This is a genomic window from Pseudomonas frederiksbergensis (assembly GCF_900105495.1).
In the GTDB taxonomy this organism is placed as follows: Bacteria; Pseudomonadota; Gammaproteobacteria; order Pseudomonadales; family Pseudomonadaceae; genus Aquipseudomonas; species Aquipseudomonas frederiksbergensis.
This window is the reverse complement of the sequence record NZ_FNTF01000002.1, coordinates 5,560,503-5,673,310: the sequence shown is the minus strand read 5'-3', so window position 1 is coordinate 5,673,310 and position 112,808 is coordinate 5,560,503. Positions and strand designations below refer to the sequence as shown.

The following is a 112,808-nucleotide window of genomic DNA, read 5'->3' as shown; positions in this document are numbered from 1 at the left end:
AGAAAACTGTCGCGATCGTAGGTCTGGCTACTGAAAAGAATCGTACGCATGCGGTCCTCCTGGAAAATTTCACGCTTTTCACGCTTTTCACGCTTTTGTAGCAGCTGGCGAAGCCTGCGTTCGGCGACGTAGTCGTCGTAAAATCAGGCGCTACGGTCTTTCAGGTAAACCGCGTTTGCCGGATTTACGACGACTACGTCGCCGAACGCAGGCTTCGCCAGCTGCTACAGAGTCCGGTGAGCTTAGCGCTGATGGTGGTCGGCGCCATTGCGTTGCATCAGGCATTTATACGGGCATGGGCGGCCAGGCGATTGATGGCCCGGTCGAGGTCTTCCAGCGCGCTGGGGGCTTTGGGGTCCTGTTGCTTGAGCAGGGTTTCGCTGCGCTGGCAGGCGGCGCGCAGTTGCGGGACGCCGCAATAACGGGTCGCGCCGTGCAGGCGATGGACGCGCTCGATCAGGGCATTGTGATCGTTGTTTTCCCGGGCGAAGCGAATCGCCTCGCGGTCGGCTTCCAGCGACGCCAGCAACATCGCCAGCATGTCCGCCGCCAGATCAGCCTTGCCGGCGGCCAGGCGCAAACCTTCTTCGTGATCGAGCACCTGCAATTCATGACTGCCGCCGTGGCTGTCGCTGGAGCGCTCCGGCCCATGATTGCGCAGCGCCAGGCCGGTCCACTTCAGCACCACTTGGGCCAGTTGCCGTTCGCTGATCGGTTTGGTCAGGTAATCGTCCATGCCGCTTTGCAGCAGCGCGCGTTTTTCGTTGGCCATGGCGTGAGCGGTGAGGGCAACGATCGGCAGCGGCGTGCAATGCCGTTCACTTTCCCACTGGCGAATCGCTTCGGTGCTTTGCCGCCCGTCCATGCCGGGCATCTGAACATCCATCAGCACCAGGTCGAAGGTTTCGGTCTGCACCGCCTTGACCGCCGCATAGCCGCTTTCCACCGCGAGGACTTTGGCGCCCAAGTCTTCGAGCAGGGTTTGCACCAGCAGCAGGTTGGCCGGGTTGTCGTCGACACACAGCACTTTTGGCGCGCGGCTGGACACCGGTTCGCCAGGTTCGCTGCGGTGCTGACGCGGGTTGACTAGGTCAGACAAGGCCCGCCGCAGCTTGCGGGTACAGGCCGGTTTGGCCTGGAGCTGGCTGTGCGGGTTGGGCACCGAGAGGTGGAACAGCGTCTGTTCGGTGGTCGGGCACAACACCAGCACCTTGCAGCCCAGGTGTTCGAGGTCCCAGATGTGCTGGTTGAGGCGCTCTGGTGGCATGTCGTTGCTGGTGATGCCGAGCACCGCCAGGTCGATCGCCTGATCGGTCTGATGCGCGCCGGTCACGCCATTGGTCAGGCTTTCCAAGGTATTGAACGGAGTGACTTCGAGGCCACAGTCTTCCAGTTGATGCTGCAATGCCTGACGGGCCAGTTCGTGATTTTCCAGCACGGCCACCCGACGCCCGAGTAACGGCGGACCGGGCAGGTCTTCGGCGTCGTCGCGGGTTTTGGGCAGGCTCAGGCTGATCCAGAATTCCGAGCCTTCGCCCGGCGTACTGTCGACACCGATCTCGCCGCCCATCTGTTCGATCAGGCGTTTGGAAATCACCAGCCCCAGACCGGTGCCACCCGGTTGCCGGGACAGCGAGTTGTCCGCCTGGCTGAAGGCCTGGAACAAGGCGCGCACGTCCTGGTTCGACAGCCCGATGCCGGTGTCCTGGATGCTGATGCGCAGTTGCACGCTGTCTTCGTGCTCTTCCTCAAGCATGGCGCGGGCGACGATGGTGCCTTCGCGGGTGAACTTGATCGCATTGCTGACCAGGTTGGTGAGGATCTGCTTGAGCCGTAGCGGATCGCCTACCAATGACAGCGGCGTATCGCGATAAACCAGGCTCACCAGCTCCAATTGCTTGGCGTGGGCGGCCGGGGCGAGGATGGTCAGTGTGTCCTGGAGCAGGTCGCGCAAGTTGAACGGGATATTGTCGAGCACCAGTTTGCCGGCCTCGATTTTCGAGAAATCGAGAATCTCGTTGATGATCCCCAGCAGGCTGTCGGCGGATTTTTCGATGGTGCCCAGATAGTCGAGCTGGCGCGGGGTCAGCTCGCTTTTTTGCAGCAGATGCGTGAAGCCTAGAATGCCGTTGAGCGGCGTGCGGATTTCATGGCTCATGTTGGCCAGGAACTCGGATTTGATCCGGCTGGCTTCAAGGGCTTCCTTGCGCGCCAGGTCCAGTTCGATGTTCTGGATCTCGATGGTTTCCAGGTTCTGGCGCACGTCTTCGGTGGCCTGGTCGATGCTGTGTTGCAATTCTTCCTGCGCGTTCTGCAGGGTGCCGGCCATGCGGTTGATGCCCGACGCCAGTGTGTCCAGCTCCTGGCTGCCGAGGGGCGGCAGACGGGTTTCCAGATGACCGTCCTTGAGTTGCGCTACCGCTTGCTTGATCTGGCTCAGCGGTCGATTGATGCTGCGGCCCATGCGCAACGCCAGCAGCGCCGCACCGGCCAGGCCTGCGCCGATCAGCAACAGGCTGGCGAACAGGCTGCGGTAACCGCGCAGCAGCATGCCGTTGTGGGACAGTTCGAGCTCGACCCAGCCCAGCAGGCGATCGGCTTCGTCGGGAATCAGGTCGCCGGCCAGATTGCGATGCTTGCCGAACACCGGCAGCAAGTAACGCGTCGCGTCATTGCCGCTGCGGCGCAGCATCTGCGCACCGTTGCCGACCGGCGCCTGATTGAGCATGGTCGGCCCGGCATGGGCCAACAAAGAGCGGTCGGGGGCGAGGAACGATACGGCGCGAACGTCCGATTGTTCCAGCGATTGGGTGGCGATGCGTTCCAAAAGCTCGGTGTTCTTGTGGCCCATGGCCGGGGCCACCAGCGGCGCCAGTTGTTCGGCGATCATCTCGCCACGCTGCATGAGCTGGGTTTGCAGGTCGGATTGCTGCATCCAGGTGAAATAACCGCCCAGAACCAAGGCCATCAGGCTGGTCGGCAACAGGGTCAGCAATAACACGCGGCCTTTAATTCCAAGTTTTTTGAGCACGCATCTCTCCTGCATCCAGCGATTTAACGACCTGCACGTACGTCCAGCACGCGCCATTTGCGCAGTGTAGCGATTTGCAGGCGGGCAATCTTCGTAAAATTGATGTCGGCATTCGTCGGCTGGATCAACACTTTTACCTTACGGGCAAACCTTGTGTTGCCCGCAGCGAGGCAATCTTTAATAATCGTCAACTGAGAATTATTTGCAGATAGTCATGACTCCCATCACTGCTGGCCATCCTCGTATCCTGTCTATAGAAGACGACCTCGTACTCGGTGCTTATGTTCATGAGCATCTGGGACGTTGCGGTTTTCAGGTGACGTGGTGCCAGAACGGACTGGAAGGCTTGACCATCGCTCGCCAGCAAGCGTTCGACGTGGTGCTGATGGATATTCTGCTGCCGGGCCTGGATGGGCTGAACGTACTGACGCAGTTGCGTCAGAGCCATTCCACCCCGGTGGTACTGATGTCGGCGCTCGGTGCCGAGGCGGATCGCATCAGTGGTTTTCGCCTGGGCGCCGATGATTACCTGCCCAAACCTTTCAGCATGGTCGAGTTGCGGGTGCGCATCGAAGCGATCCTGCGACGGGTCGCGCTCGACCGCCGGCCAGCGCCGGCACCGATTGCGCCTTCGGCGGACAGCCTGCGTTTCGACGATGAAGGCTGTGATGTCTTTTATGGCGAATACGCTGCCGGCCTGACCCGCAGCGAATACCGGCTGCTGGAAACGCTGAACCGCAATGGCGATGAAGTCCTGAGCAAAGCCTTCCTCTACCAGCATGTGCTGCAGCGCGGTTACGCGCCCCATGACCGCAGCCTCGACATGCACATCAGTCAGATCCGCCGCAAGCTCAAGGCTGTCGGCTACCTCGAGCGCGAAGTGCGCACGGTGTGGGGCAAGGGTTACGTATTGAGTGCTGTCGATGAAGTGGACTGAGCTGCCGGGCAGGCATTCGCTGTTCTGGAAACTGGCGTGTTTGTTGGTGGCGTTCTGTCTGCTGATGATCTGGCTCAGTTGGTCCTGGGGCCGCTACATGGAAAAGAAAAACCTGTTCCTGTCCGACGAGGCACGGGGCACGCTGATGCGCTACGCCGCCGAGGCGGAGCAGGCGTGGAATAAGCGCCAGAGTGCAGGCGTCGATGAATGGTTGCACGATGTCGGCCATCGCGAGTCGACATGGGTCGGTGTGATTGGCGGCGATTTGCAGTCATTGAGCAGTTACCCGCTGACGGAAAAAGAAACCCGGCGCCTGACCTTTTTACGCGGCCTGGATTGGCCGACGAGTCGTCATACCAAAGGATTGCCATGGTTGAGAGTGCCATTTCCCAAGGATCCGTCCGCCGGCAGTCTGGTGATCGAACTGCCCCAGCGTTTCGTGCCCGGCCGTTACCGGGTGATCTGGCGGGTGATCACCAACGGGGTGATTCCCGGCTTGTTCACCTTGCTGCTGTGCGTCGGACTGTATCGGTTGCTGGTTGTGCCTTTGAACAGTCTGCGCGAACAGGCCAATGCCTGGCGTGCCGACCAGTTGAACGTGCGGTTGTCGAGCCGTATCACCAATCGCCCGGATGAGTTGGGTGAACTGGGTCGAGCCTTCGATCACATGTCCGAGCGTCTGCAAAGCACAGTGGCCCTGCAACAACAACTGCTGCGCGACTTGTCCCACGAACTGCGCACGCCACTGAGTCGCCTGCGGGTGGCCAGCGAAAGCGAGCAGGGGCTGACGCAATTGCGCGAACGCATTGGCCGAGAGGTCGATGGCATGCAGCGACTGGTCGAAGACACCCTGCAACTGGCCTGGCTCGACACCGAGCGCACTCGGTTGCCCGATGAATCGATCCAGGTTCAGGCGTTGTGGGAAATGCTCACGGAAAATGCCTGCTATGAAAGTGGCTGGCCGGCGAGCCAGTTGCAGTGCGCGGTGGATTCTTCCTGCTGGGTGCGCGGCCATCTCAATACGTTGGCTCAAGCGCTGGAAAACATCCTGCGCAATGCCATTCGTCATTCACCGCAGGGCGGCGTTGTGCGTTTGGGTGGGCGGCGCGATGGCGACTTCTGGCACGTGTGGCTGGAGGATGAGGGCGGCGGGGTGGCTGATGAAGATCTGGAACGGATCTTCTCGCCGTTCATCCGACTCGACGGATCGCGGCCGGGGGATGGTGGATTTGGCTTGGGGTTGAGCATTGCGAGGAATGCGGTGCAGCGCCAGGGGGGGCGGCTTTGGGCTGAGAATTCTGGGGCGGGGTTGCGGCTGAATATGCGGTTGGTGGCGGATGACGGTGGAGTCAGTGACGACGCTATCGCGAGCAGGCTCACTCCCACATTGGATGGGTGTCGGCCGCAAATGGTGTGATCAACCCCCTAACCCTGTAGGAGCGAGCCTGCTCGCGATGAGGCCCTCCCAGCTACAACCGTTCTAACTTTGCCGGAGCGTTCCCGTTATTTTGTACGACCTTTCCTAAAGGTCATTGCCGACACCTTGTGCCTGATTCGACGGAATAGACTCACGTTTTCCTTCGTCCTCCAGGAGTTCGGCATGACTGCACCCAGCGTCCCCGGCAGCACAACCGAAGACCGTTTCAATGAAGTGCTTGCGCTGATTCAAAGTGCCAAGCAGCAGGCCATGCAGGCGGTGAATACCCAGTTGATCGAGCTGTATTGGCAGGTGGGTGCTTACATCAGTCGCAAGCTGGAAAAAGCCGAATGGGGCGATTCTGTGGTCAGCCAGTTGGCCGAGCATCTGGCTCAGACTCAACCGGGGTTGCGTGGGTTTACCCGCCCCAATCTGTTTCGCATGCGTCAATTCTACGAAACTTATCGCGGCGACGAGAAAGTCTCACCGCTGGTGAGACAAATATCCTGGACTCATAATCTAGTCATCTTCAGCCTGGGCAAACTGCCGGAGGAGCGGGAGTTCTACCTGCGTATGGCAGTTAAGGAAAAATGGTCGAAGCGTGAACTGGAGCGTCAGTTCAAAGCTGCACTGTTCGAGCGAAGCGTGACCCAACCAGCAAAAGCCTCTGCAGTGCTGAGACAAACTCACCCTGAGGCACTGAACGTGTTCCGCGACGCCTATATGCTCGAGTTTCTCGACTTGCCCTCCGACCATGGCGAAACCGATCTGCATAAAGGGTTGCTGGCGCGCCTCAAGGAGTTTCTGATCGAACTGGGTCGCGACTTTTGTTTTGTCGGCTCTGAACACCCGATGCAAGTCGGCGGGCGTGATTTCGCCCTGGATCTGCTGTTCTTCCACCGTGGGCTCAACTGCCTGGTGGCCATTGAGCTTAAGGTCGGCCGTTTTGAGCCGGAGTATTTGGGCAAGCTGAACTTCTATCTGGAAGCGCTGGATCGCAAAGAGCGCAAACCCCACGAAAACCCGGCCATTGGTGTGTTGCTGTGTGCCAGCAAGGATGACGAGGTGGTCGAGTACGCCCTTAACCGCAGCTTGTCGCCAGCGCTGATCGCTGAATACCAGGTGCAGCTACCGGACAAACAGTTGTTGCAAGCCAAGTTGCATGAGTTCTATGCATTGAATGTCGCGCAAAGCGAAGAGTACTGATCCAGCCCCTTATTCCCATAAACCATAAGCACCGTACTTTGCGTGATATGGCCTTCGAAGGTTTGCCGGTATGATAGGCGCCCCCGCAGTCTGGATTGCGAATACGCCATGACCTTGCAGTACCCAACCATCGCCGATTGCGTCGGCAACACTCCGCTGGTCCGTTTGCAGCGCCTGCCTGGCGCCACCAGCAATACCCTTTTGCTCAAGCTCGAAGGGAATAACCCGGCGGGTTCGGTCAAGGACCGTCCGGCGCTGTCGATGATCACCCGCGCTGAATTGCGCGGGCAGATCCACGTCGGCGATACGCTGATCGAAGCGACCTCGGGTAACACCGGGATCGCCCTCGCGATGGCCGCCGCGATCAAGGGTTACAAGATGATCCTGATCATGCCGGACAACTCCAGCGCCGAGCGTAAAGCCGCGATGACGGCGTATGGCGCCGAGCTGATTTTGGTGACCCAGGAAGAGGGCATGGAAGGCGCCCGCGACCTCGCCCAGCGCATGGAAGCCGAAGGCCGCGGCAAGGTGCTGGATCAGTTCGCCAACGGGGACAACCCCGAAGCGCACTACACCACCACCGGCCCGGAAATCTGGCGTCAGACCGAAGGCACCATCACCCATTTCGTCAGCTCCATGGGCACCACCGGTACCATCATGGGCGTCTCGCGCTACTTGAAAGAGCAGAACGAGAGCGTGCAGATCATCGGTCTGCAACCGATGGAAGGCTCGGCGATCCCGGGCATTCGTCGCTGGCCGCAGGAATACCTGCCGAAGATCTACCAGGCCGAGCGCGTGGACCGGATCGTCGACATGGCGCAAAGCGAAGCCGAAGACGTGACCCGTCGTCTGGCCCGCGAAGAAGGCATCTTCTGCGGCGTGTCCTCGGGCGGTGCGGTGGCAGCGATGCTGCGCCTGTCCAAAGAAGTTGAAAACGCGGTGATCGTCGCGATCATCTGCGACCGTGGCGACCGTTACTTGTCGACCGGCATTTTCGACGCGCCCAACTGATGGCCAAGCAAGAGAGAGGCCTGCGCTTCCAGCCCACCGGCGGCAGCAAGGCCCCGCAAATTCCGACTGGCAAAAAGCAGCGCTTGAGTATCGAGCGCCTGGCTAATGACGGTCGCGGTATCGCGTTTTTTGAAGGTCGCACCTGGTTCGTCATCGGTGCATTGGCCGGTGAAGAAGTCGAAGCACGCGTGTTGGGTGCCCACGGCAAAGTGGTCGAGGCGCGCACTGAGCGGGTGTTCCAGGCCAGCGAACTGCGCCGCCCGGCACCATGTCCGCATGCCGGTCGCTGTGGCGGTTGCAGCGTGCAACATTTGCCGCACAACGAACAACTCGCCCTGAAACAGCGCATGCTCGCCGAGCAATTGTCCAAGGTCGCCGGTGTTGAACCCGAAGAGTGGGCCGCGCCGTTGAGCGGTGCGGAATTCGGTTACCGGCGTCGCGCCCGAGTGGCGGTGCGCTGGGACATGAAGGCGAAAAAACTCGAAGTCGGTTTCCGCGCCGCTGGCAGTCAGGACATCGTTGCGATCAACGAATGCACGGTGCTGGTACAGCCCTTGCAACCAATCATGACCCGCTTGCCGGAAATGCTCCGGCGCTTGAGCAAACCTCAGGCGCTGGGGCATGTGGAATTGTTCAGCGGTTCGTCGTTGGCGGTGTTGCTGCGGCACATGGCGCCGCTGTCCGACGCCGACATGACGATCCTCAAGGATTTCTGCGCGTTCCATGAAGCCCAGTTGTGGCTGCACGGTGACGGTGAACCGCAACCGGTCGAGGCTGACCAGTCGTTGGGTTATCGACTGGAACAGTGGGATTTGGACCTGGCGTACCGACCGGGAGATTTCATCCAGGTCAACGCCGGGGTCAACGAAGCGATGATCGCCCAGGCGTTGGAGTGGCTGAAGCCGACGGCGGATGAACGCGTTCTCGATCTATTCTGTGGCTTGGGTAACTTTGCCTTGCCGCTGGCCAAGGTCGTTCGCGAAGTGGTGGCGGTGGAAGGTGTGCAGGCGATGGTCGAGCGGGCAGCCGCGAACGCTGCTAGCAACAATCTTCATAATGCGAAGTTTTTTCAGGCCGATTTATCCCAGCCTTTGACCGATGCCGAATGGGCGCGCGAAGGCTTTTGTGCGGTACTCTTGGACCCACCGCGTGACGGTGCTTTCGAGGCAGTGCGCAAGCTTGCGTCCCTGGGCGCCAAACGGTTGGTGTATGTGTCGTGCAATCCGGCAACGCTGGCGCGCGATACGGTCGAATTGATCAAGCAGGGCTACCGGTTAAAACGTGCCGGGATTCTCGATATGTTTCCTCAGACGGCACATGTCGAGGCCATGGCGTTATTTGAAGCGAGCTAGGACGGCTCGTCTGGTCCGACTGGCCCGCCCGTGCAGCCGCGTATTAGCCCTTACGTGGGCACACGGGCAACGAAGGTCAGCGATTTGACGCATTGAATCTGCGTCGTAGGGAAGGTAAGCAAGATGGTACAGGTGAGAGCACACCAGCCGATCAACACCGACGGCAGTATCAATCTCGAGGCTTGGCTCGATCATGCGGTCAGTGTCGATCCGGCACTGGATCGCGAAGCCTTGAAGGAAGCGTGCGAGTTTGCTCGTGCGTCTGAACAACAAGCCAATGCGGCGAAAAACCTGTGGTCCGAAGGGACCTCGAGTTTCCGTACGGGCCTTGAGATCGCCGAGATTCTCGCCGACCTCAAACTCGATCAGGATTCGTTGGTGGCCGCGATCCTGTATCGCGGCGTGCGCGAAGGCCAGATCGAGTTGCCGGCGATCAGCCAGCGCTTCGGCCCGGTGGTCGCCAAACTCATCGACGGCGTGTTGCGCATGGCGGCGATCAGCGCCAGCCTCAGCCCCCGCCAATCCCTGGTGCTGGGCACGCAGGGCCAGGTCGAAAACCTGCGCAAGATGCTGGTCGCCATGGTCGACGACGTTCGCGTTGCGCTGATCAAACTGGCCGAACGCACCTGCGCCATCCGTGCGGTGAAAACCGCCGATGACGAAAAACGCAACCGCGTCGCCCGTGAAGTCTTCGACATCTACGCACCTTTGGCTCATCGTCTCGGTATCGGTCACATCAAGTGGGAACTGGAGGACTTGTCCTTCCGCTACCTTGAGCCCGATCAGTACAAGCAGATCGCCAAGTTGCTCCACGAGCGACGTCTGGATCGCGAGCGCTTCATCAGCGATGTGATGAGCCAGTTGAAGAACGAGCTGACCGCCACCGGCGTCGATGCCGACATCAGCGGCCGGGCCAAACACATCTATTCGATCTGGCGCAAAATGCAGCGCAAGGGTCTGGAATTCAGCCAGATCTACGATGTGCGCGCCGTTCGCGTGCTGGTGCCGGAAATGCGCGACTGCTACACCGCGCTCGGCATCGTCCACACCCTGTGGCGGCATATCCCGAAAGAATTCGACGACTACATCGCCAACCCGAAAGAGAACGGCTATCGCTCGCTGCACACCGCAGTGATCGGCCCCGAGGGCAAGGTGCTGGAAGTGCAGATCCGCACCCATGCCATGCACGAAGAAGCCGAACTGGGCGTGTGCGCGCACTGGAAGTACAAGGGCACCGACGTCAAGTCCGGCTCCAACCACTACGAAGAGAAAATCTCCTGGCTGCGTCAGGTCCTCGAGTGGCATGAAGAGTTGGGCGATATCGGCGGCCTGGCTGAACAGCTGCGGGTCGATATCGAGCCGGACCGGGTCTACATCTTTACCCCGGACGGTCACGCCATCGACTTGCCGAAGGGCGCGACGCCGCTGGACTTCGCCTACCGCGTGCACACCGAAATCGGTCACAACTGCCGTGGCGCGAAGATCAACGGGCGCATCGTGCCGCTCAACTACAGCCTGCAAACCGGTGAACAGGTCGAGATCATCACCAGCAAGCACGGCACCCCGAGCCGCGACTGGCTGAACCCGAACCTGGGTTACATCACCACCTCGCGGGCACGGGCGAAGATTGTTCACTGGTTCAAATTGCAGGCGCGCGACCAGAACGTCGCCGCCGGTAAAACCTTGCTGGAGCGTGAACTCAGTCGCCTCGGTCTGCCAGCGGTGGATTTCGACAAGCTGGCCGAAAAGGCCAACATGAAGGGTGCCGAAGACATGTTCGCCGCGTTGGGCGCAGGCGATTTGCGTCTGGCGCAACTGGTGAACCTGGCGCAGCAACTGGTCGAGCCGGAGCGCGGCAACGAACAGCTGGAACTGATTCCGCGCAAGGCCACCGGCTACAAACCGGGCAAGCGCGGCGACATCCAGATCCAGGGCGTCGGCAACCTCATGACCCAGATGGCCGGCTGCTGCCAGCCGCTGCCGGGGGATGCGATCGTCGGTTACATCACCGTGGGCCGCGGCGTGAGCATTCACCGTCAGGACTGCGCCTCGGTGCTGCAACTGGGCAGCCGCGAACCCGAGCGGATCATCCAGGTCAGCTGGGGGCCGGTGCCGGTACTCACCTATCCGGTGGACATCATCATCCGCGCCTACGACCGGTCCGGCCTGCTGCGTGACGTTTCGCAAGTGCTGCTCAACGAGCGGATCAACGTGCTGGCGGTCAACACCCGCTCGAACAAAGAGGACAACACCGCGTTGATGTCCCTGACCATCGAGATTCCGGGGCTGGATGCATTGGGGAGGTTGCTGGGTCGGATTTCCCAGTTGCCGAACATCATCGAAACCCGCCGTAACCGGACGCCTTGAAGATGACCAATGTGGGAGCGAGCCTGCTCGCGATGGCGGTATTTCAGTCGACATCTGTGTTGTCTGCCAGTCCGCTATCATCGCGAGCTGGCTCGCTCCCACAGGTTTTTGTGATGAGACATGATTGATGTACAGCCTTGAAGACTTGCTGCACCTGATGAGCCGTCTGCGCGACCCGCAATATGGCTGCCCGTGGGACATCAAGCAAACCTACGAAACCATCGTCCCGCACACCCTTGAAGAAGCCTACGAAGTCGCCGACGCCATCGAGCGCGGTGACTTCGATCACTTGCAGGGTGAGTTGGGGGATTTGCTGTTCCAGGTGGTTTATTACAGCCAGCTGGCGCGGGAAGAAGGGCGCTTCGAATTCGCCGGTGTCATCGACAGCATCACCCGCAAATTGATTCGTCGTCATCCGCACGTGTTTCCTACCGGTGATCTGTACGCGCCGCTGGATGTTCCGCGGCTGAATGAAGATCAGGTCAAGCAGCGCTGGGAAGAGATCAAGGCCGAAGAGCGCGCCGAGAAATCATCCACGCCAATGCAGCTGTCCTTGCTTGACGACGTACCCGCAGCACTGCCGGCATTGTCCCGTTCGGCGAAGCTGCAGAAGCGCGCGGGGCAGGTCGGGTTCGACTGGCCGGACGCCTTGCCGGTGCTCGACAAAGTGCGCGAAGAGCTCGATGAAGTGCTCGAAGCCATGGCCGACAATGACTCGGCAGCGATTGCCGATGAAGTCGGTGATTTGTTGTTTTCCGTGGTCAATCTGGCGCGTCATCTCAAGGTCGATCCCGAAACTGCACTGCGTGGCGCCAACAGCAAGTTCGAAAGACGCTTCCGTTTTATCGAACAGGCATTGCGCGACACCCACCGTCCCATAGAAGATTGCACCCTCGAAGAGTTGGACGCCTTGTGGGGCGAAGCCAAACGTCAGGAAAAGAATTTGCCCAGCTGCGGTTGAGCAGTTGCCTAAGTGAGTAATAAGCACCATGAGCATTTCCCTTCGCGACCAGTTGCTCAAAGCAGGGCTGGTCAACCAGAAGCAGGCCAAACAGGTCGGCAAAGAGAAGCAGAAACAGCAGCGTCTGGCCCACAAAGGTCAGATCGAACTTGATGACTCGCAGCAGCGGGCGGCTCAGGAAGCCATGGCCGAGAAGGTCAAGCGCGATCAGGAGCTGAACCGTCAGCAACAGGAGAAGGCCGAGGCCAAGGCTCGCGCAGCCCAGGTCAAACAGTTGATCGAAGTCTCGCGTCTGCCGAAGCTGACGACCGAGGACTACTACAACTTCGTCGACGACAAGAAGGTCAAGCGCATCTGCGTCAACACGCTGATGCGCAACAAGCTCAGCAGCGGTTCGCTGGCCATCGTGCACCATGCCGGCGGTTATGAAGTGATCCCGCGTGAGGCGGCCCTGAAGATCCAGGAGCGCGATCCACAGCGTATCGTGCAGATGAACGTGAAGACCGAAGAAGTCGCTGCCGAAGACGATCCGTACGCGGCCTATCAGATCCCGGACGATCTGATGTGGTAAGTCGATAAAGGCTGCAACAACGACAAACCCCGCTCATGGCGGGGTTTGTCGTTTTCAATGCTGTCATTGCTTATGCGGATTGGAGCGCTCGTTGCTGCTCCAGTTTTTCCAGTTCGGCCTTGTAGCTGCGGGCATCGGTTTCGGAGTGGAACATCCCCACCAGCATGTCTTGTTGATGCACGTCCCAGATCCGGAGACCGGCGGCTATGCCTTCGTGGGACTTATGTGAATCGTCGCGTTCAGTTACTTTTACAGTCATCTGCTAGCTCCAATCTCTGTTATCTGCAGCAAGGCGTGTGCAGGACTCCGTTATAGGTTTTGTTAGCCTGCTAAGTAAATGGCTGAGTCTGGTAACGGATTTTTGCAAAATCAGAGAAAATCCTGCAGCCCTTGAAACACGTGGCATTTGGTCGCAGGCCGCTGGGTTTCATGACAAAAGCTTCATGTTCGCATTGACGAAAATGTCTGGCTTCACACAAAACCTGTGGGAGTGAGCCTGCTCGCAATAGCGGTCTCATTCATACAGAAATGTTGAATGTGGTGCCGTCATCGCGAGCAGGCTCGCTCCCACAGGATTGCGGTGTTCAATCTTTCAGGCACAAAAAAACGCCCCGAACCAGTCGGGGCGTTTTTGTGTGCAGCTTAGAAGGGCGGGGTATTACTTACCGGCCCAGCGCTTCAGTACCAGCGTGGCATTGGTGCCACCGAAGCCGAAGCTGTTGCTCATCACGGTGTTGATGGTGGCGTCTTCACGAGTCTTGGTCAGGATCGGCATGTCAGCCACTTCCGGGTCCAGTTCGTCGATGTTGGCGGAACCCGCCATGAAGTTGCCTTCCATCATCAGCATGCAGTAGATCGCTTCGTGAACGCCGGCGGCGCCCAGGGAGTGACCCGACAGGCTCTTGGTGGAGCTGATGGCCGGAGCCTTGTCACCGAACACTTCACGCACACCTTTCATTTCCATGACGTCGCCGACCGGAGTCGAGGTGCCGTGGGTGTTCAGGTAGTCGATCGGAGCGTCAACGGTGGACATGGCCATCTGCATGCAGCGGATGGCGCCTTCGCCGCTTGGAGCGACCATGTCGTAGCCGTCGGAGGTCGCGCCATAGCCAACGATTTCCGCGTAGATCTTCGCGCCACGGGCCAGAGCGTGTTCCAGCTCTTCGACCACGACCATGCCGCCACCGCCGGCGATGACGAAACCGTCACGCTTGGCGTCGTAGGCACGGGAAGCTTTTTCCGGGGTTTCGTTGTACTGGCTGGACAGTGCGCCCATGGCGTCGAACAGGAACGATTGGCTCCAATGCTCTTCTTCACCGCCACCGGCGAACACGATGTCCTGCTTGCCCATCTGGATCTGTTCCATGGCGTTACCGATGCAGTGAGCACTGGTGGCGCAGGCAGATGCGATGGAGTAGTTCAGGCCCTTGATCTTGAACGGCGTGGCCAGGCAAGCGGAAACGGTGCTGCTCATGGTCCGCGTTACACGGTACGGGCCAACGCGTTTCACGCCTTTCTCGCGCAGGATGTCCAGCGCTTCCATCTGGTTCAGCGTGGAGGCACCACCGGAACCGGCGATCAGGCCGGTACGCGGATTGGAGACTTGCTCATCGGTCAGACCGGAGTCGGCGATGGCGTCTTTCATGGCCAGGTAGGCGTAAGCCGCCGCGTGGCCGACGAAGCGAAAGATCTTGCGATCGATCAGCTCTTCGAGGGGAAGGTCAATGGAGCCGGAAACCTGGCTACGCAGACCCATTTCGGCATATTCCGGGTTGAACCGGATGCCAGGGCGGCTTGCACGCAGGTTAGCGGAGACGGTCTCTTTGTCATTGCCCAGGCACGAAACGATGCCCAGACCAGTGATAACGACGCGGCGCATGCGGATAACCCTTAGAAGTTGTCAGTGGAGGTGAAAACGCCGACCCGAAGGCCTTCGGCGGTGTAGATCTCGCGGCCGTCGACGCTGACCGAACCATCGGCGATGGCCAGGTTCAGCTTGCCTTTCAGTACACGCTTGATCTGAATGTTATAGGTTACTTTCTTGGCGGTCGGCAGAACCTGACCAAAGAATTTCACTTCGCCCGAACCCAGGGCGCGACCGCGGCCCGGCAGACCTTGCCAGCCGAGGAAGAAACCGACCAGTTGCCACATGGCGTCGAGGCCCAGGCAGCCTGGCATCACCGGATCGCCTTCGAAATGGCAGGCGAAGAACCACAGGTCCGGAGTGATATCCAGCTCGGCGACCAATTCACCCTTGCCGTACTTGCCACCCTCGGCGCTGATATGGGTGATGCGATCCACCATCAACATGTTCGGGGCGGGCAGTTGTGCGTTACCTGGGCCGAACAGCTCACCGCGACTGCAGCGCAGCAGGTCTTCCCGAGTAAAGGCGTTTTGTTGGGTCATGCGAGCTCCTCAATAGTCCCATGCGGCAGGTGGGGCAAATCTTCCCGGCCGATCGAAGCGTTCATGCCTCGAGTCAGCAGCCTACTCATAGACTATTGCGTTGTGGTGAAAGTCACAGCACCAAGGACATGAATGTACACTTGTGCACTGAAATTATTATTCAAGCCCCTTTTCGGGCCTGTTCGGGTGCCTAAGACTGCCGCACTTTCGCCTTTCACGCCAGTCGCAGATAGCCGAAAGGCCTGCACTACTGCACCCAGCGCTGCAGAATTTGCTGCAAATCTGTGCGTTTGAAGGGCTTGGCCAGGTAATCGTTCATTCCCGCCGATAAACAGGCTTCGCGGTCGCCCTGCAAGGCGTTGGCGGTCAGCGCGATGATCGGCAAGTCTGTGCAGCCGGGTAATTGGCGAATCTGTCGGGTGGCCTCGTAGCCGTCGATGATCGGTAGCCGGCAATCCATCAGAATCGCTTCGAAAATCAGACTCTCCGCACTGCGCACGGCCTGCGCGCCATCGGTGACGACGCTGACAGTAAAGCCCAGACTGCGCAACATTGCTTCGATGACCGTCTGATTGACCGGATTGTCTTCCACCAGCAACACGTTGCGCCCTTCGCCATCACCGCTGCCGGTCGGTGTGCGTGGCGCCAGCACGGGTGGCGTCTGTTTATAGAGCGCCAGCGGGATTTCCAGGGTGAATACCGAGCCGCGACCTTCCTCGCTCTGGGCGCGCAACGTGCCACCCATGCGTTCAGCCAGCGTGCGAGCAATCGGCAGGCCCAGCCCGGTGCCACCGTATCGCCTCGAAATAGAACTGTCGGCCTGTTGGAAGGCGTTGAACATCAATTCCAGGCTTTCAGCCGAGATCCCAATTCCGCTGTCGCGCACAGTGCAGGTGAACCACAGCAGTTCGTGGTCCAGCGATTGCCATTGCGGTTCAATGCTGACGCGGCCCTGTTCGGTGAATTTCAGAGCGTTACCGATCAAGTTGACCAGGATCTGCCGGATCCGCGTCGGGTCGCCCTGCACCTGCAACGCGCGCATGTCGTCCGGGATCGACAACGCCAGGTCGAGGCCGCGTTGCGCGGCGCTGTGCGAGAACGACTGGGCACAACTGGCGATCAGGTCTGCGAGGTTGAATGGAATGTGCTCCAGCTCCAGTTCCGAACGCTCGATGCGCGAGAAATCGAGAATGTCGTTGATGACTTTGAGCAGGTGTTCGGTGGACTCCGAGGCGAGCGCCGCGTATTCGACCTGCTCCTCGGTCATCTCTGTGGTTTCCAGCAGTTGCAGCATGCCCAGCACGCCATTCATCGGCGTGCGTAGTTCGTGGCTCATCATCGCTAGGAAATCGGATTTGGCATTGTTGGCTTTTTCCGCTTCCTCGCGCGTCTGGATCAACTGCGCCATCGCTTGATGCTGTTCGCGGCTGGCTTGTTCGAGCCCGCTGGCGAGGTTGTTGATGTGTTGCGACAGCGCGCCCAGCTCAGTGTCGTCGACGATCGGCAGCGGCGTTTTGTAGTCGCCGTCCTGAATCGCCTTGACCGCGTTGCCGATGTCGCGGATCGGTTGCGACAGGCTGCCGGCCAGGCGCCGGGCCAGCAGAAAGGTGAACAGCAGGGCGAACAGCGCCAGGATCCCGGCCTTGAGCAGGATTTCCTGTTGACGCTGGCTGAAGGCGTCATTGGACAGGCCGACGATCACCCGACCCAGATAATCCTCGGTGGGCGCCGCGTTGGCGACGCGGCTGCCCTGCAGGAAATCATTGTGCAGCTGGATGCGTTGCAGCCGCACGGGGGCCTGGAACACTTCGACCTGGTGTGAGCGGTTGTGAGTTTGCGACGGTTGCTCGACGTACACCAGAATCCGGTTGGCGCTGTCCTGGACTTCCAGAAAGCGCACATTGGGCGTGGCCAGGGTCGCCTTGAGCAAACTGTCGAGCACCTCATTGTTGCCCGAGATCACCCCGTATTCGGTGGCCGGCGCCAGTTGGTTGGCGATCAGTTGCCCGGTGTGATTGAGCTCCTGACGCAGGTCCTGGATCCGCACGAAGGTAAAGAAGCTGATCAACAGCAACGTCAGCAACAGGGCAGGGCCGAGGCTGATGATTTGTGTGCGGGTGTTGATGTCCCAACGGCGACGGAAGGTCATGGGCGATTTTCTCCTTCGGCCAACTGTGTTGCGACAGACGCGTCGTCCATCTGTTCAATACCTAATGAACGAGCCACTTGCGCGTTACTCAAGACTTTGAAGCGTTGCGGGTAGTGCGCGCGAGGCCAGGTGGCCGGTGGCCGGTCGAGCAGTTCGTCGAGCATTGCCAGCCAATCGCTCTGATCGCTGTAGGTGCTGGCCAGGCTCCCGGCCCTGACGAACCCGGCGTTAGGTCCGATCAGCGCCATTTGCCGTGCATAGCTGCTGAGCAACAGGTTTTTCACGGTTTTCGGGTTGTACAGGTCGGGATCGTCGAGGCCCAGCAACACGTCGCTGTTCTTCAGCAAGTTCTGCAACGGCCGACTGTCGTTGGTGTTGTCCCAGCGCTCGGTGACCACCTCAAGGCCCAGGGAGTGGGCGGCCTGATGCAATTCCTGCAAAAGGAATTCGCTGTGGCTGTCAAAGAGCACGCCGACCCGTTTGACCTGCGGCAGCAGCAATCGGGTAAGGCGCAATTGGCGGTCCAGCGGCGGGTCGCTCCAGAGTAGGCTGAGGCGCGGGGGCAGGGTGGTCCCCAGACGCTGGCGGGCTTGCAGGCGGCTGATGCGCAGCACCAGCGTCGCCGGGCCTTGGGCGTCTTGCAGACGCCAGTCGAGGCTCGGCAGATCGAGCAGAATCAAACGGGTCCCGGCGGGCAGCTTGCCTGGCGCCGGCAGACTGGCCAGCGGCTGGAAGCGCACGTTATCGGCAGACCGCAAGGTGCTCAGGGCCTGGGTGAAGGATTGCATGGCCGGACCGTCCTCCGCGCCGGTCAGCAAAATGTCCGCGGCGCTGGCCGGCAGGCTGCTCAGCAGTCCGGTAAACACCAGGCACAACCCGGCCAGCAGGCGGCCAAGGATTGGCGTTTTGCGTGACGGGCTACACAGCACCTTAGAACGCCAACTCTGCGCTGAAGTAAAGCACTCGGCGCTCGTCGTAGTTGTTGTCGAGGAAGGTTGTGGGCTGGCTGTCGAGGCGTTGCTGGAGCACCCCGGCCAGTTCCAGGCTGGCCTTGCCCAGGCCGATGCGTTTGGCGATGCGCGTGTCGACCCGTTCAAAGCGGTAGCCGTTCAGGGCATCGTCACCATAGTAGAAGAGCGCGCTGTTCCAGCCGTGGCCCCAGTTGTGCAGCCAACCGGCGGAACCACTGTTTCGCGCGGTCTGTTGTGCATCCTGCGGGTTGCTCGCCTCGGCATCGACGTAGGCATACGTCAGGCGCAGGCGATCGGCGCTGCTGATTCTCCAGTCGAGCTGGGTTTCTGCCCCGGAGAAGCGTGCGCTGTTCGAGTTGCTGGCGATGTACTGATTGTTGCGCAACGGTTCGCTGATCATCCCGGTGATTTCGTCGTAGAACAGTTTTACATCGACCGCCAGCCCCGCTTCGGCAAAGTAGCCGTTGTAGCCCAGCTCCCGGGAGCGCATGTGTTCCTGTTCGAGGTTGCCGGGGCCACGGGTCTTGACGAAATAACGGGCACTGGACTGGCCATAGGCGCCGGGTCGCAGGTTCTTTACCTGATAGCTCCAGTTAACGTTGTTCTCGAACATGTCCGGCGAGCGGATGGCTTCCGAGTACACCGCGCGCAGGCCATGGCGCGGGTTGATCAGGTAGTTGACCGCCACCCGCGGGGTGAGCGAACTGCCGATCAATTGCGTGTCTTCGAACATCGCACCACCCTGCAGCAACCAATGCTCGGTGGCGCGCCACTCGAGTTGGCCGAACGCCCGCCAGGTGGTGTCGTCGAGGGTGCCATTGAAGTAGGTCTCGGAATTTGCCCGGTCGTAACGATAGTTCATGCCGCTGACCAGCCGCAGGCTGTCGGACAGGCTGAGGGTGTCCTGCAATTCAAGGTCGTAGCGCGATTCCCGGGTGCTCTGGTCAATATCGCCACAGAGGGTTTGCCGGGCGCCGTTGCGCCATTGGTCGAGCACTTGATTGGCCAGTGCGCGCTGGGTCGGGTCACCTGCGGGTGCGCCGGGACCGGTGTAGCGCTCCATGTTGCGCGCCAGGCGTTCGGTGTAATTCGGGTTGAGCTGCCAGAGTTCGGTCAACTGCGGGCTGAACGAAACCTCGGCATCGCAGGCACGCCAGGTCTGCTGGCGATCCCAGTGCTGTGCCGAACCCTGGACGTAAAGGCTGTGATCGGGATTGATGTCGAGGTTCCAGCGCAGCGAACCGGCATAGTCCTTGGCGACGACGTCGGAATTGTTCCCGACAGCGGTAATCCCAGAGAAGACCGGGCGGTAGGTATACGGACGCTGGTTGCTCCCCTCTTTGGCATTCAATTGCCAGTCGATACTCTGGTTTTCCGTGAGCGTCTGGCTGACGGCGAGGTTGAAGCGGTTCAAACGGCGGCTGTCGCGGTAATCGGTGCCGTTGCGGTCCGAGTCGAAGCCGTTGTCTTGCTGGCCGGACAGCGACAGGCGCAGGTCGCCGCCGTCCCAGCCCACGCCCTGGCTGGCGTAAAAGTCGTCGATGCCGCGCTGCCCACGGCTGACTTTCATCCGCGTGCCGTGGCTGTCGGCCGGGTTGCGCGTGAGGATATTGACCACCGCCATCAGCGCATTGGCGCCATAGCTGACGGTGTTCGGGCCACGAAAAACTTCGATGCGTTCGATGTCTTCCAGGGCCACCGGAATGTCACTCCAGTCCACCGTGGCCAGGCCTGCGCGGTATACCGAGCGGCCGTCGATCAACACTTGCAGGCGTCGCGCTTCGCTCGCATTGGTGCCGTGATAGTTCACCGCCGCCTGGTTGCCGTTGATGTTGCCGACCATCATTCCCGGTACCAGTCGCAACAACTCGCTGATGTCCCGGGCGCCACTGGCGTTGATCAGTTCGCTGTCGATCACCGTCATGCTTCCCGGTACCGCGGCCGGCGACTGCTTGAGCCGCGTGGCGGTCAATACTTGCGGCAGCGGCTCGCTGTCGAGGAACAAGTCGTCGGCCAGCAATGGCGAACTGAAGAGCAGTGCCAGTACCAACGGCGAGCGCGGTGATGGAGAGCCAAACGACACAACACATCCTTGATAGCGAACAATTGGCGCGCATGTTAACTGAGCGCAATGACTTTTCCAGTCACGTTGTGGGCATTTTCCTCGGTTTTCTTAGTCTTCTTCCTACAAGTGTCGGTAATTGATGTGGGGGCTGGCCGCCACTGGGGCGCTCCGTATAATGCCGACATCGCCACTGGTATGGATTAACGGATTGCATATGACTGAACAGCGCCCAATTGCGGTCCTGGGAGGCGGAAGTTTTGGTACCGCCGTGGCTAATCTGCTGGCCGAGAACGGGCATCAGGTCCGGCTGTGGATGCGTGACCCCGAACAGGCCGAGGCCATTCGGGTCAATCGCGAGAACCCGCGTTACCTCAAAGGCATCAAGATTCTGCCGGCCGTGGAAGCGGTCACCGACCTGCTGGCCACCCTGCAAGCCTGCGACCTGTGCTTCGTCGCACTGCCGTCCAGCGCGCTGCGCTCGGTATTGATGCCGCACGCCGAAGTTTTGAACGGCAAATTGTTGGTGAGCCTGACCAAAGGCATCGAAGCCCACACCTTCAAACTGATGAGCGAAATCCTCGAAGAGATCGCCCCGCAAGCGCGCATCGGCGTGCTGTCCGGGCCGAACCTGGCCCGTGAAATCGCCGAGCATGCGCTGACCGCCACGGTGGTCGCCAGCGAAGATGAAGAACTCTGCCAACGGGTCCAGGAAGCGCTGCACGGCAAGACCTTTCGCGTATACGCCAGCGCCGACCGCTATGGCGTGGAGCTGGGCGGGGCGTTGAAAAACGTCTACGCGATCATTGCCGGCATGGCCGTGGCGATGGGCATGGGCGAAAACACCAAGAGCATGCTGATCACCCGGGCGTTGGCGGAAATGACCCGCTTTGCGGTGAATCAGGGCGCCAACCCGATGACCTTCCTCGGTTTGGCGGGCGTGGGCGATCTGATCGTCACCTGCTCGTCGCCCAAAAGCCGTAACTACCAGGTCGGGTTCGCCCTCGGCCAGGGCCTGAGCCTTGAAGAAGCGGTGACGCGCCTGGGCGAAGTCGCTGAAGGGGTGAACACCCTCAAGGTACTCAAGACCAAGGCTCAGGAGGTGGGCGTGTACATGCCGCTGGTCGCCGGGCTGCATGCCATCCTGTTCGAAGGGCGCACGCTGGAGCAGGTGATCGGTCTACTGATGCGTGCCGAGCCGAAAACCGACGTCGACTTTATTTCCACCAGTGGTTTCAACTGAGCATCAGGGAGAGCGAGACATGAACGATCCGAAAACAGAGGACAAGTACGAATCCATCCTGCTGCGAGTGTTGTGGATGATCGTCTATGTGCTGGTCTGGCAAGTGGCGCAGTTCATCCTTGGCGCCGTGGTGCTGGTGCAGTTGATCTATCGTTTGATATATGGCGCCCCGAGCGCCAGCCTGATGAACTTCGGCGACAGCCTGAGCCAGTTCCTGGCGCAGATCGGTCGATTCGGCAGTTTCCACAGTGACCAGAAACCGTGGCCGTTCGCCGACTGGCCGACGCCGCGTACACCGGAAGGTGAAGCGCCGCACACTGTGGCGCCGGCACCACACCCGGCCCGAGATGAGGAGCCCAAGCTATGAAACTCTGGATACTGCGTCATGGTGAAGCCGAGCCACACGGCAAGCGTCCTGATTCGGAGCGGGCACTGACTGCCCATGGTCGTGAAGAAGTGCTGCGCACTGCCGCCGAGTTGGCCGGCCAGCCGCTCACCGCCATTTACGCCAGTCCTTTCCTGCGAGCGCAGGAGACTGCGGAAATTGTGCGCACGGCGCTGAATTTCGCACCGGAGATCCGCACGGTCGATTGGCTGACCCCGGATACCGACCCGGACAAGGTGGCAGAACAGCTGGTGTCGGTGAGTAACGTCCTGCTGGTCAGTCACAATCCGCTGGTGGGCAATTTGCTGAGCTATCTGCAGCACGGCGCCGGCTATCCACCGGAAAAAGTCAGTACCGCCGGCTTGGCCGAGCTTGAGCACAACGAACTACTGATCGGGTCGATGAAGCTTAACGGCATCAAACACCCTTGAAAGCCAAAAGACCGCAGCCTGTAGGAGCCGCCGAAGGCTGCGGTCTTTTGATCTGGCTCTACCTTCAAATAATTTAACCAAGCACTTGCTTGGTTGACTACGCTTGCTCCAAACCAAAAATAAAGGAGCGAGTCGCATGCCTGCTGCTTTTCGTTTGCCGCTGGACGTCTTCTACGAGCGCGAGGCCCGTCATCCCCGCCAGCGCTTTCTGGTCCAGCCCACGGGCGGCGGCCAAGTCGAAACCCTGAGCTGGGGCGACGTCGGTCATCAGGCGCGCTGCGCCGCACATTGGTTGCGCGCGCGCGAACTGCCCCAAGGCAGCCACATCGCCCTGATTTCGAAAAACTGCGCGCACTGGATCATCGCCGACCTGGCGATCTGGATGGCCGGGCACGTGTCGGTGCCGCTCTACCCGAACCTCACCGCCGAGACCGTGGCCCAGGTCCTTGAACACTCCGAAGCGGCGCTGGCGTTCATCGGCAAACTCGATGACTGGCCCGGCATGTCTCGCGGAGTCAGTGCCGACCTGCCGACCATCAGTCTGCCGTTGCATCCGCCTGGAACGTTTGACTACAGCTGGGCCGACCTGCAAAAGAGCTCACCGATCCAGGACGATCCCAAGCCGTCCGGCGACCAGTTGGCGACCATCATTTACACCTCCGGCACCACCGGCATGCCCAAAGGCGTGATGCACAGTTTCGCCAACCTGGGGTTTGCCACCACTCGCGGCACGCAGTTGTTTGGCTTGAATGAGTCGGATCGGTTGCTGTCCTACCTGCCGCTGTGCCATGTCGCCGAACGGATGTTCGTCGAGCTGGCGTCGATCTACACCGGACAAACGGTGTTTTTTGCCGAGAGCCTCGACACCTTCCTGACCGATTTACGCCGTGCACGACCGACCGCGCTGTTCGGCGTACCGAGGATCTGGACCAAATTCCAGATGGGCGTGTACAGCAAGATCCCGGCAAAGCGCCTCGACTTCCTGCTCGGTCTGCCGATCATCGGCAAGCGGGTTGGCCACAAAATCCTGGCCGGGCTCGGGCTGGATGCCTTGCGCATCGCCTTGTCCGGCGCCGCGCCCGTGCCGCAGACCTTGCTGCTGTGGTACCGCAAGCTGGGGCTGGATGTGCTGGAGGTGTACGGCATGACCGAAAGCTGTGGTTATTCGCACATTTGCCTGCCGGGCCAGAACAAACCCGGCTGGATCGGCAAGCCCTGCCCGGAGGTCGAGGTGCGGATCGCCGAGTCGGGCGAGGTCATGGTGCGCAGCGGCGCGACCATGCTCGGGTATTTCAAGGAACCCGAGAAAACCGCCGAAACCATCAATGAAGACGGCTTCCTGCGCACCGGCGATAAAGGTGAGGAGGACGCCGAAGGCAACCTACGCCTGACCGGGCGACTGAAGGAAATCTTCAAGACCAGCAAAGGCAAATACGTCGCCCCGGCACCGATCGAGAATCGTCTGGCGGAGCACTCGCGCATCGAGCAAGTGTGCGTGGTGGGCGATGGCCTGAGTGCGCCGCTGGGGTTGTGCGTGCTCTCGGCGGTCGGGCAGCAGGACGCCAGCGGAACGACGCGGGCGGGCCTGCATTCAAGCCTGGAAAAACTTCTGGAAGAGGTCAACGGCGTCCTCGACAAACACGAACGCTTGCATCGATTGGTGGTGGTCAAGGACAGCTGGGCGGTGGAAAACGGTTTTCTGACGCCGACCCTGAAGATCAAGCGCAATGTGATCGAAGCGGTTTACGGCGCCCGTTTCGAAGAATGGAGCGAGCGCAGTGAAGCGGTGCTGTGGCAGGATTGAGTCACGAATAAAACCAACAAAGGATGTCAGCAATGAGCTTGTGGCGTACCCATCCCAACATTGAACAGTTGAACGCACTCCAGAAAAACACCATCGGCGAAGTGCTGGATATTCGCTTCGAAGCCTTCGACGACGAGTCCCTGACCGCGAGCATGGTCATCGACCATCGTACTCACCAGCCTTACGGCTTGCTGCACGGCGGCGCCTCGGTGGTGCTGGCCGAAACGGTGGGCTCGATGGCCAGTTACCTGTGCATCGACGCCAGCAAGTTTTACTGTGTTGGCCTGGAAATCAACGCCAACCATTTGCGCGGCTTGCGAAGTGGGCGGGTCACGGCGGTGGCCAAGCCGATTCACATTGGCCGCACGACGCATGTCTGGGACATCCGTTTGACCAGCGATGAGGGCAAGGCCAGTTGTGTGTCGCGGTTGACCATGGCGGTGGTGCCATTGGGCGAGAATCCGCCCGCCCGCTGAAACGCTTTCCATGTAGCAGCCGAACGCCGCCTCCTTGACCGGACTGTCATCATTCATGGCGCTTACGGTCATTGCTGTAGGACGTCGTCTTACGGACAATCAACCCTCGTTTTCGTTGATGGATCACCGGTATGTCGCAACAGATATTTTTCGCCCACGCCAACGGGTTTCCCTCGGGCACCTACGGCAAGTTATTCGCGGCGCTGGCGCCCGAGTACCAGGTGACGCATCTGCAGCAGCACGCCCACGACCCGCGTTTTCCGGCGGATGACAACTGGTACAACCTGGTCGACGAGTTGATTCATCACCTCGAGCAACAACCGGAACCGGTGTGGGGCGTAGGCCATTCCTTCGGTGGCGTGTTGCATCTGCACGCGGCGTTGCGGTGCCCCGAGCTCTATCGCGGCGTGGTGATGCTTGATTCGCCGGTGCTGACCCGCGCTGATCAATGGGTGATCCGCGCTGCCAAACGCTTCGGTTTCATCGATCGACTGACCCCGGCCGGCCGTACGTTGGGACGGCGGGAAGAGTTCACCGATCTGGAAGCGGCTCGACACTATTTCGCGGGCAAAACCCTGTTTCGCGGCTTCGACCCGGAATGCTTCGACGCTTACCTGCAACATGGCTTGCACAAGGTGGGCGACCGGTTGCGCCTGCGCTTCGACCCGGCCACGGAAATCAGTATCTACCGCGGCGTGCCGCACACCAGTCCCGGCCGCACACGGCAACTGAAAGTGCCGCTGGCGGTGGTTCGCGGGCACAAGAGCCGGGTGGTGATGCGTCATCACGCAAGCCTCGTGGGGCGCTTGCCGCTGGGCGAGTCCCTGACCATGCCTGGCGGCCACATGTTTCCCCTCGAACGTCCCCAGGACACGGCCACGCTGCTGAAGAACCTGCTCAGCCGGTGGGACGGTCGCCACCAACAGGATTGCGCATGAGCAATGTCGTTGAAGAAGTTCGCCTGAGCCTGCCGCACATCGAGTTGGCAGCGCACTTGTTCGGCCCCGAAGACGGCATGCCGGTAATCGCCTTGCATGGCTGGCTGGACAACGCCAACAGCTTCGCCCGGCTGGCGCCGAAGCTCAAAGGCTTGCGCATCATCGCACTGGACATGGCCGGTCACGGTCATTCCGGGCATCGGCCGAGCGGTGCCGGTTACGCGCTGTGGGACTATGCCCATGACGTGTTGCAAGTGGCTGAGCAATTGGGCTGGAAGCGCTTTGGGCTGCTGGGGCATTCCATGGGCGCGATCGTTTCGCTGGTGCTGGCCGGTTCGTTACCGCAACGCGTGACCCATCTGGCGTTGATCGACGGCGTCATTCCTCCTACAGACAAGGGCGAAAACGCTGCCGAACGGATGGGCATGGCCTTGCAAGCGCAGCTGGATTTGCGCGAGAAGCGCAAACCGGTCTACCACACCCTCGACCGGGCCATCGAGGCGCGCATGAAAGGCTTGGTCGCTGTCAGTCGCGAAGCCGCAGAACTGCTGGCCCAACGTGGATTGATGCCGGTGCCGGGCGGTTATACCTGGCGCACCGATAACCGCCTGACCCTACCATCGCCGCTGCGTCTGACCTCTGAACAGGCGATGGCCTTCGTCCAGCGGGTCAGTTGTCCTGCAAAACTGCTGGTGGCTGCCGACGGCATGCTCGCCAAACATCCCGAGTTGCTGGAGCGTCTACCCTTTAGCCGGGAACAGCTGCCTGGCGGCCATCATTTGCACCTGAATGACGAACCCGGTGCCGAGCTTGTCGCAGACTGTTTCAATCGGTTCTTCGCCGTTCCTTGACTTGCGCCGGGCAACTGTCGAGGCTGGGCGGGTTGAAATGGGAGACAACCATGATAGATCTCTACACCGCTGCGACCCCGAATGGCCACAAGGTCTCTATCGTGCTCGAGGAACTCGGCCTGCCCTACACGGTGCACGCCTTGAGTTTCGACAAAAAGGAACAGAAGTCCGAGGGCTTCCTCAAGATCAATCCCAATGGCCGGATTCCGGCGATTGTCGACCGCGCCAACGGCGATTTCGCCGTGTTTGAATCCGGTGCGATCCTGATTTACCTGGCGGAACTGAGCGGCAAACTGCTGCCAAAAGACCCCAAGGGGCGTTCAGTGGCATTGCAATGGCTGATGTTCCAGATGGGGGGGATCGGCCCGATGCAAGGTCAGGCCAACGTGTTTTTCCGTTACTTCCCCGAGAAGCTCCAGGGCGCCATCGATCGCTATCAGCATGAAACCCGCCGCCTCTATGAAGTGCTCGACACGCGTCTGCAAGCCGTGGAGTTTCTGGCCGGTGAATACAGCATTGCCGACATCGCCACTTATCCGTGGGTCCGTGGCCATGAATGGTCGGGTGTCGAGGTCGAAGGTTTGCCGGCCCTGCAGCGCTGGATGGCAACCATGGAGGCCCGTCCGGCGGTACAGCGCGGTTTGCTGGTACCTGAGCGCATCGATGACGCCAGTATCATCAAGGGTGCCCAGGCCATGCTGATCCGATGAGTCTATCCATGCGTTCATTCAGTCTGCTGGCGCTGTGTTGCTTCAGTCCGCTGTTATTTGCCGCCGATGTCCCGGGCAGTCAGGACCTGCCGGTCGTGCCGCGTATGGCCGATGCGCAGATCGTTGACTATCGTCCGGTCGCCGAACTCGAGCGGATTTATCCACTGGGCTCAATCCGCAAAATCAGCGGCCAGTTGCGCTTTGACGGCCAGGTCGCTGCCCGAGGGCAAGCCACTTCGGTAACCTACGAGTTGCCACCGGAGCATTCCTCCACCGAGGCCTTCACCGCCGCTCGTGAAGCCTTGCAGAAGCAGGATGCCCAGTTGCTGTTCTGGTGCCAGGCCCGAGATTGCGGCGAAAGCAGCCTGTGGGCCAATGACGTCTTCGGCAATGCCAAGCTTTATGGTGCCGATGATCAGCAAGCCTATTTGCTGTTGCGCCTGGCGGCCCCGCAGGACAACACGCTGGTAGCGCTTTACAGCATCACGCGCGGCAATCGCAAAGCTTATCTGCACGTCGAACAGTTTGACGCCGCCGCGCCGCTGGGTGATTTGCTGCCGACTTCTGCAACCTTGCTGCGAGAGCTCAAAAGCACCGGTGAACTCGATTTCCCCAAACTGACCGGCGATCCTGACGAAACCTGGCTGCGCCTGATCTCGCGCGGGTTGAATCTGGACACCACATTGCGGGTCAGTATTTCCGGGCCGAAGGCTGAAGCCTGGCGTCAGGCACTGATCGGGCAGGGTGTACGTACCGCCAGGATGGAAGCGGGTAGTGTCGAAGGTGCTGGCTTGCACATCCAACTGTTGCGATAAGCTTTATCCGGCGAACGCACACGCTGCGTTCGCCTACTCTTTTGCGGACTGACTTTTTTCGAGATTTAGATGATCAATAACGATCGGCTGTTGGTGCAGATCCTGCTCCTGGTGCTGTTTGGCGCGAGCTTCTGGGTGATGGCGCCGTTCTGGTCGGCGCTTTTCTGGGGCGCGGTGCTGGCGTTTGCCAGTTGGCCGCTGATGCGTTTGCTCACGCGGTTGCTCAATGGTCGCGAATCTCTGGCGGCCGCGGTGCTGACGCTGGGCTGGATGTTGCTGGTGGCGTTGCCGTTGGTCTGGCTGGGGTTCAACCTCGCGGACCATGTGCGTGATGCCACGGCGCTCATCAAGGATGTGCAGGTCGACGGACTGCCGGAAGCGCCGACCTGGCTGGGTAGTATTCCCCTAGTGGGCGAGCGGCTGGTGGGGCTCTGGAACAGCATCGATCAACAAGGCGCGGCGATGATGCTGGCGGTCAAGCCTTATCTGGGCCAGGTCGGCAATTGGCTGCTGGCGCGCAGTGCACAAATTGGCGGCGGGATACTTGAGCTGACGTTGAGTATCGTCTTCGTGTTCTTTTTCTACCGTGACGGGCCGCGTCTGGCGGCATTTGTTCACGGGTTGCTGGAACGTCTGATTGGTGACCGTGCCGGGTATTACATTGAGTTGGTGGCAGGCACAGTGCAGCGGGTAGTGAACGGCGTGATCGGGACGGCGGCGGCCCAGGCGGTTCTGGCGTTGATCGGGTTTTTGATTGCTGGGGTTCCCGGGGCGCTGGTGCTGGGGATCGTCACGTTTTTGTTGAGCCTGATTCCAATGGGGCCGCCACTGGTGTGGATTCCGGCCACGGCCTGGCTGGCCTGGAAGGGCGAGTACGGGATGGCGGTGTTTCTCGGGGTTTGGGGGATGTTCATCATCAGCGGCGTCGACAACGTGCTCAAACCGTACCTGATCAGCCGGGGCGGTAATTTGCCGCTGGTGATTGTCCTGCTCGGGGTGTTTGGCGGGCTGATAGCCTTTGGTTTTATTGGCTTGTTCATCGGCCCGACGTTGTTGGCGGTGGCCTACAGCCTGCTGAACGACTGGAGCAAGAGTCAGGCTCGGGTCGAGGATCGCCGACCTTGAGATCAGGCCCACAGAACCTGCGCCATTGCTGTCGCTATCCTGCGTTCGGTAACGCTCTGACTCGACACAATGGGGGCAAGGGCTAGTCTTGCTTGAGCCGCCTCGACGAATTACCGATCATCGGGTCCCGCAGAGGCGCTGGTTCCGCTACAATGCGCGCCGATTTCGACCTGCCTGAGAGCCCACTCATGTCCGCCTGCCAGACTCCTATCATCGTCGCCCTGGATTTTCCCACTCGTGACGCCGCACTGAAGCTGGCCGATCAGTTGGACCCGAAGCTGTGCCGGGTCAAAGTCGGTAAAGAACTGTTCACCAGCTGTGCTTCGGAAATCGTTGGCACCTTGCGTGACAAGGGCTTCGAAGTGTTCCTGGACCTCAAGTTCCATGACATCCCGAACACCACCGCCATGGCCGTCAAGGCGGCTGCGGAGATGGGCGTGTGGATGGTCAATGTGCACTGCTCCGGTGGTTTGCGCATGATGGCCGCGTGCCGCGAAGTGCTTGACCAGCGCACCGGTCCGAAACCCTTGCTGATCGGCGTGACCGTGCTGACCAGCATGGAGCGTGAAGACCTGGCGGGTATCGGTCTGGATATCGAGCCGCAGGAGCAAGTGCTGCGCCTGGCCGCGTTGGCGGAAAAAGCCGGGCTGGACGGTCTGGTGTGTTCGGCACTGGAAGCCCAGGCCCTGAAATCGGCGCACCCGTCGTTGCAACTGGTCACTCCGGGGATTCGTCCCGCGGGCAGCGCCCAAGACGATCAGCGCCGCATTCTGACGCCGCGTCAGGCGCTGGATGCCGGTTCCGATTACCTGGTGATCGGTCGTCCGATCAGCCAGGCCGCGGATCCGGCCAAGGCTTTGGCGGCCGTAGTGGCCGAACTCGCTTAACCAAGCACTGAAGATCTCCTGTGGGAGCGAGCCTGCTCGCGATGAGGGAGTGTCAGTCGACATCAATGTTGGCTGATCCACCGCTATCGCGAGCAGGCTCGCTCCCACATTTGTTTGGGGTTAAACCTTCAACACCAACTTCCCGAAATTCTCGCCGCTGAACAATTTCATCAGCGTCTCCGGGAACGTCTCCAGTCCTTCAACAATATCTTCCTTGCTCTTGAGTTGCCCCTTGGCCATCCAACCGGCCATTTCCTGCCCGGCTGCGGCGAACTGCGCGGCATAGTCCATCACCACAAATCCTTCCATCCGCGCGCGGTTGACCAGCAGCGACAGGTAGTTGGCCGGGCCTTTGACCGCTTCCTTGTTGTTGTACTGGCTGATGGCGCCACAGATCACCACCCGGGCCTTCATGGCCAGGCGACTCAACACCGCGTCGAGGATATCGCCGCCGACGTTATCGAAATACACATCGACACCTTTCGGGCATTCGCGCTTGAGACCGGCCTGGACGTCTTCGTTTTTGTAATCGATGGCGCCGTCAAAACCCAGTTCGTCGATCAGGAACCGGCACTTGTCCGCGCCCCCGGCAATGCCGATTACCCGGCAACCTTTGATCTTGGCGATCTGCCCGGCAATGCTGCCCACTGCACCGGCCGCGCCCGACAGCACCACGGTGTCGCCAGCCTTCGGCGCGCCGACATCGAGCAGGGCGAAATAGGCGGTCATCCCGGTCATGCCCAGCGCCGACAGATAGCGCGGCAGAGGCGCCAGTTTCGGATCGACCTTGTAGAAACCTCGTGGCTCGCCTAGGAAGTAATCTTGCACACCCAAGGCACCATTGACGTAGTCCCCGACTGCGAAGCCCGGATTATTCGACGCAACGACTTTGCCTACGCCCAATGCGCGCATCACTTCGCCGATACCGACCGGCGGGATGTAGGACTTGCCCTCGTTCATCCAGCCACGCATGGCCGGGTCCAGGGACAGGTATTCGTTTTTGACCAGGATCTGACCCGCAGCCGGTTCGCCGACCGGTACTTCCTGATAGGTGAAGGTCTCGCGGGTCGCCGCGCCCACCGGACGTTTGGCGAGCAGGAACTGGCGATTGATCTGGGTAGTCATGACAGGCACTCAAGATGAATGAAGACTTGTTGATAGACCTTCATGAACGATGCCGCAAGTTTGGCTGATGCGGCGAATGCACATCGATCCAGTGCAGTGATAGTCGCCCCGGCGGTTTTATCACTGGCACTCATGGACACCCAACCGGCCTTTTGATAGTGCTGCCGCGCCGCAGGTCCTTGTGGCTAGATTGCCAACACGCAATCCCCCGCATCTTCTCTTCGAGGACATAACAATGAGCATGACGTTTACTGGCCGGGTCGCCGTTGTGACGGGCGCTGCCAATGGCATTGGCCGCGCGACCGCCCAGGCATTTGCCGCTGAAGGCTTGAAAGTGGTAGTGGCCGACCTGGACGTGGCGGGTGGTGAGGACACCGTGGCGCTGATTCGTACTGCTGGCGGTGAAGCCACCTTCGTGCGCTGCAACGTCACGCAGGAGAGCGATGTAAAAAATCTGATGGACGAGGTGGTCAATACCTACGGCCGTCTCGACTATGCCTTCAACAATGCCGGCATCGAGATCGAGAAAGGCAAACTGGCCGAAGGTACGGTCGACGAGTTCGACGCGATCATGGGCGTCAACGTCAAAGGCGTCTGGTTGTGCATGAAGTACCAGTTGCCATTACTGCTGGCCCAGGGCGGCGGTGCGATCGTCAACACCGCATCGGTAGCCGGCCTCGGGGCTGCGCCGAAGATGAGTATTTACGCGGCGTCGAAACATGCAGTGATCGGCCTGACCAAATCGGCGGCCATCGAGTACGCCAAGAAAAAGATTCGGGTGAACGCGGTGTGTCCGGCAGTCATCGACACCGACATGTTCCGCCGTGCCTATGAAGCCGACCCGAAGAAAGGCGAGTTCGCCAATGCGATGCACCCGGTCGGGCGCATCGGCAAGGTCGAGGAAATCGCCAGCGCGGTGCTGTACCTGTGCAGCGACGGCGCAGCGTTCACCACAGGGCATTCGCTTGCGGTGGACGGTGGTGTTACGGCGTTCTGAATACAGGCAGTGAAACGTAGGAAAAAACCCGCATGTGTGCGGGTTTTTTTTCGGTTCCTTAAAGGGGGCGGACAATGTGTTTCAAATGGTTAGATCCGAGGGTTTTGGCGGTTTTGTCGCACAACTGATCGACCGCTCTTGTGATTAACTGTTTCCCGCAAAACGGACAGGAGTTTGCTTGCTCATGGAGTTGAGAATCGATCGACAGGCATTGGTGCCGGTCGTACAGCAAATCGTCGACGCGCTAGCCTGCTGGCTGTGCCGTGGCGATGTGCCACCGGGGACGCGTTTGCCTTCTGTGCGGCAAATCGCCCGGATCAATTTGCTCAGTCAGTCCAGCGTCGCTGAGGCCTGTGAGCGTCTGGTGGCTCAAGGGGTGCTGGCTCCGCGTCATGGCGCCGGTTTCATTGTTGCCATCCCAGCGTTGGCCGCCCAGGGGCAACAGGATTGTCCCTGGTTCGAGGGGGCAGAAAGGACACAGGGCGGCACCTCGGGCCGACTCAAGCTGGGATGTGGCGGACTGCCCGAGAGCTGGCGTGAAACTGACGACCTGAGCTACGCGATCCGCCAGGTCAGTCGCACCGACATGGCCGGCCTGTTCAACTACAGCACGCCGCTGGGCCTGCCAGCCTTGCGTCAGCAGATCCACAAACGCCTGAAACAGCTGGATATCGTGGTGGAGGAAAGCCGAATCCTGACAACGGCGGGGGCCAGTCAGGGGCTGGACCTGATCGTGCGGACCTTGTTCAAGCCGGGTGATTGCGTGGTGGTGGAAAGTCCCGGTTATTGCTTGCTGTTCGACCTGCTCAAATTGCACGGGGTCAACATGATCGAGGTCCCGCGAACCCCGCGCGGGCCGGACATTGACGCGCTCGAGGCGCTGCTGGTCAAGTACCGGCCCTGCGGGATCTTTATCAATAGCTTCTATCAAAATCCCACTGGCAGCAGCCTGGCGCCGGTGGTGGCGCAACGGGTTGTGCAACTGGCCAAAGCCCATGGCCTTCTGGTAATCGAAGACGACGTCTATGCGGATTTGCACAGCGGCCCCGGTACGCGCCTCGCTGCGTTGGGGATCGATGACAACGTGATCTACGTCGGCAGCTACTCCAAAACCCTCAGCAGTTCGTTGCGGGTCGGTTTTGTAGTGGCCGGCGCCGGGGTTATTTCGCGGCTGGCCGAGGTCAAGATGATCAGCAGCATGGGCGCTTCACGGTTTTGCGAGTCGGTGCTGGCAAGCCTTTTGGCCAGCGGTGCCTACGGCAAACTGGTCCAGCGCCAGCGCCAGCGTTTAAGCAATGACAGGGAAGCTGCGCTGCAAGTGCTGGAAGACGCCGAATGGGAGGTTTTCGGCAAGCCGGCCGGGGGATTGTTCATCTGGGCGCGATCACGGATGTCCGACTACGCTCAGGTGCGCAAACAAGCCCAGCGCTTCGGTGTCCTGTTGTCTTCTGCGACGGCATTCAGTCCCGCCGCAGAGGCCGGTGACTGGCAGCGTATCAATGTGGCCTATGCCTGTGATCCGCGAGCGCGAGCGTTTTTTAAGGCCACCGCTCTGGATCGACCTCAAGCGTTCTGAAAACGACGCAAGCGTAGCTTTTTGCCATTATTCAGACGCCAGAGACTTGTGTTGATACAGGCCCGTTGCGAATCTGCGTCAACAGACTATGTCAGGGGACTAAGTGCAATGATTTCGGCCGTGCAAGGACGTTTTGCCAACCTCGGTATGGCGAAAAAACTGGGTGTCGGTTTTGTACTGGTGCTGCTGTTGACCGCCTTGGTGGCGGCCATCGGCGTTTGGTCACTGCAAACCATCAGCCAGCGCTTCGACGGGCTCAAGCAGATGTCGTCGCTCAACAGCGGTTTGCTCAAGGTGAGACTGCTCGAGCAGGAATACGCTTTGCACGGCAACCCGAAAACCGCTGATGCGCTACGCAAGGGCGTTGACGGCTTGATCGCCCTGGCAACCCAACTGAAAGCGGCGTCTGCGGCCAACGTGCCGGTGATGAATGATGTGGAGCAGTCGTTGGGGGCTTATCGCAAGGCCTTCGACGAGTTCGTCTCGCTCAGCCAGGGCAAGGACCTGGCGCTGGAGATGGCCAGTTGGTCGGTGTCCAGCGTGGCCAATAACCTCGACGTGCTGCAGGCCGGGCTGGCCGATGACGGCGCTTATACCTTGAAGGAATCCGAAGGGAAGGACGGAGGGCAGTTCATCGAACAGGCCAATCAAGTCAGCCAGGTGTCGCGGTTGATGTTGCAGGCCATGAACGAAGCGCGCGTGCGCCTGGACCTGAGTCGCAAAGGTGATGACAGCGCAGGGCAGGGCAAGATCGAGCAGGCCGACCAGGCGCTGACCCAGGCCGAGCAGTTGAAAACCACGGTCAAGGATGAGGGTTACCAGACGGTCCTTAATGAAGTGGTCGGGCACATTGGCGGATTCAGCGAAAAACTTGCCGAATACACCGGCCTGCTGGCGCAGGAAAAAACCGTCTATGAGCAACTCCATCAGCGCGCCGCTCAGGTGATGGAGCGGGTGGATCAGGCCTATGTCGCCGAAGACCAGTCGATGCAGGCGGAGCTGAAAAAGAATTCGCTGCTGATCATCGGTTCCTCGGCGCTGGCGCTGCTGGTCGGGCTGATTGCGGCCTGGGTGATTACCCGGTTGATCGTGGCACCGCTGCGCAGCGTGATCCGGGTTGCTCAACAGATTGCCTCTGGCGATTTGAGTGCAACGGTTGAAGTGACCCGTCGTGATGAGATAGGGCAGTTGATGCAGGCCATGCAGCAGATGGGCGCAGGGCTCAGCAGTATTGTCAGCGGTTTGCAGGCGGGTATCGAGCAGTTGGCCAGTTCAGCGCAGTCGCTGTCGGCGGTGACCGAGCAGACCAATCTTGAAGTCAGCAGCCAGAAGGAAGAAACCGAACAGGTTGCTACTGCGATGAACCAGATGACCGCCACCGTGCACGACGTTGCGCGTAATGCTGAGGAGGCCGCTCAGGCAGCGCAGACGGCAGACGACAAGGTTGAAAGTGGCCAGCAGGTGGTGCGCCAGAGCATGGCGCGGATCGAACAGTTGGCGGATTCAGCCACCTCGGCCAGTTCGAGCATCGAAAGCTTGAGTGCCGAAATCCAGAACATCGGTACGGTGCTGAGCGTCATCAAGAGTGTGGCCGAGCAAACCAACCTGTTGGCCCTCAACGCCGCGATCGAAGCGGCTCGAGCCGGCGAGCAGGGCAGGGGCTTTGCGGTCGTCGCCGATGAAGTGCGGGCCTTGGCCAAGCGTACCCAGCAATCGACCGAGGAGATTGAACGACTGGTGAGCGCCTTGCGTTCGGCGGCTCAGTCTTCTGTTCAGCAGATTCAGAACAGCGGCGAACTGGTGAAGCTGGCGGTGAGTGATGCGTTGCAGACGGAGAGTGCGCTGGGGAGTATTGCAGCGGCGGTGTCTTTGATTCAGCAGATGAACCAGCAGATCGCAGCAGCTGCCGAGGAGCAGAGTTCGGTGGCGGAGGAGATCAATCGCAGTGTCACGAGTATTCGCGCCAGTGCGGATCAGTCTTCGTTGGCGATGCAGGGGAATGCGGCTTCCAGTATCGAGTTGGCGCAGTTGGGGGTTGAGTTGAAGGGGATGGTGGGGCACTTTCGGCTCTGAGGCGAGCTAACGCTCGGCCTGTTGAGCGGTGAGGGGCGGCGGGTGTATGCCGCTCTGCTTTTGGCTCTGTAGGAGCAAAGCTTGCTCGCGATGGCGGCCTTGCGGTTGTACATCGTCCAATTGTGGGAGCGAGCCTGCTCGCGATGGCGACCGATAGTCGACCTTACTGTCGCGGCTGTACCCGTCCATCAAACTCAACGCAAAAAAAAGCCACCTGCTCAGGTGGCTTTTCTTCTTTCTGTGATCAGTCGTAGATCACTTTTTTCTTCCAGTCTGCATCGGCCTCGACGTCTTTGAGGCCTTCGGTCAGCTGGTTCACTTCGCCTTCTACCGGGGCGATGTTGTCCATGACTTGTGCGTTGGCGCGAGCCAGGAGTTTTTCCAGGTATTCCAGCTGTTCGGCATAGACCTTGGGTTCTTGTTGTTTGCGCAGGTATTGCACGCCGCGTTCGAAGGCCAGGCGGGCCTGGCCGGGCTGGTTCTGTTGCAGGGCGTGCTGGCCGAGGTTGTTGAAGAATTCAATGTGCAGCAGGACCAGGATGTGGCGAACTTCGCGGATCCAGCGTTTGGCTTCGTTGGTCGGCAAGAAGCCGTCCTGGGCGGCGCGGGTGATTTGGCCGTGCAGGGCTTCGAGCAGGAAACGTACGTCTTTGGCTTTGGCTTCGGTCTGGATCGGTGCCGGCGGGTTGTTGACCGGGATCGATTCACCCTGGCCGACCAGGGCGCTCAGTTCGCCAATCCGTGCCTTGAGGTTGGCGTTGGTTTTTTCCAGAGTGAGCAGGCGTTGGCAGACGTTCAATTCCAGGCGGGTCAATAGCAATTTGAGGCCCGGTGTCATCAATTGGCCGGGAAAGGTCTCGGTGATTTCGCCGCAACGACGCAGACGATCGTTGAGCTCAACTTTGGCGCGGGCCTTTTCCAGCTTATTGTTTTCCACCACATGGTTCATGTAGCCAATGGCGATCAATAGTGCGATCCCGGCTACGACTAGCAGGGTGATCATGAGTGGTGTCACCGGTAAGACCTCTTTATGGGGTTCGCGTGCGAGTGTAGTGGCTTGGCATTGGGGCGCATAGCGCCGCTCGGCGAGTTGAATCGACCACTGCACTGTCTGTATCGGCCGCGTTCCTGCTTATATAAGTAATAGCGTGCGAGGTGCACATTGCCATCATCTTTGGCGTGGGTGGACTATAACGTCTTGGCGGGTGTCAGAATATAGGCGTCAAACCCCGAGCGACGGAAAAGCCCGATTAGTGTCTCAAAGCAGGGCGAAGTCATTGATTTAAATAAATTTATATCTGGGGGTTGACGACCCCTCAATCCATCCATAGAATGCGCGCCACTTACAGCGTAAAGCACACAGCGAAACGCGGTAGGCAGTGAATGTTGTACGTGTGTCCCCTTCGTCTAGTGGCCTAGGACACCGCCCTTTCACGGCGGTAACAGGGGTTCGAGTCCCCTAGGGGACGCCATATGCGGGAATAGCTCAGTTGGTAGAGCACGACCTTGCCAAGGTCGGGGTCGCGAGTTCGAGTCTCGTTTCCCGCTCCAATTTTAAACAGCGTTGCTTTCGGGCAGGGCTGAGTGAAACCAGAACCAGCATCTTCGGATGCGGATTTGGGCACTGAAATACACACCATGTGTTTCAGTTAGCGTGTCCCCTTCGTCTAGTGGCCTAGGACACCGCCCTTTCACGGCGGTAACAGGGGTTCGAGTCCCCTAGGGGACGCCATTTGCGGGAATAGCTCAGTTGGTAGAGCACGACCTTGCCAAGGTCGGGGTCGCGAGTTCGAGTCTCGTTTCCCGCTCCATATTTAACAAAAACGCCGCTCAATGAGCGGCGTTTTTGTGTGCGCGTATAAAACCGCCTCAACCGCTAAGGCTTTGCACCAGGCTTTCGAGCGCTTCAGTGGTTTTTTCATCTTGCGCCATTTGCGCAGATGCAGTTGCTCTGAGTTGGCGTGCCAAGCGGTATTCGCTGGGCGTGCAGTTTGCGAACTGCTTGAAGGCACGAGCGAAATAGGAAGGATCCTTGAAGCCGGCCTCATAGCCGATGCTGGTAATAGGCATCTGGCTGTTGTCGAGTAGTTCTTTGGCGAAGTTCATGCGTTTGTTCAAGATGTAATCCGTGAAGCCAAGGCCATTGGCTTCCTTGAACAGACGGCTGAAGCGAAAGGTCGTCATGCCGCAGCGCTGCGCCAAATCCCTCTGGTCAATGCTGTCCCGAAAGTGCTGCTCGATGTACAGCATGATGCTGCTCAGGGCCTGATGTTTTTGGTGTCCGGAGGTCAGCCGGATGCTGTCCGGCAGGGTCGGGGAGTGGTCGATCAGCTGTGTCTTGCGGTGGTCGATAACATTCCGGCGCAGCTCGCAGAGCTGAACTACAGCAGTCAGGTAGCGATTCCTCTCACTGACCGAGAGGGGGAGCACTATGTATTCCCAGACGCTGGAACGCATGGCCCAGACGGCCAGTTCTTCCGAGTGCTGCACGGTGAACATGGTGATCGGGATGGCCGGTGCGCTGCGTTTGATGTCCAGCAACAGCCTCAGGCCTGGTGTATCGGGGCGATCGAAATGGATGCAGATCATGTCTGCGTTTACCCCGATGGGCAGCACGGAGTTTTTCGCCAGTTTGCCGTCGCAGGTACCCTCGAACTGCGCGATGAGTTCTTTCGTGGATCGATCATGAGTCAGATCGAACCATAGGAGCGTTGGCCTTCTGGTCAAGTTGGACGTCATGTCTCTACTCATTGATTCTTAGTGACTCGCTAAGCAGTATCGTCAATGTGCCATCACTTTGCAGAATTAATCTCGATAGGAAAGACGGGTTTTAGTCCTGTTCGTTCTATGGGGGCTGAAAAGCGCCTGTTTGCTTGTGTGTCTTCGATGAGCACGGGTTGAACCGCTTATCGCTTGTGATCAATGGAAATCGCATTTGCCCTGCCATGCCCGGTTTTCCCCTCCCGTTACTTCTGCAAAGGCCAATTATCCCTATTTGGCCGCTCCGCAAAAAAGTCCTAGCGATGTGCAAAATCCTCCTAACGGCTATGCCTTCCCCCTGACTAAGGTTGCATCAGGCAGGACAGAAAGTACTGCTTCCAGAAAAAAACATTCGAGTGAGGTGGGCAAAATGAACATGCAAACAATCAAGGCTTCGGTAATGAAGTTCGTCAAAGACGAAGACGGCCTGACCATCGTGGAATACGCGGTGGCCGGTGGTTTGATTACGGTGGCTGTCGCCGCAATGTTCGTGAAACTTGGGGGCGCGGTGAATACCCAAATCACAGGACTGTGCGCTGCGGTCAAAGGTGCTGCTTGCTGATAACGGTAATTTCCATTGGCTGACATGGCGATGCCCATGGAGTAGACAGCTGCTTCTATTTTGCTGATGAGGCTGCCGGACTACTTACTTAATGGGCTTCGCGTTTTCTCTAGCAAAGTATGTTCTGAGCGGTTTGACCGCTAGAACGGGAGTACATCATGACTCTGCAAACAATCAAGGCATCGGTACTGAAGTTCGTCAAAGATGAAAACGGCCTGACCATCGTGGAGTACGCGGTGGCGGGTGGGCTGATTACGGTCGCTGTTGCCGCCATGTTCGTGAAACTTGGAGGTGAGGTGAATACCCAAATCACATCGCTGTGTAAGGCCGCCAATAGCAACGTTGCGTGCTAACGACTAATCCCAGTAGGGAGACACGCCATGTCCACGGAACTGATGGTATCGACTGTTTTACTGATAGGACTTTTGGGCGTGGCGGTGGTGAGTGATCTGCGTCGCCACCGTATTCCCAACATGCTGGTCCTGTTGGGACTTGCCCTGGGATTGGTCGGTCAAATGTATTCAAGTGGTGTCAGCGGATTGGGTGACAGCCTGCTGGGTATCCTGATCTGTTTTGGGCTGTTTCTGCCGATGTACGCCTTGGGGGGCATGGCCGCCGGCGACGTCAAGTTGATGGCCATGGTCGGCAGTTTTCTACCCATCCATTTCGCGTTGTGGGCTGCCTTTTTCAGCCTGATCGCCGGTGGCGTGTGCGGTCTTTTGATCGTACTGGTTCGAGGTCAATTGCTTCAGACCCTGGAGCGCTATTGGTTGATTCTAAGAGCGCACGCCTATTATGCGCCGACTTCAGATGAAGTAGCCGGCAAGCCTTTCCCTTATTCGATTGCAATCCTGATCGGGACTTTAAACAGCGTCTACTGGCAACTCGTTGCCGGTGGATTGGGAGCTTAGTCATGCACGTCATCGTCGATAGTGATGCCTACCCCTGCGACCGGGAGGCGGTGCAACGACTGGCACCTCAGCCCTGCACTATTCGCGAGACGGGTCTGACCGACAGTTTTCTCGGTGAGTTGGTGTGCAAACATTTGTTTGATGCCGGTGTGCTGGACATGTCGCGGCTGGTGGAACGCCTGGCGCTGACCGGCGCGGTACTTGAAGAGGTCCTGGCGTTCCTGCGCAAGGATGGTCGTGTCGAAGTGCTTGGCCAGGGGAGCCAAACGGGCGGGCAGATGTTGCGTTATGGCTTGACCGAGCGTGGTCGCAGTGCCGCCCGCGATGCCCTGTCGCGCAGCGGCTATATCGGTGCTGCGCCCTTCCCGGTGAGTACCTACCGGTCCCTGATCAAACTTCAAACCATTCACCACGGTCGCATCAACGCCAACGATATGCGCAATGCCCTGGCGGGTGTGGTGCTCACGGAAGGGATGCTCGATCAGTTGGGTGTGGCGATGAACTCCGGGCGCGCGATCATGATTTATGGCCCTGCGGGTACTGGCAAGACCTATGTCAGCAGTCGGCTGATTCGTCTGTTTGCCGAAGCCATCTGGGTGCCTCACGCCATCGTCATCAACGAATCGGTGATCGAGATCTATGACCCGCAGGTGCATCAGCGTCTGAATGACAACAGTCACATGAACAATCTGATGCTCAACGAAGGGATCGACCGTCGACTGCTGTGCTGCAAACGCCCGATCGTCATTACCGGCGGTGAGTTGAGCATGGAGCAACTGGACGTTCGCTATGACCCTTCCACCCGTCAATACCAGGCGGCCTTGCAGCTCAAGGCCAGTAATGGCCTGTTCATCATCGATGACATGGGACGCCAGCGCATGGCACCCGCCGAGCTGTTGAATCGCTGGATCGTCCCGATGGAAGAGAAGCGTGACTTCATCAACCTGGGCGGCGGCCGGCATTGCGAACTGCCGTTCGATCTGATTCTGGTGTTTTCCACCAACCTCAATCCTCTGGAGCTGGCCGATGAGGCTTTTCTTCGCCGGATTGGCTACAAGCTGCAGTTCGGTTACCTGAAGCCTGAGGAGTACGAAAAGATCTGGCGTCAGGAAAGCGAGCGCCTGGGCATTCCATTTGACCAGCTGCTGGTGCGGTATGTGCTGCAAAGGCTCTATGCCAGTGAAGGCATGCCCCTGGTGCCTTGCCATCCCCGCGATCTCCTGAACATGGCCCTCGATCGTCAGCGTTATATGGGCGGTTCCGGATCACTGTCACCGCAAGATTTGGAATGGGCCTGGCACAACTACTTCGTCCAGCTCAACTTTCTTTGATACGGAGATACTGACATGAGCTCTCGTACTCTTACCCTGATAGGCGTTTCCCTGGTCATGGGCCTTGGCGCTGCATGGATGGCCGACTCCTGGCTGAGCGCACGTCTCAGCGCCAGCCCGGATGACAACCTTCGAAGCGTGGTGGTCGCCACGGTAGAGATTCCATTCGGGCAGATGGTTGAAGCCCAGCAGGTCACGACCGTACGCATGCCCAGGGACACGGTCCCGGACGACGCCTTCGACTCCAGCGAAAAAGCAGTGGGCAAGATCGCTACGTTCGACATTTTGCAGGGCGACATTGTGCGCGGAGCGCGTCTGAGTGAGCACCTGGGTGGCAGCACCCTGGCCTCTTTGATTGACCCCGACAAACGCGCCATATCGGTACGGGTGGACGATGTGGTCGGTGTCGGCGGATTCCTGTTGCCGGGTAATCGGGTCGATGTACTGGCGACTAAAACTACCGGTGCCGGCAGTAACAGTGCCGTGTCCAGAACCATCCTCGAGAACTTGCGGGTATTGGCGGTGGATCAGACGGCGGGTACCGACAAGACCCAACCCGTGGTGGTACGCGCAGTGACGCTGGAGATGTCGGCCTCTGAAGCGGAAGCACTGGTCACGGCGCAGACGGAAGGCAAGTTGCAACTGGCGCTGCGTAACCCACTGAACCTGGAGAAGAAAATCGCAGCCGTTGCGCCTGTTGTGCCAGCCGTGGCGGTGGCCGCCGTCGCGGCGCCAAAACGCGTGGTACAGCGCCGCAGTAGCGAGGGTGGCGGGGCTATTACCGTTATCCGCGGGACCGAAGCCAGTGTAGTCAAACGTTGACAGGGCGGTAGGGGTGCCCAGGCACCAGGTATTGGCGGAGCCGATCCGGATCAGTATCGGCAAACGAGGGCTTGATGATGAATATTCGTGTTCAGCGGCCGTTCACTTCGACGCCAAGGCGCCAGGAAGGATCGGTGAGTGTATTGATGGTGATGGTGTTGGCGGTGATTGGCATGGTAGCGGCGCTGGCTTTGGACGGCGGGCATATGATGCTGAACAAAACGCGCTTGCAGAATGCGGTGGACGCCGCCGCGCTGAGTGGTGCCAAAACCCTGAGTCAGGTGGAGGGTGGCAGCAATATTGCCAGCACGACGCGCGCCGCCGCGCTCAATACGCTGATACAGAACGCCAATGCCACGGGCAACAACGAATTGGCCACGGCTGTCGGCGGCAACGCAGGCACATTTGCAGTGGTGGAACTGGCCGCGAGCGTCTATGGCCCTTTCTCCTATCCCGGGCCTTCGGATGCCAAGTACGTTCGGGTATCGGTGCCGAACTATAGCCTGACGGGATTTTTCTGGAACTTCGCTCAGGTGTTCGGCGCTGGCGGCCTGGGGGCCAAAGCGGTGGCGGCGATCGCTACCGCGGGACCCAGCCCTACCAGTCCTTGTGATCTCTCACCTTTGATGGTCTGTGGCGACCCGACTCAATACGACCCGGACGCTGGCATGTTCTGGGGCTTCCAGTTTGGTGATTTGAAGGTATTGAAGACCGCTGCCGGCAATTCGTCGCCCATTGGCCCAGGCAACTTTCAGTTGCTCGATTTTGGCTCGGGCGGCAGTACCGTCAGGGAGGACCTGGCCGGAGGCGGCAGCGTCTGCCGCACGGCGGGGGACACTGTCCAGACCGCCCCCGGCAACAAAGTCGGCCCTACCTCTCAAGGCCTGAATACGCGCTTCGGCATCTACAACGGCCCGGTCAGTGCCTCGGACTATCCGCCGGACCTTGTGACCACGTCCAGCAACCCCGCAATCACGTACGACGACTCAGTCTCCCCGCCACAAGCGAAGTACCAGGGGCAAGTCGTCACCTCGAGCAACGGCAATCTCACCGCGGGCAGCAACGCGATATTTGACTACAACGACTGGCGTGCGAGCACTGCCGCGTGTGTGGCAGGGGCCAGTGGCTGTCAGAGCAATGGAGTGTTCGAGCGCCGGATGATGAAAATCGTGGTGGGCAACTGCACCGGGATGCAGGGCGGTTCAACCTCTATCCCCGTCCTGGGTTTCGGCTGCTATTACGTGGTGCAGCCAATGGATGGCGGTGGTGGGGACGCGCAGATCTTCGGACAGTTCGTGAAGGAGTGCGAAGGCGACAACGTGGCAGGTCCTTCGCCGTCAACCGATTCCGGGCCGCAGATCATCCAGCTCTACAAAACCTATCTCGGCAGCGGCACTGGCATTCCGAGCACTGACTCGTAGGAGGCGTCATGAGACTTCACGGGTTTAAACATTCGAAGCGCCAGCAAGGTCTGGCCATGGTGGAATTCACCCTCGTCCTGCCGGTGTTGCTGTTGCTGTTGCTGGCCTTCGGTGAGTTCGGTCGCATGCTCTATCAATACAACGTGCTGCTACAGGCCAGCCGCGATGCCGACCGTTTCGTTGCTAGCCGGGCCTGGGATTCGACGCTTGGTAAGGTCGCTCTGAGCAATACGCTACTGACCCAGACGAAAAACGTTGCGGTCTATGGTGTGCCTGCCAATACCGGGACCGCGGTAGTGTCAGGGCTGACGACTGGCAACGTGGACGTCGCCGCAGTGGGTATCGACCATGTGCGGGTCACCATCACTTACACGTTCTGTCCAGTGATTGGCGGTGGCAATTGCGGCGGCTCGCTTCCCGGTTTCTTTGGTACTCAGATTGCGCTGAGCATTCCGCTGGTTGCCACTACCGTGATGAGGGCACTGTGATGAAAAGAAAACACATGCGCGGCACCTACACGGTGGAGTTCGCCTTCATTGGCCTGCTGATGTTCACGCTGTTGTTCGGCGTGTTGGAAATGGGCCGCCTGTACTTCACGGTCAATGCACTGGATGAAGCCGTACGGCGTGGTACTCGCCTGGCGTCGGTGTGCAATATCAGCGATCCGGTGGTTCTGCGGCGGGCGATCTTCAATGCCGCGACCGATGCAGGTACGAGCCAACTGATCGGCAATCTGGCCACCACCCACCTGACGCTGACTTATCTGGACGTCAATGGTGCTCTGGTGGCCAACCCCGCTGACCTGGTCAGCGTCAATGGTTTTCGTGCCATCCGCTATGTCCAGTTGAGTCTGCAAAACTTCGTTTTCAATCTGTTTATTCCCGGGTTCGCCGTGCCCATTACCTTGCCTGCATTCAGGGCAACGTTGCCACGCGAAAGCCTCGGGCGTCATTCCGATTCCGGGGAGATCACACCATGCTGAATACCAAGGAAACTCCAGTCTCTACCTCGACCGGCAAAGCCGGGCTACGGTTGCTGATCAGCAGCCGTGATGCCACGTCGTTGCGCGACCTGCAAGGCGTCTGCCAACGCATGCCCAGCCTGGAGGTGAGTACGCGGCTGGTGAGCAACGGGCATGTCGACCCGCTCTACGGTCTGGACCGGATGCCCGATCTGCTGCTGTTGCGCGTTAGCCACCTGTGGCGTGAAGAGCTGTCGGCGTTGTTGCAGCGTCCGGCCCATGAGCGTCCGCCGATGTTGGTGTGCGGACTGCTGAGCGAACAGGAAGCTATGCGCCTGGCGATGCAGGCCGGCGCCCGGGACGTGCTGCCGGAGCCCATCGCCGAGACCGAACTGGCCGCCGCCTTGAATCGTCTGGTCACGGAAGTTCGGACCGGCAGTGGGGCAGAAGGAAAACTGATCGCCGTAATGAGCGCCAAGGGCGGCTCTGGCGGAACCCTGCTGGCCTGCAACCTGGCTCAGCAACTCAGCATCATGGGTGGCAGTACCCTGTTGCTGGACATGGACCTGCAATTTGGCAGCGTGACGCATTATCTGGATGTAGCGCAGACGCACAGCCATCTGGAGGTGTTGCACCAGATCGATGGGATGGACAGCGTCGCGTTACGCGGTTTTTGCAGTCACTTCAGCCCGACCCTGCATGTGCTGGGCGGTCGCGCCGGTGAGCTGTGTTTGCCGCAGGATACCCAACCCGAGCAACTCGACACCCTGTTGCAGTTGGCCCGCGCCAGCTATGGCTGGGTGGTGATCGACCTGCCGCGGCAAATCGATCACCTCACCGGCTCTGTGCTGGAGCAGGTGGATCGGGTGTACGTGGTGGTGCAGCAGAGCGTCAGCCATCTGCGCGATGCCAGCTCCCTGGTGCGGATTCTTCGCGAAGACCTGGGCGTGCGTGGGGATCAATTGCAGATAGTGGTCAACCGCTATGACAAGGCGGCAGCGGTCAGCCTCAAAGATATCGGCGAGGCGCTGCGCTGCACCAATGTGTCGAAGTTACCCAACGACTTCAATCTGGTCAGCCAGAGTCAGAACACTGGCGTGCCGTTGGGGCTGCATGCGCCAAGGGCGGCGATCACGGCTGCACTGCGCAACATGACCGAGGACCTGATCGGTCAACAGGTGGCCGGCAACCAAGGCTTGCTCAAACGTGCCTTCAACCGTTTTTTCGGGGGATGACCCATGATCAGCGACTTTCGTAACCGCTTGCGCAAACAGTCCGGTAAACCCGCCGCTGCCCAACTGGGCGACGACCTGTTGGATCCGGTAGAGGAAATAATGGCCTGGGAGCGTGCAGCGCCGGACGTTCTTTACGAAACCAGAAGCCAGGTCACCCCGGTGGAGGCGGAATGGCGGGAAAAGATCTACCAACAGTTGCTCAAGGTCATGGACCTGTCCTTGCTGGATTCCCTTGAGCAGGCCGAGGCTACTCGGCAGATTCGCGATATTTGCCAGCGTCTGCTCGATGAACATACAGCACCGGTGAGTACCGCCAGCCGCCAGTTGATCATCAAGCAGATCACCGACGAGGTGCTCGGTCTGGGGCCTCTGGAACCGCTGCTGGCCGATCACACGGTGTCCGACATTTTGGTCAACCGGCATGACTCAGTGTATGTCGAGCGCTTCGGCAAGCTGCAACGCACCGATGTGCGCTTTCGCGATGATCAGCATTTGCTGAACATCATTGACCGCATCGTCTCCAGCCTGGGTCGGCGTATCGACGAGTCTTCGCCGTTGGTGGATGCGCGGCTCAAGGACGGTTCGCGGGTCAACGCGATTATTCCGCCGCTGGCCATCGACGGCCCGAGCATGTCGATCCGGCGTTTTTCCGTGGATCTGCTCAATACCGATAGCCTTATCCAGGTGGGGGCGTTAAACCCGGCCATTGCCCTGCTGCTCAAGGCGATTGTCCGCGGGCGCTTGAACGTGCTGATTTCCGGCGGTACCGGCAGCGGCAAGACCACCATGCTCAATGTGCTGTCCAGTTTCATCCCGCACAACGAGCGGATCGTTACCATCGAAGACTCAGCCGAACTGCAGTTGCAACAGCCCCACGTGGTACGTCTGGAAACCCGGCCTTCGAATATCGAGGGGCGTGGCGAGGTGAGCCAGCGGGAGTTGGTGCGCAACAGCTTGCGGATGCGTCCGGACCGCATTGTGATCGGCGAAGTGCGCGGCGCCGAGGCGCTGGACATGCTGACGGCGATGAACACCGGTCATGACGGCTCGTTGACCACGATCCACGCCAACACCGCACGCGATGCGCTGGGGCGGATCGAGAACATGGTGTCGATGACCGGGGCGACCTTCCCGATCAAGGCCATGCGCCAGCAAATCGCTTCGGCCATCGGAGTGGTCATCCAGCTGGAACGCCAGGAGGACGGCAAGCGTCGCCTGGTCAGTGTGCAGGAGATCAACGGCATGGAGGGCGAGATCATCACCATGACCGAAATCTTCTCCTTCGTCCGCCAGGGCATTGGTGAAAACGGCGAAGTACTGGGTGATTTTCGGCCCAGCGGCATGATCCCCGCCTTCCGCGATGTGCTGGCCAAGCGCGGTATCGAGTTGCCGCTGACGATGTTCAGGCCCGAGTGGATGGAGGCGCGGCAGTCATGAGCCATATTCCTGGTGAATTCATTCTGATGTTCCTGGGCATGGTGTTTATCGCTGTGTTCCTCCTGTCCCAGGGTGTGGTGGTGCCGGTGTTCGGCGAGGCCGGCAAGATGCGCAAACGCATCCGCGGCCGTTTGCATGTGCTGGAGAAAGCCAACAATCAGCCCAACATGCAAACGGTGTTGCGGCAGAAATACCTGACGCGCTTATCGCCACTGGAGGCCATGCTTGAGCAGTTGCCTTTTATGGCGAACCTGACACAGCTGATCGAGCAGTCCGGTCATGAATATCGTGCTTATCGGGTGCTGTTGCTTGGGCTGTTCCTGGGCGCCTGTGCAGGCGTCTCGATCCTGATGATCTCGTCAGTCTGGTGGATGGCGCTGCTGGCGGGCTTCGGAGTGTTCTGGGTACCCCTGCTGAAAATTTCGCGTGACCGTGGCAAACGCTTCGCTGCGTTTGAGGAAGGCCTGCCGGATGCACTGGATGCCATGTGCCGTGCCCTGCGCGCCGGACACCCGTTCAACGAAACCCTGCGCCTGGTCGCCGAAGAGCACAAGGGGCCGGTTGCACATGAGTTCGGTCTGGCCTTCGCCGACATCAACTATGGCAACGATGTACGCCGCGCCATGCTTGGTCTGCTGGAGCGTATGCCGAGCATGACGGTGATGATGCTGGTGACCTCGATCCTCATCCATCGCGAGACAGGCGGTAATCTGACCGAGGTGCTGGAGCGTCTGAGTCGGCTGATTCGCGGGCGCTTTCGCTTTCAGCGCAAGATCAAGACCCTGTCGGCGGAAGGGCGGATGTCGGCCTGGGTGTTGGTGGCGATTCCCTTCCTGCTGGCGATCGCTATCGTCGTCACCAGCCCCAGTTACTTGCCTGTGCTGCTCAATGATCCCATAGGCCATAAGCTGATCATCGGGGCGTTCTGCGCCATGTTGCTCGGGATTTTCTGGATACGCAAAATCATCCGGATTCAGGTTTAAGTGGTATTCGCTACCGGGAGGTAGAGATCATGGACTTTTTGCTCGGGTTGTTCAGTCGGGTCACGGGGAACGAGGAGCTGGGGCGCCTGTTGTTCATCGGCTCGATCGGTTTGAGTACAGTGCTTGCGGTCGTCGCTGTGATCTTGCTGATGATGGGGCTTCAGGATCCGGTGCAGCGTCGTCTGGCGCTGATCAAGCGTGGTCATTTAGGCAACACCGCAGGGCAGGAGGCTCCGGGTAATCTGCAACTGTTGCTGGAGCGGGTCGGACAGCGCTTTGCCTCGGCCGAATCGGCTCAGACGTCCGTCACCCAGACCCTGTTGATACATGCGGGGTACCGTTCCTCGTCGGCGGTGCAGATGTACTGGGCCGTGCGCTTGATGTTGCCGCTGTTACTGATCGGTGTTGCGTTGCTGCTGTTGCCGATAATTCCCAAGATGTCCCTGATCATGGGGCTGCTGCTGGTGGTCATGGTGGCCGGTATTGGCTGGTTGGTGCCAGGGCTCTATGTCTCCAAGCGCAAGCAGTTGCGACAAGGTCGGTTGCGTGCCGCGTTTCCGGATGCGCTGGATCTGATGGTGGTGTGCGTGGAGTCGGGCCTGGCCCTGCCCGCGACCATCGAGCGGGTGGCTGAGGAGATGTCGGTCAGTCAGGTCGAACTGGCTGAAGAACTGGCCCTGGTCAATGCGCAAATCCGCGCGGGCATTTCCAGTACCGAGGCGCTCAAGCAACTGGCCTTGCGCACGGGTCTGGATGATGTACAAGGGCTGGTCAGCCTGTTGGCGCAGAGCATCCGCTTTGGTACCAGCGTGGCCGATACCCTGCGTATCTATGCCGACGAGTTCCGTGACCGGCGTATGCAGGCCGCCGAAGAGATGGGGGCGAAAATCGGCACCAAGCTGATATTCCCACTGATTTTCTGTCTGTGGCCGAGCTTCTTTCTGGTCGCTATCGGCCCTGCCATGATCGGGGTGTTTAGAGCATTCGGGTGAAGTAAACGGCCGGAGGCTGTCGAGCGCGATGGCCTTGCCCCCAAGCCTGATCTGCACTTTCCTGTCATGGATCTACACATTTCCCGCAGGCTGCGATCTTTTGATTTTTCTGGCAGGCAATTCGTTGCCTGGTCCTCTGAATCAAATGATCGCAGCCTGCGTCAGTTCCGGGGTAATCCGGCCAGGGTTGAATAATGTGTAGAGACCGCTGCTTTCCTGCACACGACATTAAGCCCGGCTTTGCAGCCAGGCTACTCCGGACGATGCCAGAGGCGGATCACCCATCGACATGCCTCAGTTGCCGGTGCTCATTTCTCCCGCTGCATCCTGGTCAAAAAACTCCGGAATCGGGAAGTTGAAGCTATTCAGCCAGCGCTGCATGGCCAGGTCACGTTCAGTGGCTGAGGCGGTTTGCAGGTGAGGGGAGGCAACCACACCGCGAATTTGCAGTTGCAACCACTGCTCGGTGCCTTGTTGATACTGCGAAGAGGGGCCCGGCTCAATGGCCCAGGCAGTGGTGGACAGGCACGCCATGCACACGATCAAAAGTCTTTTGGTCTTCATCTCGACTCCTCGTACGTTCTACTTGATCGCACTGGAAGAGGCATCGGCTACCTCGGTCCGGCGATTCCTCTCGGAAGCCACCACTTTGTTGGCGGAGGCCTTGAGTTTTTCCGCGCGGGCCTGAGCCTCGGCAAATTGCTTGGGGCTCAAGTCGGCGCGGGTCACGAGTTCGGAAGCCGCCTTCCAGTTGTCCTGGTAGATCAGCAACGTCACCATATTGAGTGCCGCCAGTGTGTTTGCCTGCTTGAGTTCCATGGCGGTCATGAACTCAAAACGCGCTTCCGGGATCCGTCGCTGATTGAGGTAGACGACCCCCAGGTCATTGCGCATCTTGTCGTCGGTGGGGGCCATCTTCACCGCACGCTCAAGGTGAAGGGTCGCGGCGGCGTTATCATTTCTGGCTGCGGCCAACTGGCCCAGACCATGTTCCCCATCAGCCGCCAGGCAGGTGCGAAGCAAGCTTTCGTACAACGGAGCCGCCTCGCTACGCCCCATCAAGCGCAACACCCGGGCCTTGCGCAGGCGAACCTGGACCAGACTGTCAGGCAATCCTTCCAGATTCGCCAGGCTGGCATACAAACGACCTTCGTTGGCCATGTTGTCGGCCAGGCTCAGGGCCAGCTCTTGCTCCGAAGCGGGCTTGGCACATTCAGGTGGCCGCGAAGTCACGCCGTTGGACGCACAGCCCGCGAGCATCAATGTCGCTGTAATTGCAATGACTGCTTTCATCGAATGTCCTCTGGCTACAACACGTTGAACCCTTGGCCATTGGCAATAAGGCTGGCCCGGCAAGCGTTCAAGGTCACCGTTACGAGTGAGGGCGAGACACGTCTTGTTCAGGTCATGGCTCATTGCGAGAGCCCGCTCATACTGTCGAAGTCGCCACGTTCGAGGAAGAACATGCGGTAGAAGTTCGGGTCGTAATTACGCAGTTGCTCTCCTGGCAACGACGGCAGTTTTGCGTTGACAGCCAGTGGCTGGACCAGGTGAGGGGTGACGATCATCAACAGTTCACGCTCTTCACGGTTGATGGAGTTGTCGCGAAAGAACGCCCCCAGAATCGGGATATCACCCAACCCCGGAAACTTGTTTATCTGAGAACTGTTGCGGGTGCTGATCAGGCCGCTGATGACGAAGCTTTCGCCATCGGCCAGGGAGATGCTGGTGTCGGTACGGCGTATGGTCAGCGCCGGAACGATGGTGCCGGCGATGCTTACAGCGTTGGTGAAGTCCAGTTCACTGACTTCCGGTGCCACTTTCAGCGCGATGCGGTTTTTCCCGATGATGGTCGGTGTCAGGGTCAGGCGGATCCCGAATTCCTTGTACTCGATGGACACGTTATCGCTGCCTGAACTGGGCACCGGAATCGGCACTTCACCACCCGCCAGGAAGCTCGCACTCTGCCCACTGAGCGCTACCAGGCTTGGTCGTGCCAGGGTGTAGGCGAAACCGCTGCCTTCCAGCGCGTTGATCGACACTAGCGTATCGCTGGACAAAAAGGAGAGGTTGAACATGTCGTTGTTCACCGGCAACGACGGCCTGACAATGCCGTCGATGGTGGGCAAGGTTCTCGGCGAGCCGAACAGGAAGTTGCCCTGGCGACCAAAAATCGAGGCATTGGCTTCCTTGAGTTTGGTCCGGCTGACTTCAACGAAGCGGATGTCGGTTTGCACCTGGATCGGTAATAGCGGGTCTTCGGAAGGTATGGTCGAGACGCTGGTCAGCGCCGCGGTGGCCTTACCCTTGACGAACACCATGCTTTGGCGCGGCGTTTTCGAACAGGCGGTCCAGACCATCAGACTGGTGGTCCCCGGTGCAACGCCCGTGAGTATGAACGCGTTGTCGCCACTGTTGGCACTGGATTGCACGTCGGCAATTTTCGGGTCACCCACCGCCAGTTGTGTTACCGGAACGGGGCTGCGCAGTTCACTTTGCAGCCCCTGGCCGACCTCATACGTTGTCGGCCAATTGTCCAGTTGCGAACAATTGTTCGGTGCGGCTTGAGCCGCATTCACGCTGAGGCCCATCCAGAACAGGCCATGGAAAATTCGCTTGAAAGCGGGCACGGGACGAAGGCTCATTTAATACATCCTCACTGGATAGGCCATCTTTAGGCTGACTGAGTTGTCCGGATCACTTCACGGGGACCGGACTATCCCCCCCAATGCGTCAGGCCACCTGTCCATGGCCTTGGTGTTTCCTTACGTGCTACAGACGAGCGGGTGCAATTCGCTGATCTGCCTGGACAGCGAGCGACCTTTGCTGAAACGGTTTTTAGTGATCCGGTTCTCTGGACTGCCCGCCAGAGTGAACTTTGCGGCTATGGACGAGACTGTCCGCCGACCTGGCTCCCCCGGAAAGTAATCGGCAATGTAGGTACAAAGCCGCAAAGCGCCTGACAGGATCATAGAAAGGTAACTCCTTTTGCCAATTCACCATCTGATCACTGAAGCTAACGTGAAAACTCGAGCCGTTATGACTTCTTATTGCTTGACGTTAGTTCAATCAAACCAAAGTGCCATGATTTTAGAAAAAACCATGGGGGCAAAGACTGGAGAAAGGCGGGCGGGCGAGTGGTGCGGGCAGGGGCGTAGCGCAGTGCGATTGCCTGATATTGACGGGGATGCTGAATGTCTAGTCAGCGGGGTAAGGCACGGAACGTTGTGATGCAGAATCTTGCGTACGGCGGTGTGAGAGGGCGGCTGTGAAGCCGCCTCCTGCTCGATTCACGTGTATTTACATCGACAAAATCAACCGACCAGCAAACAGGATCAGGATCACCCCCATGCTCCGCTCGAACCAGTGCCCCAAGCGCAAGAACAGCAATCGCACTCTGCTGCTTGAAAAGAACAGCGCGACGATCACAAACCACAGCGCATTCACAAAACACATCCACATTCCGTAAAGCGCCTGGATCTTCATCGGCGTTGTGGCGCTGATGATAGTGGTGAAGATTGCCAGGAAAAACAGAGTGGCTTTCGGGTTGGTCGCGTTGGTCAGGAAGCCGGTGGTAAATGCCTTCCACAACGTTTGTTCTACAACCGGTTCATCAGGCTTATCGCCTTCCAGTACGGTCTTGGGCTTGCTGCGCAACAGGCTGACACCGAGGTACAAAATGTAAGCGCCACCCACAACCTTGGCCGCCGTCAGCAGCCAGGGTGTCGTGTGCATCAGCGCGCCGACCCCGAACAAGGTGTAAAGCACGTGCACGGAAATGCCCGCGCCGATGCCCAGTGCCGTGCAAATCCCGACCAGTCGGCCGAAACGCACGCTTTGCCGGATAGTCACTGCGAAGTCCGGTCCGGGTGCAACCACGGCCAGAAAGTGAATAGTCGCCAGCGCCAGAAACTCGCCCAGGTAATTCGAAAGCATCTCAACTCCAAAAAGTAAGGGGTGAAGCATTGCCGCGATAGCCGACAAAGAACGAAAGGCTCAAGCGCGGATCAGCCACACCCGGAGTCACCGAATGCATGCAGCGCGAGTTGAACATGATGAAATCACCCGGCTCGGGAAGAATCTCCAGGGTCGGCGTCCCGAGCAGAGCCGGATCGATGCCATAACTGTCGCCACGCATTTCGTCGAACTGGTCCGGGGAGATGTCGTGGTCCCACATCTGCAGGGCACCGCCCTCGAGGGGCATGTTCAGGTAAACATTGCAGGCGAACTGCGCTTCCAGGCTTTTGGCCTGATAGCTGTCCGGGGCGTCCTTGGCGAAAATGTCGTGGTGGGCCAGAAAGCAGATCCCGGGTTTCACCACCCGGGACAGCCCCACATACATCTTGCGACCGTAGAGATTTTCCAGATGCGCACCCGCCGGCCAGGACTCATCGAGCATGCAGCGCAGGGTGTCGACGGGGGACGAATAGGGCGCGCAGCGGTTGCGTAATTCCGCAATGTTGCGGGTGGCGCGTTCAAAATAATCTTCGATCAGCAGCGGCTGGTTTTCCGCTTCATAAAACGCCATGCCGATGCGACCGATGCTCGGCGCATTGATATAGCCTTCGAAGCCCGGGGCGAGGATCTTGTCGCCGATCTGAATCGCCAGCGGCTTGGGCAACAAACCTTTGACGCGGATGGCGAGGATCTCTTCATTGGCCAGTTTTTTTATGCACGTCTCATCGAGACGCTCGACGTCAAGCATCATGTCTTAGGTCCATCTATCAAATAGTCAACAGAACCCGCGACCGCAGGTTCCTCCGGCGTCAGGCGATGACAGGAACGGCATCGCCCACATGCTCAATCCACGCTGTAGTGGACAGACAGCGTTCCCTTCTTCAGTGAAAGGGAAGCGATCGTGACTGTGCCCAAATCCTTCAGGCTGCGTACATGGGTGCCGCCGCAGCCATAGGCGGGCAGATCACCGAAACCGATTTCCCGGGCGCCTTCACGCATCGATGTCAGGCGCGGCAGATCATTGGCGATCCACTGCTCGATGCCGTGCTGAATCATCTCGGCATCAACCTCTTTTGCCGACTCTGCCGGTTTGAATTGCACGCGTCCTTCGCCCGGCCAGTGATGAGCCTTGATCGGCATCCAGCCCATGGCCTGGACGAAGTGGCCGATCAGATGACCGGCGGAATGCATACGTGAATTGAACTGACGGCGTTGTTCGTCGACCCGAATCTGAGTCATGCCTGGTTTTACCGGATGGTCGACGAAATGAATGATCCGGTCCGGATCCTGAACAACCCGCAGGACCCGGCTTTCGCCAATCCAGCCGGTGTCAAAGGGCTGTCCACCGCCCTGGGGGTGAAACAACGTGGCGCGCAGCACCACGGCAAATTCGTTCTCGTGGGGCGTGCAATCCAGGACTTCCACATTGGCCTTGAGGTCATCACTATGGAAAAAGAGGCGAAGCGTCATATTCCATGCCCTTATTAACAATTCTATTTTTTATTATATGAAGCGTGGAATTGCGTGATAATCCGTTCAAACATCAAAGGACTGTTGCGCTGTGAGCATAAATCTTCCACTACCGCTGCTCGGTGAAATGGCGATTTTCGTCAAGGTTGTCGAGACCGGCAGCTTCTCTGAGGCTGCTCGCCAGTTGGGTTCTTCACCTTCGGCGGTCAGCCGCAGCATTTCGCGTCTGGAAAAGGCGCTCGCCACTCGTTTGCTGCAGCGAACCACGCGCAAGCTGCGTTTGAGCGACGGTGGCGAAGAGGTGTTCAAGCGTTGCCAGGAAATGGTCAGCGCCGCCAAATCGGTGATGGAAATCAGCGGCCAGTTCACCCATGAAGCGGAAGGACTGGTGCGCGTCAGTGTGCCGAAGGCGGTGGGGCGTTTCGTGATTCATCCGCATATGCCGGAATTTTTGCGTCGCTATCCCAAAGTGGATGTGGAGCTGTTGCTTGAGGACCGCCAGGTGGATTTGATCGACGACAACGTTGATCTGGCGATTCGTATTACAGATCGGCCACCTGCCGGACTGGTCGGGCGGCAATTGCTCACCATCGATCATTTGCTCTGTGCGACGCCGCAATACCTGGCCGAACACGGCACACCGACCCATCCCCACGACTTGCTCAACCACAGCTGCATCTACCTGGGCGAAACCCCGAGCGATGCACGTTGGAAATTCAAGAAAGGCACCAAGGCTGTCACCGTTGGCGTGCGCGGACGGTATGCGGCCAATCACACCGGCGTGCGCTTGGGCGCGGTGTTGCAGCACATCGGGATTGGCAGCCTGCCGTACTTCACCGCGCGTTATGCGCTGGAGCAGGGGCTGATCGTGCAGGTGCTGCCGGACTGGACCTTTCTGGCGTCATACCACGGCGGTGCCTGGTTGTTGCATTCGCCGACTCGTTATCTGCCACCGAAATTACGGGTGCTGATCGACTATCTGGTGGAATGCCTGGAGAAGGAGCCGACCCTGGGCAAGCCGGGTAAGCCAAATGCATTGGGCAAGGGCGCGGCAGAGTATGAGTTGCCCGAGAGTGATGGGTTGCTTTGACAGACGCCTTCGCGGGCAAGTCGAAGGGGCCCGATCAGCCACTGCATCACTCGAAGCAAGGCACAAAAAAGGCCCGCATGAATCACCATGCGGGCCTTTTGCATTTCTGAGCGAGGATCAGTGCTTGCTGTCGTCTTTCGACATCGCCAGCAGCTGTTTTTCCTGGTTCCAGTCGAAAGGTTCGTCGTTTTGTTCAGCTTCGAAACGACGTTCTTCCAGCGCCTGATACAAGTCGATTTCATCGTCGGGCATGTAATGCAGGCAGTCACCGGCGAAGTACCACAACAGGTCGCGCGGGACCAGGTGGGCGATTTGCGGGTAGCGGGTGATCACCTGGCACAGAATGTCCTGGCCCAGGTATTGGCTTTCGATCGGGTCGACCGGCAGCAACGCACGCAGTTCGTCGAAGCGCTCCAGGAACAAGGCATGGCTTTCTTCGGGAACCTGTTCGGCCTCACCTACGGCGACCAGGATGCTGCGCAGGTGGTCGAGCAAGACAAGATGATCGGCAACGACATTGGACACGAGATAAGTCCTCAAGAGCAAAACGGGCGCGGGAGTATAAAGCGCCCGCGTCCATTTTTACAGGTAGAAGGCACAGGGTCAGCGGAATCAGCGGACCTTTCCTTCACCCAGTGTCAGTTCAACTTTGTCGAAATCATCGACATCAATCACCTTGCGCCGGGCAGCTTCGGCGTCACGCAGGGTCTGCGCTTCCCTGGGTTGCAACACGCCAGCTTCAAGCGCTGCATCGATGACGTGTTCCCCGGCGACCGGTTTGACCTGGCCGCTTTTGAGCGCGACATGCAGCTTTTTGCGCAGCGGTTGCGCGGCATTCAGCAGGTTGCACGCCTGTTGCAGGGCGCCGACCGGGTCATCAGTGGATTGCGGCCGGTAGCAACCACCGAGTAACTCTTCCAGGGTCGGATCACCCTTGGCGCGGCCGATCACCGCCGCCACTTCGGCGCCGAGTTTGTCCGATGGCCCTTTGTGACGACGACCGAACGGAAACACGATCACCCGCAACAGGCAACCCAACACCTTGTTCGGGAAGTTGCTCAGCAGTTCATCCAGCGCTCGTTCCGACTGCCCCAGGCTTTCTTCCATGGCCCAGGTAAACAGAGGAGCCATGTGCTGCGGTGAATCGAGGTCGTGGTAACGCTTGAGTGCGGCGGAGGCGAGGTACATGTTGCTGAGCACATCCCCCAGACGTGCCGACAGACGTTCGCGTCGTTTCAATTCGCCGCCCAGCAGCATCATGCTCAGGTCGGCGAGCAGGGCGAACGCAGCAGCCTGGCGATTGAGGGCGCGGAAGTAACCCTGGCTGAGCTTGTCGCCTGGCGCGTGTTCAAAGTGACCGAAACCAAGGTTCAGCACCAGCGTGCTGGCGGCGTTGCTCACGGCGAAACCGATGTGTTTGAGCAGCAGGCCATCAAATTCGGTGAGGGCCTGGTCTTTGTCTTCACGACTGGCGAGAGCCATTTCCTTAAGTACGAAGGGATGGCAGCGAATCGCACCCTGGCCGAAGATCATCAAGTTGCGCGAGAGAATGTTCGCGCCTTCCACCGTGATGAAAATCGGCGCGCCGTTCCAGCTGCGACCGAGGTAGTTGTTCGGCCCCATGATGATTGCCTTGCCGCCATGAACATCCATGGCGTGGCTGATGCACTCGCGGCCGCGTTCGGTGAGGTGATATTTGAGAATCGCCGACAGCACCGATGGCTTCTCGCCCAAATCCACCGCATTGGCGGTGAGCATCCGCGCGGCGTCCATCATCCAGGCGTTGCCGCCGATACGGGCCATCGCTTCCTGAATACCTTCGAAGGCCGACAGTGGAACATTGAATTGTTCACGGACCTGCGCGTACTGGCCGGTCACCAGGCTGGTGAACTTGGCGGCGCCAGTGCCGACCGCTGGCAACGAAATCGAACGCCCGACCGACAGGCAGTTCATCAGCATCATCCAGCCTTTGCCGAGCATTTCCCGGCCGCCGATGAGGAACTCCAGCGGTACGAACACATCTTTGCCGGAGTTCGGGCCGTTCATGAATGACGCGCCCAACGGCAGGTGGCGGCGGCCGATTTCGACACCGGCGATATCGGTCGGGATCAACGCCAGGCTGATCCCCAGGTCTTCCTCCTCACCCAATAGGTGATCCGGGTCGTAGGCCTTGAACGCGAGGCCGAGCAGGGTGGCGACCGGACCCAGTGTGATGTAACGCTTTTCCCAGTTCAGGCGCAGGCCCAGGGTTTCCTTGCCTTCCCATTCGCCTTTGCAGATCACCCCGGTGTCGGGCATCGAGCCGGCGTCAGAACCGGCCAGTGGTCCGGTCAGTGCGAAGCACGGTATTTCATCGCCGCGAGCCAGTCGTGGCAGGTAGTGGTTGCGTTGCTCGTCGGTGCCGTAATGCAACAGCAGTTCGGCCGGGCCGAGGGAGTTGGGGACCATCACGGTAGAGGCAAGGTCGCCGCTGCGGGTCGCCAGTTTCATCGCCACCTGGGAGTGGGCATAGGCGGAGAAACCTTTGCCGCCGAACTCCTTGGGAATGATCAGGGCGAAGAAGCCGTTTTCCTTGATGTAGGCCCAGGCTTCGGGAGGCAGGTCCATGTCTTGACCGATCTGCCAGTCGCTGACCATGGCGCAGAGTTCTTCGGTCGGGCCGTCGATAAAGGCCTGTTCCTCTTCGCTCAGCTGCGCTTTTGGATAGGCCAGCAGTGTGTTCCAGTCCGGGCGACCGCTGAACAGTTCGCCATCCCACCACACCGTGCCGGCATCGATCGCATCGCGTTCGGTTTGCGACATCGGTGGCAGGGTTTTCTGGAACCAGCTGAACATCGGCGCGCTGAAGTATTTGCGGCGCAGGTCGGGCAACAACAAGGGCGCTGCGACAGCCGCGATCAATATCCACAGAACCAGCAGTAACCAGCCAGGTGCGCGGCTGAAAGCACCCATCGCCACCACGTAAACGGCAACGACGCACAGGGCGGGCAGCGGGGCGATGCGACGGTGGGCTAAATACGCAATCCCGACAACCAGAACCAGTATCCACAACAGCAGCATATTTAATCCTCCGTGAAACCAGGGCAAAAGCAACCTTCAGAGCTTAGACGGCATCCGTAAAACAGGGTGGTCAGAGCGATGTGATTGAAATCGTGGGAAACCTTCGATGAGTTTTGTAGGACCCGGTGGGCACCAGGACGCGCAAATCGTTCGATGGGCGGGCGGCAAAGCGTCCATGTTTGGCCGAAACGTCGTTATCTCTGTGCTGAACGTGTCGCTAGACTCGTGGCTTCCCCAGGAGATTGTTCTCATGCACGAGTATCTGAGTTCCGGCCGCTTCATCGATAGTGACCACTCGTCGGTGGTGGAGTTCGCCGAAAAACATCGCGGCAACAGTCGCGATCCTCTAGAGCAGGCGATCAATCTCTATTACGCCGTGCGCGAAGCCGTGCGTTACAACCCTTATACCTTCAGTCGCGACCCGAATACGTTGCGCGGCAGTTATGCGCTGGCAGCGGGGGAGAGTTATTGCGTACCCAAAGCCACGCTGTTGGCAGGTGCCGCCCGGCATTGCGGGATTCCCGCGCGGATCGGCCTGGCGGATGTGCGCAATCATTTGTCGACGCCGCGGTTGCTCGAGTTGCTCAAGAGCGATGTGTTCGCCATGCACGGTTATACAGAGCTTCACCTGAACGGCCGCTGGGTCAAAGCCACGCCAGCGTTCAATCAGGGCTTGTGTGAATTGTTCAATGTCGCGCCGCTGGAATTCGACGGCATCAACGACAGCGTTTTCCATCCGTTCAATCGCGACGGCGAGCTATTGATGGAATACCTGATTGACCACGGCCAGTTCAGCGACGTGCCTGAAGCGTTCTTTTTCGAACACCTGGAAAAGTGCTATCCGCATCTGTTCAGCGACCAATCGCCCGTGCTGCTGGGTGACATGCAGGGCGATTTGAGTCGCGCCTGATCCGGCGTATGCTGCCTGCGCATTCATCCATAAAGAGGCGGTCATGCTGAAGATCTGGGGTCGGAAAAACTCGTCGAATGTCAGGAAACCTTTGTGGGCCGCCGAGGAACTGGGCCTGGCTTATGAAGCCATCGATGCCGGCGGCGCCTTTGGTGTCGTCGATACGCCGCAGTACCGCGCGATGAACCCCAATGGCCGCGTGCCGGTGATTGAAGACGAGGGGTTCGTGCTGTGGGAATCCAACGCCATCGTGCGTTACCTGATGGCTCGCCACGCCAACGGCACGGCCTGGTATCCAGAGGATCTGCAGGCCCGCGCTTCTGCCGACAAGTGGATGGACTGGACCACTTCAAATTTTGCCGGGCCGTTCCGCACAGTGTTCTGGGGCGTATTGCGTACCCCGGCAGACCAGCAGGACTGGCCTGCAATCAACGCCGCGATCAAGGAGTGCGATGGCCTGCTGGCCATGGCCGACCAGACGCTGGCAACCCAACCGTACCTGTCCGGCAATGAGATCGGCATGGGCGACATTCCTCTGGGCAGTTTCATTTATGCCTGGTTCGAGATGCCGATCGAGCGCGCACCGCAGCCTCATCTGCAAGCCTGGTATGCACGCCTGAAACAGCGTCCGGCGTATCAGAAAGCGGTTATGACCGCGTTGACTTAATACTCACTATCGACACGCTTGACTGTACTTGTGTGGCGGTGACAAGCACCATTGCGCTCGTGCGCCGTGGTTGTAATAGTCGCCGCCCGCCCTTATTTGTCCCTTTCTTCCCTTCTTGGTGCGTAAATCCGATATGAGTTCCGCTCTGTCCATCCGGCAGCTAACCAAAACCTACGGCAACGGTTTCCAGGCCTTGAGTGGTATCGATCTGGACGTCGCCGAAGGTGACTTTTTCGCCTTGCTCGGCCCCAACGGCGCCGGCAAATCCACGACCATCGGCATTCTCTCGACCCTGGTGAACAAGACCAGCGGGACGGTAAATGTTTTCGGTCACGACCTGGACAAGAATCCTGCGCAGCTCAAGCGCTGCATCGGCGTGGTGCCCCAGGAATTCAACTTCAACCAGTTCGAAAAAACCTTCGACATCGTGGTGACCCAGGCCGGTTATTACGGCATTCCGCCGAAAATCGCCAAGGAACGCGCCGAGCAGTACCTGACCCAACTGGGTCTGTGGGACAAGCGCGATACGCCGTCGCGTTCACTGTCCGGCGGCATGAAGCGTCGACTGATGATTGCCCGTGCGCTGGTTCACGAACCGCGCCTGTTGATCCTCGACGAACCGACGGCGGGTGTGGACATCGAACTGCGTCGTTCGATGTGGACGTTCCTCACCGAGCTGAACAAGAAAGGCATCACCATCATCCTCACCACCCACTACCTGGAAGAGGCTGAGCAGTTGTGCCGCAACATCGGCATCATCGATCACGGCACCATCGTCGAGAACACCAGCATGAAACAGTTGCTCAGCCAACTGCATGTGGAAACGTTCCTGCTCGACCTCAAAAACACGCTGCAAACTGCGCCGCAGTTGCTCGGTTACCCAACCAAGCTGCTCGACAGCCACACCCTTGAAGTTCAGGTCGACAAGGCCATGGGCATCACTGCGCTGTTCACCCAATTGGCGCAGCAGAACATCGAAGTGTTGAGCCTGCGTAACAAAACCAATCGCCTCGAGGAGTTGTTCGTGTCCCTGGTGGAGAAAAATCTGTCGAAGGTGGCGGTATGAGTTCCGAGCTGCAACCCAACCTCGTTGCCCTCAACACCATCGTTTACCGAGAGGTCAGGCGCTTTACCCGGATCTGGCCGCAGACGCTGCTGCCGCCAGCCATCACCATGGTTCTGTACTTCGTGATCTTCGGCAATCTGATCGGCCGGCAGATCGGTGACATGGGTGGTTTCACCTACATGGAGTACATCGTGCCGGGGCTGATCATGATGTCGGTGATCACCAACTCCTACGGCAACGTGGTCTCGAGTTTCTTCGGCAGCAAGTTCCAGCGTTCCATCGAAGAATTGATGGTGTCGCCGGTGTCGCCGCATACGATTCTGATCGGCTACACCCTGGGCGGTGTGCTGCGCGGCTTGATGGTCGGGCTCATCGTGACGTTGCTGTCGCTGTTCTTCACCGAGTTGCAGGTGCATCACCTGGGCGTGACCATTCTGGTGGTGGTGCTGACGGCGACGATCTTCTCGCTGCTGGGCTTCATCAACGCCGTGTTTGCGCGCAACTTCGATGACATCTCGATCATCCCGACGTTTGTGCTGACACCGCTGACCTACCTGGGCGGGGTGTTCTACTCAATTTCCTTGCTGCCGCCGTTCTGGCAGACCGTGTCGCTGGCCAACCCGGTGCTGCACATGGTCAACGCCTTCCGTTACGGCATTCTTGGCGTTTCGGACATCAGAATCAGCGTGGCGATCACCTTCATGCTGATCGCGACCGTTGTGCTGTACATCGGTTGCGCACGGCTGCTGGTCAGTGGTCGCGGGATGCGTACCTGATCGAGACCGCGTCGTCTGCTTCGCGAGCAAGCCCCGACACCGCAAAAAAAAACGGCCTCCCACTGTGGAGGCCGTTTTGCGTTTACTGCATCCGTTTTTTCTGACGCCGCCGCCACTGCCTTCCGACCCACCAGCGCCAGTACATCATGGTCAGGCAATACGCGAGCGCGCCGAGCACCAGTCCCGTCACCACCGAGCCGAGCAAGAACGGCTGCCAAAGCGTCGAGAGTTCGCCGCTGATCCATTCCCAGGTCAGCTCGTCCGGCAAATGGCGGGTGGGAACGTCCATCAGCCAGGCACCGGTCTGGTAAGTGCAGAAGAACACCGCCGGCATGGTGATTGGATTGGTCAGCCAGACCAGGCTCACCGCAATCGGCATGTTGCCGCGCACCATGATGGCGAGAATGGCGGCGAGCAGCATCTGCAAGGGAATCGGCAGGAACGCCGCGAACAGGCCAACAGCCATGGCCCGTGCGACGGAATGGCGGTTGAGGTGCCAGAGGTTCGGGTCATGCAGCAGGGTGCCGAGAAAGCGTAAGGACTTGTGTTCCCTGATGCTGACCGGGTCTGGCATGTAACGTTTGAATAAGCGCCGGGGCATAAGGCTTCTCGGTCGGTTAAGGCGGCAAGTATGTCTGGATTCTATGAGCTGCCCATTCAGACTTTGTGACAATTAATAACGATGGCGGTGCGATAGCCGGCTATGCCTAAGAGGTGACTCTCAAGGACGGGCGTATGCGCACAGGGATGATGGCGCTGGCGTTGGGTCTGTTGATCCTGCGTTTTTTACCGGTATTACCGCCGGTCTGGTTATTGATGTTGCTACCGGTCATCGGTTTGATGTTGCTGCCGTTTCGCAGCTATCCACTGGCTTTTTTCCTGTTCGGCTTCAGCTGGGCGGGCGCGAATGCGCAGTGGGCGCTGGATGATCGGCTGCCGATGAGCCTTGATGGCGAAACCCGTTGGGTCGAAGGCCGGGTGACGGGATTGCCCCAGAACAATGAGGCCGTCGTGCGTTTCGAGTTGGCGGACGCCCGGTCGCGACACGGCAAGGTGCCGCAACTGATGCGCCTGGCCTGGTATGACGGGTCGCCGGTCAACAGCGGCGAGCATTGGCGACTGGCGGTCAAGTTGAAGCGTCCTGCGGGGCTGCTCAACCCCCATGCCTTCGACTACGACGCCTGGCTGTTGGCGCAACGCATCGGTGCGACCGGGACGGTCAAGGCTGGCGAACGGCTCAAGGAAACCCGATGGGCCTGGCGCGACGGCGTCCGTCAGCGCTTGCAGTCCGTGGATGCCCAGGGGCGAACGGCAGCGCTGACGGCGTTGGTGCTGGGGGATGGCGCCGGGCTGAGTCGCGAAGACTGGCAGGTGCTGCAAGACACCGGCACCGTCCATCTGTTGGTGATTTCCGGCCAACACATCGGGTTGTTGGCAGGGCTGGTGTACCTGTTGATCGCCGCGCTGGCCCGCTATGGCCTATGGCCGAAACGCTTGCCTTGGCTGCCGTGGGCCTGTGGGCTCGCATTCGCGGCCGCTCTCGGTTACGGGCTGCTGGCCGGTTTCGAGGTGCCGGTGCGGCGGGCCTGCGTGATGATCGGCCTGGTGCTGTTGTGGCGCCTGCGATTTCGTCATCTCGGCGCCTGGTGGCCGTTGTTGCTGGCGCTCGACGGTGTTTTGCTGCTGGATCCGCTGGCGAGTCTGCAACCGGGTTTCTGGCTATCGTTCGCGGCAGTGGCGGTGTTGATCTTCACCTTCGGGGGGCGTCTGGGCCCATGGCGTTGGTGGCAAACCTGGACCCGCGCCCAATGGCTGATCGCGATTGGCCTGTGCCCGTTGCTGCTGGTGCTCGGGTTGCCGATCAGTCTCAGCGGGCCGGTGGCCAATTTGCTCGCGGTGCCGTGGATCAGCCTGGTCGTGCTGCCCGTGGCATTGCTGGGCACATTGTTTTTACCCCTTCCTTATGTGGGCGAAGGGTTGCTGTGGCTGGCAGGAGGTCTGATCGACCTCTTGTTCAAGGGCCTGACGCTGATGGCCGGGTACTTGCCCGCGTGGGTGCCGATGGCCATCCCGTTGTGGATTTGGGCAGTAGGCACACTCGGTGCGTTTCTACTATTAATGCCTCGGGGTGTGCCGTTTCGCGCGCTGGGTTGGCCGATGCTGCTGTTGCTGGTTTTTCCGCCCCGGCAAGTCTTGCCTGAAGGCATTGCCGAAGTCTGGCAGCTGGATGTCGGCCAGGGTTTGGCGATCCTGGTGCGCACCCGTCATCACACACTGTTGTATGACACCGGGCCACGATTCGGCGATTTCGACCTGGGCGAGCGGGTGGTGCTGCCGGCATTACGCAAGCTGGGCGTGGAGGGGCTCGATTTGATGTTGATCAGCCATGCCGACGCCGATCATGCAGGCGGCGCCCGGGCCGTGGCCGATGGTCTGCCGGTAAAACGGGTGGTCAGTGGCGATCCCCAGGCGCTGCCGACGGAGTTACAGGCGCAGGGCTGCGAGAGCGGCAAGCAATGGGTCTGGGATGATGTCAGGTTCCAGCTCTGGCAATGGCCTTCGGCCAGCGAGAGCAATCAAAAATCCTGTGTCCTTCAAATTGAAGCCAATGGTGAGCGTCTGTTATTGACCGGTGATATAGACGCCGCCGCCGAGCGGGCACTGCTCGACAGTCCACTGGCCGTCACCACTGACTGGTTGCAGGCGCCGCACCACGGCAGTCGCAGTTCGTCTTCAATGGCGCTGCTTACCGCGCTGCAACCCAAAGCAGTGCTGATCTCCCGCGGTCACGGCAATTCATTCGGTCATCCCCATCCTACGGTCGTCGCGCGCTATCAAAAACGCGGCCTGTCGGTTTATGACAGCGCCGAGCAGGGCGCCATCCGTCTGCAACTGGGACGTTTCAAACCGCCGTGGACGATGCGTCAAGAACGGCGCTTCTGGCGCTCTGCGCACTGAACCGGGGTTGTTAAACCCCGAGCGGATGCGACATCACGGTCTTCGGTGCGCTCACCCCCTATGTTAGAGTGGCGCACTTTTTCGAGGGGGCTGTCACTGTGTGGGAATTAGTCAAATCCGGCGGCTGGATGATGCTGCCGATCATTTTGAGTTCCATCGCGGCCATGGCAATCGTCGCCGAGCGTCTCTGGACCCTGCGAGCCAGCCGTGTGACCCCGGAGCATTTGCTCGGGCAAGTCTGGGTGTGGATCAAGGACAAGCAACTCAATAAAGAAAAACTCAAGGAATTGCGCGCCAACTCGCCGTTGGGCGAAATCCTCGCCGCTGGCCTGGCGAACTCCAAGCATGGTCGCGAGATCATGAAAGAGTGCATCGAAGAGGCTGCCGCACGGGTCATCCACGAGCTTGAACGCTACATCAATGCGTTGGGCACCATCGCTGCCATGGCTCCGTTGCTGGGTCTGTTGGGGACGGTGCTGGGCATGATCGACATTTTCAGCGCGTTCATGGGCACAGGCATGGGTACCAATGCTGCGGTGCTGGCTGGCGGTATTTCCAAAGCGCTGATCACCACGGCTGCGGGCCTGATGGTTGGTATCCCGGCTGTATTCTTCCACCGATTCCTGCAACGCCGGATCGATGAGTTGGTGGTGGGCATGGAGCAGGAAGCGATCAAACTGGTCGAGGTAGTGCAGGGTGACCGTGATGTTGACCTGAATGGGGGCAAAGCGTGAAATTCCGCCGCAAACCGCGGGAAACGGTAGACATCAACCTCGCGTCGCTGATCGACGTGGTGTTTATCCTGCTGCTGTTTTTCGTCGTGACCACCACCTTTACCCGAGAAACCCAATTGCGTGTGGATCTGCCGGAAGCAGTCAGCGGTTCGCCGGCCGAAGACCAGCAGGTCAAACACCTGGACGTTGCCATCAGTGCCGAAGGCGCCATCTCGGTGAATAATCAGGTCTTGCCCAAGAACGACCTGGCGACCCTGATGGACGCACTGCAAAAAGAATCCAGTGGCGACACCAACTTGCCGCTGTCCATCAGCGCCGACGGCAAGGCCCAGCATCAGTCCGTCATCACAGCTATGGACGCCGCCGGTAAACTCGGTTTCAGCCACCTGCGCATGACCACAGTCGAGGCGGCGCCGCCCGCGCCCTGATGGCCATGTCCGATCGCTTGCTCGCCGCGTGGTACCAGGGTCATCCGGCCCTGAAGCTGTTGCAGCCGCTGGAGTGGCTGTATCGGCGCGTGGTCATGAACAAGCGCAAGCGTTTTCTGGCGGGAGAGGGCGATATCTATCAACCGCCCGTGCCGCTGATCGTCGTGGGTAACATTACCGTCGGTGGCACCGGCAAGACGCCGCTGATTCTGTGGATGATCCAGCACTGCCAGCGCAGCGGTTTGCGGGTCGGCGTGGTCAGTCGAGGTTATGGCGCCAAGCCACCGCACTTGCCGTGGCGAGTCGATGCCGATCAAAGCGCCGATATCGCTGGTGACGAACCGCTGTTGATCGTCCAGCGCACCGGCGTCCCGTTGATGATCGACCCGGACCGCAGCAGTGCCGTCAAAGCGCTGCTGGCGAATGAGCCATTGGACCTGATCCTGTCCGACGACGGCATGCAGCATTACCGTCTGGCCCGCGACCTTGAACTGGTGTTGATCGACGCCGCCCGCGGCCTGGGCAACCAGCGTTGCCTGCCCGCCGGGCCGTTGCGTGAGCCGGCCGAGCGTCTGCAAAGTGTCGACGCGGTACTCTACAACGGTGCCGCTGCCGATCGCGACGGCGGTTTCGCCTTCCAGCTTCAACCCACCGAATTGATCAATCTGCGCAGCGGCGAGCGGCGTCCCCTCGACCACTTCCCCGCGGGCCAGGCGCTGCACGCCGTGGCCGGGATCGGCAATCCGCAGCGTTTCTTCACAACCCTCGAAACGCTACACTGGCAACCGGTGCCGCATGCGTTTGCCGACCACGCCGAATACAGCGTGCAAGCCTTGAATTTCACACCGTCATTGCCGTTGGTGATGACCGAAAAGGACGCGGTGAAGTGCCGTGCCTTCGCCGCCGCCGATTGGTGGTACCTGGCGGTCGATGCTGCGCCATCGCCGGCCTTCGTGGCCTGGTTCGATACGCAGCTGATGCGCCTGTTGCCGGCTCGTCTTTTGCCTTAAATCCGTTTTTATCCAGGGAATGCTCATGGACACCAAATTGCTCGATATCCTCGCTTGCCCGGTCTGCAAAGGCCCGCTCAAGCTCAGTGCCGACAAAACCGAGCTGATCAGCAAGGGCGCAGGCCTGGCTTACCCGATTCGCGACGGCATCCCGGTGATGCTCGAAACCGAAGCCCGCACCCTGACCACCGACGAGCGTCTGGATAAATGACCACAGCCTTTACCGTTGTCATTCCATCGCGCTACGCCTCCACTCGCTTGCCGGGCAAGCCGCTGTTGCTGATCGCCGGCAAGCCGATGATCCAGCACGTCTGGGAACAGGCGAGCAAAAGCAGTGCGCAACGCGTGGTGGTGGCCACTGACGATGCGCGCATCGTCGAGGCCTGCAAAGGGTTTGGCGCTGAAGTGGTGCTGACCCGCGAAGATCACAATTCCGGCACCGACCGTTTGGCCGAAGTCGCCGCGAAACTGGGCCTGGCGCCCGACGCCATTGTGGTCAACGTCCAGGGTGACGAACCGCTGATCCCGCCGAGCGTGATCGACCAGGTGGCTGCCAACCTGGCCGCCCACACCGAAGCGCGCATGGCCACGCTGGCCGAGCCGATCGAAGATGTGGAAACCCTGTTCAATCCCAATGTGGTCAAGGTTGTCAGCGACCTTAATGGCCTGGCGCTGACCTTCAGTCGTGCCACGTTGCCGTGGGCCCGGGACGCGTTCGCCAAAAGCCGCGAGCAATTGCCGGAAGGCGTGCCCTATCGTCGCCACATCGGCATCTATGCCTACCGCGCCGGTTTCCTGCATGACTTTGTCAGCTGGGGACCTTGCTGGCTGGAAAATACTGAATCCCTGGAACAGCTGCGTGCCCTGTGGCATGGCGTGCGGATTCACGTCGCCGACGCGCTGATCGCACCGCCGACCGGCGTCGATACCATCGAAGACCTTGAGCGCGTTCGTCGCCTGCTGGAGGCCTGATGCGGGTTTTGTTTGTCTGCCTGGGCAACATCTGCCGTTCACCCACGGCCGAAGGCGTGTTGCGACACAAACTGCGCGAGGCGGGGCTGGCCGATCAAATCGAAGTCGCCTCCGCGGGTACCGGTGACTGGCACGTCGGCAAGGCGCCGGACAAGCGCAGCCAGGCGGCAGCCAGGCTGCGCGGTTATGACCTGTCCGCCCAGCGCGCACAGCAAGTGTCCCGCGCCGATTTCGCCACCTACGACCTGATTCTGGCGATGGACCACAGCAACCTGCGCAACCTCGAGGCCATGCAACCGGCCAAGGGCAAAGCCGAGCTGGACCTGTTTTTGCGGCGGTACCAGTCGGAAATCGATGAAGTGCCGGATCCGTACTACGACGGTGACCAAGGTTTTGAACAGGTGCTGGACCTGATCGAGCGCGCCAGTGATTTGCTGGTGATCGAATTGAAGGGACGGCTATGAGTTTGCTGGTCCAACCCCGGGTTTCGCTCAAGCCGTTCAACACCTTTGGCGTCGATGTTCAGGCCCGGCTGTTTGCCGAGGCTCATAACGATGCCGACGTGCGTGAAGCCCTGGCTTATGCGGTGGAGCATGACGTGCCGTTGCTGGTGATTGGTGGTGGCAGCAACCTGCTGCTAACGGCCGATATCCAGTCGCTGGTGCTGCGCATGGCCACCCGCGGGATTCGCATCCTGAGCGATGACGGCAGCAAAGTCGTGATCGAAGCCGAGGCCGGCGAGCCTTGGCATCCGTTCGTGCAACACACCCTGGCGCTGGGGTTGTCGGGGCTGGAGAACCTCAGCCTGATCCCCGGCACTGTCGGTGCGGCACCGATGCAGAACATCGGCGCCTACGGCGTGGAGATCAAGGACGTATTCGCCGGCCTGACCGCGCTGGATCGCCAGACCGGCGACTTGCGGGATTTCACTCTGGAAGAATGTAACTTCGCCTACCGCGACAGCCTGTTCAAACAGGAACCGGGGCGTTGGTTGATCCTGCGGGTTCGTTTCATCCTGGACCGCGCCGCGCACCTGCATCTGGAGTACGGCCCGGTGCGTCAGCGCCTGACCGAGCAAGGTATCGATCACCCGACCGCCACCGATGTCAGCCAGGCGATTTGCAGTATCCGCAACGAAAAGCTCCCGGACCCGGCAGTGCTCGGCAATGCCGGCAGCTTCTTCAAGAATCCGTTGGTGCCAGCGGCGCTCGTCGCGCAACTCAAAGGTGAATACCCGGATCTGGTGGCCTACGCGCAACCCGACGGGCAGATGAAACTGGCGGCGGGGTGGCTGATCGAGCGGGCCGGCTGGAAAGGTTTCCGTGAAGCCGATGCCGGCGTGCATAAATTGCAGGCATTGGTGCTGGTCAACTACGGCAACGCGACGGGCCTGCAATTGCTGAACCTGGCGCAACGCATTCAGAAAGACATTTCAGAACGTTTTCATGTCGATCTGGAAATGGAGCCCAATCGGTATTGAGGCTACGCTTTCAAGACTGATCTCAAAGCCCTGCACACGTTTAACGGTGCAGGGCTTTTTTGTTAATGCTGGGTTAACTTAGCCACCTAACGATGCAAACGTTTGCTCCACCAAAGGCCCGATGCAGACGCTACCGTCCGCATAAGAGAGCCCATTTAGCCTGAGCCGATCTGCGTGATGCCAACCGCCAACCTTTGGCGGCAGATTGCTCGACCCCATAACCGATAACTATGCGGGCGTGCCCATGATTACCCTGAAGCTCAATGGTCAAGACCATCAACTCGACGTCACCGAGGACATGCCGCTGCTCTGGGCAATCCGCGACGTGGCCGGTTACAACGGCACCAAATTCGGCTGCGGCATGGGCCTGTGCGGCGCGTGCACCATTCATATCGACGGCGCCCCGGCGCGCAGTTGCATCACGCCGATCGGTTCGGTGGTCGGGCAGAACGTCACTACAATCGAAAACCTGCACGCCGATCCGGTCGGGCAAGTCGTCCAGCAAGCCTGGCTCGACACCGCCGTCGCCCAGTGCGGTTTCTGTCAGGGCGGGCAGATCATGTCCGCCACGGCGCTGCTCAAGACCCACCCGAACCCCAGCGACGAACAGATCGAAGAGGCAATGGTCGGCAATATTTGCCGCTGCGGCACGTACAACCGCATCAAGACCGCCATCCGCCAGGCATCCACTCACCTGAAGGAGGCCAAGGCATGAGTCAGTTACCGAATGATTTCGCGCTGAGCAACTTCAGTCGCCGCGGTTTCCTCAAAGGCGTTGGCGCCACCAGTGCATTGGTTTTAGCGGCGAGCTGGGGCTGGCAAGACGCTTTCGCCGCCGAGAAAGAGAAGAAATTCGGCGCCGATGGCATGCCCAACGGCTGGATCGATGATCCCAAGGTGTACGTCAGCATCGCCGCTGACGGCAGGGTGACCGTGGTCTGCAACCGCTCGGAAATGGGCCAGGGTGTGCGCACCAGCCTGACGATGGTGGTGGCCGATGAACTGGAAGCCGACTGGGCGATGATGAAGGTGCAACAGGCGCCGGGCGACGAAGTGCGCTTCGGCAACCAGGACACCGATGGCTCGCGCAGCATGCGCCACTGGTACGAGCCGATGCGTCGCTGCGGTGCTGCCGCGCGGACCATGCTTGAACAAGCCGCTGCCGAACAGTGGAAAGTGCCGGTCGGCGAATGCCATGCGCAACTGCATAAAGTCATCCATAAGCCGACCGGCCGTGAATTGGGTTACGGCGCCTTGGCCGCCGCAGCCGGTGCGTTGGCAGTGCCGGCGCGTGACAGCCTGCGACTCAAGCAACCGTCGGAATTCCGCTACATCGGCAAGGAAGGCGCCAAGGCCATCGACGGTGTCGACATCGTCAACGGTCGCGCCATTTACGGTGCAGACGTGCATTTCGACGGCATGCTCTACGCCACTATTGCGCGTCCTGCGGTGTACGGCGGCAAGGTCAAGTCCGTCGACTCCAGCGCCGCGATGAAAGTCCCGGGCGTGATCAAGGTCATTCAGATCGAAAATCGGCCACTGCCGCTGGAGTTTCAACCGCTGGGCGGCGTGGCCGTGGTCGCCAGTAATACCTGGGCGGCGATCAAGGGCCGCGAAGCGCTGAAAATCGAGTGGGACGATGGCCCCAACGCCAGTTACGACTCGATCGCCTACCGCAAGGAAATTGAGGCAGCCTCCCTCAAACCCGGCAAAGTGGTGCGCAATACCGGCAATATCGACGAAGCCATGAGCAGTGCCGACAACACCGTCGAGGCCTCCTATTACCTGCCGCATCTCACGCAAGCACCCATGGAGCCGATGGTCGCCATCGCCCGCTTCAAGGACGGTGTGTGCGAAGCCTGGGCCCCAAGCCAGGCCCCCCAAGTCACTCGCGAACGTATTGGCGAGCGCCTCGGCATTCCGTTCGATAACGTCACCTTCAACGTCACCTTGCTGGGCGGCGGTTTCGGGCGTAAATCCAAACCGGACTTCATCATCGAAGCAGCCATCCTCGCCAAGGAGTTCCCCGGCAAGGCCGTGCGGGTGCAATGGACCCGTGAAGACGACATCCACTGCTCCTATTTCCACACGGTATCCGCCGAGTACCTGAAAGCCAGCCTGAACAAGGACGGCCTGCCGTCCGGCTGGTTGCACCGCACCGTGGCGCCGAGCATCACCGCGCTGTTCGCGCCGGGCATGAACCACGAGGCGGCCTTCGAACTGGGCATGGGTTTCACCAACATGGCTTACGCGATTCCGAACGTGCGCCTGGAAAACCCCGAAGCGACGGTCCATACCCGGGTCGGCTGGTATCGCTCGGTGTCGAACATTCCACACGGTTTTGCGATTCAGAGCTTTGTCGATGAGCTGGCGCACAAGGCCGGCCAGGATCCGCTCAAGTACCAGATCAAATTGCTTGGTCCGGACCGGCAGATTGATCCGCGCACCTTGAGTGAAGAGTGGAACTACGGCGAATCCCCCGAGCGTTATCCGATCGACACCGCGCGGATGCGCACGGTACTGGAAACCGCAGCCAAAGCCGCCGGTTGGGGCCGTGAGTTGCCCAAGGGCCGAGGCCTGGGCCTGGCGGTGCATTACAGCTTCGTGACTTATGTGGCGGCGGTGATCGAGGTCGAAGTCAAAGACGACGGCACGCTGATCGTGCACAAGGCTGACATCGCGGTGGATTGCGGACCGCAGATCAACCCCGAGCGGATTCGCTCGCAGTTCGAAGGCGCCTGTGTCATGGGCCTGGGCAACGCGGTGCTGGGGGAAATCAGCTTCAAGGACGGCAAGGTCCAGCAGGACAACTTCCACATGTACGAAGTGGCGCGCATGTCCCTGGCGCCGAAGGAAGTTGCGGTGCATCTGGTCACACCACCAGGCAATGTGCCATTGGGCGGGGTCGGTGAACCTGGCGTGCCGCCGATTGCGCCGGCGCTGTGCAATGCAATCTTTGCCGCCACCGGCAAGCGCATCCGCAACCTGCCGGTTCGCTATCAGCTGCAAGGTTGGCAGAAGGCGCAAGCCTGATGGACAGCGTCGATCTGAACGTCCTGCGCAGCGTGCTCGAATGGCGCCGCGCTGGTCAGCGGGTGGTGTTGTACAGCGTGGTCCAGACCTGGGGCACCGCGCCTCGGGCTCCTGGCGCCATGCTGGCCTTGCGTGAAGACGGCGTGGTGATTGGCTCGGTGTCCGGTGGTTGTGTCGAAGACGATTTGATTGCCCGGCTGCACGACGGTCGTATTCCTGCCGATGGGCCGCCGGTGCAGTTGATCACTTACGGCGTCACCCGTGAGGAGGCGGCACGCTTCGGTTTGCCGTGCGGCGGCACCCTGCGCCTGACCGAGGAACGGGTCGGCGATCCGGCATGGGTCGCCGAGTTGCTGGCGCGCTGCGAGGCGCATGAAATCGTGGCTCGCTCGCTGAGTGTCGAGACGGGTGAAGTCACGCTGCAACCGGCTGACAAGACGGATGTGCTGACGTTCGATGGCAAGACATTGCGGGCCATTTACGGTCCGCGTTGGCGGCTGTTGCTGATCGGTGCGGGGCAGTTGTCCCGGTATGTCGCCGAGATGGCGCGGCTGCTGGATTTCGAAGTGCTGATCTGCGATCCGCGTACCGAGTTCGTTTATGGCTGGGAAGAGCAGCACGGGCGCTTTGTTTCGGGCATGCCCGATGACGCAGTGCTCAGCATCCAGACTGACGAGCGTACGGCCATCGTCGCGCTGACCCACGATCCTCGCCTCGATGACATGGCGCTGCTCACTGCTTTGGACTCCAAGGCGTTTTATGTCGGTGCGCTGGGGTCGCGGGTCAACAGCTTGAAGCGCCGGGACAATCTGGCTCAGCTAGGCTTGTCACAAGAGGCTATCGCTCGGTTGCACGGCCCGATCGGTTTGCACATTGGCAGCCACACGCCGGCGGAAATCGCCTTGTCGCTGCTGGCCGAAATCGTCGCGATCAAGAACGGTGTCGAGCTCAAGCAGAAGAAGCTGTTGCAGGAGGTGGTATGAGCGAACCCATCGGCGTCGTTGTGCTGGCAGCAGGGCAGGGCCGTCGGTTTCGACAGGAGGCCGGTGTCGAGCGGGACAAGCTGGTGGCGGATTGCACGGGGCGCGACGGCGCTGTGCATTCGATGATCGAGCAAGTGCTGGTGAATTTGCCGGCTTCTCTTGAGAAGCGCGTCCTGGTGACCACTGTGGATCGACCGCAAGTGATCCGCATGGCCAAGGCTTATGGTTGCGAGATTGTGCTGATCGAATCGACCGGCATGGGCGACAGCATCGCGGCCGGGGTGGCGGCGTGTCCGCAGCTCGGTGGCTGGCTGATTGTGCTGGGGGATATGCCGTTCATCCTTCCATCGAGTATTGAGCGCGTGGTGGCGGCGATTGCAGATGACGCTGTCAGTGTTCCGGTGCATCAAGACGAGTATGGGCATCCGGTGGGATTTGGGCGCAGCTTTGGTGCCGCGTTGATGGCGTTGTCCGGTGATCGAGGCGCCAAGGCGTTGTTTGCGCAGGCCCGGGTGGTCGAGGTAGCCGTGGACGATCCCGGGGTGTTGTGGGATGTGGATGTGCCAGAGAAGTTGACCTTCAAGTAGCCTTGGAACAGATTCCCTGTGGGAGCGAGCCTGCTCGCGATAGCGTTGGATCAGCGTGCATAAATATCGAATGTTAAACCGCCATCGCGAGCAGGCTCACTCCCACAGAGGGGGATGTTCATGGACATAAAAAAGCCCCGCCTGGATCACCAGGCGGGGCTTTTTATTAGCCGATGGAATCAGACGAGAGGTTTAGGCTCGTGTTCTTTTTCCAGGGCTTGTTCGTGTTGCTCTACCGCTTCCTGAACGGAGCGCGGTGCTTCGTCGATCGCGGATTCCACGGGTTCGGCAGCAGCGACTTCAGCAGTCGGGGCAGGTGCTGCCTCGACGACTTCAGCGACAACCGGTGCTGTTTCGACAGCAGCCGGAGCAGCAGCGGCAGCCAGTTCGGCTTCCTTCTGCAGACGCTCCTCTTCACGCTTGCGGCGACGCACTTCACGTGGGTCGTTCGGCGCACGGCCACTTGGCGTCAGGGCGCTGACAGGGGCAGCTTCGACTTGCGGTGCGGCCACTTCGGCAACAACCGGTGCTTCAACCACTGGAGCAGGCTCTGCAGCAGCAACCACTGGCTCGGACACCATGGCTTCGGCTTCCGGCGCTTCGGCGACAGGTGGCTCGGCAACCCAGTTGAACGCCGTTTGCTCTTCGCGAACTTCACGGACAGCTTCGGTTACTGTTTCGCTGGCTGTTTCGGCAACCGGTTCTGCGCTAACCACTGGCTCAGCGGCAGCTTCAACGACAGGCTGTGCTTCACGAACCGGAGCCACTTCGATTTCCGGAGCAGCGGTGGCTTCGACCGGAGTCGTTGCTTCAACCACTGGCGCTTCCACTGGAGCAGTTTCCAGGGTGGCGGCAGTCGCGCGTTCGGCTTGCTCGTTAGCCTGTGCTTCGGCTGGAGCGCTGATCACGGTGCTGGCAACAGCTGCGGTAACAGCCAGGCCGGCGGCCAGATCGGCAGCGCTTGGGGCTTCGCTGGTTTCAGCAGCTTCGTTACCTTCGGCGGACTCGGATTCTTCCGAACCTTCGATCACATTACCGTTGGCATCGCGCTGACGCTCACGACGGTTGCTGCGACGACGCTGGCCACGGGAGCGGCGGCGTGGACGATCGCCTTCGGCGCCATCCTGACCGTCTTCCTGCGGTTGCTCTTCGTTGGTAACCAGTTCTTCTTCAGCTACTGCGGCGGCTTGCTCGGCACGTGGCTGACGTTCTTCACGCGGTGGGCGTGGAGCACGTTCTTCACGTGGCTGGCGGGCTGGACGCTCTTCAGCGGTAACAGCGGCGGCCGGAGCGGCATCCAGAGGCTCGCGCAGTTCACGGACCGGACGCTCTTCACGATCGCCACGTGGCTTGCGATCTTCGCGAGGAGCGCGCGGTGCACGTTCTTCACGCGGGGCGCGTGGTGCGCGCTCTTCACGTGGAGCGCGTTCTTCGCGGGCGACTGCTACTGCTGGCGTTTCTTCGCGGGCTTCGCGGGGCTCACGCGGTGCGCGTTCTTCACGCGGTGCACGTTCCTCGCGAGGCTTGCGTTCTTCATCGCGGCGACCATTACGGTTGCGGCTCTGCTGACGGCCGTTGCGACGCTCTTCGTTGCGGGCCGGACGCTCGGTGGTCGCCGGTTTTTCAACCACCACCGGAGCAGCAGGCTCTTCCTTGGTCGCGAACAGGCTGACCAGCGACTTCACCAGGCCTTTGAACAGGCTTGGCTCTGGCGCGGCGGCCGGTGCGGCAACAGGTGGGGCAGCGACGACTTCGGTCGGAACCGGAGCGTTGGCGCGAGCCGGAGCCGTCTTGACCGCGGCTTCCTGGCGAACCAGGGTGCGGGTCGCAGCGGCTGGCTGGACTTCTTCGACTTCGGCAGCGGCAGCAGCGATTTCGTAGCTGGACTGGCCGACCGCGGCTTCCGGGCTGTCATCGCGCAAACGCTGCACTTCGAAGTGCGGCGTTTCGAGGTGATCGTTCGGCAGAATGACGATGCGGGCGCGGGTGCGCAGTTCGATCTTGGTGATCGAGTTGCGTTTCTCGTTGAGCAGGAACGCGGCGACCGGGATCGGCACCTGGGCGCGAACTTCGGCGGTGCGGTCTTTCAGGGCTTCTTCTTCGATCAGGCGCAGGATCGCCAGCGACAGCGATTCAACATCACGGATGATGCCGGTGCCGTTGCAACGCGGGCAAACGATGCCGCTGCTTTCGCCCAGGGATGGACGCAGGCGCTGACGGGACATTTCCAGCAGGCCGAAGCGCGAGATGCGACCGACTTGCACGCGAGCGCGGTCGGCTTCCAGGCATTCGCGGACTTTTTCTTCCACGGCGCGCTGGTTCTTGGCAGGGGTCATGTCGATGAAGTCGATGACGATCAGGCCGCCGATGTCGCGCAAGCGCAACTGACGGGCGATTTCTTCGGCGGCTTCAAGGTTGGTCTGCAGAGCGGTTTCTTCGATGTCGCTGCCTTTGGTGGCGCGCGCCGAGTTGATGTCGATGGACACCAGGGCTTCGGTCGGATCGATAACGATGGAACCACCGGAAGGCAGTTCAACGACGCGCTGGAAAGCGGTCTCGATCTGGCTTTCGATCTGGAAACGGTTGAACAGCGGAACGCTGTCTTCGTACAGCTTGATCTTGCTGGCGTACTGCGGCATCACCTGGCGAATGAAGGTCAGGGCTTCGTCCTGTGCTTCAACGCTGTCGATCAGCACTTCGCCAATGTCCTGGCGCAGGTAATCGCGGATGGCGCGGATGATCACGTTGCTTTCCTGGTAGATCAGGAACGGCGCGGAGCGATCCAGCGAGGCTTCTTTAATAGCGGTCCACAGTTGCAGCAGGTAGTCGAGGTCCCACTGCATTTCTTCGCTGCTGCGGCCCAGGCCGGCAGTGCGAACGATCAGGCCCATGTCGGCTGGGGCAACCAGGCCGTTCAGGGCTTCACGCAGTTCGTTGCGCTCTTCACCTTCGATGCGACGGGAAATACCGCCGGCACGCGGGTTGTTCGGCATCAGAACCAGGTAACGACCGGCCAGGCTGATGAAAGTGGTCAGGGCTGCGCCCTTGTTGCCACGTTCTTCTTTTTCGACCTGAACGATGACTTCCTGGCCTTCGCTCAGGACGTCCTTGATGTTGACGCGGCCTTCGGGGGCTTTCTTGAAGTATTCGCGGGAGATTTCTTTGAGGGGCAGGAAGCCGTGGCGCTCAGAGCCGAAATCGACAAAGGCAGCCTCCAGGCTTGGTTCGATGCGAGTAATCCGGCCTTTATAGATGTTGGCCTTTTTCTGCTCGCGTGCACCGGATTCGATGTCCAGGTCGTAGAGGCGTTGGCCATCTACCAGTGCAACGCGCAACTCTTCGGGTTGAGTTGCGTTAATCAGCATTCTTTTCATGTAGTACCGTCGGTTTCCGGGCTGCCGGAAACGGCGTTCGGCACACACGACTTCTCATGGTCGGTGTCAGGTGCGTCAGGAGTGGTTGGACACTCCAGTGTCTAGCGAACCCCGACCAATTGGGCCGGCGTCGCGACGTACGCGTCCTGCTTGCTGTGGCTACTTAAGCACTCAGTCAGGAGGAGGAATCAACCAGCGGCTGTGGACGAGATGAAGCGTCTTGATAAAGCCTATTGCTACACAGTCCAGCGGTTGTGCATCTCCACCCTACACGTATCCCTGATAATTCGGGTGCTGCCGCGCGCAGAATCCGCAGCGGGTTGGCATTTACCGTGAGCTCCGAAAGGGGAGGTCACGCATCATGGCTAATTTAGGCGTTGTTTCCGCAGCGTTCGCTCGGGTTTGTTCGTAGCTGACTGCACTTTGTGAACTGGCCATGAATATTTGCTCGCAAGGCGAGTGAAAACTCTGCTTTGCGGCATGCTTCAGGCCTCATGTCACCTGCGCTCGTTACAACTGCAAACTCTACCGTTTCGTAGCGAAAGCCTCGTAGGACGGCCTCTCGTCCTCGTGAATTGCGTTGGTCAGGGCCGGTTTTTGACCGTTAGTCCGCTGTCCAGGCCACTTTTGGCGGCGTTCGCGACTATAGCAGCAATGATTAAGTGCTTCAATTCCATAAAAAATTGTTATCATCCGCGCCATGACGACTACAGCCCCTTCGACCCCAGCCGTACAACTGCTGGAGGTCTCGCCGGAATATGCCGGCCAACGAATTGACAACTTCCTTCTCGCTCGGCTCAAAGGCGTGCCCAAGACCTTGATTTACCGCATTTTGCGCAAAGGCGAAGTGCGAGTGAACAAAGGTCGGATCAAGCCCGAATACAAGCTGCAGGCGGGCGATATCGTGCGCGTGCCGCCGGTTCGCGTGCCTGAGCGCGACGAACCGGTACCGCTGGCACAAGGCCTGCTACAGCGCCTCGAAGCCTCGATTGTGTTCGAGGACAAGGCGTTGATCGTGATCAACAAGCCTTGCGGCATTGCGGTCCACGGTGGCAGCGGACTGACTTACGGGGTGATCGAAGCCTTTCGTCAGTTGCGTCCCGATTGCAAGGAGCTCGAATTGGTTCACCGTCTCGACCGTGACACCTCCGGCCTGCTGATGATCGCCAAGAAGCGCAGCATGCTGCGTCACTTGCACACGGCATTGCGTGGCGATGGCGTCGACAAGCGCTACATGGCGCTGGTTCGCGGCAACTGGGCGGCCTCGATCAAGCAAGTCCGGGCGTCGCTGGGCAAGAGCAATCTGCGCTCCGGCGAGCGTATGGTCGAAGTTGACGAGGAGGAGGGCAAAGAGTCCGTGACCGTGTTCAAGGTCCTGCGTCGTTTTGGCGACTTCGCTACCCTGATCGAAGCCAGGCCGATCACTGGCCGGACTCACCAGATCCGCGTTCACACCTTGCACGCCGGGCATTGCATTGCCGGTGACACCAAGTACGGCGATGAAGGCTTCAGCAAAGAGATTCGTGACCTGGGCGGCAAGCGCCTGTTCCTGCACGCCTACCTGCTGACTGTGCCGCTGCCGGATGGCGGTGAGCTGAAGTTGCAGGCGCCAGTCGACGAGATGTGGGCCAAAACTGTGGAGCGCCTGAGTGCACCCATCTGACTGCAAGCTGCTGATTTTCGATTGGGACGGCACGCTCGCCGACTCCATTGGTCGAATTGTCGAGTCGATGCATGTCGCATCCGAGCGCTCCGGTTTTCAGTTGCGCGATGATTTTGCTGTCAGGGGGATCATCGGTCTGGGCTTGCCGGAGGCGATTCGTACGTTGTATCCGGAAATCGGCGACGACGAATTGGTGGCCTTCCGTCAGCACTATGCTGATCACTACATCGCCTCGGAAGCCGTGCCTTCGCCGTTGTTCGAAGGGGTGGTCGAGTCGATGGAGGCGTTCCGTGCAGAGGGTTATCACTTGGCGGTCGCGACCGGCAAGGCTCGTCGCGGGCTGGATCGGGTGTTGAAGTCTCACGGTTGGGAAGATTATTTCGACATTACCCGCGCGGCCGACGAAACCGCCAGCAAGCCCCATCCGCTGATGCTCGAGCAGATCCTCGCTCACTGTGAGGTTCGCCCGGAGCAGGCGTTGATGGTGGGGGACTCGTCCTTTGACTTGCAGATGGCGCGCAATGCGGGCATGGATTCGGTGGCCGTCAGCTACGGCGCGCAATCGATCGAAGCGTTGAAATTATTCGGGCCGACACTGGCCATTGATCGTTTTTCAGAATTGCATGCCTGGCTGAGTCAGCGGGTTTAACAGGTTTTTGCTGGGGTAAATGTCATGACCGACGAATGGAAAGCGCCCGCCAAGGCAAGCGTAGAGAGCGGTGACGAGAAAAGCTGGAAGCTGCTGGAAAAGACCATGCTGGCCAGCGTGCAGGAGCAGCGCCGGTCCCGTCGCTGGGGGATTTTCTTCAAGCTGCTGACTTTTGTGTACCTGTTTGGCGCGTTGGTCCTGTTCACGCCCCTGATGGACATGGAGAAAGCCGCCACCCTCAGTGGCAACTACACCGCGCTGATCGACGTGACCGGCATGATCGCCGACAAGGAACCTGCCAGCGCTGACAACATCGTCGGCAGCCTGCGTGCAGCGTTTGAAGACAAGAAGGTCAAGGGTGTCATCCTGCGAATCAACAGTCCGGGTGGCAGTCCGGTGCAGTCAGGCTACGTCTATGACGAAATCCGTCGTTTGCGCGGCCTGCATCCGGACACCAAGCTTTACGCGGTGATCTCGGATTTGGGTGCTTCCGGTGCTTACTACATCGCCAGTGCGGCGGATCAGATCTATGCCGACAAGGCGAGCCTGGTGGGTTCCATTGGTGTGACCGCAGCCGGTTATGGCTTTGTCGGGACCATGGAGAAGCTGGGTGTCGAGCGTCGTACTTACACCTCGGGCGAGCACAAATCGTTCCTTGATCCGTTCCAGCCGCAGAAGCCTGAAGAAACCCGGTTCTGGCAGGGTGTGCTCGATACCACTCATCAGCAGTTCATCAGCAGCGTCAAGAAAGGTCGTGGCGACCGTCTCAAGGACAAGGAACATCCAGAGTTGTTCTCCGGGTTGGTCTGGTCGGGCGAGCAAGCGCTGCCGCTGGGTCTGATCGATGGTTTGGGGAATGCCAGTTCGGTGGCACGTGACGTGATCGGCGAGAAAGAGCTGGTGGATTTCACCGTTCAGGAATCGCCGTTCGACCGCTTCTCGAAAAAACTCGGTGCCAGTGTGGCTGAGCATCTGGCGATGTGGATGGGCTTCCAGGGGCCTTCGTTGCGCTGATCGCCTTCGGCATAAAAAACCGGCCCAAGTGGCCGGTTTTTTAATGTCTGCACGATCCCTGTAGCAGCTGGCGAAGCCTGCGTTCGAGTGCGCAGCGCTCGCCAAACCATGCGCCGCAACCTTTCAGATAGACCGTGCAATCCGGATTTGCGAGCGCTGCGCACCCGAACGCAGGCTTCGCCAGCTGCTACACAATTGCGGTGTTCAGTAGGTTGCGCGCACGCAGGCTTCGTCAGCTACAGGGTGGTCAGGGGATTTGCACACCTTCGGCCAGCAACATGTCCACCAGGCGAATCAAGGGCAGGCCGATCAGGCTGGTAGCGTCAGGGCCTTCGGTGCTTTGAAACAGGCTCACCCCCAAACCTTCGGCTTTGAAGCTGCCAGCGCAGTCGTAGGGCTGTTCGGCGCGCAGGTAGCGTTCGATGCGTGCCTGATCGAGCGAGCGCATGTGTACGGTGAACGGCACGCAGTCGACCTGGCATTCACCCGTCTGGCTGTTGAGCAGGGCCAGGCCGGTAAGGAAGGTCACGCTGGCACCGCTAGACGCCAGCAATTGTTCGCGGGCCTTTTCGAAGGTGTGCGGTTTGCCGATAATCCGCTCGCCGAGCACCGCAACCTGGTCGGAGCCGATAATCAGGTGGGCGGGGTGACTGCTGGCCAGCGCGCGTGCTTTTTCCTCTGCAAGACGCTTTACCAGCTCGACGGCAGACTCACCCGATCGGTGGCTTTCGTCGATATCCGGCGAGCTGCAGGTGAACGGCAGCTGCAGGCGGGCCAGCAATTCCCGGCGATAAACCGAGCTTGAAGCGAGTAATAAAGGCAGCATGCGCATCTCCAGAAGACAGGCGCGAATTCTAGCGGAGGCTTGCAAGTGACGGACAGGGCTGAATTTCCTTTGACATGGCTGGGGGCATCCCTATAATGCTGCGCCTATGTTGAATGACCCGATTCCACCTCACGTTGACCCGCGCAAATTGGCTGATCGTGGCACCACCCTTCAAGGTGAACTGCTGCTGGCCGATTTGGAGAGACTCTGCGACCCGCTTTCCGACACTGTCGGTACGGTGCAGGCTAAATTCGTTTTTGAACGAGATGAACGTAAGTCTGTGGTAATCCACAGTTTTATCGACACCGAAGTCAAAATGGTTTGCCAGCGTTGTCTTGAGCTGGTCACCCTGCCGATCCATAGCGAATGCAGTTATGCTGTGGTGAAGGAGGGTGCGAATACCCAGTCGTTGCCGAAAGGTTATGACGTGCTGGAACTGGGCGAAGATCCATTGGATCTGCAGTCACTGATCGAGGAGGAGCTTCTGCTCGCCTTGCCCATTGTGCCTGCTCATCATCCGGAAGAATGCCAGCAGCCGGCGGGTCTCGATGAGCCCGAACCGAGCGAGGACGAGGTAACGCGGTCCAACCCGTTCAGTGTATTGGCGCAGTTAAAGCGTGACCCAAACGTTTAGGAGTTAATCAATTATGGCTGTTCAGCAGAACAAAAAATCCCGCTCTGCCCGTGACATGCGTCGTTCGCACGACGCCCTGACGGCAAGCACTCTGTCTGTAGAAAAAACCACCGGTGAAATTCACCTGCGTCACCACGTATCGCCAGAAGGCGTATACCGTGGCCGTAAAGTGATCGACAAGGGCGCTGACGAGTAATCACTTGTCTGCTCAAGTCATCGCGATTGACGCAATGGGCGGGGACTTCGGTCCCCGCAGCATTGTTCAGGCCAGCCTTGCTTGCCTGTCTGCTACGCCCTCGCTGCACCTGACCCTCGTCGGTCAACCCTCCCTTCTTGAAGAATTGCTCTCTGGCCAATCGGCTGTGGATCGCTCGCGCCTGTCGATCGTGCCGGCGTCCGAAGTCATCACCATGGACGAAAAGCCTGCCCAGGCCCTGCGCGGCAAGCCCGACTCGTCGATGCGCGTGGCGCTGGAATTGCTGCGAGACGGCAAGGTGCAGGCCTGTGTCAGCGCCGGCAATACCGGTGCGCTGATGGCGTTGTCGCGGTTTGTGCTCAAGACCTTGCCGGGCATTGATCGGCCGGCAATGGTGGCGGCGATTCCGACGCAGAAGGGTTATTGCCAGTTGCTCGACCTGGGTGCCAATGTCGATTGCAGTGCCGAGCATCTATTGCAGTTCGCTGTGATGGGGTCGGTGGCGGCGGAAACCCTGGGCATTGTTCGTCCGCGAGTGGCGCTGTTGAACATTGGTACTGAAGACATCAAGGGTAATCAGCAGGTCAAGCTGGCTGCAACATTGTTGCAAAGTGCTCGTGGTATCAACTACATCGGTTTTGTCGAGGGTGACGGTGTGTACCGTGGCGAGGCGGATGTGGTGGTGTGTGACGGTTTTGTCGGCAATATCCTGCTCAAGTCCAGCGAAGGCCTGGCGACCATGATTGCCGCGCGCATCGAAGCCTTGTTCAAGAAAAATCTTGCGTCGAAAGTGGTCGGTGCTCTGGCTTTGCCGCTGATGAAACGCTTGCAAGCTGATCTGGCGCCTGCGCGGCATAACGGCGCAAGTTTCCTCGGTTTGCAGGGGATTGTGGTGAAAAGCCATGGTTCGGCGGGGGTTCAGGGCTTCCAGAGTGCGATTCAGCGTGCCTTGATCGAGATTCAGGAAAACCTGCCGGAACGCATTCACGGTCGTCTTGAGGATTTGTTGCTTTAGGCGTTTTCGTCGGACAATGCTTAAATGTGACCGCTCAGTTCAATTTGCCATCCAACTGTCAGTTTCTTGCGTCCCTCCTGCGGGACGTCAATTATCCGACGACAAGATCATTAGGGGCTTGTTACATGTCTGCTTCCCTCGCATTCGTCTTTCCGGGACAGGGTTCGCAGTCCCTCGGCATGCTGGCCGAGTTGGGCGCACAACATCCGGTTGTCCTCGAAACATTCAAAGAAGCTTCCGATGCTCTGGGTTACGACCTGTGGGTACTGACCCAGCAAGGGCCGGAAGAGCAACTCAATCAAACCGATAAAACCCAGCCGGCCATTCTGACCGCCTCGATTGCCTTGTGGCGTCTGTGGCTGGCTGAAGGCGGTGCGCGTCCGGCTTATGTTGCCGGGCACAGTCTGGGCGAATACAGTGCTCTGGTCGCTGCGGGCAGCCTGAGCCTGGGCGACGCGGTCAAGCTGGTTGAACGCCGTGGTCAGTTGATGCAGGAAGCCGTTCCGGCCGGGCAAGGTGGCATGGCCGCCATTCTCGGTCTGGACGATGCGGATGTGCTGGCAGCCTGTGCCGAAGCGGCGCAAGGCGAAGTGGTGAGTGCGGTCAACTTCAACTCGCCAGGCCAGGTAGTCATCGCCGGTGCCAAGGCTGCGGTCGAGCGCGCCATCGAAGGCTGCAAGGCTCGTGGTGCCAAGCGCGCCATGCCGTTGCCGGTCAGCGTGCCGTCTCATTGCGAGTTGATGCGTCCGGCGGCCGAGCGTTTTGCCGAGTCGATCGCAGCGATCGATTGGCAGGCGCCGCAGATTCCGCTGGTTCAGAACGTCAGCGCCAGTGTGCCGGCCGATCTGGAAACCCTCAAGCGCGATCTGCTCGAGCAGCTCTACAAGCCTGTACGCTGGGTCGAATCGGTTCAGGCGCTGGCCGCCAAAGGTGCTACCCAGTTGGTCGAGTGCGGCCCGGGCAAAGTGCTGGCTGGCCTGAACAAGCGTTGCGCCGAAGGCGTGTCGACATCCAACCTCAATACCCCCGACGCCTTCGCTGCCGCTCGCGCAGCGTTGGCCTGAATCAGGAGAAGCCTGCATGAGTCTGCAAGGTAAAGTTGCACTGGTCACTGGCGCGAGCCGCGGTATCGGCCAGGCTATCGCCCTGGAATTGGGTCGTCAGGGCGCCATCGTTATCGGCACTGCGACGTCTGCCTCGGGTGCCGAGCGCATTGCGGCAACCCTGGCGGAAAACGGGATTCAAGGCACTGGCCTGGAACTCAATGTCACCAGCGACGAATCCGTTGCGGCAGTACTGGCGAGCATTACATCGCAGTTCGGTGCGCCGGCGATCCTGGTCAACAATGCCGGTATCACCCGCGATAATCTGATAATGCGGATGAAAAATGACGAATGGCATGATGTCGTCGATACCAACCTGAACAGTCTGTTTCGCCTGTCCAAGGGCGTTTTGCGCGGCATGACCAAAGCCCGTTGGGGACGAATTATCAGTATTGGCTCGGTTGTGGGTGCCATGGGCAACGCAGGCCAAGTAAACTACGCAGCCGCCAAGGCCGGTCTGGAAGGTTTCAGCCGTTCCCTGGCGCGTGAAGTCGGTTCGCGTTCGATTACGGTAAACTCGGTGGCCCCTGGGTTCATCGACACCGATATGACCCGCGAATTGCCTGAGGCACAGCGTGAAGCCTTGCAGACGCAGATTCCGCTGGGCCGTCTGGGGCAAGCTCAAGAGATCGCGTCTGTGGTCGCTTTTCTTGCATCCGACGGTGCGGCTTACGTTACTGGGGCTACAATCCCGGTGAACGGCGGGATGTACATGAGTTAAATGTGACGGATTGCTTCAAAAAAATGTCATACGAGCTGTCTAAAATCCGTTATAAAGCTGCAATCTATTTATAGGCAGAGGGTCGTCGGGTTTGAGGAGTGAAGCTTTCAGTTGAAAAACTGAAAAGTCTTTCTATACACTTACCCACTGGCCAGCTGCCTGAATTTGTCCATTAGGAGTGAAAACAAGGTATGAGCACCATCGAAGAGCGCGTCAAGAAAATCGTTGCTGAGCAACTGGGCGTTAAAGAAGAAGAAGTGGTCAACACTGCTTCCTTCGTTGAAGACCTGGGTGCCGACTCCCTTGACACCGTTGAGCTGGTGATGGCTCTGGAAGAGGAATTCGAGACCGAAATCCCTGACGAAGAAGCTGAGAAGATCACTACTGTACAAGCCGCAATCGATTACGTTACTAACCACCAGGCTTAATAGCTTGTAATCGTTGCTTGCTGTCATGGAAAAACCGCACTGCCATCACGGCGTGCGGTTTTTTCTTTAGGCCTGATGCAAAGTCGTCATTTGAAAAAGGAGAGTGCTGTGTCGCGTAGACGCGTCGTAGTCACCGGTATGGGTATGTTGTCGCCACTGGGCACGGACGTGCCGAGCAGTTGGCAGGGCATTCTGGCTGGCCGCAGTGGCATTGGTCTGATCGAACACACCGACCTTTCTGCCTATTCCACCCGTTTTGGCGGCTCGGTGAAGGGCTTCAATGTCGAGGAATACCTGTCGGTCAAGGAAGCTCGCAAGCTCGACCTGTTCATTCAGTACGGTCTGGCCGCAGGTTTTCAGGCAGTTCGTAATGCCGGTCTGGAAGTCACCGACGCGAACCGTGAGCGCATCGGCGTGGCCATGGGTTCGGGTATCGGCGGACTGACCAATATCGAAGAAACCAGCCGCACGCTGCATGATTCCGGCCCACGACGGATTTCTCCGTTTTTCGTGCCTGGCTCGATCATCAATATGATTTCCGGTTTCCTGTCCATCCATCTGGGCGCACAGGGACCTAACTACGCCATCGCCACCGCATGTACCACCGGTACGCACTGCATCGGCATGGCGGCACGCAACATCATGTACGACGAAGCCGACGTGATGATTGCCGGCGGCGCTGAAATGGCCGCTTGCGGTCTGGGCATGGGCGGCTTCGGTGCCTCCCGTGCACTGTCGACCCGCAACGACGAACCGACCCGCGCCAGCCGTCCATGGGACAAGGGCCGTGATGGCTTCGTGCTGTCCGACGGTGCCGGCGCTCTGGTTCTGGAAGAGCTGGAACACGCCAAGGCCCGCGGTGCGACGATCTACGCCGAGCTGATCGGCTTTGGCACCAGTGGCGATGCCTACCACATGACTTCGCCACCAGCGGATGGCGCGGGTGCTGCACGCTGCATCACCAATGCGCTGCGCGATGCCAGGATCAACGGCGATCAGGTTCAGTACATCAACGCCCACGGCACCTCGACGTCGGCGGGCGACCTTGCCGAAGCCTGTGCGATCAAGTCGGTATTCGGCGATCACGCTTACAAGCTGGCAGTCAGTTCGACCAAGTCCATGACCGGTCACCTGTTGGGTGCGGCGGGCGCGGTCGAGGCGATTTTCAGTGTGCTGGCGATCAACAGCCAGGTAGCACCGCCGACCATCAACCTTGATGAGCCGGACGAAGGTTGCGACCTTGATTTCGTACCGCATACCGCGCGCAATATGGATATCGACGTGGTGCTGTCCAACTCCTTCGGGTTTGGCGGTACCAACGGCTCGCTGGTGTTCCGTCGGTTCGCTGACTGATGGACAGCTGGGTCGACGGTCAGCCGGCTGACGCTTTGTCGCTGAAGGATCGCGGCCTGGCTTACGGTGATGGTCTGTTCGAGACCATCGCTGTACACAACGGCAGCCCGGTGCTGCTGGATCGGCATCTAGTGCGCTTGGTCAAGGGTTGTCAGCGGTTGGCAATCAATCTCGATCATCCGGCTGTCTGCACAGAGTTACTGACCTACGCCCAAGCGTTGGGCGAAGGTGTGCTCAAGCTCATCGTCACCCGTGGCGAAAGCGCCCGCGGCTATGCGCCCGATCCTTCGGCCCAGGCGCGCCGCATCATGCTCGGCAACCCTCCTGCGGTTTATCCTGTTGCCCATGCGGAGCAGGGCGTTCGCCTGTTTCCCTGTGCGACGCGGCTTTCCAAACAGCCTCTGCTCGCCGGACTCAAGCATCTGAACCGTCTTGAGCAGGTCATCGCCCGCTCCGAATGGCAAGACACCGATCATGCCGAAGGCTTGATGCTCGATCAGGCCGGACGTGTCATTGAAGGCGTGTTCAGCAATCTGTTCCTGATTCGCGATGGCGTGCTGATCACGGCTGATTTGAAGCGCTGCGGCGTGGCTGGTGTGATGCGTGCCGAATTATTGTTTCAAGCCGAGTCATTGGGGATCGCCACACAAATCACCGATATCACCCTCGATCAGCTGCAATGGGCTGATGAAGTCTTTGTCTGCAACAGCGTGTATGGCGTTTGGCCGGTGCGCGCCTATGCCGCACTAAGCTGGCCGGTTGGGCCGCTCACCCGTAAACTCCAAACCATTGCCCGCGCGCTACTGGATGCTTGATACGTGAGACGTAAATTGTTGCTGCTGCTGGAAACCGGACTGGTTCTGGCAGGGCTGTGTCTGGGCGCTTCTGCCTGGAAAATTCATTCGGCGCTGGAACAGCCGCTGAACATCACCCAGGAAGAGCTGCTGGAAGTGCCCAAAGGCACGACACCGACCCGCACTTTCTATCGACTCGAAGCCGATGGCGTCATCAAGGACGCTTTCTGGCTGCGGGTCTATTGGCGTTTCAATCTCGCCAAACAACCGTTGCACAAGGGCGAGTACCGCATGCGGCCCGGCATGACCGTCGAAGGCCTGATTGACCTGTGGAAACGCGGGGAAATGGTTCAGTACAGCCTGACGCTGGTCGAAGGCTGGAATTTTCATCAGGTCCGCGCTGCTCTGGCCAAGGATGAAAAACTCGAAAAGACCCTCGACGGTTTGAGTGATAGCGAGGTGATGGACAAACTCGGCCACAGCGGGATTTTTCCGGAAGGGCGATTCTTCCCTGACACCTATCGCTTCGTGCGCGGCATGACCGATGTCGAACTGCTGAAAAAAGCCTACGACCGCCTCGACGAAGTCCTCGCCAAGGAATGGAGCCAGCGCGCCGCTGACGTGCCGTACACCGAGCCCTATCAGGCACTGATCATGGCCTCGCTGGTGGAGAAGGAAACCGGCGTGCCGCAGGAGCGCGGGCAAATCGCTGGCGTGTTTGTGCGGCGCATGGAAATGGGCATGTTGTTGCAGACTGATCCAACCGTGATCTACGGCCTCGGTGATCGTTACAACGGCAAATTGACTCGTGCCCACCTCAAGGAACCGACGCCGTACAACACCTACGTGATTTCGGGACTGCCGCCGACCCCGATCGCCATGGTCGGCCGCGAAGCGATTCATGCAGCGCTGAATCCGGTGCCGGGCAATAGCCTCTATTTCGTTGCGCGTGGTGATGGCAGCCACGTGTTCTCCGATGATCTGGACGCGCACAATAACGCTGTGCGGGAGTTCCAGATCAAGCGCCGTGCAGACTACCGCTCCAGCCCGGCGCCGACCACGGCGCCAGAGGCGATGGATGAGCAGGCACCGATTCCGGCTGCTTCACCCGACACAGCCCTCGAGGCTGCGCCGCAAGTGTCGCCGCAAGAGCCTGCTCAGGCGACGCCACCAGAATCGCAAGCGCCTGAGCCTTCGTCATCACCGGAGCCGGCGCAAGAACCCGCTCAAGAACCCGCAGCTGCCCCCGCGCCCGAACCGGATGCAGCCGCGCCGCAAAGCCCGCAATGACCCTGACTAAGGACTGCCTGTGACTGGCTTGTTTATTACCCTGGAAGGCCCGGAAGGGGCCGGCAAGAGCACTAATCGCGAATACCTGGCCGAGCGCCTGCGCGCCGCGGGTATCGAGGTCGTGCTGACTCGCGAACCAGGCGGTACGCCGTTGGCCGAACGAATCCGCGAAGTGCTGCTGGCGCCGGTTGACGAAGTCATGAACCCCGACACCGAGTTGCTGTTGGTGTTCGCCGCGCGAGCCCAGCATCTGGCCGAGGTGATTCGCCCGGCACTGGCCCGCGGTGCGGTGGTCCTGTGTGATCGCTTTACCGATTCGACCTATGCCTATCAGGGTGGCGGCCGCGGCCTGTCGCTGGAGCGCATCGCGACGCTGGAAGCCTTCGTCCAGGGCGATCTGCGCCCGGACCTGACGTTGATTTTCGATCTGCCGGTGGAAGTGGGCCTGGCCCGCGCCAGCGCTCGCGGTCGTCTGGATCGTTTCGAGCTCGAAGGCCGAACCTTTTTTGATGCGGTGCGCAGTGCCTTCCTCAAGCGCGCTGAGGCGGATCCTGCGCGTTATGTCCTGGTCGATGCCGCCCAGCCGCTGGCGCAGGTTCAGCAGGCACTGGATGCCTTGCTGCCGCGTCTGCTGGAGTTGACCCGTGGCTGAAGCCTATCCGTGGCAGGACAGCCTCTGGCAGCAGTTGGCCGGTCGCAAGCAACATGCCCACGCTTATCTGCTGCATGGCCCGGCCGGGATCGGCAAACGCGCGCTCGCCGAGCGCTTGATGGCCAGTTTGCTGTGCCAGCGCCCGAGCCCCGCCCACGATGCTTGCGGCGAATGCAAATCCTGTCTGTTGCTCAAGGCCGGCAGTCACCCCGACAACTACATTCTGGAACCGGAAGAAGCCGATAAGGCGATCAAGGTCGATCAGGTTCGTGATCTGGTCAGCTTCGTGGTTCAGACCGCGCAGATGGGCGGTCGCAAGGTAGTGCTGATCGAGCCGGCGGAGTCGATGAACGTCAACGCCGCCAACGCCTTGCTCAAAAGTCTTGAAGAACCCTCCGGTGATACCGTGTTGCTCCTGATCAGCCACCAGGCCAGTCGTTTGCTGCCGACGATCAAGAGCCGCTGCCAGCAGCAGGCCTGTCCGCTGCCGAGCGAAGCCATGAGTTTGGCCTGGCTGGCGAAGGCTTTGCCGGACTGTGGGGATGAAGAGCGTATCGAATTGCTGACGCTGGCTGCCGGTTCGCCACTGGCTGCCGTCAACTTGCAAGCGCAGGGCGTGCGCGAACAGCGGGCGCTGGTGGTCGATGGCGTGAAAAAGTTGCTCAAGCAGCAACAGTCACCAACTCAATTGGCCGAAGGCTGGAATGCGATTCCGCTGTTGCTGTTGTTCGACTGGTTCTGCGACTGGTCGAGCCTGATCCTGCGCTATCAGCTGACTCAGGATGAAGAAGGCCTGGGACTGACGGACATGCGCAAGGTGATTCAGTACCTGGCGCAGAAAGCCGGCCAGGACAAAGTCCTGAATATCCAGGACTGGATCCTCGCCCAGCGCCAGAAAGTGATGAGCAAAGCCAACCTCAACCGGGTGTTGTTGCTGGAGGCGCTGTTGGTGCAATGGGTAGGTTTGCCTACCCAGAAGTGACCGTCTGTGCCTAGACTCTGAGCATCAGCAACGGAGGTCAGCATGAATGAACTCGTCAATCCGGGGCCGCGCAACGGCATTTTGTCCCTGACGATCAAGGACAAGTCCGTGCTTTACGCGGCCTACATGCCGTTCATCAAGAATGGTGGCCTGTTTATCCCGACCAACAAGAGTTACAAGTTGGGCGACGAGGTATTCATGCTGTTGAGCGTGATGGACGAGCCGGAGAAGATTCCGGTCGCCGGCAAGGTCACCTGGATCACCCCAAAAGGTGCGCAGGGTAACCGGGCCGCCGGGGTCGGCGTACAATTCAACGATGGCGACAATACCGCGCGCAGTCGAATCGAAACCCATCTGGCCGGAGCCCTCAAGTCCGACCGTCCCACTCATACGATGTAAGTTGCAGCCCTTTTATGCTCGTAGATTCCCATTGCCACCTTGATCGCCTTGACCTTGCCGCCCACGACGGCTCACTGGATGCTGCGCTGGATGCGGCCCGTCTGCGCGGGGTAGGGCACTTTCTGTGTATTGGCGTCAGCGTCGAGAATGCCGCCGACGTCAAAGCCCTGGCCGAACGTTACGACGACGTCGATTGTTCAGTTGGCGTGCATCCGCTGGACGTGCAACCGGGCGCCGCGCCAGCATTGGACTGGCTGTTGCGCGAGCTCAATCACCCGCGTGTGGTCGCGATCGGTGAAACGGGCCTGGATTATCACTACGAACCGGAAGCGGCAGAGTTGCAGCAGGCGTCGTTTCGCCTGCATCTGCAAGCGGCACAGCAGACGGGCAAACCGGTGATCATCCACACCCGTGGTGCCCGCGCCGATACGTTGAACCTCCTGCGTGAAGCGGCGCTGCCCCAGGCGGGCGTGCTGCATTGTTTCACCGAAGACTGGGACATGGCCAAAGCGGCGCTGGACATGGGGTATTACATTTCCTTGTCCGGGATTGTCACTTTCCGCAATGCCGACGCCCTGCGTGACGTAGCCAGCAAGGTGCCCGCTGATCGTTTGCTGGTGGAAACCGACTCGCCTTACCTGGCGCCGATCCCTCATCGCGGCAAGCCGAACCTGCCGCAGTACGTGCGCGACGTAGCGGAATTTCTGGCAATGTTGCGAGGGGAGCCCTACGAGCGGTTTGCCGAGCAAACCACCGAGAACTTCAAGCGCCTGTTTCCGTTGGCACATGTGAAAGGCTAAATCGCAGGCAAAAAAAACCCGGGTTCTGGGGGGTGAATCCGGGTTAAGACCATTAGGAGTAAAACAAAGGCACGCGGTCCGTTGGTACCTATATCGGCGCAACACTTGGGGGAGATGTCCCGCCGACAGTTGAAGTATTGATCAGTATCGCGCCGAGTCCAGTTTACCGGCGCCGGTTTTTAAACAAATTTGGAATACGCGCGCTTCGGTTGAGTTCTCATTAATCTGCGAGACTGGCGGAATTCACCAAGAAACACATATATGGTTGGATGATCCGTGCATTTTTGCGCAAGTTAGGCATAATACGCGGCTTCGAATTTTGACCCCTACAGACCTTTTCTTATGCATAAAGAACCTCGTAAGGTCCGTGAGTTTCGTCGCCGCGAGCAAGAAATTCTCGATACCGCGCTCAAGCTGTTCCTCGATCAAGGTGAAGACAGTGTCACCGTCGAGATGATTGCTGATGCCGTCGGTATCGGCAAAGGCACGATCTACAAGCACTTCAAATCCAAGGCCGAAATCTATCTGCGCCTGATGCTCGATTACGAGCGCGATTTGAACGAGCTGTTGCATTCGGCCGATGTCGACAAGGACAAGGAAGCCCTGTCCCGGGCCTACTTCGAATTCCGCATGCGCGACCCTCAACGCTATCGGTTGTTCGATCGCCTGGAAGAAAAGGTGGTCAAGGGCAACCAGGTGCCGGAGATGGTCGAGGAGCTGCACAAGATCCGCGCCTCGAACTTCGAACGTCTGACCCTGCTGATCAAGGGCCGGATCAGCGAAGGCAAACTCGAAGACGTACCGCCTTACTTCCATTACTGCGCATCCTGGGCGCTGGTGCACGGCGCCGTGGCGCTGTATCACTCGCCGTTCTGGAGCAATGTGCTGGAAGATCAGGAAGGTTTCTTCCAGTTCCTGATGGACATCGGCGTGCGCATGGGCAACAAACGCAAGCGCGATACCGACACTCCGAGCAGCTGAACCATTCAGTTGCCTTATTGCGCCATGATTTCGCTACGTGGCGCAGTACCGCAGGAATATACTCAGGCATAGGACTTGCTAAAACTTGATTTGTGAGTCAAGTTTTAGCGGTCCGAATATTCTTCCGCCGGAGTAGTCCATGATCGTTGACCGTCAAGGCAGGCGTTTTCGCAATTTGCGAATCAGTCTGACTTCAGCCTGCAATTACGCTTGTACCTACTGCGTGCCCAACGGCAAACGGTTGGTCGCTGCGCAGGATGAATTGTCGGCCGAGGCCATGGCGCGTGGCGTGGCCTATCTGATTGAAGCTGCCGGCATTGAGCGTTTGCGCATCACCGGCGGCGAGCCGCTGGTCAGCCCCAAACTCGAAACCTTCATGACCGCTGTCGGGCAGATGGGCCTGGCGGACATCAGCCTGACCACCAACGGTCAGCTGCTGGCGAAAAAGCTGCCACTGCTGGTGGATGCCGGCATTCGTCGCATAAACGTTTCCCTCGATACCCTGGATGCGAGCGCTTTTCGCAGCATTGCCCGTGGCGGCGATCTGGCGACTGTGCTCGACGGTATGGATCAAGCCAGCGCCGCCGGCCTGAAGATCAAGGTCAATATGGTGCCGCTGCGAGGGCAGAACCTCGATCAAGTGATGCCGCTACTCGATTACTGTCTGGAGCGCGGCTATGAGCTTCGCTTCATCGAGTTGATGCGCATGGGCCACCTGGCCAGCGACTCCAATGCTTTCCTGCAGCAGTTTGTCAGCCTTCAGCAGTTGCTGAGCCTGATCGGCGAGCGCTACGAATACCTGCAGGCCGATGCGCCGGTAGATGCCACCGCCGTGCGTTATGAAATTCCGGGGCAGGGCTACTTCGGCGTTATCGCCAACGAAAGCGTTCCTTTCTGCCGCACCTGTTCGCGGCTGCGTCTGTCCTCCACGGGCTGGCTGCATGGCTGCCTGTCGTCGAGCAACCGCCACTATGTCGGCGACCTGCTGGACAAGCCCCGTCATCAAGCGTTGCCCGCCTTACAGAGACTCCTGGTGAAAGCCTTGGGCGATAAGCAGGAAGTGGCGTTCTCCGGTGGCGCGACCATCATGAAAATCATCGGCGGCTGAACCCGATCCCTGTAGCAGCAGCCTCGCAGGCTCGACAGCTGCTACAAACCGAATGCGTCCTTCGACAGCTGCAACGAGATTGTGTTTCTCCCGAGCTGGCGCGGAAGCTGCATCCCATGGCCATTCGCCGGTTTTCCGTCACCGGCCTCTGGAGGGTAGGATGCGTAGCCTGGTTTTGCTGCTGGCCGTTTTGGCGCTTGGTGGCTGCATGAATGTCAGCGATCTGGCTGAAGGGACTCGCTACCACATGAGCGACGCGGGGCTGCTCGACCATAGCGACAGCCGCCGGGTGAATAACCTGCGCATCCAGCCGGACTCTTTCGTCTATATCGCCCAGGGCGCCTTTGTGCCGCCAGGCAGTACTGCCTACCCACGACCTAACGTGATTGCCGAAGTCGCCTTCGATGGCTTTGTCGAATACTTCCCCATGGTCCGCCGCGCCCGTGCCCCGGAAGGTCTTGATCAAGCCATGGGCGAAGCCCGTGCCGCCGGTGCCCATTACCTGCTCTATACCCGGTTCGCCAAGTCTGATGACCGTATCGGCAACTCGGACGAGTGGCTCGATCAGGAAGCCCTGGATCGCCTCGGTATCGATGGTGGCGTGATTCAGATCATGTTGATCGAGACCAGCACCCAGTATTTGATTGATACTGCACGTATCAAGAGTCGTGGCGGTTTACTGACGTTCCACGACAAAAAGCCAGAAGACCTGATGGGCCCGCCGCTGGAACAATACGCGCGCAGCCTGCTGGGCCTCAGCGACCAGTAATTCAAAGGAGAACGCCATGAGTGGCCCGCAAAAAGCCAACGACCTGTTGGGGCAAATCCCCAAAACCAAAGGCTTGCCGCCGGTCCACCTGTGGAACCCCGATTTCTGCGGCGACATCGACATGCGTATCGCCCGTGACGGCACCTGGTACTACCTGGGCACGCCGATCGGGCGCAAGCCGATGGTCAAGCTGTTCTCCACCATCATCCGCCGCGATGGTGACGATTACTTCCTTATCACCCCGGTCGAGAAGGTTGGCATCAAGGTCGACGATGCGCCCTTCGTGGCGATTGCCGTGGATGTCGAAGGCGAGGGTGAAACCCAGGTCCTGCGCTTCACCACCAATGTTGACGAGACCGCCGAGGCCGGTCCCGAGCACCCCATGCGTGTGGTGATCGACCCGGTCACGCAAGAACCTGCGCCCTACGTGCATGTGCGCACCAACCTCGAAGCTCTGATCCACCGCAACGTGTTCTACCAACTGGTGGAGCTGGCCGTCACCCGTGAGATCGACGGGCAACGCTGGTTAGGCGTGTGGAGCGCTGGCGAGTTCTTCCCCATCGGGCTTGAGCCGTAAACAGAAAAAAACTGTGCATGCTTGATGTGTGTTTGCGCTGAAAATTCAAATTGACACCCAATCGTATGATGATTAGCGTAGACACCTATCGCGAACGGCTTTTTGCCGTCCCTGAATCGAGGTGTCCATGTCCAGCAGTTTTCATGCGTCGACGGTCGATTGGCTGGGTTGCTGGATCGCCACGGGGCAGGTCAAACCCGGTGAGACGCTCAAGGTCGAGGCCGACCTGGGCGAGCAGCTCGGTGTCAGCCGCACCGTAATCCGCGAAGCCATCAAAACCCTGGTCGCCAAGGGCATGCTCGAAGTCGGGCCCAAGGTCGGCACGCGGGTGTTGCCGGTGCGCCGCTGGAACCTCTTCGATCCGCAAGTCGTAGGCTGGCTGTCGCGCAGCGGCTTGCCGGAAAACTTCGTCGACGACTTGCTCGACCTGCGCCGCACCATCGAACCCATGGCCGTACGCTGGGCTTGCGAGCGCGCTACCGTCGAGCAGGTTCACGCCATCCTTCAGGCTTACAACGCATTGGAGCGGGCAGTGGACAGCGGTATCGATTACAACCGTGCCGACCAGTTCTTCCACGAGTGCATCCTCGCTGCCAGCCACAATCAATTTATCGAACAAATGGTCCCGGCCCTCGGCGCGCTGCTGGCGGTGTCCTTCGAAGTGTCCGCCGCCGACCCGGACGAACTGCGCCGCACGCTGCCGATTCACAAAGACATGGCTGAGGCCATCGCCGCCCGGGATGCCGCGCGGGGAGTCTGGGCCTGCATGACCCTGATCGATAATGCCGACCTGGCCATCAAGCGCTTCTACCCGCAAGTCATGGCTGACAAGAAGGCCAGCTGACAATACAAAACCCTGTGGGAGTGAGCCTGCTCGCGATGGGGGCATTACATTCAGCATCAATGTTGACTGTTACACCGCTATCGTCGGAACGCCGCCCGGAGAAGGCTCGCTCCCACAAAAAAACAAGAACAACGCAGGAGGTTTCATGGAATGGACCGCGGTTACCGAGCACCGGGCACGATTGGGCGAAAGTCCGTTCTGGGATGCGCCGACCCAGGCGCTGTACTGGGTTGATATCGCCGGTCAACAGGCGTTGCGGCTGATCGGCGCCAACGTGCAGATCTGGCAGATGCCCGAGCACGTGTCAGCCTTCATTCCCTGCGAAAGCGGCGATGCGCTGGTGACGTTGAACAGCGGCGTGTATCGCCTCGATCTGGATTCCCCCGGCCTGGAGCCACGATTGACCTTGCTCTGCGTCGCCGATCCGCAACCCGGCAATCGCGCCAATGAAGCCCGCTGCGATGCTCAGGGCCGGCTCTGGCTCGGCACCATGCAGAACAACATTGGCGAGCAGGGTGAAGATGTGCCTATCGTCCGGCGTTCCGGTGGCCTGTTTCGTATCGATCGAGATGCTCGGGTCACGCCGTTGCTTCGAGGGTTGGGCATCCCTAACACATTGCTGTGGAGCGACGACGGGACCACCGTCTATTTCGGTGACAGCCTCGACAACACGCTCTACCAGTACTTCATCCGCACCGATGGCAGCCTCGACCCGGCCCACATCTGGTTCGGGCCGCATGAGCGCGGCGAGCCGGATGGCTCGGCAATGGATGCCGAAGGTTATATCTGGAATGCCCGCTGGAATGGCAGCTGTCTACTCAGGCTGAGCCCGGACGGGCAGGTCGATCGCGTGATTGAACTGCCCGTCAGCCGTCCCACCAGTTGCGTATTCGGCGGTGAAGACTTCAAAACCCTGTACATCACCAGCGCTGCGAGCCCGCTCAATCATCCGTTGGACGGGGCGTTGCTGTCGGTTCGAGTCGATGTGCCCGGAAAGGCCTGCACGCGGTTTGTCGGGTAAATCCCAAAATATGGGATGTAAAATTATATATTGAGATTATTTGGCGGTCGGGTTTATAGTCGGCTCCATCAGTTACACGCACTCACACTTAAAAAAACAAAACAGGTGAAGTGATGCAGCGATTTTCCAAAAAGCCTTTTCGCCGGACATCGACAGATGCCCGGTTTTTGTCGTGCCTTCAAAAAGGAGTCTTGATCCATGGCTGAACCTCTTTCCTTGCCACCAGTGCCCGAACCACCAAAGGGTGAGCGCCTGAAAAACAAGGTGGTGCTGCTGACCGGTGCTGCGCAGGGCATTGGCGAGGCGATTGTCGCGACCTTCGCTTCCCAGCAGGCCAAGCTGATCATCAGCGATATCCAGGGTGAGAAAGTCGAAAAAGTCGCGGCTCAATGGCGGGACAAAGGCTTTGATGTGCAGGCAATCAAGGCTGACGTTTCCAACCAGCAAGACCTGCACGCCATGGCCGGACTGGCGATCGAGCTGCACGGTCGCATCGATGTGCTGGTCAACTGCGCCGGGGTCAACGTGTTCCGCGATCCGCTGGAAATGACCGAGGAAGACTGGCGTCGTTGCTTCGCCATCGACCTCGATGGCGCCTGGTACGGCTGCAAAGCGGTGCTGCCGCAGATGATCGAGCAAGGCATCGGCAGCATCATCAATATCGCCTCGACCCATTCCACTCACATCATTCCCGGCTGCTTCCCGTACCCGGTGGCCAAGCACGGTTTGCTCGGCCTGACCCGCGCCCTGGGCATCGAGTACGCACCGAAGGGCATTCGCGTCAACGCCATCGCGCCGGGTTACATCGAAACCCAACTGAACGTCGATTACTGGAACGGTTTTGCCGACCCGCATGCCGAGCGACAGCGCGCGTTCGATCTGCACCCGCCACGTCGTATCGGTCAGCCGATCGAAGTCGCCATGACCGCCGTTTTCCTGGCCAGCGATGAAGCGCCGTTCATCAATGCCTCGTGCATCACCATCGATGGCGGTCGCTCGGTCATGTACCACGACTGAGTCAATCGGATTTCAGGCGCGGAACTACGCCTGAAATCCAATCATCATACGATATGACTATTAACTGCACAGTTTGATTGGCTTTCAAATAACGCTCAAAAAAAATAACAAGGAGTCAGCTTATGAATCGTCGTCGTGGGATCCGTTCCCTGTGCTGTGCCGCTTTGGCGGTCACCGCGGTCAGCCTGAGCAGTTCGTTGCTGGCGGCCGAGGAAGTGAAGATCGGTTTTCTGGTCAAGCAGGCGGAAGAGCCCTGGTTCCAGACCGAATGGGCATTTGCCGAAAAGGCCGGGAAAGAGAAGGGCTTTACCGTCATCAAGATCGCCGTGCCGGACGGCGAGAAAACCCTCTCGGCCATCGACAGCCTCGCCGCCAACGGCGCCAAGGGCTTCGTGATCTGCCCGCCAGACGTGTCCCTGGGCCCGGCGATCATGGCCAAGGCCAAGCTCAACGGTTTGAAAGTCATCGCCGTCGATGACCGCTTCGTCGATGCCAGCGGCAAGTTCATGGAAGACGTTCCGTACCTCGGCATGGCCGCGTTCGAAGTCGGCCAGAAACAGGGCAACGCCATGGCCACCGAAGCGAAGAAACGTGGCTGGGACTGGAAAGATACCTACGCGGTGATCAACACCTTCAACGAACTCGACACCGGCAAGAAACGCACCGACGGTTCGGTCAAAGCGCTGGAAGACGCCGGCATGCCGAAAGACCACATCCTGTTCTCGGCGCTGAAAACCCTCGACGTACCCGGCAGCATGGACGCCACCAATTCGGCACTGGTGAAACTGCCGAGCGCGGCGAAAAACCTGATCATCGGCGGCATGAACGACAACACCGTGCTGGGCGGCGTGCGCGCCACCGAGAGCGCCGGTTTTGCCGCGGCCAATGTGATCGGCATCGGCATCAACGGCACTGACGCCATTGGCGAATTGAAGAAGGCCAACAGCGGCTTCTTCGGCTCGATGCTGCCGAGCCCGCACATCGAGGGCTACAACACCGCCAGCATGATGTACGAGTGGGTCACCACCGGCAAAGAACCGCCGAAGTACACCGCGATGGACGACGTAACGCTGATCACTCGCGAGAACTTCAAGCAGGAACTGGAAAAGATCGGCCTCTGGAACTGAGGCGCGGTTGATTTCATCGGTGGCCTTGGCGACGGGGCTGCCTGATCTGTGTGAAGAGGTGGGTTATGCACGCGCAATCAAAAATACAACAACACAATACCGGCGGCAGCTTGCGCTTCAACGGGATCGGCAAGACCTTTCCCGGGGTGAAGGCGCTGGATGGCATCAGCTTCGTCGCCCATCCGGGCCAGGTTCACGCCTTGATGGGCGAGAACGGCGCCGGCAAATCGACCCTGCTGAAAATCCTCGGCGGGGCTTACACCCCCAGCAGCGGCGATCTGCAGATCGGCGAGCAAGTGATGGTCTTCAAGTCCACCGCCGACAGCATCGGCAGTGGCGTCGCCGTGATCCATCAAGAGTTGCACCTGGTCCCTGAAATGACCGTGGCAGAGAACCTGTTCCTCGGTCATCTGCCGGCCAGTTTCGGCCTGATCAATCGCGGTGCGTTGCGGCAACAGGCATTGGCCTGTCTCAAAGGCCTGGCCGATGAAATCGATCCGCAAGAGAAAGTAGGGCGCCTGTCCCTGGGGCAGCGGCAACTGGTGGAAATCGCCAAGGCCTTGTCCCGAGGGGCGCATGTGATCGCGTTCGACGAACCGACCAGCAGCCTGTCGGCGCGTGAAATCGATCGGTTGATGGCGATCATCGGTCGCCTGCGCGACGAAGGCAAAGTGGTGCTTTACGTCTCCCATCGCATGGAAGAAGTGTTCCGCATCTGCAACGCGGTGACGGTGTTCAAGGACGGTCGCTTCGTGCGCACGTTCGAGGACATGAGCGAACTGACTCACGATCAATTGGTGACTTGCATGGTCGGTCGCGACATTCAGGACATCTACGATTACCGCCACCGTCAGCGTGGCGCGGTGGCGCTCAAGGTCGACGGTTTGCTGGGGCCGGGTTTGCGTGAGCCGGTGAGTTTCGAGGTGCACAAAGGCGAGATTCTCGGGCTGTTCGGTTTGGTCGGCGCCGGTCGCACCGAGCTGTTCCGCATGCTCAGCGGGCTTGAGCGCAACACCGCCGGACGCCTGGAATTGCGCGGTCATGAACTGAAGCTGCGTTCACCCCGCGATGCGATTGCCGCGGGGATTCTGCTATGCCCCGAGGACCGCAAGAAAGAGGGGATTCTGCCGCTCGCCAGCGTCGCCGAAAACATCAACATCAGCGCCCGCGGCACCCACTCCACCTTCGGCTGCCTGTTGCGCGGCTTGTGGGAGAAGGACAACGCCGACAAGCAGATCAAGGCGCTGAAAGTGAAGACGCCCAACGCGGCGCAGAAAATCATGTACCTGTCCGGCGGCAATCAGCAGAAGGCCATTCTCGGCCGCTGGTTGTCGATGCCGATGAAAGTGCTGCTGCTCGACGAACCGACTCGCGGCATCGACATCGGCGCCAAAGCCGAGATCTACCAGATCATCCACAACCTGGCCGCCAGCGGCATCGCGGTGATCGTGGTCTCCAGCGACCTGATGGAAGTGATGGGTATTTCCGACCGCATCCTGGTGCTCTGCGAAGGCGCGATGCGCGGCGAGTTGTCTCGCGCAGAGGCCAATGAATCCAACCTGCTGCAACTGGCTTTGCCGCGCCAACGCGCTGACGGCGTGGCGAACTGAGAGGTGACTATGACAATCCAAAACAACGCTTTGCCCACCCAACGCAAACCTCTGGACCTGCGGCGCTTTCTCGATGACTGGGTGATGCTGCTGGCGGCCGTCGGGATCTTCGTGCTCTGCACTTTGCTGATCGATAACTTCCTCTCGCCACTGAACATGCGCGGCCTGGGATTGGCGATTTCGACGACGGGGATTGCCGCTTGCACCATGTTGTATTGCCTGGCGTCCGGGCATTTCGATTTGTCGGTGGGCTCGGTGATTGCCTGCGCCGGCGTGGTTGCAGCGGTGGTGATGCGCGACACCGACAGCGTGTTTCTCGGTGTGGTGGCGGCGCTGTTCATGGGGCTGATCGTCGGGTTGATCAACGGCATCGTGATCGCCAAGCTGCGGGTCAATGCGTTGATTACCACGCTGGCGACCATGCAGATCGTTCGCGGCCTGGCTTACATCTTCGCCAACGGCAAAGCGGTCGGCGTGTCGCAGGAGCAGTTCTTCGTCTTCGGTAATGGCCAGTTGTTGGGTGTGCCGGTGCCGATCCTGATCACCATCGTCTGCTTTCTGTTTTTCGGTTGGTTGCTGAATTACACCACCTACGGGCGCAATACCATGGCCATCGGCGGCAACCAGGAAGCGGCGTTGCTGGCCGGGGTGAACGTTGACCGGACCAAGATCATTATCTTTGCCGTGCACGGGTTGATCGGGGCGTTGGCCGGCGTGATCCTGGCGTCGCGCATGACGTCCGGCCAGCCGATGATTGGCCAGGGTTTTGAGCTGACGGTGATCTCGGCGTGTGTGTTGGGCGGGGTGTCGTTGAGCGGCGGGATCGGCATGATCCGGCATGTGATTGCCGGGGTGCTGATTCTGGCGATCATCGAGAATGCGATGAACCTGAAGAATATTGATACCTTCTACCAGTATGTGATTCGCGGTTCGATCTTGCTGCTGGCCGTAGTGATCGACCGCCTCAAACAACGCTAACCCCCCGCTAACTGATCGTTCCCACGCTCCGCGTGGGAATGCCTCAATGGACGCTCCGCGTCCGCTTCGGCAGGACGCGGAGCGTCCCGGGCTGCATTCCCACGCGGAGCGTGGGAACGATCATGTGTAATTCCTTCCGTCACTTCCCCTAAATATTCCTTGCTCGCCCCAGCCCGTTTCGAGTATCTCTTTGTACATGATTAGACAGGTACGATTTGACAAGAAACAACGGGTGGTCGACGAACTCATCCGGCGCATCGAAAGCGGCCTCATGGAGGATGGCTTTCTGTTGCCGGGCGAGCATCAATTGGCTCAAGAATTCAAAGTCAGCCGCGGCACGCTGCGCGAAGCCCTGGCTGAGTTGAAACGGCGCAACTACATCGCGACGCAAAGCGGGGTGGGCTCCATCGTCACCTTCGACGGCGTGGTGCTCGATCAACGCAGCGGCTGGGCCCAGGCCCTGGCCGACAGCGGGGCGCTGATCAATACCGAAGTGCTGCGGCTGGAGGCGGTCACCCGTCCTGACCTGTTGCCGCGTTTCGGCACCGACCAATTCATCACCCTCGACCGTCGCCGTCGTTCCAACGAAGGCAAGCTGGTCTCCCTTGAACGCTCATTGATGCCCGCCACCGGAGGCCTGGAAAGCCTGCCGCGGGTCGGCCTTATCGACAACTCCCTGACCATCACCCTGGCCGCCTACGGCTATATCGGCGAGCGCGGAGATCAATGGATCGGCGCCGAACCCTTGAACGCCGAAGACGCCGAACTGCTCGGTCGTCCGGAGGGCACGGTGTTCCTCAAGGCGTTGCGCACCACCTACGACCGGAAAAACCGCTTCATGGAACAGGTCGAAAGCTTGCTCGACCCGGTGCATTTTCGCTTGCACCTGCAGTTTGGAGAGTCAAAGTGACCGCGCTCAATCGTGCATTGGGCGCGTTCTACGGACTGGCGCTGGGCGATGCGCTGGGCATGCCGACCCAATCCCTGAGCCGTGCCGAGATCAAGGTGCGCTTCGGCGAAATCACTGGCCTGGAAGACGCAGGCCCCGATCAACCGATCGCCGCCAACATGCTCAAAGGCTCGATCACCGATGACACCGAACAGGCGATTCTGGTTGGCCAACTGCTGGTTGAGGGAGAGGGCCGGATCGAACCGGCGCTGCTCGCCCAACGGCTGATCGAATGGGAAGCGGCGATGCAGGCCAAGGGCTCGCAAGACTTGCTCGGCCCTTCGACCAAACGTGCCATCGAGATGATCCTCGCCGGCCACTCGCCGGAAGAAGCGGGGCGCTACGGCACCACCAATGGCGCGGCGATGCGCATCACGCCGGTGGGGATTGCGGCGGATGTCGCCAAGCCTGAGCAATTCATCAACGCTGTCGTGCAGGCTTGCCAGGTCACCCACAACACCACGCTGGGCATTTCCAGCGCGGCGGCAGTAGCGGCGGTGGTCTCGGCCGGTATCAACGGCATGGACCTGGGCGAAGCATTGAACCTCGGCCAGCAAATCGCTCTGCAAGCTGAAGGCCACGGTAACTGGGTGGCGGGCGGACGCATCGCTTCGCGCATCAGTTGGGCGCGGACCATCAGTGTCGACAGCGACAAGGCACTGCTGGCGGATTTGATGTACGACGTGATCGGTACATCTGTGGCTTCACAGGAGTCGGTGGTGGTCTCGTTTGCCCTGGCCCAGCAAGTGGCCATTGGTGAAATGAATGCGTTCGAAGCGCTGTGCATGGCCGCGAGCCTGGGCGGCGACACGGACACCATCGCGGCGATTCTCGGCGCCATGCTTGGGGCCTGCCTGGGTCTTGAGAGTTGGCCGGCGGCGATGATCGACAAGGTCAAAGCTGTCAATGACTTGGAGCTGGAACCGTTGGTGCAGGGGCTCTTGGCCTTGCGTTGACAGCACTGGCGCCATCGCGAGCAGGCTCGCTCCCACAGGGATAGTGCAAACCTTGAGGTACACGCCGTACCTGTGGGAGTGAGCCTGCTCGCGATGAGCGCGCCGCCTGCTTGATTTGATAACCCGCAACGGAAAGCACAAACACGGCCAGGACCGCCGAAATGTTATGTCGTCTTCCGCAATTGCCCACAACCACAACAAAGGCAACAGGAGCATTTCACATGAGTTCATCGAACACCGGGCAAAGTGCCGGGCAATTGGAAACCCGAGGCATCGAGCCGGTGCCGGAAGCGGAGTGCAACGGTCATCCGTTGCAGCTGTTCTGGGTCTGGTTTGCGGCCAACATCTCCATCCTCGGCCTGCCGCTGGGCGCAACCCTTGTAGCCTTTCGCGGCTTGGCGATCTGGCAGGCGATCATCGTCGCGATCCTCGGCGCCGCCGGTTCCTTCGCGGTGGTCGGGATCATCTCCATTGCCGGTCGCCGTGGTCGCGCCCCGAGCCTGACGTTGTCGCGAGCGATTTTCGGTGTACGCGGCAACATCGGCCCGACCCTGGTCTCGCTGATGTCGCGTCTGGGCTGGGAAACCGTCAACACCACCACCGCCGCGTTCGTGTTGCTGTCGCTGTGCTCGATCCTGTTCGGCTCGCCGGTGGAAGCCAAAAGCGCACCCGTGCTGACGTTGATCTTCATTGCGATTTTCGTGCTGCTGACCCTCTCGGTGTCGGGTCTCGGTCACGCCACCTTGCTGGTGATCCAGAAGTGGGCAACCTACGTGTTCGGTGCGCTGAACATTCTGGTCGGCGGCTTTCTCTGCGCCACCATCGACTGGAGCGCGGTGTTCAACGCCACGCCGGCACCGTTGAGCGCAATGATCATCGGCATCGGCACCATGGCCGCCGGCACCGGGATCGGTTGGGCCAACGCTGGTGCCGACATGTCGCGCTACCAGCACCGCAGCGTCAAAGCCGTGCGCCTGGTGGCGTCGGCAGCGTTTGGTGCGGGGATTCCGCTGGTGCTGCTGATCACCCTCGGCGGCCTGCTGTCAGTGGGCAACAATGACCTGGCCTCGGCCACCGACCCGATCATCGCGATCCGCGACATGCTGCCGACCTGGATGGCCGTGCCGTACCTGATCACCGCGTTCGGCGGGTTGCTGCTGTCGAACAACCTGTCGGTGTACTCGGCCGGTTTGACCACGCTGACCCTTGGCCTGAAGGTCAAACGTGTTTACGCGGTGGTCGTCGATATCGTTGCGATTTTTGCCGGTTCAATCTATTTCATGCTGATCGCCGACAGTTTCTACGGCCCGTTCATTACTTTCATTTCACTGCTGGCGGTGCCGATCACCGCGTGGGTCGGGATCTTCGTCGTTGACCTGATCCATCGTCATTACTACAGCCCCAAAGACCTGCTGGACGTCAGCCCGAGCAGCGCTTACTGGTACAGCGGCGGTGTCGAGTGGCGCGCCTTTGGTGCGTGGGCGCTGGCAATCGTGCTGGGCTTCAGTTTCACCACCATAGGCACGACCGAACAAACCGTGTGGTTCCGCGGCTTCCTGTCCGACTCCTGGCTGGGTCATAACGGCCTCGGCTGGATCGTGACGTTCCTGGTGGCCGGTGGTATTTACTGTGTACTCGGCGGCGCCAAGGATCGCCGCGCCGCGTTGGTTGAGAACGCTCATGCCTAGATTGCTGCACACCGGCCAGGTCATGATCGACCTGGTCATGGCCGTGGATAAACTGCCGCATTCGGGCGGCGACGTGCTGGCGCACTCCGCCAGTTTCGAGGCTGGCGGCGGATTCAATGTGATGGCTGCCGCCCAGCGCAATGGTTTGCCGGTGGTTTACCTCGGCCGCCACGGCACCGGGCGTTTCGGTGATCTTGCCCGTGAAGCGATGAAGGCTGAAGGCATACGGATTGGCATCATTCACCGTGCCGAACGGGATACGGGATTGTGCGTCGCGCTGACCGAAGCGTCGGCCGAGCGCAGTTTCATTTCCTATATCGGTGCCGAAGGTGAGCTGACGGCCGAGGATCTGGCCAGCGTGCCAGCCGAGGCGGGTGACTATGTCTACGTCAGCGGTTACAGCCTGCTGCATGGCGGCAAAGCCCAGGCGCTGGTGGATTGGGTGCTGGATTTGCCGCGAGGAATCAACGTGGTGTTCGATCCGGGTCCGCTGGTGGATTCGCCGGATGAGCCGTTGATGCAAGCCTTGCTGGCGCGCATCGATCTGTGGACCAGCAACAGTGTCGAAGCGCTGAAGTTTACCGGTGCGGCGGACATTGCCGAAGCCTTGAACCGGTTGGCCGATCATCTGCCGGCCAACGTGTTGATAGTGGTGCGTGACGGCCCGCAGGGGTGCTGGATCAGCCAGCGTGGAGACTGCCAGCACGTGCCGGGATTCAAGGTCGAGGCGGTGGACAGCAATGGCGCGGGGGATGCGCATGCCGGGGTGTTTGTGGCTGGGTTGGCGCAAGGATTGTCGGCGAGTGAGGCGGCACGGCGGGCGAATGCGGCGGCTGCGTTGGCGGTGACTCGCTGGGGGCCGGCGACTTCGCCGGGGACGGCTGAGGTGGACTATTTAATCCGCAAGACCTTTGGCGCCTGATCTATCGCCTTCGCGAGCAAGCCCGCTCCCACATTGGATCTGTGTCGTACACAAAACCAATGTGGGAGCGGGCTTGCTCGCGAAGGCGGCATCCAATTCAACACAAATCCCGACCTTACCCAGCCTTGCGCAACGCCTCGATCAACTCCTGCTTGCGCATGCTCGACCGTCCCGGAATCTTCTTCGCCCGGGCTTCTTTCATCAAGCTGTCGACGGTCTGGGTTTCGCGCGAAGCCTTGCTGTTACGCGAATGACCCTCACGGCTGGCCACCGCACGACGAGCTGATTCCTGGCGATCTTCGGCCTTGGCACTCGCCAGTTTCTTGCGTCCGGACCCACCTTTGCGCTCACCGCCACCCGACTGCTTGTTGACGGTCGCCCAGGCCCGGGCTTCGGCTTCTTCTTTCGAGACACCTTTGTTCTCGTAGCTTTCTTCGATGTGTTCGGCCTTGCGTTTCTGCTCGGCGGTGTATTTGTCTTTGCTTCCACGAGGCATGGGATTTCTCCTGCTGCTTGTAGAGTCTGTCAAACGGTCGCAGCCGCGCACGACTGCGATCTGATTCGTCTTGCTAAACGTCCAGCTTGCGGGCCACTTCAACCCCTGCGGCACTAAGCTTGATCGGTAGATTCAAAGAATGCTCACCCTCTTCGTTGCAGATCACATGACCATGCTGGATCAATCCACGATCCTGCAGCGTGGCGAGGGTGCTGGCCACGACTCTCTCCCCCCGGTAATTGTCCAGGACCTCCTTGCCCAAACCGTTTGGATGGGCATGCAGCAGACGGGTCAGGACTTCTTTCTCAAGGTTTTTATCAACGTTCATGGTTACCTCTTGATGGGTGTGGATAGGTCCATTTAATAGAGTCCTTACCTGAGTTGGTCCGCCCCCGATTTGGATTGGTGCCTGATGAACGACGAACGGTCTAGGCCTGCTGCAACACTTTGCGGGTAACGGCTCGGCGCCAGGCCAGCCGGCCGACGCTGATCAGCCAATTCAGTACAGCAACCGCCAACACCGTGAGCAACAGCGTCGCCATCCCCTGTTCCACGATGATTTTCCCGGCCAGCAACGGAAAGCCAAACACGCCGATAAAGTAGGACAGGCTGAACAGCAGCAAGGATTGCGCGGTGGTGCCGTTCGGCGTCTCGTTGGCCGCCAGGCCGTTGATCACCGAATAGGTCAGCCCGTAACCGACCCCGAGCATCACCGCCGCCAGCACGTAGCTGAATCCGTCGTCGACGACAAACCCGAACATCAGGATCGAACCCATCATCAAGCCCGACAGCAGGCAGGACGCCCGGAACGGGTCGCGCTTGACCACGAAACCGCCGATCAGCATGCGGCTGCTGATCGCAGCGCCCATGAAACCGAGGAAGAACAGTGAATAGTCGAGTGAACGCGCGGCAGCGTAGCTGGTTTGAAAACTCGACAGACCGCCGAAAACGCAACCGCCAAGCCCGACCATGATGATCGGGAATACCGCTTTGGACGACAGCACTTGCGCCGCTGCCCGCCAGGAAATTCGCGACACCGCTGCCGAGTGGGCCGGCGCTTTTTTCAGCTGCGAATCCAACCGCCAGAACAGTAATACGCCGATCAGGCTGGCCAGTGCCGCGAGGTAAAACGCCGCGGTCACCGGATACCCGAGGGCACTGGCGGCGCGGCCTAACAAGGGGCCGCTGCCGATCCCGGTCATCATGCTGCCCGACAACAGCGCAAAGTATTTCGCGCGTTGGGCAGGCGTTACCAGACTCGCCACGATGATCGGCCCGAGGGTGTAGAACACGCCCCAACCCAGCCCCAGCAATAGCCCGAAAAACAACAGCAGATTGCCGAAGCCTGGCGCCAGGGCAAAGCCCAGGCTGGCGGCCACCAGCAGAATGCCGAACAGCGCAATCGAGCGCGCCGCGCCGAGCAAATCGGACAAGTGGCCGGAGACGATCACCGCTGCAAACGTACTGAGCATCGCCGCCGAAATCACACTGCCGGCATCGTGCTCGTTACCGCCGCGGGCACCGATCAACAGCGACAGCAAAAAGGTCGAGCCATAGGACAGCGACAGCAAATAGCTGGCCAGGCAAAACAGGCCGAACAACCTGCTTGAGACTTGGGGTGTTGCGCTAGGCATGACGCGGTTCCTTGACCCGATAGAAGAGAGCTTCATCTATCTATCACGCAAGGCGTCGATGTTAGGTCTGAGGTTATTGATTTCAGGGTTAGTGTTGGCCGGAGTAAGGCCTTCAGCAGACGCCGATTTCTTCCTTGAACAACACCATGAACCCCTTCAACCGCTCATGACGAATCCGCGCCAGAGTTTGGCCGGTGGTCGTCTGGAACCCATCCGCCAGGTGCAGCAGTTTGGTCTGGAAATGGTCGAGGCAAAAACGTTTGTCATCGTATTCCCGGTCCTTCGCCTCGGGATCCTCTGGGTCGTACAAAGCGCTACCCATACGTCCGGCGATGTAAAAGGTCCGCGCCACGCCGAGCATGCCGAGGGAATCGAGGCGGTCGGCGTCCTGGATGATTTTCGCTTCGAGCGTGGTTGGCGCGATGTTGGCGGAAAAACTGTGCGCTTCGATGGCATGGGCAACTGCGCTGATTTTTGCGCCAGGCCAGGCCATGTCCGCCAACCATTTCGATGCCTTTTTGGCGGCCAGCCGGGACGCCTGAGAACGCAGCGGCGAATTCTTCTCTACCGCCACGCAATCATGCAAAAGCACGGCCGCGAGCAGCACCTCAAGATCGCCACCTTCTTCAGCGTGAAGCGTACGCACGTTGTGCCAGACCCGCTGCAAGTGCGAAAGATCATGGGCACCATCTTCCGACGGCTCCAGCGCGTGGGGCAGCAGTTGTGCAGCGAGAAGTTGCAGTGGCGCGAAAGCATCAGTGTTCATAAACATCCTGTTAAGCAGCGACATAACCCTGTAGCAGCTGGCGAAGCCTGCGTTCGGCTGCGTAGCAGTCGTGAAATCAGACGATGCGGTGTTACAGGAAAACTGCGTGTTCAGGTTTCACGACTGCTACGCAGCCGAACGCAGGCTTCGCCAGCTGCTACACATGCTCCTTGGATCAGCTTTGAATTTCCAGTGTGACGAGCGCCGCTCGCGGACTTAGTATGGCGTTTTCAACTTTTGACGAAGGCACGTCCATGACGATCGAGATCCGCCCGGCGACCCCGAGCGATGCACCGCAAATCCTCGGGTTCATCACCGAACTGGCCGACTACGAACGTGCCCGCCACGAAGTCATCGCCAGCGTCGCCGACATCGAGCGCAGCCTGTTCAGCGAAGGCGCCACCGCCCATGGCCTGATTTGCCTGCGCGACGGCTTGCCGATTGGCTTCGCGGTGTTCTTCTTCAGCTATTCCACGTGGCTCGGCAGCAACTGCCTTTACCTCGAAGACCTCTACATCACCCCTGATCAGCGTGGCGGCGGCGCCGGTAAAACCTTGCTGCGTCACCTGGCGAAAATCGCCTGCGCCAATGATTGCGGTCGGTTCGAGTGGAGCGTGCTGGACTGGAATAAACCGGCGATCGAGTTCTACAAATCCTTGGGTGCGCAGCCGCAGGAAGAGTGGGTTCGGTATCGGATGGATGGGGCGGTGTTGCGGGAGTTTGCCGAGGGCAATTGATCGTACGCAACATCCTTTAAAGATCGCCGCCTTCGGCAACTCCTACACCTATTTGTAGGAGCTGCCGAAGGCGGCGATCTTTTTTTGATCTCATCTCAATATATGGGACCTATATTTATATATTGAGATTTAAGCGCGTCCGGGTTTATAGTCCAGCTCACTCACTGCCAATAAACAAAACAGGTGAAGCGATGCTGGCGCAATTGATCGCGCTCGATTGGGGGACAACCTCATTACGTGCTTACAAACTCGCCGCGGGTGGCCAGGTGCTCGAACAGCGTTCGCTGTCTTCGGGGATCATGCAGCTGCCCAGGACGCCGCGAATGATCGCGGGTCGGGAATGTGCCGACGGTTTTGAACTGGCCTTCGATGAGGCTTGCGGTGACTGGCTCGACGCGCAGCCCGATTTGCCGGTGATCGCTTGCGGCATGGTCGGCAGCGCACAAGGCTGGCGTGAAGCGGCTTACTGCGATACGCCGGCGAACGTCGCCAATCTCGGAATCTCCCTACAAACGGTTCGCAGTCTTCGCGGTGTCGATGTGCACATCGTGCCGGGCGTGATTCAGCGTTCGCGTTTGCCCAACGTGATGCGCGGCGAAGAAACCCAGGTGCTTGGCGTGCTGCACAATCTACCGGCCGAGGCGGGTAGTGATCTGTTGATCGGCCTGCCGGGCAGTCATTCGAAATGGGTGGAAGTGGCCGACGGCTGCATCGTGCATTTCGATACCTTCATGACCGGCGAAGTCTTCGCCGTGCTCAGCGAACACAGCATTTTGGGGCGCACCCAGCAAAAGGGCGCGTCCTTCGATGGGCAAGCCTTTGATCGTGGTGTGCAGGTGGCGCTGTCGGCGGATGGCGAGATCGGGCCGTTGTCGACATTGTTCAGTGCCCGCAGCCTTGGGTTGACTGGCGAACTCAGCGCCACCGCCCAACCGGATTACTTGTCCGGCCTGTTGATCGGCCATGAATTGTCAGCGTTGGCGACGGTTCAGCGCCGCCGACGCAACAGCGTTCATCTGCCTTCGATCGTCCTCATCGGTAATGCCCAACTCTGTGCCCGCTACAGCCGGGCGCTCGAGGCCTGTGGTTTTACCCGGGTGACCCTGGCCGAGCAAGCCACCGAACGCGGCTTGTGGCAGTTGGCGGTTGCCGCCGGACTGATCACACCCAACCCATCCCGTTAAACCTGACTGGAGGTCTGACATGCTCAAGCAAGCATTGGCGCAAAACGGTCTGATCGCGATTTTGCGTGGCCTGCGCCCGCAAGAAGCGGCAGCCATCGGCGAAGTCCTTTACGCCGCCGGATTTCGCGTCATCGAAGTGCCGCTTAATTCCCCTGAGCCGTACGAAAGTATCCGCATCCTGCGCAGTACCTTGCCCGCCGATTGCCTGATCGGTGCCGGCACAGTGTTGACGCCGGAGCAGGTCGAGCAAGTGAAAGCCGCGGGCGGTCAGGTGATCGTCATGCCGCACAGCGATGCCAAGGTGTTGCGCGCAGCGAAAGCGGCGGGGTTGTTCCTGTCGCCGGGCGTGGCGACGCCGACCGAAGCCTTTGCTGCATTGGCCGAAGGGGCGGATGTGCTGAAGATGTTCCCGGCCGAACAAATGGGCCCCGCCGTTGTGAAAGCCTGGCTGGCGGTATTGCCGGCAGGGACGGCGCTGGTGCCGGTCGGCGGGATCACGCCGGACAACATGCAAGTGTTTATCGAGGCTGGCGTCAAAGGTTTCGGCCTCGGTTCCGGGTTGTTCAAACCGGGCATGACGCCAGAGGAAGTGGCGGTAAATGCCAAGGCCTACGTGGCTGCCTGGAAAGCCCTTCGCTAAGACTTTTTGGCGCTGCGAGCGCTGCATCTAATAAGAGAGGCAATAGATGAAAATCACCAAACTCACCACCTTTATCGTTCCGCCGCGTTGGTGCTTCCTCAAGGTCGAAACCGACGAGGGCGTAACCGGCTGGGGTGAACCCGTAGTCGAAGGCCGCGCTCACACCGTCGCCGCCGCCGTTGAAGAATTGTCTGACTACCTGATCGGCAAAGACCCACGCAACATCGAAGACATCTGGACCGTACTCTACCGCGGCGGCTTCTACCGGGGCGGCGCGATCCACATGAGTGCGCTGGCCGGTATCGATCAGGCGTTGTGGGACATCAAGGGCAAGGCTCTGGGTGTGTCGGTCAGTGATCTGTTGGGCGGTCAGGTGCGGGACAAGATTCGCGTCTATTCGTGGATCGGCGGCGACCGCCCGGCGGACACCGCTCGTGC

General features: G+C 59.7%; 112 protein-coding genes, 4 tRNA genes and 1 pseudogene (2 of these 117 cut by a window edge). 90 read left to right on the top strand and 27 right to left on the bottom strand.

The features are described from left to right. Together BLW70_RS26710 and BLW70_RS26705 are read right to left on the bottom strand one after the other, a co-directional pair. Window positions 1-50, bottom strand: partial view of a 2-hydroxyacid dehydrogenase gene (locus tag BLW70_RS26710; RefSeq protein WP_074879126.1) — the beginning only. 943 nt of this gene lie to the left of the window's left edge; only the first 50 of its 993 coding nucleotides appear in the window; it begins with the start codon at window positions 48-50; the stop codon falls past the left edge of the window. A 227-nt stretch (window positions 51-277) separates the two neighbouring features. Then, window positions 278-3,031: a response regulator gene (locus BLW70_RS26705; protein WP_074879124.1), complete on the bottom strand. Its 2,754-nt coding sequence runs from the start codon at window positions 3,029-3,031 to the stop codon at window positions 278-280. Between the two features lie 214 nt (window positions 3,032-3,245). Here BLW70_RS26705 and BLW70_RS26700 point away from each other — a divergent pair, with 214 nt between their 5' ends. From BLW70_RS26700 to BLW70_RS26665, 8 genes are all read left to right on the top strand, one after another. Next, entirely contained in the window at window positions 3,246-3,968 is a 723-nt protein-coding gene (locus BLW70_RS26700; protein WP_074879123.1) for a response regulator transcription factor, read from the top strand. Beyond that, the gene (locus BLW70_RS26695; RefSeq protein ID WP_074879121.1) at window positions 3,955-5,385 is read left to right on the top strand and encodes a sensor histidine kinase; all 1,431 of its coding nucleotides are present in this window, start codon (window positions 3,955-3,957) and stop codon (window positions 5,383-5,385) included. Before BLW70_RS26700 ends, BLW70_RS26695 begins: the two co-directional genes overlap by 14 nt. A 183-nt stretch (window positions 5,386-5,568) precedes the next feature. Next, window positions 5,569-6,591, top strand: a complete 1,023-nt coding sequence (locus BLW70_RS26690; RefSeq protein WP_074879119.1) for a PDDEXK nuclease domain-containing protein — start codon at window positions 5,569-5,571, stop codon at window positions 6,589-6,591. A 108-nt stretch (window positions 6,592-6,699) separates the two neighbouring features. After that, the gene (gene cysM / locus BLW70_RS26685) at window positions 6,700-7,602 is read left to right on the top strand and encodes a cysteine synthase CysM (RefSeq protein WP_008148007.1); all 903 of its coding nucleotides are present in this window, start codon (window positions 6,700-6,702) and stop codon (window positions 7,600-7,602) included. Next, on the top strand, window positions 7,602-8,954 hold the full coding sequence (gene rlmD / locus BLW70_RS26680; RefSeq protein ID WP_074879117.1) for a 23S rRNA (uracil(1939)-C(5))-methyltransferase RlmD: 1,353 nt from the start codon (window positions 7,602-7,604) through the stop codon (window positions 8,952-8,954). Before cysM ends, rlmD begins: the two co-directional genes overlap by 1 nt. A gap of 123 nt (window positions 8,955-9,077) precedes the next feature. Beyond that, window positions 9,078-11,321 carry a GTP diphosphokinase gene (gene relA, locus BLW70_RS26675; RefSeq protein ID WP_074879115.1) on the top strand — a complete coding sequence of 748 codons (2,244 nt, stop codon included), beginning with the start codon at window positions 9,078-9,080 and terminating at the stop codon, window positions 11,319-11,321. A gap of 127 nt (window positions 11,322-11,448) precedes the next feature. Beyond that, complete coding sequence (mazG, locus tag BLW70_RS26670; protein WP_074879113.1) at window positions 11,449-12,282, top strand: nucleoside triphosphate pyrophosphohydrolase; 834 nt, start codon at window positions 11,449-11,451, stop codon at window positions 12,280-12,282. Between the two features lie 28 nt (window positions 12,283-12,310). Beyond that, complete coding sequence (locus BLW70_RS26665; RefSeq protein WP_008148015.1) at window positions 12,311-12,853, top strand: DUF2058 domain-containing protein; 543 nt, start codon at window positions 12,311-12,313, stop codon at window positions 12,851-12,853. Between the two features lie 70 nt (window positions 12,854-12,923). Here BLW70_RS26665 and BLW70_RS26660 read toward each other — a convergent pair whose 3' ends face one another. The 6 genes from BLW70_RS26660 to BLW70_RS26635 form a co-directional block, all read right to left on the bottom strand. Next, a complete protein-coding gene (locus BLW70_RS26660; protein ID WP_074879111.1) occupies window positions 12,924-13,112 on the bottom strand; it encodes a hypothetical protein in 189 nt (62 codons plus the stop codon). A gap of 399 nt (window positions 13,113-13,511) precedes the next feature. Further along, window positions 13,512-14,732, bottom strand: coding sequence for a beta-ketoacyl-ACP synthase I (gene fabB, locus BLW70_RS26655; RefSeq protein ID WP_074879109.1), 1,221 nt, complete (start codon window positions 14,730-14,732; stop codon window positions 13,512-13,514). Window positions 14,733-14,743: 11 nt separating this feature from the next. Continuing rightward, on the bottom strand, window positions 14,744-15,259 hold the full coding sequence (gene fabA / locus BLW70_RS26650) for a 3-hydroxyacyl-[acyl-carrier-protein] dehydratase FabA (RefSeq protein ID WP_008148022.1): 516 nt from the start codon (window positions 15,257-15,259) through the stop codon (window positions 14,744-14,746). A 247-nt stretch (window positions 15,260-15,506) separates the two neighbouring features. Further along, entirely contained in the window at window positions 15,507-17,408 is a 1,902-nt protein-coding gene (locus BLW70_RS26645; RefSeq protein ID WP_074879106.1) for an ATP-binding protein, read from the bottom strand. Beyond that, on the bottom strand, window positions 17,405-18,337 hold the full coding sequence (locus BLW70_RS26640) for an ABC transporter substrate-binding protein (RefSeq protein WP_074879105.1): 933 nt from the start codon (window positions 18,335-18,337) through the stop codon (window positions 17,405-17,407). The genes BLW70_RS26645 and BLW70_RS26640 overlap by 4 nt, the downstream gene beginning before the upstream one ends. Before the next feature lies 1 nt (window position 18,338). Beyond that, window positions 18,339-20,462 carry a TonB-dependent receptor plug domain-containing protein gene (locus BLW70_RS26635; RefSeq protein ID WP_074879103.1) on the bottom strand — a complete coding sequence of 708 codons (2,124 nt, stop codon included), beginning with the start codon at window positions 20,460-20,462 and terminating at the stop codon, window positions 18,339-18,341. Window positions 20,463-20,658: 196 nt separating this feature from the next. Here BLW70_RS26635 and BLW70_RS26630 point away from each other — a divergent pair, with 196 nt between their 5' ends. The 11 genes from BLW70_RS26630 (at window position 20,659) to pyrF (ending at window position 30,106) form a co-directional block, all read left to right on the top strand. Continuing rightward, a complete protein-coding gene (locus BLW70_RS26630) occupies window positions 20,659-21,684 on the top strand; it encodes an NAD(P)H-dependent glycerol-3-phosphate dehydrogenase (RefSeq protein WP_074879101.1) in 1,026 nt (341 codons plus the stop codon). Window positions 21,685-21,703: 19 nt separating this feature from the next. After that, window positions 21,704-22,051, top strand: a complete 348-nt coding sequence (locus BLW70_RS26625; protein WP_008148033.1) for a DUF4389 domain-containing protein — start codon at window positions 21,704-21,706, stop codon at window positions 22,049-22,051. Then, a complete protein-coding gene (gene sixA / locus BLW70_RS26620) occupies window positions 22,048-22,500 on the top strand; it encodes a phosphohistidine phosphatase SixA (RefSeq protein ID WP_074879099.1) in 453 nt (150 codons plus the stop codon). The genes BLW70_RS26625 and sixA overlap by 4 nt, the downstream gene beginning before the upstream one ends. A gap of 136 nt (window positions 22,501-22,636) precedes the next feature. Then, a complete protein-coding gene (locus BLW70_RS26615) occupies window positions 22,637-24,304 on the top strand; it encodes an AMP-binding protein (protein WP_074879096.1) in 1,668 nt (555 codons plus the stop codon). A gap of 32 nt (window positions 24,305-24,336) precedes the next feature. Beyond that, window positions 24,337-24,780, top strand: coding sequence for a hotdog fold thioesterase (locus BLW70_RS26610; RefSeq protein WP_074879094.1), 444 nt, complete (start codon window positions 24,337-24,339; stop codon window positions 24,778-24,780). Between the two features lie 131 nt (window positions 24,781-24,911). Beyond that, entirely contained in the window at window positions 24,912-25,718 is an 807-nt protein-coding gene (locus tag BLW70_RS26605; RefSeq protein ID WP_074879092.1) for an alpha/beta fold hydrolase, read from the top strand. Further along, window positions 25,715-26,569 (top strand): alpha/beta hydrolase, encoded by an 855-nt coding sequence (locus BLW70_RS26600; protein WP_074879090.1) that lies wholly within the window; start codon window positions 25,715-25,717, stop codon window positions 26,567-26,569. Before BLW70_RS26605 ends, BLW70_RS26600 begins: the two co-directional genes overlap by 4 nt. Window positions 26,570-26,619: 50 nt before the next feature. Continuing rightward, entirely contained in the window at window positions 26,620-27,279 is a 660-nt protein-coding gene (locus BLW70_RS26595; protein ID WP_074879088.1) for a glutathione S-transferase family protein, read from the top strand. Window positions 27,280-27,287: 8 nt separating this feature from the next. Continuing rightward, entirely contained in the window at window positions 27,288-28,094 is an 807-nt protein-coding gene (locus BLW70_RS26590) for a DUF4892 domain-containing protein (protein ID WP_074879086.1), read from the top strand. Between the two features lie 69 nt (window positions 28,095-28,163). After that, complete coding sequence (locus BLW70_RS26585; protein ID WP_074879084.1) at window positions 28,164-29,219, top strand: AI-2E family transporter; 1,056 nt, start codon at window positions 28,164-28,166, stop codon at window positions 29,217-29,219. A gap of 188 nt (window positions 29,220-29,407) precedes the next feature. Further along, window positions 29,408-30,106: an orotidine-5'-phosphate decarboxylase gene (gene pyrF, locus BLW70_RS26580; RefSeq protein WP_162493961.1), complete on the top strand. Its 699-nt coding sequence runs from the start codon at window positions 29,408-29,410 to the stop codon at window positions 30,104-30,106. 120 nt (window positions 30,107-30,226) lie between these two features. On the opposite strand, the gene BLW70_RS26575 is transcribed toward pyrF, so the two are convergent. Together BLW70_RS26575 and BLW70_RS30740 are read right to left on the bottom strand one after the other, a co-directional pair. Further along, window positions 30,227-31,231, bottom strand: coding sequence for an NADP-dependent oxidoreductase (locus BLW70_RS26575; RefSeq protein ID WP_074879081.1), 1,005 nt, complete (start codon window positions 31,229-31,231; stop codon window positions 30,227-30,229). Further along, window positions 31,228-31,365 (bottom strand): hypothetical protein, encoded by a 138-nt coding sequence (locus BLW70_RS30740; protein WP_159439170.1) that lies wholly within the window; start codon window positions 31,363-31,365, stop codon window positions 31,228-31,230. The genes BLW70_RS26575 and BLW70_RS30740 overlap by 4 nt, the downstream gene beginning before the upstream one ends. A 101-nt stretch (window positions 31,366-31,466) precedes the next feature. On the opposite strand from BLW70_RS30740, the gene BLW70_RS26570 reads away from it, so the two are divergent. The 4 genes and pseudogenes from BLW70_RS26570 to BLW70_RS31590 all read left to right on the top strand — a co-directional run bounded on the left by BLW70_RS26570 (window position 31,467) and on the right by BLW70_RS31590 (window position 35,877). After that, entirely contained in the window at window positions 31,467-32,228 is a 762-nt protein-coding gene (locus tag BLW70_RS26570; protein WP_074879079.1) for an SDR family oxidoreductase, read from the top strand. 184 nt (window positions 32,229-32,412) lie between these two features. Beyond that, window positions 32,413-33,804 (top strand): aminotransferase-like domain-containing protein, encoded by a 1,392-nt coding sequence (locus BLW70_RS26565; RefSeq protein WP_074879077.1) that lies wholly within the window; start codon window positions 32,413-32,415, stop codon window positions 33,802-33,804. Window positions 33,805-33,912: 108 nt separating this feature from the next. Beyond that, window positions 33,913-35,016: pseudogene (locus BLW70_RS31595) on the top strand (HAMP domain-containing protein); the annotation flags it as partial. Continuing rightward, window positions 34,996-35,877 carry a methyl-accepting chemotaxis protein gene (locus BLW70_RS31590; protein ID WP_371916929.1) on the top strand — a complete coding sequence of 294 codons (882 nt, stop codon included), beginning with the start codon at window positions 34,996-34,998 and terminating at the stop codon, window positions 35,875-35,877. The pseudogene BLW70_RS31595 and the gene BLW70_RS31590, both read left to right, overlap by 21 nt. A 244-nt stretch (window positions 35,878-36,121) precedes the next feature. Here BLW70_RS31590 and BLW70_RS26555 read toward each other — a convergent pair whose 3' ends face one another. Further along, the gene (locus tag BLW70_RS26555) at window positions 36,122-36,880 is read right to left on the bottom strand and encodes a hypothetical protein (protein ID WP_173860493.1); all 759 of its coding nucleotides are present in this window, start codon (window positions 36,878-36,880) and stop codon (window positions 36,122-36,124) included. 393 nt (window positions 36,881-37,273) lie between these two features. Between BLW70_RS26555 and BLW70_RS26550 the strand changes: the two genes are divergently transcribed. The 4 genes from BLW70_RS26550 (at window position 37,274) to BLW70_RS26535 (ending at window position 37,688) form a co-directional block, all read left to right on the top strand. After that, window positions 37,274-37,349 (top strand) — tRNA-Glu (locus tag BLW70_RS26550). Window positions 37,350-37,352: 3 nt separating this feature from the next. Beyond that, a tRNA-Gly gene (locus BLW70_RS26545) sits at window positions 37,353-37,428 on the top strand. A 105-nt stretch (window positions 37,429-37,533) separates the two neighbouring features. Continuing rightward, a tRNA-Glu gene (locus tag BLW70_RS26540) sits at window positions 37,534-37,609 on the top strand. A gap of 3 nt (window positions 37,610-37,612) precedes the next feature. Next, a tRNA-Gly gene (locus BLW70_RS26535) sits at window positions 37,613-37,688 on the top strand. Between the two features lie 58 nt (window positions 37,689-37,746). Here BLW70_RS26535 and BLW70_RS26530 read toward each other — a convergent pair. Continuing rightward, the gene (locus BLW70_RS26530) at window positions 37,747-38,616 is read right to left on the bottom strand and encodes a helix-turn-helix transcriptional regulator (protein ID WP_074879071.1); all 870 of its coding nucleotides are present in this window, start codon (window positions 38,614-38,616) and stop codon (window positions 37,747-37,749) included. Window positions 38,617-39,007: 391 nt separating this feature from the next. Between BLW70_RS26530 and BLW70_RS26525 the strand changes: the two genes are divergently transcribed. The 12 genes from BLW70_RS26525 to BLW70_RS26470 all read left to right on the top strand — a co-directional run bounded on the left by BLW70_RS26525 (window position 39,008) and on the right by BLW70_RS26470 (window position 49,292). Beyond that, window positions 39,008-39,199, top strand: a complete 192-nt coding sequence (locus BLW70_RS26525) for a Flp family type IVb pilin (protein WP_074879069.1) — start codon at window positions 39,008-39,010, stop codon at window positions 39,197-39,199. 158 nt (window positions 39,200-39,357) lie between these two features. After that, window positions 39,358-39,552, top strand: coding sequence for a Flp family type IVb pilin (locus BLW70_RS26520; protein WP_046049035.1), 195 nt, complete (start codon window positions 39,358-39,360; stop codon window positions 39,550-39,552). A 27-nt stretch (window positions 39,553-39,579) separates the two neighbouring features. Beyond that, window positions 39,580-40,110, top strand: a complete 531-nt coding sequence (locus BLW70_RS26515; RefSeq protein ID WP_074879067.1) for an A24 family peptidase — start codon at window positions 39,580-39,582, stop codon at window positions 40,108-40,110. Between the two features lie 2 nt (window positions 40,111-40,112). Then, on the top strand, window positions 40,113-41,441 hold the full coding sequence (locus BLW70_RS26510) for an AAA family ATPase (RefSeq protein ID WP_074879065.1): 1,329 nt from the start codon (window positions 40,113-40,115) through the stop codon (window positions 41,439-41,441). 15 nt (window positions 41,442-41,456) lie between these two features. Next, a complete protein-coding gene (cpaB, locus tag BLW70_RS26505; RefSeq protein ID WP_074879063.1) occupies window positions 41,457-42,263 on the top strand; it encodes a Flp pilus assembly protein CpaB in 807 nt (268 codons plus the stop codon). Between the two features lie 74 nt (window positions 42,264-42,337). Then, the gene (locus BLW70_RS26500) at window positions 42,338-43,684 is read left to right on the top strand and encodes a TadE/TadG family type IV pilus assembly protein (RefSeq protein ID WP_074879061.1); all 1,347 of its coding nucleotides are present in this window, start codon (window positions 42,338-42,340) and stop codon (window positions 43,682-43,684) included. Between the two features lie 8 nt (window positions 43,685-43,692). Continuing rightward, complete coding sequence (locus BLW70_RS26495) at window positions 43,693-44,172, top strand: TadE/TadG family type IV pilus assembly protein (protein WP_074879059.1); 480 nt, start codon at window positions 43,693-43,695, stop codon at window positions 44,170-44,172. After that, the gene (locus BLW70_RS26490) at window positions 44,172-44,666 is read left to right on the top strand and encodes a TadE/TadG family type IV pilus assembly protein (RefSeq protein WP_074879057.1); all 495 of its coding nucleotides are present in this window, start codon (window positions 44,172-44,174) and stop codon (window positions 44,664-44,666) included. Before BLW70_RS26495 ends, BLW70_RS26490 begins: the two co-directional genes overlap by 1 nt. Continuing rightward, window positions 44,660-45,880, top strand: a complete 1,221-nt coding sequence (locus tag BLW70_RS26485; RefSeq protein WP_074879056.1) for an AAA family ATPase — start codon at window positions 44,660-44,662, stop codon at window positions 45,878-45,880. Before BLW70_RS26490 ends, BLW70_RS26485 begins: the two co-directional genes overlap by 7 nt. A 3-nt stretch (window positions 45,881-45,883) precedes the next feature. Then, window positions 45,884-47,317 (top strand): TadA family conjugal transfer-associated ATPase, encoded by a 1,434-nt coding sequence (locus BLW70_RS26480; protein WP_074879054.1) that lies wholly within the window; start codon window positions 45,884-45,886, stop codon window positions 47,315-47,317. Continuing rightward, window positions 47,314-48,300 carry a type II secretion system F family protein gene (locus BLW70_RS26475; protein WP_074879052.1) on the top strand — a complete coding sequence of 329 codons (987 nt, stop codon included), beginning with the start codon at window positions 47,314-47,316 and terminating at the stop codon, window positions 48,298-48,300. The genes BLW70_RS26480 and BLW70_RS26475 overlap by 4 nt, the downstream gene beginning before the upstream one ends. Before the next feature lie 29 nt (window positions 48,301-48,329). Then, entirely contained in the window at window positions 48,330-49,292 is a 963-nt protein-coding gene (locus BLW70_RS26470; protein ID WP_074879050.1) for a type II secretion system F family protein, read from the top strand. A 294-nt stretch (window positions 49,293-49,586) separates the two neighbouring features. On the opposite strand, the gene BLW70_RS26465 is transcribed toward BLW70_RS26470, so the two are convergent. From BLW70_RS26465 to BLW70_RS26435, 6 genes are all read right to left on the bottom strand, one after another. Continuing rightward, entirely contained in the window at window positions 49,587-49,856 is a 270-nt protein-coding gene (locus BLW70_RS26465; RefSeq protein ID WP_074879048.1) for a DUF3613 domain-containing protein, read from the bottom strand. A gap of 18 nt (window positions 49,857-49,874) precedes the next feature. Then, the gene (locus BLW70_RS26460) at window positions 49,875-50,585 is read right to left on the bottom strand and encodes a tetratricopeptide repeat protein (protein ID WP_074879046.1); all 711 of its coding nucleotides are present in this window, start codon (window positions 50,583-50,585) and stop codon (window positions 49,875-49,877) included. 119 nt (window positions 50,586-50,704) lie between these two features. Beyond that, window positions 50,705-51,937: a type II and III secretion system protein family protein gene (locus tag BLW70_RS26455; RefSeq protein WP_074879044.1), complete on the bottom strand. Its 1,233-nt coding sequence runs from the start codon at window positions 51,935-51,937 to the stop codon at window positions 50,705-50,707. A gap of 655 nt (window positions 51,938-52,592) precedes the next feature. Then, a complete protein-coding gene (locus BLW70_RS26445; RefSeq protein WP_074879039.1) occupies window positions 52,593-53,228 on the bottom strand; it encodes a LysE family translocator in 636 nt (211 codons plus the stop codon). Between the two features lies 1 nt (window position 53,229). Next, window positions 53,230-54,000 (bottom strand): 2OG-Fe(II) oxygenase, encoded by a 771-nt coding sequence (locus tag BLW70_RS26440; protein ID WP_074879036.1) that lies wholly within the window; start codon window positions 53,998-54,000, stop codon window positions 53,230-53,232. A 92-nt stretch (window positions 54,001-54,092) separates the two neighbouring features. Further along, window positions 54,093-54,719 carry an alanyl-tRNA editing protein gene (locus BLW70_RS26435; protein WP_074879034.1) on the bottom strand — a complete coding sequence of 209 codons (627 nt, stop codon included), beginning with the start codon at window positions 54,717-54,719 and terminating at the stop codon, window positions 54,093-54,095. 91 nt (window positions 54,720-54,810) lie between these two features. On the opposite strand from BLW70_RS26435, the gene BLW70_RS26430 reads away from it, so the two are divergent. Beyond that, entirely contained in the window at window positions 54,811-55,809 is a 999-nt protein-coding gene (locus tag BLW70_RS26430) for a LysR family transcriptional regulator (RefSeq protein WP_074879032.1), read from the top strand. A gap of 117 nt (window positions 55,810-55,926) precedes the next feature. Here BLW70_RS26430 and BLW70_RS26425 read toward each other — a convergent pair whose 3' ends face one another. Together BLW70_RS26425 and BLW70_RS26420 are read right to left on the bottom strand one after the other, a co-directional pair. Continuing rightward, a complete protein-coding gene (locus BLW70_RS26425) occupies window positions 55,927-56,334 on the bottom strand; it encodes a PA2817 family protein (protein ID WP_008152400.1) in 408 nt (135 codons plus the stop codon). 87 nt (window positions 56,335-56,421) lie between these two features. Then, window positions 56,422-58,869: an acyl-CoA dehydrogenase gene (locus tag BLW70_RS26420; protein ID WP_074879030.1), complete on the bottom strand. Its 2,448-nt coding sequence runs from the start codon at window positions 58,867-58,869 to the stop codon at window positions 56,422-56,424. Window positions 58,870-59,119: 250 nt separating this feature from the next. Between BLW70_RS26420 and BLW70_RS26415 the strand changes: the two genes are divergently transcribed. The 4 genes from BLW70_RS26415 to BLW70_RS26400 all read left to right on the top strand — a co-directional run bounded on the left by BLW70_RS26415 (window position 59,120) and on the right by BLW70_RS26400 (window position 62,288). After that, window positions 59,120-59,779: a transglutaminase-like domain-containing protein gene (locus BLW70_RS26415; RefSeq protein WP_074879028.1), complete on the top strand. Its 660-nt coding sequence runs from the start codon at window positions 59,120-59,122 to the stop codon at window positions 59,777-59,779. 43 nt (window positions 59,780-59,822) lie between these two features. After that, entirely contained in the window at window positions 59,823-60,446 is a 624-nt protein-coding gene (locus tag BLW70_RS26410; protein WP_074879026.1) for a glutathione S-transferase family protein, read from the top strand. Between the two features lie 133 nt (window positions 60,447-60,579). Next, window positions 60,580-61,512, top strand: coding sequence for an ABC transporter ATP-binding protein (locus BLW70_RS26405; RefSeq protein WP_074879024.1), 933 nt, complete (start codon window positions 60,580-60,582; stop codon window positions 61,510-61,512). After that, on the top strand, window positions 61,509-62,288 hold the full coding sequence (locus BLW70_RS26400; protein WP_074879022.1) for an ABC transporter permease: 780 nt from the start codon (window positions 61,509-61,511) through the stop codon (window positions 62,286-62,288). The genes BLW70_RS26405 and BLW70_RS26400 overlap by 4 nt, the downstream gene beginning before the upstream one ends. An 82-nt stretch (window positions 62,289-62,370) precedes the next feature. On the opposite strand, the gene BLW70_RS26395 is transcribed toward BLW70_RS26400, so the two are convergent. Next, window positions 62,371-62,889: a DUF2062 domain-containing protein gene (locus tag BLW70_RS26395; RefSeq protein WP_074879019.1), complete on the bottom strand. Its 519-nt coding sequence runs from the start codon at window positions 62,887-62,889 to the stop codon at window positions 62,371-62,373. A 134-nt stretch (window positions 62,890-63,023) separates the two neighbouring features. Here BLW70_RS26395 and BLW70_RS26390 point away from each other — a divergent pair, with 134 nt between their 5' ends. The 12 genes from BLW70_RS26390 (at window position 63,024) to BLW70_RS26335 (ending at window position 74,473) form a co-directional block, all read left to right on the top strand. Beyond that, window positions 63,024-65,246 carry a DNA internalization-related competence protein ComEC/Rec2 gene (locus tag BLW70_RS26390; RefSeq protein WP_074879017.1) on the top strand — a complete coding sequence of 741 codons (2,223 nt, stop codon included), beginning with the start codon at window positions 63,024-63,026 and terminating at the stop codon, window positions 65,244-65,246. A gap of 98 nt (window positions 65,247-65,344) precedes the next feature. After that, entirely contained in the window at window positions 65,345-65,980 is a 636-nt protein-coding gene (locus BLW70_RS26385) for a MotA/TolQ/ExbB proton channel family protein (RefSeq protein ID WP_046054381.1), read from the top strand. After that, window positions 65,977-66,408 carry an ExbD/TolR family protein gene (locus tag BLW70_RS26380; RefSeq protein WP_074879013.1) on the top strand — a complete coding sequence of 144 codons (432 nt, stop codon included), beginning with the start codon at window positions 65,977-65,979 and terminating at the stop codon, window positions 66,406-66,408. Before BLW70_RS26385 ends, BLW70_RS26380 begins: the two co-directional genes overlap by 4 nt. Next, on the top strand, window positions 66,408-67,418 hold the full coding sequence (gene lpxK, locus BLW70_RS26375; protein ID WP_074879011.1) for a tetraacyldisaccharide 4'-kinase: 1,011 nt from the start codon (window positions 66,408-66,410) through the stop codon (window positions 67,416-67,418). Before BLW70_RS26380 ends, lpxK begins: the two co-directional genes overlap by 1 nt. A 25-nt stretch (window positions 67,419-67,443) precedes the next feature. Beyond that, a complete protein-coding gene (locus tag BLW70_RS26370; RefSeq protein ID WP_007945752.1) occupies window positions 67,444-67,629 on the top strand; it encodes a Trm112 family protein in 186 nt (61 codons plus the stop codon). Next, on the top strand, window positions 67,626-68,390 hold the full coding sequence (kdsB, locus tag BLW70_RS26365) for a 3-deoxy-manno-octulosonate cytidylyltransferase (protein ID WP_074879009.1): 765 nt from the start codon (window positions 67,626-67,628) through the stop codon (window positions 68,388-68,390). The genes BLW70_RS26370 and kdsB overlap by 4 nt, the downstream gene beginning before the upstream one ends. After that, on the top strand, window positions 68,390-68,854 hold the full coding sequence (locus tag BLW70_RS26360) for a low molecular weight protein-tyrosine-phosphatase (protein ID WP_074879007.1): 465 nt from the start codon (window positions 68,390-68,392) through the stop codon (window positions 68,852-68,854). Before kdsB ends, BLW70_RS26360 begins: the two co-directional genes overlap by 1 nt. Further along, on the top strand, window positions 68,851-69,870 hold the full coding sequence (murB, locus tag BLW70_RS26355; protein ID WP_074879005.1) for a UDP-N-acetylmuramate dehydrogenase: 1,020 nt from the start codon (window positions 68,851-68,853) through the stop codon (window positions 69,868-69,870). The genes BLW70_RS26360 and murB overlap by 4 nt, the downstream gene beginning before the upstream one ends. A 244-nt stretch (window positions 69,871-70,114) precedes the next feature. Continuing rightward, window positions 70,115-70,585, top strand: a complete 471-nt coding sequence (locus BLW70_RS26350) for a (2Fe-2S)-binding protein (RefSeq protein WP_074879003.1) — start codon at window positions 70,115-70,117, stop codon at window positions 70,583-70,585. Then, window positions 70,582-72,903 carry a xanthine dehydrogenase family protein molybdopterin-binding subunit gene (locus BLW70_RS26345; protein WP_074879001.1) on the top strand — a complete coding sequence of 774 codons (2,322 nt, stop codon included), beginning with the start codon at window positions 70,582-70,584 and terminating at the stop codon, window positions 72,901-72,903. Before BLW70_RS26350 ends, BLW70_RS26345 begins: the two co-directional genes overlap by 4 nt. Then, window positions 72,903-73,886: an XdhC family protein gene (locus BLW70_RS26340; RefSeq protein WP_074878999.1), complete on the top strand. Its 984-nt coding sequence runs from the start codon at window positions 72,903-72,905 to the stop codon at window positions 73,884-73,886. Before BLW70_RS26345 ends, BLW70_RS26340 begins: the two co-directional genes overlap by 1 nt. Then, complete coding sequence (locus BLW70_RS26335; RefSeq protein WP_074878997.1) at window positions 73,883-74,473, top strand: nucleotidyltransferase family protein; 591 nt, start codon at window positions 73,883-73,885, stop codon at window positions 74,471-74,473. The genes BLW70_RS26340 and BLW70_RS26335 overlap by 4 nt, the downstream gene beginning before the upstream one ends. 179 nt (window positions 74,474-74,652) lie before the next feature. On the opposite strand, the gene rne is transcribed toward BLW70_RS26335, so the two are convergent. Next, entirely contained in the window at window positions 74,653-77,847 is a 3,195-nt protein-coding gene (rne, locus tag BLW70_RS26330; RefSeq protein ID WP_074878995.1) for a ribonuclease E, read from the bottom strand. 700 nt (window positions 77,848-78,547) lie between these two features. Here rne and rluC point away from each other — a divergent pair. From rluC to BLW70_RS26315, 3 genes are read left to right on the top strand one after another with little or no spacing between them, the layout of a single operon-like run. Further along, complete coding sequence (rluC, locus tag BLW70_RS26325; protein WP_074878993.1) at window positions 78,548-79,510, top strand: 23S rRNA pseudouridine(955/2504/2580) synthase RluC; 963 nt, start codon at window positions 78,548-78,550, stop codon at window positions 79,508-79,510. Beyond that, window positions 79,497-80,159, top strand: coding sequence for an HAD-IA family hydrolase (locus BLW70_RS26320; protein ID WP_074878991.1), 663 nt, complete (start codon window positions 79,497-79,499; stop codon window positions 80,157-80,159). Before rluC ends, BLW70_RS26320 begins: the two co-directional genes overlap by 14 nt. A gap of 24 nt (window positions 80,160-80,183) precedes the next feature. Then, window positions 80,184-81,173, top strand: coding sequence for a S49 family peptidase (locus BLW70_RS26315; RefSeq protein ID WP_074878989.1), 990 nt, complete (start codon window positions 80,184-80,186; stop codon window positions 81,171-81,173). Window positions 81,174-81,420: 247 nt separating this feature from the next. Here the strand turns inward: BLW70_RS26315 and BLW70_RS26310 are convergent, their stop codons facing one another. Continuing rightward, window positions 81,421-81,999, bottom strand: coding sequence for a Maf family protein (locus BLW70_RS26310; protein WP_074878987.1), 579 nt, complete (start codon window positions 81,997-81,999; stop codon window positions 81,421-81,423). Between the two features lie 106 nt (window positions 82,000-82,105). On the opposite strand from BLW70_RS26310, the gene BLW70_RS26305 reads away from it, so the two are divergent. From BLW70_RS26305 to BLW70_RS26175, 27 genes are all read left to right on the top strand, one after another. Then, window positions 82,106-82,633, top strand: a complete 528-nt coding sequence (locus tag BLW70_RS26305) for a YceD family protein (protein WP_004371317.1) — start codon at window positions 82,106-82,108, stop codon at window positions 82,631-82,633. A 13-nt stretch (window positions 82,634-82,646) separates the two neighbouring features. Next, a complete protein-coding gene (rpmF, locus tag BLW70_RS26300; RefSeq protein WP_008152339.1) occupies window positions 82,647-82,829 on the top strand; it encodes a 50S ribosomal protein L32 in 183 nt (60 codons plus the stop codon). Window positions 82,830-82,833: 4 nt separating this feature from the next. Then, window positions 82,834-83,844, top strand: coding sequence for a phosphate acyltransferase PlsX (plsX, locus tag BLW70_RS26295; RefSeq protein WP_074878985.1), 1,011 nt, complete (start codon window positions 82,834-82,836; stop codon window positions 83,842-83,844). 125 nt (window positions 83,845-83,969) lie between these two features. Continuing rightward, window positions 83,970-84,908 (top strand): ACP S-malonyltransferase, encoded by a 939-nt coding sequence (gene fabD, locus BLW70_RS26290; protein ID WP_074878982.1) that lies wholly within the window; start codon window positions 83,970-83,972, stop codon window positions 84,906-84,908. 16 nt (window positions 84,909-84,924) lie between these two features. Further along, window positions 84,925-85,668 carry a 3-oxoacyl-ACP reductase FabG gene (gene fabG / locus BLW70_RS26285; RefSeq protein ID WP_074878980.1) on the top strand — a complete coding sequence of 248 codons (744 nt, stop codon included), beginning with the start codon at window positions 84,925-84,927 and terminating at the stop codon, window positions 85,666-85,668. 191 nt (window positions 85,669-85,859) lie between these two features. Then, a complete protein-coding gene (gene acpP / locus BLW70_RS26280) occupies window positions 85,860-86,096 on the top strand; it encodes an acyl carrier protein (RefSeq protein ID WP_003442511.1) in 237 nt (78 codons plus the stop codon). Between the two features lie 108 nt (window positions 86,097-86,204). After that, the gene (gene fabF / locus BLW70_RS26275) at window positions 86,205-87,449 is read left to right on the top strand and encodes a beta-ketoacyl-ACP synthase II (RefSeq protein ID WP_008152330.1); all 1,245 of its coding nucleotides are present in this window, start codon (window positions 86,205-86,207) and stop codon (window positions 87,447-87,449) included. After that, complete coding sequence (pabC, locus tag BLW70_RS26270) at window positions 87,449-88,264, top strand: aminodeoxychorismate lyase (RefSeq protein WP_074878978.1); 816 nt, start codon at window positions 87,449-87,451, stop codon at window positions 88,262-88,264. Before fabF ends, pabC begins: the two co-directional genes overlap by 1 nt. A gap of 3 nt (window positions 88,265-88,267) precedes the next feature. Beyond that, window positions 88,268-89,533: an endolytic transglycosylase MltG gene (gene mltG / locus BLW70_RS26265; protein ID WP_074878976.1), complete on the top strand. Its 1,266-nt coding sequence runs from the start codon at window positions 88,268-88,270 to the stop codon at window positions 89,531-89,533. Between the two features lie 19 nt (window positions 89,534-89,552). Continuing rightward, on the top strand, window positions 89,553-90,185 hold the full coding sequence (gene tmk / locus BLW70_RS26260; RefSeq protein WP_046049079.1) for a dTMP kinase: 633 nt from the start codon (window positions 89,553-89,555) through the stop codon (window positions 90,183-90,185). Next, the gene (locus tag BLW70_RS26255) at window positions 90,178-91,167 is read left to right on the top strand and encodes a DNA polymerase III subunit delta' (protein ID WP_074878974.1); all 990 of its coding nucleotides are present in this window, start codon (window positions 90,178-90,180) and stop codon (window positions 91,165-91,167) included. The genes tmk and BLW70_RS26255 overlap by 8 nt, the downstream gene beginning before the upstream one ends. Before the next feature lie 42 nt (window positions 91,168-91,209). Continuing rightward, complete coding sequence (locus tag BLW70_RS26250) at window positions 91,210-91,566, top strand: PilZ domain-containing protein (protein ID WP_074878972.1); 357 nt, start codon at window positions 91,210-91,212, stop codon at window positions 91,564-91,566. A 14-nt stretch (window positions 91,567-91,580) separates the two neighbouring features. Further along, a complete protein-coding gene (locus BLW70_RS26245) occupies window positions 91,581-92,366 on the top strand; it encodes a TatD family hydrolase (RefSeq protein WP_074878970.1) in 786 nt (261 codons plus the stop codon). A 342-nt stretch (window positions 92,367-92,708) separates the two neighbouring features. Continuing rightward, on the top strand, window positions 92,709-93,347 hold the full coding sequence (locus BLW70_RS26240) for a TetR/AcrR family transcriptional regulator (RefSeq protein WP_008152317.1): 639 nt from the start codon (window positions 92,709-92,711) through the stop codon (window positions 93,345-93,347). A gap of 139 nt (window positions 93,348-93,486) precedes the next feature. Continuing rightward, complete coding sequence (locus BLW70_RS26235; protein WP_074878968.1) at window positions 93,487-94,455, top strand: GTP 3',8-cyclase MoaA; 969 nt, start codon at window positions 93,487-93,489, stop codon at window positions 94,453-94,455. Window positions 94,456-94,615: 160 nt separating this feature from the next. Then, on the top strand, window positions 94,616-95,224 hold the full coding sequence (locus BLW70_RS26230) for a DUF4823 domain-containing protein (protein ID WP_074878966.1): 609 nt from the start codon (window positions 94,616-94,618) through the stop codon (window positions 95,222-95,224). A 16-nt stretch (window positions 95,225-95,240) separates the two neighbouring features. Beyond that, window positions 95,241-95,801: a DUF1285 domain-containing protein gene (locus BLW70_RS26225; RefSeq protein WP_008152312.1), complete on the top strand. Its 561-nt coding sequence runs from the start codon at window positions 95,241-95,243 to the stop codon at window positions 95,799-95,801. 127 nt (window positions 95,802-95,928) lie between these two features. Further along, window positions 95,929-96,645 (top strand): FadR/GntR family transcriptional regulator, encoded by a 717-nt coding sequence (locus BLW70_RS26220; protein ID WP_008152308.1) that lies wholly within the window; start codon window positions 95,929-95,931, stop codon window positions 96,643-96,645. A 145-nt stretch (window positions 96,646-96,790) separates the two neighbouring features. Then, window positions 96,791-97,666, top strand: a complete 876-nt coding sequence (locus tag BLW70_RS26215) for an SMP-30/gluconolactonase/LRE family protein (RefSeq protein ID WP_074878965.1) — start codon at window positions 96,791-96,793, stop codon at window positions 97,664-97,666. Window positions 97,667-97,864: 198 nt separating this feature from the next. Beyond that, entirely contained in the window at window positions 97,865-98,683 is an 819-nt protein-coding gene (locus BLW70_RS26210) for an SDR family oxidoreductase (protein ID WP_074878963.1), read from the top strand. 122 nt (window positions 98,684-98,805) lie between these two features. After that, on the top strand, window positions 98,806-99,810 hold the full coding sequence (locus BLW70_RS26205; RefSeq protein WP_074878961.1) for a substrate-binding domain-containing protein: 1,005 nt from the start codon (window positions 98,806-98,808) through the stop codon (window positions 99,808-99,810). Window positions 99,811-99,875: 65 nt separating this feature from the next. After that, on the top strand, window positions 99,876-101,420 hold the full coding sequence (gene araG, locus BLW70_RS26200) for an L-arabinose ABC transporter ATP-binding protein AraG (protein WP_074878959.1): 1,545 nt from the start codon (window positions 99,876-99,878) through the stop codon (window positions 101,418-101,420). Window positions 101,421-101,429: 9 nt separating this feature from the next. Then, window positions 101,430-102,398: an L-arabinose ABC transporter permease AraH gene (gene araH / locus BLW70_RS26195; protein WP_033056977.1), complete on the top strand. Its 969-nt coding sequence runs from the start codon at window positions 101,430-101,432 to the stop codon at window positions 102,396-102,398. 196 nt (window positions 102,399-102,594) lie between these two features. Beyond that, window positions 102,595-103,308, top strand: coding sequence for a GntR family transcriptional regulator (locus BLW70_RS26190; protein WP_074878956.1), 714 nt, complete (start codon window positions 102,595-102,597; stop codon window positions 103,306-103,308). Next, the gene (locus BLW70_RS26185; protein WP_074878954.1) at window positions 103,305-104,303 is read left to right on the top strand and encodes an ADP-ribosylglycohydrolase family protein; all 999 of its coding nucleotides are present in this window, start codon (window positions 103,305-103,307) and stop codon (window positions 104,301-104,303) included. The genes BLW70_RS26190 and BLW70_RS26185 overlap by 4 nt, the downstream gene beginning before the upstream one ends. A gap of 221 nt (window positions 104,304-104,524) precedes the next feature. Then, window positions 104,525-105,991, top strand: coding sequence for a purine-cytosine permease family protein (locus tag BLW70_RS26180; RefSeq protein ID WP_074878952.1), 1,467 nt, complete (start codon window positions 104,525-104,527; stop codon window positions 105,989-105,991). Then, a complete protein-coding gene (locus BLW70_RS26175) occupies window positions 105,984-106,913 on the top strand; it encodes a PfkB family carbohydrate kinase (RefSeq protein WP_074878950.1) in 930 nt (309 codons plus the stop codon). The genes BLW70_RS26180 and BLW70_RS26175 overlap by 8 nt, the downstream gene beginning before the upstream one ends. A 115-nt stretch (window positions 106,914-107,028) precedes the next feature. Here the strand turns inward: BLW70_RS26175 and BLW70_RS26170 are convergent, their stop codons facing one another. The 4 genes from BLW70_RS26170 to BLW70_RS26155 all read right to left on the bottom strand — a co-directional run bounded on the left by BLW70_RS26170 (window position 107,029) and on the right by BLW70_RS26155 (window position 109,809). After that, window positions 107,029-107,409 carry a Rho termination factor N-terminal domain-containing protein gene (locus BLW70_RS26170; RefSeq protein ID WP_074878948.1) on the bottom strand — a complete coding sequence of 127 codons (381 nt, stop codon included), beginning with the start codon at window positions 107,407-107,409 and terminating at the stop codon, window positions 107,029-107,031. A 73-nt stretch (window positions 107,410-107,482) separates the two neighbouring features. Beyond that, window positions 107,483-107,737: a hypothetical protein gene (locus BLW70_RS26165; protein WP_074878946.1), complete on the bottom strand. Its 255-nt coding sequence runs from the start codon at window positions 107,735-107,737 to the stop codon at window positions 107,483-107,485. Window positions 107,738-107,837: 100 nt separating this feature from the next. Further along, window positions 107,838-109,043, bottom strand: coding sequence for an MFS transporter (locus BLW70_RS26160; protein ID WP_074878944.1), 1,206 nt, complete (start codon window positions 109,041-109,043; stop codon window positions 107,838-107,840). A gap of 112 nt (window positions 109,044-109,155) precedes the next feature. After that, window positions 109,156-109,809, bottom strand: coding sequence for an HD domain-containing protein (locus BLW70_RS26155; protein ID WP_074878942.1), 654 nt, complete (start codon window positions 109,807-109,809; stop codon window positions 109,156-109,158). A 254-nt stretch (window positions 109,810-110,063) separates the two neighbouring features. Here BLW70_RS26155 and BLW70_RS26150 point away from each other — a divergent pair, with 254 nt between their 5' ends. The 4 genes from BLW70_RS26150 to dgoD all read left to right on the top strand — a co-directional run. Then, complete coding sequence (locus BLW70_RS26150) at window positions 110,064-110,546, top strand: GNAT family N-acetyltransferase (protein WP_074878940.1); 483 nt, start codon at window positions 110,064-110,066, stop codon at window positions 110,544-110,546. Window positions 110,547-110,737: 191 nt separating this feature from the next. Beyond that, a complete protein-coding gene (locus tag BLW70_RS26145) occupies window positions 110,738-111,730 on the top strand; it encodes a 2-dehydro-3-deoxygalactonokinase (protein WP_074878938.1) in 993 nt (330 codons plus the stop codon). 19 nt (window positions 111,731-111,749) lie between these two features. Then, complete coding sequence (locus BLW70_RS26140) at window positions 111,750-112,370, top strand: 2-dehydro-3-deoxy-6-phosphogalactonate aldolase (RefSeq protein ID WP_074878936.1); 621 nt, start codon at window positions 111,750-111,752, stop codon at window positions 112,368-112,370. A 46-nt stretch (window positions 112,371-112,416) separates the two neighbouring features. Then, a protein-coding gene (gene dgoD, locus BLW70_RS26135) for a galactonate dehydratase (protein ID WP_008152275.1) crosses the window boundary here: on the top strand, window positions 112,417-112,808 show its beginning. It continues 757 nt past the right edge of the window; only the first 392 of its 1,149 coding nucleotides appear in the window; its start codon is at window positions 112,417-112,419; its stop codon lies beyond the right edge, outside the window.

Bases quoted from the DNA above. Each gene is read 5' to 3' on its own strand.
- BLW70_RS26700 (WP_074879123.1), top strand. From the start codon at position 3,246: ATGACTCCCATCACTGCTGGCCATCCTCGTATCCTGTCTATAGAAGAC.
- BLW70_RS26695 (WP_074879121.1), top strand. From the start codon at position 3,955: ATGAAGTGGACTGAGCTGCCGGGCAGGCATTCGCTGTTCTGGAAACTG.
- BLW70_RS26690 (WP_074879119.1), top strand. From the start codon at position 5,569: ATGACTGCACCCAGCGTCCCCGGCAGCACAACCGAAGACCGTTTCAAT.
- cysM (WP_008148007.1), top strand. From the start codon at position 6,700: ATGACCTTGCAGTACCCAACCATCGCCGATTGCGTCGGCAACACTCCG.
- rlmD (WP_074879117.1), top strand. From the start codon at position 7,602: ATGGCCAAGCAAGAGAGAGGCCTGCGCTTCCAGCCCACCGGCGGCAGC.
- relA (WP_074879115.1), top strand. From the start codon at position 9,078: ATGGTACAGGTGAGAGCACACCAGCCGATCAACACCGACGGCAGTATC.
- mazG (WP_074879113.1), top strand. From the start codon at position 11,449: ATGTACAGCCTTGAAGACTTGCTGCACCTGATGAGCCGTCTGCGCGAC.
- BLW70_RS26665 (WP_008148015.1), top strand. From the start codon at position 12,311: ATGAGCATTTCCCTTCGCGACCAGTTGCTCAAAGCAGGGCTGGTCAAC.
- BLW70_RS26660 (WP_074879111.1), bottom strand. From the start codon at position 13,112: ATGACTGTAAAAGTAACTGAACGCGACGATTCACATAAGTCCCACGAA.
- fabB (WP_074879109.1), bottom strand. From the start codon at position 14,732: ATGCGCCGCGTCGTTATCACTGGTCTGGGCATCGTTTCGTGCCTGGGC.
- fabA (WP_008148022.1), bottom strand. From the start codon at position 15,259: ATGACCCAACAAAACGCCTTTACTCGGGAAGACCTGCTGCGCTGCAGT.
- BLW70_RS26645 (WP_074879106.1), bottom strand. From the start codon at position 17,408: ATGACCTTCCGTCGCCGTTGGGACATCAACACCCGCACACAAATCATC.
- BLW70_RS26630 (WP_074879101.1), top strand. From the start codon at position 20,659: ATGACTGAACAGCGCCCAATTGCGGTCCTGGGAGGCGGAAGTTTTGGT.
- BLW70_RS26625 (WP_008148033.1), top strand. From the start codon at position 21,704: ATGAACGATCCGAAAACAGAGGACAAGTACGAATCCATCCTGCTGCGA.
- sixA (WP_074879099.1), top strand. From the start codon at position 22,048: ATGAAACTCTGGATACTGCGTCATGGTGAAGCCGAGCCACACGGCAAG.
- BLW70_RS26615 (WP_074879096.1), top strand. From the start codon at position 22,637: ATGCCTGCTGCTTTTCGTTTGCCGCTGGACGTCTTCTACGAGCGCGAG.
- BLW70_RS26610 (WP_074879094.1), top strand. From the start codon at position 24,337: ATGAGCTTGTGGCGTACCCATCCCAACATTGAACAGTTGAACGCACTC.
- BLW70_RS26605 (WP_074879092.1), top strand. From the start codon at position 24,912: ATGTCGCAACAGATATTTTTCGCCCACGCCAACGGGTTTCCCTCGGGC.
- BLW70_RS26600 (WP_074879090.1), top strand. From the start codon at position 25,715: ATGAGCAATGTCGTTGAAGAAGTTCGCCTGAGCCTGCCGCACATCGAG.
- BLW70_RS26595 (WP_074879088.1), top strand. From the start codon at position 26,620: ATGATAGATCTCTACACCGCTGCGACCCCGAATGGCCACAAGGTCTCT.
- BLW70_RS26590 (WP_074879086.1), top strand. From the start codon at position 27,288: ATGCGTTCATTCAGTCTGCTGGCGCTGTGTTGCTTCAGTCCGCTGTTA.
- BLW70_RS26585 (WP_074879084.1), top strand. From the start codon at position 28,164: ATGATCAATAACGATCGGCTGTTGGTGCAGATCCTGCTCCTGGTGCTG.
- pyrF (WP_162493961.1), top strand. From the start codon at position 29,408: ATGTCCGCCTGCCAGACTCCTATCATCGTCGCCCTGGATTTTCCCACT.
- BLW70_RS26575 (WP_074879081.1), bottom strand. From the start codon at position 31,231: ATGACTACCCAGATCAATCGCCAGTTCCTGCTCGCCAAACGTCCGGTG.
- BLW70_RS30740 (WP_159439170.1), bottom strand. From the start codon at position 31,365: ATGAGTGCCAGTGATAAAACCGCCGGGGCGACTATCACTGCACTGGAT.
- BLW70_RS26570 (WP_074879079.1), top strand. From the start codon at position 31,467: ATGAGCATGACGTTTACTGGCCGGGTCGCCGTTGTGACGGGCGCTGCC.
- BLW70_RS26565 (WP_074879077.1), top strand. From the start codon at position 32,413: ATGGAGTTGAGAATCGATCGACAGGCATTGGTGCCGGTCGTACAGCAA.
- BLW70_RS31590 (WP_371916929.1), top strand. From the start codon at position 34,996: ATGCAGGCCATGCAGCAGATGGGCGCAGGGCTCAGCAGTATTGTCAGC.
- BLW70_RS26555 (WP_173860493.1), bottom strand. From the start codon at position 36,880: ATGATCACCCTGCTAGTCGTAGCCGGGATCGCACTATTGATCGCCATT.
- BLW70_RS26530 (WP_074879071.1), bottom strand. From the start codon at position 38,616: ATGACGTCCAACTTGACCAGAAGGCCAACGCTCCTATGGTTCGATCTG.
- BLW70_RS26525 (WP_074879069.1), top strand. From the start codon at position 39,008: ATGAACATGCAAACAATCAAGGCTTCGGTAATGAAGTTCGTCAAAGAC.
- BLW70_RS26520 (WP_046049035.1), top strand. From the start codon at position 39,358: ATGACTCTGCAAACAATCAAGGCATCGGTACTGAAGTTCGTCAAAGAT.
- BLW70_RS26515 (WP_074879067.1), top strand. From the start codon at position 39,580: ATGTCCACGGAACTGATGGTATCGACTGTTTTACTGATAGGACTTTTG.
- BLW70_RS26510 (WP_074879065.1), top strand. From the start codon at position 40,113: ATGCACGTCATCGTCGATAGTGATGCCTACCCCTGCGACCGGGAGGCG.
- cpaB (WP_074879063.1), top strand. From the start codon at position 41,457: ATGAGCTCTCGTACTCTTACCCTGATAGGCGTTTCCCTGGTCATGGGC.
- BLW70_RS26500 (WP_074879061.1), top strand. From the start codon at position 42,338: ATGATGAATATTCGTGTTCAGCGGCCGTTCACTTCGACGCCAAGGCGC.
- BLW70_RS26495 (WP_074879059.1), top strand. From the start codon at position 43,693: ATGAGACTTCACGGGTTTAAACATTCGAAGCGCCAGCAAGGTCTGGCC.
- BLW70_RS26490 (WP_074879057.1), top strand. From the start codon at position 44,172: ATGAAAAGAAAACACATGCGCGGCACCTACACGGTGGAGTTCGCCTTC.
- BLW70_RS26485 (WP_074879056.1), top strand. From the start codon at position 44,660: ATGCTGAATACCAAGGAAACTCCAGTCTCTACCTCGACCGGCAAAGCC.
- BLW70_RS26480 (WP_074879054.1), top strand. From the start codon at position 45,884: ATGATCAGCGACTTTCGTAACCGCTTGCGCAAACAGTCCGGTAAACCC.
- BLW70_RS26475 (WP_074879052.1), top strand. From the start codon at position 47,314: ATGAGCCATATTCCTGGTGAATTCATTCTGATGTTCCTGGGCATGGTG.
- BLW70_RS26470 (WP_074879050.1), top strand. From the start codon at position 48,330: ATGGACTTTTTGCTCGGGTTGTTCAGTCGGGTCACGGGGAACGAGGAG.
- BLW70_RS26465 (WP_074879048.1), bottom strand. From the start codon at position 49,856: ATGAAGACCAAAAGACTTTTGATCGTGTGCATGGCGTGCCTGTCCACC.
- BLW70_RS26460 (WP_074879046.1), bottom strand. From the start codon at position 50,585: ATGAAAGCAGTCATTGCAATTACAGCGACATTGATGCTCGCGGGCTGT.
- BLW70_RS26455 (WP_074879044.1), bottom strand. From the start codon at position 51,937: ATGAGCCTTCGTCCCGTGCCCGCTTTCAAGCGAATTTTCCATGGCCTG.
- BLW70_RS26445 (WP_074879039.1), bottom strand. From the start codon at position 53,228: ATGCTTTCGAATTACCTGGGCGAGTTTCTGGCGCTGGCGACTATTCAC.
- BLW70_RS26440 (WP_074879036.1), bottom strand. From the start codon at position 54,000: ATGATGCTTGACGTCGAGCGTCTCGATGAGACGTGCATAAAAAAACTG.
- BLW70_RS26435 (WP_074879034.1), bottom strand. From the start codon at position 54,719: ATGACGCTTCGCCTCTTTTTCCATAGTGATGACCTCAAGGCCAATGTG.
- BLW70_RS26420 (WP_074879030.1), bottom strand. From the start codon at position 58,869: ATGCTGCTGTTGTGGATACTGGTTCTGGTTGTCGGGATTGCGTATTTA.
- BLW70_RS26415 (WP_074879028.1), top strand. From the start codon at position 59,120: ATGCACGAGTATCTGAGTTCCGGCCGCTTCATCGATAGTGACCACTCG.
- BLW70_RS26410 (WP_074879026.1), top strand. From the start codon at position 59,823: ATGCTGAAGATCTGGGGTCGGAAAAACTCGTCGAATGTCAGGAAACCT.
- BLW70_RS26405 (WP_074879024.1), top strand. From the start codon at position 60,580: ATGAGTTCCGCTCTGTCCATCCGGCAGCTAACCAAAACCTACGGCAAC.
- BLW70_RS26400 (WP_074879022.1), top strand. From the start codon at position 61,509: ATGAGTTCCGAGCTGCAACCCAACCTCGTTGCCCTCAACACCATCGTT.
- BLW70_RS26395 (WP_074879019.1), bottom strand. From the start codon at position 62,889: ATGCCCCGGCGCTTATTCAAACGTTACATGCCAGACCCGGTCAGCATC.
- BLW70_RS26390 (WP_074879017.1), top strand. From the start codon at position 63,024: ATGCGCACAGGGATGATGGCGCTGGCGTTGGGTCTGTTGATCCTGCGT.
- lpxK (WP_074879011.1), top strand. From the start codon at position 66,408: ATGGCCATGTCCGATCGCTTGCTCGCCGCGTGGTACCAGGGTCATCCG.
- BLW70_RS26370 (WP_007945752.1), top strand. From the start codon at position 67,444: ATGGACACCAAATTGCTCGATATCCTCGCTTGCCCGGTCTGCAAAGGC.
- kdsB (WP_074879009.1), top strand. From the start codon at position 67,626: ATGACCACAGCCTTTACCGTTGTCATTCCATCGCGCTACGCCTCCACT.
- BLW70_RS26360 (WP_074879007.1), top strand. From the start codon at position 68,390: ATGCGGGTTTTGTTTGTCTGCCTGGGCAACATCTGCCGTTCACCCACG.
- murB (WP_074879005.1), top strand. From the start codon at position 68,851: ATGAGTTTGCTGGTCCAACCCCGGGTTTCGCTCAAGCCGTTCAACACC.
- BLW70_RS26350 (WP_074879003.1), top strand. From the start codon at position 70,115: ATGATTACCCTGAAGCTCAATGGTCAAGACCATCAACTCGACGTCACC.
- BLW70_RS26345 (WP_074879001.1), top strand. From the start codon at position 70,582: ATGAGTCAGTTACCGAATGATTTCGCGCTGAGCAACTTCAGTCGCCGC.
- BLW70_RS26340 (WP_074878999.1), top strand. From the start codon at position 72,903: ATGGACAGCGTCGATCTGAACGTCCTGCGCAGCGTGCTCGAATGGCGC.
- BLW70_RS26335 (WP_074878997.1), top strand. From the start codon at position 73,883: ATGAGCGAACCCATCGGCGTCGTTGTGCTGGCAGCAGGGCAGGGCCGT.
- rne (WP_074878995.1), bottom strand. From the start codon at position 77,847: ATGAAAAGAATGCTGATTAACGCAACTCAACCCGAAGAGTTGCGCGTT.
- rluC (WP_074878993.1), top strand. From the start codon at position 78,548: ATGACGACTACAGCCCCTTCGACCCCAGCCGTACAACTGCTGGAGGTC.
- BLW70_RS26315 (WP_074878989.1), top strand. From the start codon at position 80,184: ATGACCGACGAATGGAAAGCGCCCGCCAAGGCAAGCGTAGAGAGCGGT.
- BLW70_RS26310 (WP_074878987.1), bottom strand. From the start codon at position 81,999: ATGCTGCCTTTATTACTCGCTTCAAGCTCGGTTTATCGCCGGGAATTG.
- BLW70_RS26305 (WP_004371317.1), top strand. From the start codon at position 82,106: ATGTTGAATGACCCGATTCCACCTCACGTTGACCCGCGCAAATTGGCT.
- rpmF (WP_008152339.1), top strand. From the start codon at position 82,647: ATGGCTGTTCAGCAGAACAAAAAATCCCGCTCTGCCCGTGACATGCGT.
- fabD (WP_074878982.1), top strand. From the start codon at position 83,970: ATGTCTGCTTCCCTCGCATTCGTCTTTCCGGGACAGGGTTCGCAGTCC.
- fabG (WP_074878980.1), top strand. From the start codon at position 84,925: ATGAGTCTGCAAGGTAAAGTTGCACTGGTCACTGGCGCGAGCCGCGGT.
- acpP (WP_003442511.1), top strand. From the start codon at position 85,860: ATGAGCACCATCGAAGAGCGCGTCAAGAAAATCGTTGCTGAGCAACTG.
- pabC (WP_074878978.1), top strand. From the start codon at position 87,449: ATGGACAGCTGGGTCGACGGTCAGCCGGCTGACGCTTTGTCGCTGAAG.
- BLW70_RS26250 (WP_074878972.1), top strand. From the start codon at position 91,210: ATGAATGAACTCGTCAATCCGGGGCCGCGCAACGGCATTTTGTCCCTG.
- BLW70_RS26245 (WP_074878970.1), top strand. From the start codon at position 91,581: ATGCTCGTAGATTCCCATTGCCACCTTGATCGCCTTGACCTTGCCGCC.
- BLW70_RS26240 (WP_008152317.1), top strand. From the start codon at position 92,709: ATGCATAAAGAACCTCGTAAGGTCCGTGAGTTTCGTCGCCGCGAGCAA.
- BLW70_RS26235 (WP_074878968.1), top strand. From the start codon at position 93,487: ATGATCGTTGACCGTCAAGGCAGGCGTTTTCGCAATTTGCGAATCAGT.
- BLW70_RS26230 (WP_074878966.1), top strand. From the start codon at position 94,616: ATGCGTAGCCTGGTTTTGCTGCTGGCCGTTTTGGCGCTTGGTGGCTGC.
- BLW70_RS26225 (WP_008152312.1), top strand. From the start codon at position 95,241: ATGAGTGGCCCGCAAAAAGCCAACGACCTGTTGGGGCAAATCCCCAAA.
- BLW70_RS26220 (WP_008152308.1), top strand. From the start codon at position 95,929: ATGTCCAGCAGTTTTCATGCGTCGACGGTCGATTGGCTGGGTTGCTGG.
- BLW70_RS26215 (WP_074878965.1), top strand. From the start codon at position 96,791: ATGGAATGGACCGCGGTTACCGAGCACCGGGCACGATTGGGCGAAAGT.
- BLW70_RS26210 (WP_074878963.1), top strand. From the start codon at position 97,865: ATGGCTGAACCTCTTTCCTTGCCACCAGTGCCCGAACCACCAAAGGGT.
- BLW70_RS26205 (WP_074878961.1), top strand. From the start codon at position 98,806: ATGAATCGTCGTCGTGGGATCCGTTCCCTGTGCTGTGCCGCTTTGGCG.
- araG (WP_074878959.1), top strand. From the start codon at position 99,876: ATGCACGCGCAATCAAAAATACAACAACACAATACCGGCGGCAGCTTG.
- araH (WP_033056977.1), top strand. From the start codon at position 101,430: ATGACAATCCAAAACAACGCTTTGCCCACCCAACGCAAACCTCTGGAC.
- BLW70_RS26190 (WP_074878956.1), top strand. From the start codon at position 102,595: ATGATTAGACAGGTACGATTTGACAAGAAACAACGGGTGGTCGACGAA.
- BLW70_RS26180 (WP_074878952.1), top strand. From the start codon at position 104,525: ATGAGTTCATCGAACACCGGGCAAAGTGCCGGGCAATTGGAAACCCGA.
- BLW70_RS26175 (WP_074878950.1), top strand. From the start codon at position 105,984: ATGCCTAGATTGCTGCACACCGGCCAGGTCATGATCGACCTGGTCATG.
- BLW70_RS26170 (WP_074878948.1), bottom strand. From the start codon at position 107,409: ATGCCTCGTGGAAGCAAAGACAAATACACCGCCGAGCAGAAACGCAAG.
- BLW70_RS26165 (WP_074878946.1), bottom strand. From the start codon at position 107,737: ATGAACGTTGATAAAAACCTTGAGAAAGAAGTCCTGACCCGTCTGCTG.
- BLW70_RS26160 (WP_074878944.1), bottom strand. From the start codon at position 109,043: ATGCCTAGCGCAACACCCCAAGTCTCAAGCAGGTTGTTCGGCCTGTTT.
- BLW70_RS26155 (WP_074878942.1), bottom strand. From the start codon at position 109,809: ATGAACACTGATGCTTTCGCGCCACTGCAACTTCTCGCTGCACAACTG.
- BLW70_RS26150 (WP_074878940.1), top strand. From the start codon at position 110,064: ATGACGATCGAGATCCGCCCGGCGACCCCGAGCGATGCACCGCAAATC.
- BLW70_RS26145 (WP_074878938.1), top strand. From the start codon at position 110,738: ATGCTGGCGCAATTGATCGCGCTCGATTGGGGGACAACCTCATTACGT.
- BLW70_RS26140 (WP_074878936.1), top strand. From the start codon at position 111,750: ATGCTCAAGCAAGCATTGGCGCAAAACGGTCTGATCGCGATTTTGCGT.